Below are 104,915 nucleotides of genomic sequence, written 5' to 3'. Positions count from 1 at the left end.
ATGTGTAATTTATGTTGTCGTAAACACAAAGTACACAAAATAGGGTAGGTTTAAGCAATTGAATCTACCCTTATTTTAAAATCGTTTCTCGGACACTAGTGATATTTAAATAGACTTTTAGAAAAAATCTAGTTTTGACCGCAGCTTCAATACCAATAAATAATAATTATCGGTATATTTACTAAAATTTGATTTTCCCATGGCAAAAAATACGAGTATTTCAATTGGAACTCATTTTGAGAATTTTATAGGTCAGCAAGTAGAAAAAGGCCGGTATGGATCTGTTTCTGAAACAGTTAGAGCAGCTTTGAGACTCTTAGAAGAGCAGGAACTAAAATTAGATGCCTTAAGGAAAGAGTTAGCAGAAGGCGAGGAAAGTGGAAAAGCTGATTATTCGTTAGACAAACTTTTAAATGAGTTGAATGAAGAATGAATTCGGGATATTTTTTACCTAAATTTTAAATTATGAACAAAGCGATCATTACCATTCAATGCCCAGACCAAAAAGGAATTGTGGTAACTGTTTCTGATTTTTTATACAACTATCAGGGCAATATTTTGGAAGTAGACCAACATGTGGATGAGGAAATCGGCATGTTTTTTATGCGGGCAGCTTGGGAACTCGATAGTTTTGCCTTAGATAAAGAATCTATTGGAAGCGTCTTTAAAGAAGAGGTAGCTGATCGATTTGGAATGAGCTTCGATCTGTATTTTAACACGCAAAAGCCAAGAATGGCAATTTTTGTTTCCAAACTGAGTCATTGCTTATTTGATATTCTCAGCAGGTATTATTCGGGTCAGTTTGATGTGGAAATTCCCTTGGTCATTTCCAATCACTTGGAATTGAAGAAAGTGGTTACGGCATTTCGAATCCCTTTCTACCATCTCCCAATGGATAAAACCAATAAAGCAGCAGTAGAACAACAGCAAATCGAGTTATTGAAAAAACATAATGTTGACTTTATTGTCTTGGCCCGCTATATGCAGATCCTAAGTGGAGACTTTATCCAATCATTTCCTAACCAAATCATCAATATCCATCATTCCTTTTTACCGGCTTTTGTGGGTGCGAAGCCCTACCATGCTGCCTACGAGCGTGGAGTTAAAATCATCGGGGCTACGGCTCATTACGTGACCGAGGAACTCGATGCAGGACCAATAATTGAGCAAGAAATTGCCCGGGTTAGGCACCATAACTCTGTGAGTGACCTAGTTCAGATTGGGCAGGATGTAGAAAAGGTCGTACTTTCCAAAGCTATCAAGTATCATTTGGAGCGAAAAGTATTGGCTTACAGAAATAAGACTGTTATTTTCTATTGATCAATTATGATTATCCACAATTGCACTAGAGTAAAATAATTTACAGCAATTGCGGATAATCGACCACTGTCGACGGTCTACAGTAAACAGATGCTTTGTCCCCTCATGAAATAGGTTGACAGGTCATTGACCGATGACCAAATGATGTGGATAATCAGTTTCATCAAAATTCTAGTTACACTGAATACATTTTCGAAAAATTAGGCCTAAAATTTAGATTACAATCGAAAAATTAGGCCTAATTTTTAGAATAGGATAAATTGATTTTATTCAACTTACTCTAAGCCAAGGAATACTTCAAAGTTTGCTTTGGAAATGACCGTTGTACTATGTTCAGGATAGGTTTGTAAAAAGGAAGACGGAAATCTGGTTTTCTGTTCTTTCCATTTGAATTCGAAGGCATGTAACATACCATCAACTTCCTCTATATAGTCAATTTCAGCCTTGTCGTGGGTCCTCCAGAAGTATGAATTGACAAATCTTCGTTCGTAATGATTCAATTTCATACGCTCTGCCATGAGAAAGTTTTCCCAAAGTGCGCCTTTATCCAAACGCATTTCAGGCAAAGCAAAATTACTCATCAATACATTTCGAATGCCATTGTCATAGAAGTAATACTTTTTAGCCTTTTTTATTTCATTCCTTAGGTTTCTACTAAAGGCAGGGAGCTTAAAAATTACAAACGCTTTTTCGAGCATATCGAGATACTTCTCCACCGTTGCCGTATCAATATTCCCTACTGTTTGAGCCAGTTCATGGTAGCTTACTTCACTCCCAACCTGAAAAGCAAGCGCTTTTAGCAACTTTTCTATATGGTTAGGTTTCCGAATGTTTTCAACTTTTAAGACATCCTTATACAAGTAACTTTGTGCAATTTCAATCAGCACTTCCTTTTCTTGACCTGGGTTACTGATCACTTCAGGATAGGTGCCATACACAAGGCGTGTATCCAGGAGCCTTCTACTTTCAATAAGTGAAGTATTTTCCACTAGTTCCCGATAGCTGACCGGAAACAGCTGATATGTTTTCTTTCGTCCGGTTAGTGGTTCTACGGTCTTATCTTGTAATTCAAATGAGGAAGAACCCGTGGCAATTACTTGAATGGGTAACTTACTATCATAAACTAATTTAAGCTTTTTACCTATATCATCAATCTGCTGTGCTTCATCAATGATGATCAATTGATTATTCTCTCCCATTAAGTTTATCAATTGGGAGCTGGTTTTTGCAGTATTAAAAGCTTCCAGAATATCAGATTCATCTGCATTCAGCCAAGCAGTTGGCACATTGAACTCTCTGACCAAAGATTCCAACAAGGTTGTCTTACCCACTTGTCGGGCACCAAAAAGTAAAATCACCTTTCCTTGAAAGCAATTTTCCTTGATTCGTTGCAATAGCTCTCTTTGTAACATCACTGCTTGCTTAAAGCTACGAATTTACAACAAATTCATTATAATCGAAAAATTAGGCCTAAAATTTAGATTATAATCGAAAAATTAGGCCTATATTTTAGAATATTTCACTTTCATCGACTTTTATTATATTCGTAACGTTTAGTTCGTCTTATTTTAAAAGAGAAATTATGACAATTATTTTCATCTGCTTAGGTTTCATCGCTTTTGGTACCTTAACGAGATTATTCCCTCGTATTTTCATAGGGACTAGGCATTTCTCCAGTAAAGAAAAGGAGTTTGCTATTGAAAATGGTTTACATATTTTTCTAAGCTATGTTTTTATAGCAATGGGAATGATTCCAATGATTGGATATTTTGTAGGTGAATGGCTAGGTCAATCAAATCTAGCGCCTGGGTTGACTGTTATAGTTAGTATACTTGGAGCTGTGATTATTATCATTGCTATGCCAATGTTTGCCAAAGAGCGCTTCTGATCAAGATAAGCCATAGGGATGTTGCATAATTGTAAGAAAAATCATGCTTGAATAGCTTAGATTTACCTGTAATTGAGATTTTTATTGATCAACTAGTTAAAAATACTAAAAATTTAATGAAAAATAAGTTAAAAAATCTTTAAGTGGTTTTAAGTGAAACATTATCTCCTATTTTTGACGTTGAAACTAAAAATAGCTATCATTATGAACCGAAAACTACACCTCTCGCTCATTTGTATCCTATGCCTTTTGCCAATTATAGGATTTTCACAGGATAAAGCATCTAAAATCCACTATTCCTTTGGAGGTGGAACGACCATTGATAATAATAATTTACTCTGGGGCCTGAACTTGGGTGGTGAATTGAATTACCAATTTGCCAATCGCTTTTCATTGAATACTGGGGTATCCTTTTATCAGTCTTTGGGTAATTTGGAAAGCAATGAATTGTCGGAAATCGATCAGTCCTCTGGTATTTTTATCAGCCCAACATTAAGATATACTATCATTCAAAAAGATAATGGCTTCAAGTTGGCTTTTGGAGCTGGACCTTCCTTGCAATTAGGAGGAGAGTCTGTAAGAACTAGAAATTTTTTCAATCCAGAAGATCCTATCCCATTTACCATCATCAACAAATACCAAAGAGTAGGTTTATTGTTGGAATTGGAAGCTGAGTGGAAATCTAAAAACCCCAATATTAGAAATGCAGTAGGCGTATCAGCCTTTGGAGCTGATGGCTTTTTCCCGTGGTTTATCGGTGCTACATACAAAGTACGATTCCAGGGAGGGAAGTAAACTTGAAATAATGTAGAAATAAGGTTGAAATAGAGTGGAAATAAATTTGAAATATTTGCACAACTTATAAATCCTAGCATCTCTTGTATTCAAGAAGACTGTTCACAGAAGTAATGAGATAGCTTTATTCCTATTTATTTCATTCCATTTAATTCTTACCTAAGTTCGCAAAGGATATTTCAATCCTTAGTACTTCCACTTGTTTGCCAAACTGACCAAATGCAGCATGACAGGTACTTCCACTAAAACGCCGACCACGGTCACTAATGCAGCTGGACTGTCTAGTCCAAACAAGGCGATGGCTACCGCGACGGCTAGTTCAAAGAAATTACTGGCGCCGATCATGGAGGCTGGCGCACATACTGCATGTCTAAGTTTTAATTTTCTTCCCCCAAACCAGGCCAAGAAAAAGATAAAATAGGTTTGGATGATCAGTGGGATAGCGATCAGTAAGATGATCAAAGGGTTATTCAATATGTTGGGTCCCTGAAAGGCAAAAAGTAAAATCAAGGTCAGTAGCAATGCAATAATACTAACTGGTTTGAATTTGGGGAGGAATTGGTTTTTGAACCATTCCTCTCCATTCTTACCTACCAGAATTTTGTTGGTAATGATCCCTGCAACTAATGGAATGACTACAAAAATCACTACGGATGCAACCAACGTTTCATAAGGAACAGTCACATTGGTAATCCCCAAAAGAAAACCCACTAAAGGAACAAAGGCTACCAAGATAATCAGGTCATTGACCGAGACTTGAACCAACGTGTAATTAGGATCCCCATCTGTCAGATATGACCATACAAATACCATAGCTGTACAAGGAGCTACACCAAGTAAGATGGCACCTGCAATATATTCTCCAGCCATGTCTGGCTCAATGTAGGCTGAATAGAGTTGGTCAAAGAAAATCCAAGCGAAAAAAGCCATGGTGAATGGCTTGATCAGCCAGTTGATGATCAAGGTCCAAATAATTCCCTTTGGTGCTTTGCCTACTCCTTTGATACTTCCAAAGTCAATCTGCAACATCATGGGATAAATCATCAGCCAGATCAATATAGCAATGGGCAAATTGACATTGTAAATTTCTAAATCGGACAGTACCGAGATATCATCCCCAGCCAAATGACCGATAAGGATTCCAACACCAATACATAAGGCAACCCATAAGGTCAGGTATTTTTCGAAAAAGGCGATTTTTTTGGTTTCAGACATGGAACAGTGGATTTAAATTAGACTTATGAACCTTAAAGGAAATAAAGTAGAAATAAGGTTGAAATAATGTAGAAATAAGCAAGAATAGATAATTCTGAAATCGGGTGAATATTATTTTAGCCCTCTATTCTTTTTTTCAGTTTTATTTCGCCGTAGGTATATTTCACGAAGTGTATTTCAACATTATTTCATTTTATCCTTGAAAACACGTAAAGCATCTCAGACGCTATCTGCATAGATCTTGTATCATACATCTGAGCCTCCTTTTCCGTATCATCAAAGGCTTTTGGGTCTTCATAGCGCACTGGAATTCTGGCTTCCGCACCGGGAATAAATGGGCAGTTTTCATCAGCATGGGAGCAAGTCATCACAGCGGCAAATCCTTTTGGAATATTGGCAGGGTCATCATAGACTTTGCTGAAAGTAACAATAGGATCCTCATCATCTGAAAAGAAAACAAAGTACTTTGGATTTCCTTCTCCTTCCCTGCTGACCTTAAAGCCAAACCTTTTTATGGAGGCCACTGCTCGTTCATTGAAAGCAGTTACTTCTACTCCACCCGAATAGGAGTTGATGTCTATGCTATGGTAAGCCGCTGCTACCTTCCCCCAAATCTGGGAAAATTGGCTTCTACGGGAATTGTGCGTGCAAATAAAGTTCAGGCTGATTTCCTGATTATGATCGACTTTTTGCTGCACATAATCAATCAGCACTTGAAGAATCGCTTTGCGTTCATCGGATATCGGCAGCGTCTGTGCTTGCTCGATATGGGTTTGGAGGGTTGGGTATAGGTTCATTTTTTTAGAATCAAGAGTCAAGAGTCAAGACGCAAGAAACGAGACGCTAGAGTCGAGACTTATCTCGTCCTGAAATAACCTGACTTTTTTTAAGAATAATTCTCTTATCTACACGCAACCAAAATATCGCCGATGGTATATTTCAACTTTATTTCGCGGTAGCATATTTCATCTATTTCCTCTCGCTTCTCGTCTCTCGCATCTCCTAGCAACAGCCCGATCCAGGTTCGCAGCTATTGGCTGCTTGGAGGGAGGCAAGTGAAACACGGATTTTTGGTTTTTCGGAAACAGGTCCACAGCAAGCAGCTGCTTTTTCCTCGGGAGTGGTAGCTCTGTCCTTGGCTTTGCAGGTAGTCTGATCAGGTATTAGCTGTACGATCAGGGCATTGCCTGTGTCTTTGATGTTGTGAACTGGAAGTACTGCTGTTGGGAAAACAGCATTGCCATATTCAAATTTGATATCCGCATCAGGGTAGGTTTCCCTCACACGATTGACCACTTCAAAGATTTTCATTGCCTTAGTGGTGTCTACGGCGTGATCAGGCTCGGGAATTTCATTTTCCCACAACTGCACATGAACTTCAGACCATTGGTTGCGTATACCTCCACAGTCTACGGTGTCAAAGTTCACGTTTTTGATTTCGGTAATATGATAGTCCGTTCGGACATATTGCCCAGCCCGATATTCGAAGAAAAGTGCCTTTTCAGGGTTTTCTTGAAGGATGTTGGTGAATTCTTTTGTTTTCATAGATGGTATTTTTTGTATCAGGTACCAAGTACGAAGTACCAAGACTGCACCATACTTGGTACTTGGTACATTGTACTTCGTACAATTTCCTAGCAGCAACCCGAAATTTTAGGAAAGCCGCTGAATAAGTCTTGGAATAAGTTTTGAACTTCAGTCCAACGGATAGGGTCAATACAATAATTGACAGAAACCCCTTCTATACTGCCTTTTATCAATCCGACTTCTTTGAGTTCGCGGAGGTGTTGGGAAATGGTGGCTTGAGCCAGCCCGAGTTCCTGTACCAAGTCTCCATTGATACAGGAATTGGCCTGAATCAAATATTCAAGGATGGCTACACGTGCCGGATGCGCAAAAACCTTGGCTACTTTGGCCAGTTCGTTTTGCTTTTCTGTGAAGAGATCTGTTTTGGTGACACCCATGTGGAGACGGTTAGAGATTAGAAGCGAGAATCTAGAGATTAGATTTTAGAGGCAAGAGACAAGACAACCAACAATATCCCAGTATCTAAATATCATAATATCTGTTTCTAGTATATTTATATTTTAGTTGAATTGTATTTCGGTATAAGCATATTTCAATCATTAATACATCGCAATATTACGATAGGCATTTTTATGCTCCAAATTTTTAAGGAAAATATCATGAGCTGAGGTGACATTGGTCACCCTATCTCTTTTTTGTCTATCGTACTTTTACGATATACGCTTGAACCGATGGAAAGAACAGCAGTTAAATTGGACTACTCCCTTCAGGAGCAACAACTAGCCATCTTTGCAAAAGCGTTGGGGCATCCGGTACGGATACAGATTTTGAAAATCTTGAGTGAACAAGCTTGTTGCTTTAATGGTGATCTTACGGAAATCATTCCCTTAGCACAGTCTACTATTTCCCAACACTTAAAATCGTTGAAAGATGCTGGCTTGATCCAAGGAAAAATCATGCCTCCCAAAATCCGATACTGCCTCAATAAAGAAGCTTGGTCCGAAGCGCAGCAATTATTCGAATCGTTATTTAAAAACCATATATCATGAGAACCATTAAAATTTTAGGCACGGGTTGTGCCAAGTGCAAACAAACTGAAGCGGCTGTTAGAGATGTCTTGGATAAAGAAGGTATTGTGGCTGATGTAATCAAAGTGGAGGATATCCAACAAATTATGGCATACAACATTCTTTCTACCCCAGCAGTGGTGGTGGATGAAGTGGTCAAAATCAAGGGGAAGGTTCCTTCGGCACAGGAGATTTTGGCGGCTCTTTCTTAAAAAATCAACGTCATGTTTGACTGGTTGCAAAGTTTTGCAGATTGGCTGATCTACCAGGTCATTGGGATAGGTACAGAAAGCCGCCTTGGAGTGGCGCTGAGCTTCTTTGTCTATGATGTGCTGAAAATCTTAATTCTGCTCTTCCTTATCACAGTTTTGATGGGCATTGTCAATGCCTATTTCCCCGTGGAGCGATTGAGGGATTTTCTGAATAAGCGCAAACTTTATGGCTTGGAATACTTCTTTGCATCTTTCTTTGGAGCAATTACCCCGTTTTGTTCCTGTTCTTCGGTGCCCTTATTTATAGGTTTTGTACAGGGGGGAATTCCCCTGGGTGTTACTTTCGCTTTCTTGATTACTTCGCCCTTGGTCAATGAAATTGCACTGGCGATTTTTTTAGGCATGTTCGGGATAAAATTTACATTGATTTATGCCATCACAGGAATTCTTTTAGGAATGCTCGGAGGAATGGTATTAGGTAAATTGAATTTGGAACGCTTCCTCAGCGACTGGGTGCAGCAGTTGATCCAAAACAAAAATAAAGTTCAGGAAGGCTTTGAATCAGAAAAGGCACCTTTCTTGAAACGATTGCCTCACATTACCCAAGAAGCATGGGGAATTGTAAAAAGTATAGTGCTATATGTGATAATCGGTATAGCCATAGGGGCTTTTATGCACGGCTATGTGCCTGAAAATTTCTTCGAAGAATACTTGGGAGATGGACAATGGTGGACGGTACCATTAGCGGTAATACTAGCAGTTCCACTCTATGCCAATGCAGCGGGTATTATTCCAGTCATACAGGTCATGGTGGTTAAGGGTATTCCTGTGGGAACAGCCATTGCCTTTATGATGGCCACCATCGGTCTTTCTATACCAGAGGGAACATTACTTAAAAAAGTCATGAGCATGAAGCTGATTGCTATCTTCTTCGGAACAGTTGCTTTCTTTATCATCCTATCAGGATTTATTTTCAACATGGTATTTACCACATTATAAATCAATTATCATCTGAAGTAACTTTTCATAAGTTCTCTTAGACAACATCTAAATTGGGTGATGGATAAACTTTGGAAAAGTTAATCACGACTCTTCAACCATATATCAAAAATGAAAAATCTCAGTTTTCTTATTCTTTCAATATTCGTTTCAATCTCTACTTTCGCCCAGTATGGACAAGTAAAGTCTGTCGGTTCCATGAGCGAAATGGGTAAAACAGGATTTGCTCCTACCATTTCCACTGACTCTCTCCAGAAATATCCTAGGATTTTCGGAATGGGTCCATTGGGTAAAATGCAAGGGGAAATCACATTTGCCAATGGAATTCCATATTCAGGCTTTGCTGATTTGGATGGCAATCCTTTTATTCAAAAGAATTGGGATATCCAATCTCCATTCTTTGTTTATGGGGAAGTGGAGGAATGGGTGGCCTTTCCCCTTAATGGTGTAATAACGGATATGGCCGCTATGGAAAAATTAGTGGAAAATACTGCTTCCCAAAACGGATATGACTTGAGCCAACCTTTCTTTTTTAAGTTGGTAGGTACTTTTGATGAAATGGTTACGCACATCGTAACCCCAAGGTCTCCTGAGGTAGAAGGTTTTAAACCTGGCAGAAACCAGGAAAATTACAAGCATCAAAATGAATCCGGTGAATTGATTGGAGTTTATTCCCAAGTTGGAAAAGGCATCTATACACCCCAAAGCAGCCATCTTCATGTGCATTTAATCAACAAGGAGCAATCCTTCACCGGACACTTGGACAAAATCCGGACTGACCTGAAAGACCTGACTCTATACCTCCCCAAATCCAAAAATCCCCTAAGTTTCAAAACCAATGACACAGATTTCTCTAAGGGCCGGCTGGGTTTTCAACAAAAAATAGAATTGGATGATTTGGTAAAGTTTCATGGTCATCTATGCGATGGACTCGTGGTAGGAGCTATGGGATTGAAGGAAGCTTTGGAAGTGCTTTATCCTGATGGGACAATTGATAGAACAGACCTTAGAATTGTGTCTAAATCCTCTCCTTGTTTAACAGATGTAGCCGTTTACTTGACTGGTGGAAGGTATCAGTTTGGAACTTTCTATGTGGATGATGCCATCGATGGGATGTATGTGGTACAGCGGATTTCTGATGGTATGGCTTATCAGGTAAACCTGAAGAAAGGTGTGAAACCAACCATCATAGACGACATGAGCAAAAAAGCCGTAAATCTAGAATTATCAGGCTGTGAATTGGATGCATTGAAAGGCATAGAGGATGATTTTACGGATTATCTCCTGAAAGCTGATGCCAAAGAAATCTTTCAGATTACGGAAATGGAGGACTTCGAGTGGAATCCTGTTTTGAAAGCAGACTTTGTCAAGACAGATGTTCTAAATAAGCATGCTGCAAATTGTACCATTGAATAATTCTAAGATGAAAAAACACTTTGTACTTTCTCTTTCATTACTTCCCCTTCTTACACAGGCCCAATAAATTGAGATGATTGGTTCAACCGATCAGATCATGAAAGAGAAAAACCTATCAGCCAATATTGATATGGATACGATCTCCAACAGAAAGTTTCTTTACGCCATAGGGGCCATGGAAGATTTGTAGGGGGAGATTAATGTTTTCAATGGCAAACCATATTCAAGCTCATATTGCTTTTTTGAGATCTGAGTTAATTACTAATTTCACCCCACAAGGCAAAAATCAGGAAGATTATCCACTCACGTTGGAAGATCAAAATGTCTGGATCATTGGATTTGCAGGAAAAGCAGCAGGCGGAAGATTGCAATGCCCGCAATGGGAAATAATCCCGCAAGTGAACTGCATATACACTATATTTGGAATGATAAGGAAGAGGCAGGACTTATTGAAGACCTGATCATCTATGGGACCTAGCAACTTTGTTTACCCATTAAAAAATAATCTAAAACCACACTATTATGAAAGCATTGGTAGAACTCTGGGAAGAAGGCCGTACTCGGTTTATCAATCAATTGGCCAAGCTCAAAGCTGAAGACCTCCCCAAAAAACTAGGAAATAGTCCAAATTCAGCAGGGTTCTTAATCCGGCATATTGCTGAAGTGGAAGTCCTTTTCGCCAAAAATGTCTTTGGCAATACCCATGTCAAAGTGGATGCAAAAACCCTAAAAGCTGGTAAAGATACAGGAGAATGGACTGATCTAGACGAACTTTTGGCCCTTGTCACTGATGCAGGCGAACAACTTAAAAAAGCCATCGACAGCCAAGATGATTGGGATGCCGTTATCAAAACCCAGGAATTTGGAGAAAAAACCAAGGCAGCTGCTTTGGGGAGGATTACTACCCATACAGCTTATCATGCGGGGCAGTTGGCGATTGTACTGAAGTATGGAATTTGAAAAATTCGAATAGAAACATTTTTAATTCTCAATGATTAAAGCCAGTCCTTCCCTGTGGACCTTGGGGAAAAAGAATCATTTTTCCATCTATTTTTTTATTACCGGATTTCTTTTCATATTTGCAATATAGTTGCAAATAAAGGAGGGGTTCGATTAGAATTGAATAAATACCATCAGGAAGCTCTCTTGATGCAGTTTTATTAACCAATCGAAATTCTACTTTTCTCACCAATCAAATCATGGAAAAGAAATTACCTGTAACCGTTCTCAGTGGCTTTCTTGGAGCCGGAAAAACAACCTTGCTAAATCATATTCTTCATAACAAGGAGGGCCTCAAAGTGGCCGTGATTGTCAATGATATGAGTGAAGTCAATGTGGATGCTCAATTGGTGAGAAGTGAAAATACCCTTTCCAGAACGGAGGAAAAGTTGGTGGAAATGAGTAATGGGTGTATTTGCTGTACACTTCGGGAAGATTTGATGCTGGAAGTGGAGCGTTTGGCCAAGGAAAATCGCTTTGATTACTTGTTGATAGAAAGTACGGGTATATCAGAACCTTTGCCTGTAGCTCAGACCTTCAGTTTCGTAGATGATGAAAAGGGGATTGACCTCTCTAAATTTAGCCGTTTGGACACCTTGGTGACTGTGGTAGATGCCTTTAATTTTTATAAAGATTTTGGTTCGGCGGATACGGTATATTCCAAAATGCTCAACGATGATCCAGAAGATCAGCGATCCATCGTAAATCTATTGACAGATCAGATTGAGTTTGCCAATGTGATCATTATCAACAAAGCAGATTTGGTTTCTAAAGAAACCGTGGAGGAATTGGCTGCGATCATTCACAAGTTAAATCCAGGTGCAAAGATCATCAGCACTTCCAATAGTAAAGTAGATCCTAAAGAAATTCTCAATACTGGTTATTTTGATTTTGAGGAGGCTTCCAATTCTGCGGGTTGGCAAGAAGAACTCCAAAAAGACCATCATACGCCAGAAACGGAGGAGTATGGAATTTCTTCCTTTGTTTTCAGGAATAAAAAACCGTTTCATCCCCAGCGATTTTGGAAGTACATCTCAGAAAACTGGCCTGCTGGAGTCATCAGAAGTAAGGGACTTTTCTACATTGCTTCCAGAAAAGATCAGGCACTTTCCTGGTCCCAAGCAGGAGGTTCCTTGAAAGCAGAGCCTGTGGGTGTTTGGTGGGCCAGTATGCCTTTTAAAGAGCGTATGTATTATGCCTCATATATTGAAAATCAGGAGTACATTGAATCTAAATGGGATAAGTTCTTTGGAGATCGAATGAACGAGCTTGTCTTGATCGGACAGGACTTGGATCAAGAGCAGATTATCAAGGAACTAGAGGGGTGTTTGCTCAACAATGTAGAGTTGGCAGAGTATCTAAAGGGTAAAAAGTTTACGGATAATTGGCCGATTTAAGTAGTACTCTTTGATGCGCTCAATTCCAAATATAGTTAAGTGTTGGGGCTTATTTTTGGCCATATTCTGGTCGCAAACTTTTTTATTTGCCCAAGTAAGTAAAGAGGTTCTCCATTTAGCAGATTCACTTGCTAAGGAAACTTTGGAAAAAGAGGGGCTGTTCACAGTTTTGTCTGGACTCAAGCCAATCAGTACTGTCGAACACTTTAAATTTCCTATTGACACCACATCTAAGAATCTTTTGAGTCCAGAGGAAGCGTCTCTGCAAATTCAGATGCTCCATGAAAGTTTGAAATTACTAAGTGATGAAAACATTGGATTTGCAATAGTTCCTTTCAAAGCAGTTTTTAGCAATTCTAGAAGCTTTCAGATTTTAGTTTATCATAGAGGTAGTGTCCAGAGAGCTATACAAGAATATTCTGAATTTTTCATCAAGAGGGGAGTTTTAACGGAAACGGACCCACTTTCACTATTAACGATGGTGGAGTTTGAGGAAAAATTAGATCGTTTTCGTGCCTATGGATACTTGTTTGGGTATCCCACCCATGCGGTGGATTTTTTCGTAGAGGCAGCGAAGCATGAGGAAACTACCGGGGAATTTGTTAAAAGAAGCTTTTTTCAGATTCCTGTAGCTAATTCCGATACAGGAAGATTTGTCTATGCGCTACCTGAAGATGAAGAACCTTCAACAATCGACTTGGAATTGAAAAGAAAAGCGGGAGCAATACTGGAAACTTATAAACGGATTCGAGAGGAGCAATTAGCCCTAGAAAGTGACTATCCATTCCTTGAATTGTTGAAATTCATTCGGGAAAATTTAAGTGAGTGTAGTTGTTTAAGTGAAAAGTCTTTTAAATTCCTCGAACCTGTCAACTGATTTTAATCTTTTGTTAGTACCTTTGTGCCGATGTTAAAGAGCTTGATGTACATATTTATGGCAGCCTTGTTGGTACTGAACGGGATGATATATTCCGTCATTCAGGGCTCCTATGTATTGAATAAAGCTGCTATCATCGAAAATTTCTGCGTCAACAAAGCTCAGCCGGAACTCAAATGTGATGGGAAATGCTACTTGGCCCAGCAATTGAAAGCTGAAAAAGAAAAGCAGGACCAAAATAGCCAACATTCCTTTGCAATGGATTTTGGGCAGTTTGTAGTGGCTGAGCAAATTTTACTTTTGGTTGTTGATCCGATCAATAATGAAGCTAGTTTTTCTCAGCTTTATTTAGAGGTAACTCCAAATATTTTTTCAGGTGATATTGATACACCACCACGAATCTAATCTCTAGGTTATTTTACGTTTTCCCCATCGGCAAGTGGTTCCTTTGAACATGCCCATTTAATGGCATGAATGATCCATTCATTACGGCGCCGCGTAAAACAGACTTTATTCCGAAGCCTTTCCACCATTAGATCTAAGGCAAAATTTCTTCAAAAATTAGTGTAATCTACAACTGATAAAAGTAATCGGGACAACTCAATGGTGCGTACCCTTTTTATTCTTTGCATGGCCTGGATGGTCATACTTAACAGTATGGTCTATTCGGTTATTTGTGTCAATTTTCAGCTGAACAGATCCTTTATTGCGGAAATGTTCTGTGAAAATAAAGATCTACCCATGTCTGAGTGCCAAGGAACTTGTTATCTAAACAAACAATTGGACCAAGCATCGCAAGAATCAGATAGCGACTGGATGAGTTTTAGAGCAGATTTCAATTTGTATATACTTCCAGAAACCAGTTTGGAGAAAGTGGGGCTCGTCATCCAGCCCTTAGTTTCCGAGTTGAGTTGGCAAATCGTAAGCCCTTATTTTGCAGATCTTAGTATTTTTGACAGGCCTCCAAGAGGTGATTTTTAATGTATCGAGGCTAGTTTTTATTAGCCTAATTACTTCAAGACTTCACTTGGTCTTGTTTTCAGTTTATTTTCAATAATTAATGAGGCACTAATTAGATGCCTTGCAAAAATCAGTTGTCAAAAATGAAAAAGTTTAAATCATTACAATATATCATAAGTGCTCTTCTTCTATCAGTTTCGTTATGGTCTTGTCAGGAATCAGAAAATCCTGATCTCAATGAAACCGGCGAAATGATTGTGAAATTTGATAATTATGTCGGCAACCGCCCATTGGTTCTTGATCCTACCGGTAGCACCAATTACAGATACACGCTTCCAAATGGTCAGGAATTCAATATCACAAGGTTTGGCTATTACATCAGCCATATCAAATTGGAAGGTCCAAATGGTGAGGTCTTTGTTGACCCCATGTTGGCTTCAGCTGCTGAAATCAAAGGGTACTATCGAGTTGATCAGTCAGACCCTAGTACTTTTGAAATCCGCTTGAAAGATATCCCAGCGGGTCAGTACAATAAAATATCCTTCAATCTTGGTGTAAAAGAAGATGGTATTGTAGAAGGGGCTGTTGCAGGTATACTTGACCGAGCGGCTGGTGGATGGTTTTGGAACTGGAATTCAGGATTTATCCACTACATGTTTGAAGGTCATTCTCCAGCTTCTGAAAGAGTTCAGGGAGAGCTTCGCAATAGAATTCGCCTACATCTAGGAGGTTGGAAAAATATTTCTCCAACTGATGGAACACCCCAGCGTTTCTTTGACAACAATGTAACAATCAGTTTGCCATTTGACGCTACCGTTCGTGTCAATAAGACTATGCGTCCTTCCCCACACATTCATATGGACGCATTGCAAGTGATAGGTCAAGCCAATTTTGCAATTGACAATAACATTCACACACCTTTGGAAGGTCGTCCATTTGCTCAGCGTCTTTCAGATGCTTTTGTTGTGGACCATACGCATCAATGAAATGATAGAAATTAAGAATAAAAAAGGAGGTTGGATCTTATGGTCCACCTCCCTTTTCTTCATTTTGTTGATAATTGGTTGCTCTCAAGCACCAGAGGCTCCTGTTTTGGATAGGTATCAGTTTGAAAAACCAAGTCATTTTCCTGAACCCACATATACCTTTAGAAATAATCAAGTACATGAAAAAGGCTTCAAACTAGGGAGAAGATTGTTCAACGACCCTACGCTTTCGCGTGATGGATCGGTATCCTGTTCTTCTTGTCATTTACAGAGTCATGCATTTGCAGACACCTGGCTGCATCCTATGAGTATAGGAGTTGATGGAAGAGAAGGAAAGCGCAATGCTCCTCCTTTATTAAACCTAGCTTTTCATAAGGAGTTTTTTTGGGACGGAGGAGTAACTCATCTTGATTTTACACCAATTCTCGCATTTGAGAATGAGGTGGAAATGGATATTGAGTTTCCTGAAGTCGTGGCTCGAATCCAAAGACATCCCGAATACCCAAGATTATTCAAGGAGGCATTTGATGTGGATGAAGTTACAGGACCATTTGTACTGCATGCTTTGAGCCAGTTTATGCTGTTGATGGTGTCTGCTGATTCTAAGTACGATCGTTATATCAAAGGCGATTCCAAAGCTCTCACATCCTTAGAGCTTGATGGACTAAAGCTTTTCAGGCAACATTGTGAAAGCTGTCATCAAGAGCCCTTGTTTACAGATTTAAGTTATCGAAACAATGGCGCTCAGCGTACCATCACAGATTTTGGAAGAGAGATCGTAACCGAGCGCATGCAAGATCGGGGGAAGTTTAAAGTTCCTTCCCTTAGAAACATTGAAGTGACCAGCCCATATATGCACAATGCTCGATTTGAAACCTTGAGACAGGTTTTGGATCACTATACAGATGGAGTTACCGAACAAGTGACCATCGATCCGAAAGTATTTGCTAATGGAAAACCGGTAATAGTCCTCTCTTCAGATGAAAAAGAGAAAATCATAGCCTTTCTAAAAACCTTGACTGACCCTGGGTTTCTTTCAAACCCTATATTCTTCAATACCAATGACTAAAACAATTAAAATAGCACTTATACTACTGGCCTTTGGAATGTTTCATGCACAAGCTCGGGCTTGTGATGCTTGCGGTTGTGCTTTGGGGGGATTCAATTTTGGTGTGATTCCGCAAAATGAAGCACATTTTGTGGGTGTACGTTATGCCATAGCCCAATTCTACGCTAACTCTAGACACGGTGGAGTATTGGAGTATTCAAATGATACCTATCAGCGGATAGATGTGATGGCAAGAGTGGCTTTGAATGAAAAATTACAGCTTAACCTCGTACTTCCCTACATGTACAATACCATGAATGGTAGCCACGAGTCAGAACAATTGAGTGGCCTTAGTGATCCTATGCTGATGCTTAACTATAAACTATTGGATCAAAAGGGAAATCCTATGGAAAAATGGCTCCACAATCTTTGGGTTGGAGCGGGTATAAAAGCGCCTTTGGCTGACTTTCAGTTTTCAAGAACAGAAAATTTGATCAATCCAAATTTTCAATTGGGAAGTGGATCCTGGGACTATTTGGGCATGCTCAACTATACCAGCATGCGTAACCGGTTCGGATTAAATGTGGAGGCTGTGTATAAATTCAATACGATCAATTCACAAGATTATCGCTTTGGTAATCAATATAATGCACAGGTAAATGTGTTTTACAAAACATTCATTGGCGGAACACAGCTTTTTCCTTTGATAGGAGTGTACCATGAGTTTGGGGGGCAACATACCCATGAGGGCTTTTTGCAGGCCAATAGCGGTGGACGATTAAGTATGGCCCAAGTTGGGGCGCAAGCCCAGTTTAAAACCTGGATGCTACATACCAACTACCAAGTGCCCATCAGTCAGGATTTCAACAGCGATACTCACGTGAGTATTCAAGCGCAGAATAGGTTTTCACTGACGGTGGTGAAATTTATTGGAAAGAAGAAGGAGAAAAATGTTTTTTCTTTTCAACCAGACTAATGGACTTATCACAGCGATCACTCCTGACCTACGTTCCCTAGAAAAGGCAGTTGATGACTGTCTTTTCTTTTCATCTAATTTATCTAAGCGATTTATGAAAACAATTCTTTCTATTCTTAGCCTAGCTTGCTTTATGGTGAGCTGCACTTCTTCTATAGTGGAGGAAAAATCCTTCACATTTGATCATGCAACGGCAATATTGCAATCATTAGAAAAATCTAAGGCATACACCTATGCGATTTTAGACCAAATGCCTGACAGCCTCTATAGCTATAAACCAACTCCTGAGCTAATGACATTTTCTGAACATTATGTTCACAATGCCATTTTCACCTCCAATCAACTGGCCAACCGGCTCAACCTTGAAAATCCATTTAAAGATTTCAAAAGAGACCGCGATTTGAACAAAGAGGAAACCAGAGTGGAAGTGGACCGCATGTATGCCTTTATGATCCAAACATTGGAAGCAATGAGTTCCGAAGACTTAGAAAAAGAGATTGAGTTCGGAAAGGAAGCTATTCCTACTTGGAGGCTTTTCAATATAGTAGAGAATCATAATAATCATCACAGAGGATACTCATTGGTATATCTCCGAATGAATGGGATTGTTCCGAAAGGGTATTTTGGTTGGTAAGCGATTGACTGGAGTAAACTTGATTTTTTCAAAGGGCTAGTTTGTATTTCAAATTCAGCAATTAGTCACCTTTATTTAGTTTGATTTCAAATTATTGAAATTCAAAACCTTAAGGGTTCTTTTTGTGTATTTGTAGTAGCAACCAAAAACAAAAAAATCATGGAAAATACTTGTTCAAACTGCAATCACTGGGCGCCAAATGCACCCGTGGTAGCCAAGAGAGAAAATTATGGCGAGTGCAATAAGCTTAGCCATCTTGAGTCAGAAATGGATCCAGACTTTATTATCCCAGTTCTGAATGATGGTAAGCCATTGGCTTCCAATACCAAGGCAATTGAATTTATTACTGGAGCAAGTTTTGGATGCAATCAGTTTGCTAAAGCTTAATTTTAGATTTCATCGTGGCTGTAAAAGGCCATGGTTTTATTTTTTGCAGTAAATAGAATCTACTTTTTATAGATTAGGATCAGTTTCAGGATCTGATTGGGCAGACACTTTTGTTATTGGAGGCCTTCGAGATAATCAACATTTAACTATTTCTCGGAGTATTTAAACTTTTGAAGCATATATATTCAAGAAATCGAATCGATTTTTTGCATATTGAATAATACTAGGTTGTAGGAAAGGTTTAATGCAACTATATTGCATTAAAATTTATTCCATGAAAAATTATTCTCTATTTCTTGTGATGTTGCTATCAATGATTTACTGTGGTCCAAAGGAGCAGCAAGAAGTTTTGACTATTAATCCTGACACCAACTTTCTATTCGTATCGGAATCAGATTCTATGTACCTAGCTTCTTTTCAGGATGATTTGATAGTTGTCAAGGATGCTACTAAAAAAGAAGGTACAGCCAGTATATATCTTAGCGAAGATGGTCGGTTACTATTTTCTATGGAAAGAACCGAAGGGCATATCAACATAATGGAACTGTCTCGTTTTGGTAAATGGCTTCCTAAGCATATTGCAAGGCCACAACCCACGCATTGGACCGGTGTAAATAACCATTCCCTGATTTTCAATGACGGTGATGGAAGCGTTATCTATGTCAAAGCAGACCAATCAAGCATTGAGGGTTTTACTTTGGGTATCCTTGAGTTGGAGGAAAGTGTTGCGCATCACGGTGCTGCCTTATACCTCAACAATGACGCCGTAGCTATGACGGTGAAGTCTGAGGATGAAGAAGGAGCTCTACCAAAAAGAGTAGCATTGGTGGATATCAAAAGCCAACAAATCCTTCTAACTACTGATGATGTATCCCTTGATGGAATTCATGGGGCTCAATCCAACGGTGTCTATGCAGTATTTGGAAGCACAGATGGGATCTTATGGATAAAAAATGATCAAAGTTATGGACTGTTGGCTTATCCTCAACCGTTAGAAAATAGTTCTGGCAATTGGATCGGAACGATCAAAGGAGCAGCTGATACCTTTGTGGGAAGCTCAAGAAATCATGGGCTGTTTAAACTGGATCTTAAGGCTAAGACGATTCAAATTCTCTACTCCTCGGATCAAATTGTAGATTATCAAATTAGTAAGGATGGAAGATTTACAGCAGTTATGCTGAAAGATAACCGTTTGGCTGTGTTGGATAATGAGTCTTTGAATTTACAGGCGGAGATATCTATTCCGAATCAACCTGAAACCCCAAAGGGTTTTAAAATGGCCATTCATGAAAATTTCTTGTTTGTTGCATCACTGGGCTATAACCAATTTCAAGTATTGGAACTAGCTACATTGAATCCTTTAAAACAATTCTATACGAATGTGGCTTTGAGTGACTTTAAAGTTTTCTAATACTTAAAATTTGTGATCAAAGCTATGGATAAAATCAAGATTGGTGTGCTTACATGTTCTGATAGGGCTGCAGCCAATATTTATGAGGATATTTCAGGCAAAGAAATTATGGCCTTTTTCGAAGAGGTTCTTCAAAATCCTTGGGAGCCGATTTACCGGGTGATACCAGATGAAAAGGAACATATAGTATCAACCTTGAGATCTATGGCCGAAGAGCAATGTGCCTTGATCGTCACCACAGGTGGAACGGGTCCTGCTCCAAGAGATGTGACTCCTGAGGCCACAGAAGAGATCTGTGATAAACTATTACCGGGATTTGGGGAACTGATGAGGCAAGTGAGTTTGCAATATGTACCGACAGCGATTTTATCACGACAGACAGCAGGGATTTATAACCAAAGCCTGATTGTAAATTTACCGGGTAAGCCTTCGGCGATTCGGCAGTGTTTGGAGGCTGTTTTCCCTTCTATTCCCTATTGCCTGGATTTGATTGGGGGGCCTTATTTGGTCTGTGATGCGTCAAAAATTATGATTTTTAGGCCTAAATGATATATGTACTGATTTAGAAATGGGAAATTACTTGCCTTATGAGTGATATTTCAGATAAACCGTGGACTGGGACTAGGAAGATTTTGTTCCGCTTGGTATTTACTTATGTAATGTTGTATTGCTTTGGCTTTCCAATATACTTTTTTCCTTATGGGCATACACTAATTCATCCTATTGGCAGTCAGCTACAAGATCTGGCAATTTGGATTGGATATCATGTTTTTGGAATTATGGAAGAAATCCCTGCATCAGAAACAGGTAGCGGGGATACCTTGATTTATTGGTTGCTGTGGGCAACCAAGTCCATGTTGGCGATATTGGTGACTTTGGTTTGGTCTGCTTTGGATAGAAGAAGGCCATCCTATGTTTTTCTCAATAACTTCTTGATTACTTATGTAAGGTATTATGTGGCATTGATCCTTTTTTCTTATGGTATGGCCAAAGTAATTCCCACCCAATTTATCGAACCCTCCTACACTCAACTAATGAAGACCTATGGAGAAAGTTCACCCATGAACCTGCTTTGGACTTTAATGGGTTTCTCTACCCCTTATCAGATTTTTGGTGGCATTATGGAGGTTTTGGCTGCTGTTTTTTTACTATTCAGAAGGACAGTATTACTGGGTGCCCTAGTGATGATTACAGTGATGACTAATGTGGTCGCCATGAATTATGCCTTTGATGTTCCTGTCAAATTGGCTTCCACACATTACTTGATATTTTCCATAGGATTAGCAATGTTGTTTAAGAAAAACCTACTAGCTCTTTTTTTCTTAAGGAAAACCAGTGAGCCGGTCATTCTACCTCCTCTTTTCAAACAAAGAAAGACATTTATTGGAAGTCAGGTATTTAAAGCTGTTTTTTTGCTTTACTTCGGTTTTACTACTGTATCAGGTAATTTGGATTACTTCAACAGTATTAAGGAAAGGGGTTTTTCTGCACCATTAGCAGGGATATATGAAGTGAAGCAAATTTATATAGACTCGGATTCATCAACGATGATTTCCAGTAAACTCCCCATGAAAATGATGATTTTTGATAACCAAAGGCCGGAGCGATTGACCATTATTTTTGGAGATGATAAGAAGGTCAGGTATTCGGCAAGTTTCGATCAAGAGAACCAAGCCTTATCAGCTTTGCTACCTTCAGACAGTACCAATAGTTTGGATATGTTGTATCATGTTGATAAAAATGGAAAGCTTTTGCTCAAGGGGATCTTTAAGCAAGACAGCTTACGTCTAGAATTAGAAAAAATTCCGATAGATAGCCTTTTATTAGTAAATAGAAAGTTTCACTGGATTAGCCCTGCTCCATTTAATAGATAATAATGAACATTGAAGAAACCTCAGAACTAGTCCTACAATTTCAAAAAAGAGGGGGGATATTACCTGTAGCTGTGCAAGAGTACAGTACTGGACAGATTTTGATGCTAGCATCGGTCAATCAGGAAGCCTTAGAATATTCAGTTAAATTCAGAATAGCTGCCTTTTATAGCACTTCAAGAAAAAAGCTCTGGGTAAAAGGGGAGTCTTCCGGGAACCAATTGAGAGTTGAAAAAATCTTAATTGACTGTGATCAGGATGCTTTGGTTTATCAGGTGACTATACTCGGTGGTGGTGTTTGTCATACGTTCAACAAAGAAGGAAATAATAGAAAGGCTTGTTTCTATAGAAGCTTAGATTTCGATGAAATGAAACTTCAGTTTTTAGAAAAGTAAATCATCAGTTACTTGCAGTCTTTACAATATCCTTCTAGGGCTATAGATTCTAAAAAGTAGTATTTATTATCTATCTGGTCTAAATATCCTTGTGGTAATTCTGGTAGCTCCTCAACTTTTTGGCAACACTTGCATCTAAAACTTGGACTATTACAGTTAGATTCTTTGGTTGTTATTAAAGCAAAAAGAAAGTTGCCGTCCGAACATGGGATTTTCTTAAGGATCCCCTTGTCAGTAAATAAAATCAAATTACGGTAAACAGTAGTCCTGTCCATTTGACCCTTGAGTATTTCATGGAGTGTGCAGAGCGAATGGGCTCTATGGTCATCTATAAAGCACTTGATCACCAAGCTTCGATTGGTATTGGGCTTTATTCCATGACTTTTAAGGATTTCATTTAGTCTTTCCATCGCATTTACATTTTTTGGGTACTGGATCATATCCGAAAGTTCCCCAAGGATGACACTTGGATAATCTTTTGACTCCAAACCATAGCCCTACCCAAGCACCATGTTCTTGGATTGCTTGTATCATGTATTGAGAACAAGTAGGTTGATGCCTACAAGAAGCTGGGAACAAAGGGCTAATCAGCCATTGATACAGTTTAATGGGTATTATAAAGACCCATCGAAACATTAGTTGGATTGTTAGAGTCTCACTTTTCATAGTTGTTTTTTTAAGCTTATGCTGTCACCTGAGCTTTATTCGCAATAGTTTTAGCAAGAATCCTTTCTAAACCTTTTCGTTCGATCCCTTTTCCTATAAAAACCAGTACGTTTGGGCTCTTTTTTGGAGCGTCAGTTTTGGAGAAACTCACGGTGTTTCCGGTGGATTGCACTAGGATAGGATGATCTTCTCCAGCTACCTTTACAAATCCTTTGACTCTATACACCTGATGATAGGAAAGGTAAAGCGTCATGGATAAGGTTGCATATAATTTTTCCCGATCAAACACTTCGTTTGTTTCGATTGCAATACTTTTCATTCTGTGCGGGCCTTCCACCATTGAATGTGCCAGTCCGTTTGTAGGAGTAAAGTCCGAATAATTGTTTTTAAAAAAATTATAGGCATCTAATTCCTGATTTGAACAAATTGACGCTAAGGGATTGATTTTTTGTAAAAGCTCTCTCAGATGCTCTTCGTAGGAAGGTTGTATTAAATCAATTTTGGAAATGACAAGGGTAGAAGATGCTACCAATTGCCTGTAAGGCTCAGACACTTCCTCTAAGCGATCTTCAAAGTTTTCTGCATCGACAATACAGATGACTTGCCTTAATTCAAAATACTTTTTGACATCATCGCGCTGAAATATTGACGCAAGTATCCCTGCGTCTGCAACACCGGAAGCTTCAATAAACAGGTTGTCTGGTTGGGAATCTAATCGTACAAGTTGTGCCAATACTTCAATCAACTCACTATCCAAAGAACAACAAATGCAACCATTATTGAGCTCAAAAAGCTGATTATAGTTTTTTGTAACAAGTGTACTGTCTATAGAATTTTTTCCAAACTCATTTTCAATGACATAGTTTGTTTCAGATACTTTTAACCCTAATAAGTGATTGAGAAATGTTGTTTTTCCAGCTCCTAAAAAACCTGTTAATAAGTAAGTTTTTATTTTCTTTTTCATAACGCAGGCAAGATACTCAGCGTGGTTTATTTATGCAACTATGTTGCATTAATTTAAATTGTTTTTACCTTTGCGCAAAAAAATCGTAAAAGTCTATGAGAAAACTTAGTTTATTTTCTGCAGCATTATTAGTTGCTTTATTTTTTTCTTGTCAAGAAAAAGAGGACCCAATAGTAGAGGTACCTTCTTTTGAAGAACAAGAAAGTGAGTGGATTAGATTGGGTGTTTGGGACCAATCATCCAATTTTTCATTGATGCATCCACTTACTGCAAACATTAAAACTCCCTCTTTGGCTAGTTTCCATCAAGCGAGTGCAAATTATTTATCCAGTTCTGGTAGATATATTGTATCAATCGAGAGAAATGATGGAATCGTAAGATTTTTTGACACAGGAATAGAAAACCATCTTGATCATGGTCATGAATATGCAATGAGATGGTTGAGTGCTACGGCAGAAGCACCCCTTCCTACACATTTTTCTGCTACTCAAGGTAACATCGTTATTTTCAATGATGGGGATGGGAGTATTACCTATGCAAGAGAAGCGAGTATGGAGACGCCAACATTTAGACCTACAGTTATTTCAAATATTGGCAATGGCGTTCATCACGGTGCTGCTACATGGTTAAAGGGTAATAAGTTTGCAGTGACCTTTAAAGACGAAGGCACACCCGGTGCTTTACCACAACGGGTGAAACTACTCAATCTAACGGGAGAATTAACAGCTGAAAATCCAAATGTTTTTGTAACAGGAATCCATGGAGATGCGTCCAATGGAGACCACGCAGTTTTTGGCGGTACGCAAGGTGTGATTGTAGCTGGAGCGGATAATACTATCAAGTTGATTGCTAATCCAAGCCCTCTACAACCTACTTCTGGAAATTGGATGGGAACCATCAAAGGCAATGATGAAATTAAAAAGTTCTACGGGTATGCAAGAAATCAGGGGGTTTTTGAAATAGACCCACATGCGGAGTCAATTAAACCAATCTTTCTATCTGATCAAATTAGAACCTACTTTTTGAGTGCTGATGGCGGTCACCTGATCATTCAAACTAGTGATCATGTGATCAGAGTGTTTGATACCAAAACAGGTAATGAATTGGCAAGTAGGGCGGTTACTGTCGCTGACGAAATCGCAGCAAATGCTCGAAAAACAGCAGATGAATTAACGCACTACAGAATGATGAATGAAAATAATCCAGTAATCACTGCCTCGGAAAATTTCCTGTACGTTTTGGAGCCTAGCAGAACTAAGATTCACGTACGAGATCTTAAAACCTTGTCGACAGTTGCGACGATGGATGCACCTGCAAATACTTCCAACATCATGAGAGTTGGATTTCAGGTGAAGTAAAGCATTAGTATAATTTTTTTCAAATGAAAAGAGCCACCCCTAAATTCTCTGGGTGGCTCTTTATTTTTTTTACTCCACAATCGTCAAAGGAAAAGTGATATCCCAATCCACATCACCATCTTGAGCAGAAGAAGTTGCTGTTTTTACTCCAGGCTGATGAGCCAACCATACGCGGAAGGTAGCATCGGTGCGAGGTCCAGCGGTAGTCCAGCTGGTACGAAGTCCAAGCGGTAAGCCATTTCTATCAAAGTCTAGATAATTGACAGCTCCATTTCTATTTTGGATATTACCGTTTCCTGTTGGGCTGGAGAACGCATTAGTAGTAAACTCAAAGAATACCTGATGCTCATCATCTTCTTCTGCAATTTCAAGTTGTACATCTTCCACAGGAGTGACCAAGCGGTTGAGCATTTCGAAAGTCAAGGTATAGGTGGTGTTAGCTTTCAAGGTTATTGGCTGTACAGTGAAAGAAGCATTGATTCCTAGCCCTCCGGTGGGATCTTCAGCAAGTGCACGTACCACCGTACCATCTTCTGCCGTGAAGATTAGCTCTATATCGGTAAATATTTCTGTTTCATTTTCTTCTTCTGGTGCTTCTGCTTCTGTGCAAGCTGCAAAAACGAAGATGGATAGGATCAAGATCCATAGTTGGCGAAGTTTGTTTGTTTTGTTCATTTGAATTAAAATTTATAGTGAATAGATAATTGTATATTTCTTCCTAAATCGTCTGCGAAAAATCGCATAGCATTTAGATAATCCCTGTATCGGGTATTCAAAGCATTGTGCACTTGTAGACTCAATCCTAGATTTCCTTTTTCAGCCTTTGCAAAACCGTTCAAAAGGAAGTATCCGGGAGGCGGAGCCAAGAAATCAAAGATTTCTGATTCAAGGTTGATGGTTACATTTCCCTCAATGATATCCCGAATGGAAACCTCTCTTGGTGCTTGAAATTGTCTAAAGGTATACATGGGTTGTAGGGCTATCTGAACTCGGTCAAATGGTCCAAGATTGCGTTTGTCAAACGCCAGCTCATAATTGATATTGATAGGTGGTTGGTTGATCAGAGGCTCATTTCGCTCCACATTTTGCGACCAGATGTAGCTACCCCCAATTTTACTCGACCAGTTTGTAGTATGCTGCCATTCATAAGTAAAATCAACACCTGTGAAAAAGGCATTTGCTTGGTCAAAAATGTAGGTGGGCATAGGTCCTCTTAGCGTACCAACTACCCCTATTGGCCTCCAGAAAATAAAGTTTGCAATATAGTTGGCATAAACAGATGTGCTAAAACGTCCCTTTTCACCTCTTATTTCCAATTCATTGACCCACTTATAGCTTTGTTCTGCCTCTACACTACTTTCAGCCATGGAGACTACACGATCATTTTGTAAGTTTCCTTCGGCATCTTCAAAATACCTGAGCAAACCAAACAATTGCCTTGCCTCGTGCTGCCCAAAGCTATACAGTTCGGCCATGTTGGGTGGCCTCCAGCCTGTACCAATATTACTTCGGAATGTAGTGGATGGATTGACCTGAGCTACATAGCCAAGGGCTGCGGTGAAATTGGAGAATGAGAAATTATCAGAAAAAGGTGCCTGAGTTCGTTCTCTCCCTGCCACAGAATTACGCTCATAATCATAGCGCAGTCCAAGTTCCCACTCTGAATTCCCTCGCTGAAGAGTTTCTACCAAAAACATACTGACACGAAAACCTTCATAATTTGGGATAAAAGGCGTGATCCCGGTTCCAGGATTATTGGAGTTGGACTGAATAAGGATTTGACCTCCCACAATTCCTTGGATACGGTCGCTAAGTTTGTGACTGTAATCAGCTTGGATATCCTGAGTAGTGAGTGTGAGATCAATAATTGGTAAATCCGCATTTCTTCGAACATCAAATTCCTGCCTACCATTGGATTGAAAGGCATAGCGAAAACTCACATGATTGTCCGGATCAATACTCCAATCCAATTTCAAAGAAGCCAAATGATGGCTCACAAACTGATTTGGCTCATTGATATCATAGGAAAAGTCCCTGATGATAACAGGCCTGTCGGCTTCAAAATTTCTAATCAAAGCTGCACCACTACTACCAATTGAAGCTCTGAGGATTCCCAAATTCTGACGCATAAAGCTGTAATTAGCCTTTGCAATCAGATTTTCGCTGATTTTGAACTTTGCTCCGCCATAGGCGCTGTATTCTCTTGCTCCTGTATTGGTGAGCATGTAGTCAGGTGCATGTCTATCTCCTACGATATTGAAATTACCTCCAACGTGCCAGCTAAAATTTTCATAGCCTTCAGAAAGGTTAAGTCCAGTATTAAAACCTCTTCCGTTGGTCTGAAATCCGGCAACTGCTGAGCCTGACAAACGACTGTTGAAGGGCATACCATGGGACTCCGTTACTACCGCCCCACCTAGCGCATCAGGACCGAAACGAACAGCTGCAGCCCCCTTAATCACTGAAATCGATTCAGCACTCTGAATATCAATCTCAGGTGCATGGTCTGAGCCCCAATTTTGAAACCCATGTTTGAAACCATTATTGAGAATAAGAATACGGTTACCATATAGGCCATGGATAATCGGAAGCTGAATATTGGAGCCAAAGGAGGCAAAGGTAACTCCTTGAATATTTCCCAAGATTGTACCTAATGAGGCTGTTTGGTTTCGGCTGATGGTCTCTCGGTCTATGCTTTCTATACTCAGACTTTTGGTGCCCTCTGATCGGATTCTTTCACTACGAACCTCAACGGTACCCAAGCTTTTTTCATCTGGCTCGAGTTGAATAGTTGCTTGTTTATCCGTAGTAATAGTCACCTTTATGGGCTTAAAACCCAAGTATGTGATTTGTATTTCCTGCGGACCTGCTGTAAATACAGGAATAGAAAACTTCCCGAATTGGTCAGTAGCAGCGCGATGGTCTTGCTTTCCCAGGACAGTTACAATAGCACCCACTAAAGGTGCTTTACTTTCGGCGTCATAAACAATTCCATCAAGGGTAAAATTGGCGGTTTGGGCCATTGCTACCCCATTACCTAGGAAAAGGTAAAGAGCCGTCATTAGTACCATGTACTTAGACATATGAATAGATTGGTTGGTTACACGTTCAACAAATGGAACTTAGTCTGTCTTCACAGAAGACGAGTTCATCAGTTGTAATAAAATACCCCATTAGAATAATCATAATGTTCCAGTTTACACACAGGAGCACCGCAGGCGCAAAAGCCGTAGATACATGAGGAAGTGAAGTGAATTAGGAAAAAATAGCAGGTGGTCCTCTCAGGGATGAGGGGCTTTTATCACGGCTTTTAATTAAGAATTGTTGGGATACCTCTTGAAAATCAACAAAGAAAAGAGGAAGATTTTCAGGAATTAAAACTTCAGATGTAAAGGTGTGAAAGTGAGCATTGGAAATAATATCCCAAAAAATATACTCTTCTTCTGTATGATTATGATCCTTTTCCCCTTTCTGGAATGGGTGCGCATGCACAATAAGATGACCGTTTTCAGTCAGGTGCACGTGCTTATTGTTGAAATTATTCCAAAATACCAAGCCCCACAGCCCTAGCATGGCTATTGACAGGCACTTCATATGTTGGATTCTTTGGATCATATGCAAAAATATAAAACTTTTTGTTTTTGCAACAATATTACATTTAGATTTGGTTATCCATTAACTTTATACCTGAATTGTGTATAAGATGTTTCAAAATTCTGTAAAAGTTTTAGTGGATGTTCAAAAACTCGTCTATTGCTTTTTCTGATTAGAATCCCTATTTTTAACGACAAACCAAAAAAGCCAAACCAATGAAAAAATTAATTTCCTTGTTCACGATGCTGTGCCTCGTAATGAGTGTCGCAGTGGCGTCGATTCCTGTATCTTCGGATAATTTTGTAGGAGAATGGGACTTGTTAGTAGAGGGTACGCCTCAGGGGGATGTACGAGTTATCATGACCATTGAAAAAGTGGATGGAAAATTGAAAGGAAAATTTAAGATGGCGGGGACTGATCAGGAAACAACCCTTTCTTCCATCAGCGAGGGAAATGATAGCATCAGCTTCTCATTTTTTGCCGAGGGATATGACCTCTATATGAATTTAAATGCCAATGGAGCAGATGCGCTCAAAGGTTATTTGGTTGATCAATTTCCTGTAACTGGTAAGCGTTTGAAGTAATAAGTCCATCAAAGACAATTGAAAACCCAATTCTTAAGTACAAGAATTGGGTTTTTTTGTAACTTGATCCAATGAACTATCAAGGCCTATCCGAACAAGAAGTACTATCCAACCGAAAGGCTTTTGGACGAAACGAGCTGGATAAACAGGTTAAAAATCACATTTGGGGGATTTTGTTAGAGATAGTTAAGGAGCCTTTATTCGTCATTTTGTTGGTGGCTTCAGCCATCTACTTTTTCCTGGGAGAGACTACCGAAGGAACTATCATGTTGGTGGCTATTGGTTTGATTTCCGCAATTTCCATTTTTCAAGAAAATAAAAGCAAAAATGCTATCAATGCACTCAAAAAGTTATCAAGTCCAAAGGCAAAAGTTTATCGGAATGGAAGTTTGATAACCATGCCCACGGAAGATATAGTCATAAAAGACCTGATTGTAGTGGAAGATGGGGATTTGATTCCGGCAGACGCACAGATAATTGAAGCGCATGATTTTACGGTTAATGAAAGTATACTGACTGGGGAATCTTTGTCAATTACCAAAGAAAGCAGCTCCTCATCAGCGTTGATTTATCAAGGCACCTTAGTTGATTCGGGCAATTGTGTGGCAGAAGTGGTGGCAATTGGGAAGAATACTGCTCTAGGGATAATCGGCTCTAGCCTCCATGAAATTGACCAAAGTAAAACCCCTCTCCAATTCCAGATCAGAAACTTTGTCAAACGCATGGTTGGTTTTGGAGGAATAGCTTTTGTATTGGTTTGGGGAATCAATTATCTGACTTCCTATGATATTCTACAATCCCTCTTGGCCGGTCTCACGCTTGCGATGTCCATTCTACCAGAAGAAATTCCTGTCGCTTTTAGTACGTTTATGGCCTTGGGTGCTTATAGGTTGTATAAAAATCAGGTTATTGCCAGAAGTCCTTACACGGTTGAGACTTTGGGAGCGGCTTCCGTGATTTGTACGGATAAAACAGGGACTTTGACGGAAAATAGGATGGAGTTGAGAGCCATTTATGATTTGAGTGAAAACAGCTCCCAGGATTTCACCCAAGGAACTCCTCGATTTAACAGTACCTTGGAATATGCTATGTGGGCCTCTGAAATCCTCCCTTTTGATGCGATGGAAAAGGCCATTCATGATACTTATTCCCAACTTGCTCCAAGTGATGAAAGAAAAGGTACCAAAATGATTCATGAATATCCCCTAGGTGGCAAGCCTCCCATAATGACACATATTTTTCAGAAGCAATCGGGAGAAAAAATTTTTGCAGTCAAAGGCAGTGTGGAAGGAGTCTTAAATCAATGCAAATTGGACGAGGAGCAGTTAAAAGTAATTTGGGATCATGTTAATAGTTTCACCAATCAAGGATTTAGAGTTCTTGCCGTTGGAAAAGCCAATCCTCAAATGGAAGTCTATCCAAACACGCAACAGGAGTTTGAGTTTGAGTATTTAGGTTTGTTGGCATTTTATGATCCCCCGAAGAAGGAAATAAAAAACACGCTTCAAAGCTTTTATCAAGCTGGAATCGATGTCAAGATGATTACCGGAGATCATGCCCAAACTGCTGCTGCTATTGCTTCCCAAGTCGGTTTAAAATCAACTGGGGAAATCCTAACGGGAGAAGAACTGCTCAGGCTAGATTCCACTCAGCTGAAAAAGGCAGTTCAGCAGACCAGCATTTTTGCTCGAATGTTTCCCGAAGCCAAGCTTAAAGTAATTGAAGCTTTGAAAGCAACTGGAGCGGTCGTGGCTATGACAGGCGATGGAGTCAATGACGGGCCTGCTTTGAAAGCTGCCCATATCGGGATTGCCATGGGTAAGCGGGGAAGTGAAGTAGCCAAAAGTGCAGCCGCCCTTGTATTGATGGACGATGACTTGGGGCATATGACGGAAGCTGTGGCATTGGGGAGAAAAATCTACGAAAACCTCAAAAAAGCTATTCGATACATCATTTCCATTCATATTCCGATCATTTTGATTGTGCTGTTACCATTGGTATTGGGTTGGGAATATACCTTGATATTTACACCTGTACATGTGATTTTCTTGGAATTGATCATGGGGCCTACCTGTTCGATAGTATTCGAAAATGAGCCCATCGAACCTAATTCCATGAATAAGCCTCCCAGAAAAATGAGCGATACATTTTTTTCATGGGCTGAACTTTCCATCAGTGTCATCCAAGGACTCATGATTACCGTGTTCACTTTAGGACTAGGATTCAATCTTATGAAAGATGGTCAAAGTATAGAGACTGTCCGAACAGTCATTTTTTCCACCTTGGTATTCAGCAATGTGTTTTTGACCTTGGTCAATCGCTCTTTTTATTATTCCGTTTTACAAACAATTCGCTATCCGAATAAATTGATGCCTTTAATTTTAGGTGTTTCTATATTGTTCCTGATAGCTACGCTTACGATTCCATCTATTCAAGGCTTATTCGACTTTGAATCTATTGATATATCATTGGTTACAAGAGCTTTGATAACGGCTTTTGTGGCTGTTTTTTGGGTTGAGTTGTGGAAAAGGTGGAGGTCCAAAAGAAATTGAGGAATTCCTCCAATTTAACTTTTCCTGTCTATGGTTCCTCTTGGTTTTAAAGGCCAATAAAATCATCTCATTAGGTGATATTCCTCACCAATTCTTTCCCTACAAGTACTGAATTTTGGAAGAAAAAAGGACATGAAACGCTTTCATTTTAAATCCAATTACAGTTTATGGCTTCTGCCTATTGGTACGTTTCTTTTATTGACCTTTGGATGTAAACAAGCACCCGTAGACCAACATTTAGAAAATATCCCCAAGGAAAACCTTTTAGAGGTTTTACTGGAAGGCAATATGCGTTTTGCTGAAGATCATCCCATTCATCCAGACCAAACATTAAAAAGACTTCGGGAACTCAATAAAGGGCAGCATCCTGTGGCGGCAATTGTAAGCTGTTCGGATTCACGGGTTCCTCCTGAATTGGTTTTTGATCAAGGATTAGGAGACCTTTTTGTTATTCGCAATGCAGGAAATATAGTTGGGGATTATGAAATCGGGAGTTTGGAATATGCCATCGAGCACCTGGAGGTTCCTTTGGTAATTATCCTAGGACATACTAATTGCGGGGCTATAGGCGCCTTTGTGGATCATGACCACGATCATTCTCATCATTACTCTGCCTACATTCAAAAAATCATCGACTTCATAGACGCAGAGGAAGAAGAGAAAGCATTGCCACGGGACATTCCCAATTTCTTTGAAAAAGCCGTTGAAGCCAATGTCCTCCATGGAGTTCATGCCCTCAAAAAAGCACTACCCTCAGTTGATTCTCTGATTGCAGAGAAAAAACTAAGGGTAGTAGGCGCAATTTATGATTTGGAATCTGGTAAGGTGCGAGTTTTGGAAGAAAATTAATTACCGATCAAATAAAGGTGGCCTCTTTTGTTGCCAATCCGAAGCTTCCTGATAAGCTCGCCCGATCATAATTAGCTTTTCTTCGTCAAATAAATTGGCTAAGAAAGTAATCGATGTTGGGCTTCCGTTGTCATCAAATCCATTCGGCAGGCATAAGGCTGGATGGCCTGTGAGATTGGTTACTTGTAATTGATTTCCCCCATAACTTGGAGTTACGATCACATCAAACTCTTGGAAGATCTTGTGTACCTCTTCGATAAGAATTGATCTAAAACGGTTGGCTTGAATATATTCTACGGCTGGAATAAAGCGGGAAGAGCGGAAGAGATTTGGCCAGGCATTTCTTCGTTGATTGACAAGCATGTCATCCAAATCCAAACGGGTCATTTCATCAAAAGCCGCCGCGCCTTCCACGTACAAAGTAATCAACATGCTTGGTACATGCACAGAAGTCTTCAATTCTACTGGATGCAATTCCACTCCCAGTGCTTTCAATTCATCTAAAACCCTCCTATCTCGAATATTCCCAGGCCTTTCTCCTTCAAAATAGCTGGCGAAATAGCCTATTTTCAAGTCTTTTAGATTCTTCTTGGCGTCATAATTGAACGCAGCAGGGATGGTGCTTTTATCCTTTGTATCTAGGCCGTGGATAGCAGCTAACACAATCGCATTGTCTAAGGCTGATCGCGACATCGGACCGATTTTATCCATACTCCAACTGAGTGCCATAGCCCCGTGGCGACTTACCCTTCCGAAAGTTGGACGAAGGCCAGTTACCCCATTCCTCGTGGATGGTGAGACTATGCTGCCCAAAGTTTCTGTTCCAATGGCAAAGGGTACTAATCCTGCAGAAACCGCTGATCCCGAACCTGCGGAAGACCCACTGGCACCTTGATTCAGGTTCCAAGGATTTTTGGTCACTCCACCATACCAAATATCGCCCATGGCCAAGGCTCCCAGTGTAAATTTACCCAGGAGTACAGCTCCCGCTTCTGTCAGTTTTTCAACTACAGTTGCGGTTTCGTCAATTTCCTGATCTTTGTAAGGCATGGCGCCCCAAGTAGTTTTGGTACCCTTGACTGCCAACAAATCTTTGATTCCATAAGGGATTCCGTGAAGTGGACCCCTGTATTTTCCTTGGGCCATTTCAGCATCCATGGCTTTTGCTTGCACAATAGCTTCTTCTTCCATCAAGGTTATTAGACACTGCAAAGTGTCTCCATAGGTTTTGATACGATCCAAGTAAATGCGTGTCAACCGTTCGGAGCTCAGCTGTTTGTTTTTGATCAGTACGGACAACTCTGCCACACCCAAATAAGCAATATCATGTTCCTTTTGTGGAAGATTGACGGAAGCAGGAAGCCCCCAATTCATTGCTATTTGTGATTGGTTAGGAATAAATCCATGCGGAAGAGGGTTGAAAGCGACACTTGGACTCACACTATTAGGCAAGGATAGCTTGCGCATCTCTTCAAAGCTTGCCCGATGACCTTGAAGGTTTTGAATCATGCTGTCTCGTTCGGCAGGTGAAAACTCTAACCCTGCCAATGCTTCTGCTCCCATGATACTTTCATGGTTGATTTCTCCTGTTTGTCTTCCGATGATAAACCCTACTAGCAGAAACCCTGCTGCCAAGAGAAAAATGCTTATTTGGGACCTAATATTTGAATGCTTCATGTAGTTTTGTGTTTGGGTGAGAACCTATTTGACAACCCAAAAGTTATCCATGAAAGATATCAAAAAGTAACGATGCAAGAAAATACCCTTACACCAACATTTCCCATGCCCATGCGAGGGCTGCTTTTACTTACAGGAATGTACAGCTTTGCCTGGTCAGCCTTCTTTCGGTATTTTGGAGAGGACTTATTGAGATGGCTATCCATGGAAGCCACTGCTCCTGATGGGCTAAGTGCACGAGTGTTTGGTACTGTGGGTATGTTGGTAGGCTTTGTGATTTTTTTATCAGCTTTTTACCCGATTAGTTGGCGCTATCTGATACTTGCTGGAATTGTGGGTAAGCTGGTCATGATTTCTTGGTTTATACTGGCATTTATACCTACATTGGATTGGAATAAGCGGACTATTTTCCATGTAGTATTTTCAGAATTGCTGTGGTTGGTTCCTTTGACGGTGATTTTATTACGGTCTCTAAAAGTTGCCAAATATATCGCAAGTTTGCCGGAGGAGTGATAATCGGGGATTATGCTGAAATGTACAGATTACATGTTCAAATTCCTGTTTAATAAATACCTTTAGTTTTCAATTTTCAATGATGAGGAAAACGTATGGAGTATTGATGCACCTGTTAAGGAAATCCACTAGGTTCATTTTTTAAATGTAGGCGAAGATGAGTGAAATGAATAAAAATATTGACTTGATTGCAGAGATCAAATCTCTAATGAACAGAGTAGGCAACAAGTAGCTGCAGCAGTAAATTCGGCCATTACTTTATTGTATTGGGAAATAGGAAGCCGAATCAATAAAGAGATTTTGTTGAATTTCAGAGCCGAATATGGAAGACAAATTGTCCAAACACTCTCGTCACAATTGGTGTTGGAATATGGCAAAGGATGGGGTGAAAAACACTTAAGACATTGTCTACGCTTAGCGCAAACTTTTCAGGATAAGGAAATTGTCTACACAGTGTGTAGACAATTAAGCTGGTCTCATATTCGGTTGGTTATATATATGGAAGACGACATAAAACGCGATTTTTACATCGAAATGTGTAAAGTCGAAAAGTGGAGTGTTCGAACTTTTCAAGAACGAATCAACTCAATGCTTTATGAGCGAACAGCCATTAGTAAAAAACCAGAGGTTACTATCCAAAAGGAATTAAAATTACTAAAAAACAGCCAGCAAATTTCGCCTGATTTGGTTTTTAAAGACCCTTATTTTCTTGATTTTTTAGTACTAAGAGATGCATATTCAGAAAAAGATTTAGAAGATGCTATCTTGATAGAACTACAAAAATTCATCATCGAATTAGGTTCTGACTTTGCTTTTTTGGCAAGACAAAAACGCATCAGTATAGATAACGAAGATTATTATTTGGATTTACTTTTCTATCACAGACGCTTAAAGTGTTTGATTGCCATAGAACTAAAACTTGGTAAATTTGAAGCTGCCCATAAAGGGCAAATGGAACTATATTTGAGATGGTTGGAGAAAAACGAAATGATTGATGGCGAAAACCCACCCATTGGTTTGATATTGTGTGCTACAAAAAATCATGAACATATTGAACTGCTGAAATTGGAAAGCAGCAACATCAAAGTAGCTGAATACCTTACCAAATTGCCTGATATGAGCTTGTTGGAGCAAAAGCTCCATCAAGCTGTAGAAATTGCTAAGCAAAAACATCTGGAATAAGATAAAAGAAGAAATAGGATTTAAACGAACTATGACCCAGTTCTGTTTTTTGCTTTGCCAATTTGAGCATTGACCTACTATTCATACCCTCAAATTTAGATTTGCAAGTAGCCAAATTGTAGGGCAACCAGAATGAGAAGTTTTTGGACGCTATTTCTAAAAGTGGGGTGTTTTTGGGCAAAACTAGGAGATAAACATAAAAAAAATGGCCACCTTCCAGCAGCCATCTTTTTTAAGTTATTTCAGTATTTATTACAAGATGATGATCAACAAAAGGATAACAATAATTGCTCCTGTGGAGATATAGATCCCCCCACCTCTCATAGATTTTGCTTCTTTTTCTAAGCTTTTCAATTCTGATTTCAAGGCTTTTTTCTCTGCTTTTTCCATTTCTGAAAAATCCAATCCCTGAATTTCAGCAACTCTATTTTCAATCTGCTCCATTCGAAGCGTTTCCTCTGCTGTCAATTCTTTCCGCTCTTTCGCCTTGAAAGGAGATGCTTCTACAGGTTGGCTGCCAAAAAACATCATAGTTCCAGCAGCCGCTAAAGTCAACACATATTTTTTCATAGGAATAAAATTTATTTCAAACTTCCAATCATGTCTTCGGGTCTAACCCATTCGTCAAACTGCTCATTTGTAAGCAATCCTAGTGCCAAAGCTGCTTCTCTTAAGGATGTACCTTCCTTATGCGCTTTTTTAGCAATAGCTGCTGCATTTTCGTAGCCAATATGCGTGTTCAAAGCGGTCACAAGCATCAAGGAGTTTTCCAAGTGTTGCTTAATGAACGGTGTGTTTGGCTCGATTCCAATGGCACAGTTGTCATTGAAAGATACGCAAGCGTCTCCAATTAATCTAGCTGATTGTAAGAAATTTGCAATCATCATTGGCTTGAATACATTCAATTCAAAATGTCCGTTGGAACCTCCTACCGAAATCGCTACATCATTGCCCATCACCTGAGCTGCCACCATGGTCATGGCTTCCACCTGGGTAGGGTTGACTTTTCCTGGCATGATGGATGAACCCGGTTCATTTTCTGGAATCAAAATCTCACCAATTCCTGAACGAGGCCCAGAAGATAACATGCGGATATCGTTGGCAATCTTCATCAAGCTAACAGCCAATTGCTTCAATGCACCATGAGACTCTACAATCGCATCATGTGCCGCTAATGCTTCAAATTTATTTGGAGCTGTAATCATCGGCTGACCGGAGAATTCGGCAATTTTCTTCGCCACCAATTCAGAATACCCTTTCGGAGTATTTAATCCTGTACCAACAGCAGTACCTCCCAATGCTAACTCCGATAGGTGAGCTAATGTATTTCTCAATGCTTTTAAACCATGATTCAATTGGGCAACATAACCAGAAAACTCCTGTCCCAAAGTCAACGGAGTAGCATCCATAAAGTGTGTTCGACCGATTTTCACCACATTCATGAAGGCTTCAGACTTCGCCTGTAGCGTATCTCTCAGCTTTTCCACCCCGGGAATGGTAGTTTCTACCACCATTTTGTAAGCAGCAATGTGCATAGCGGTAGGAAAGGTATCATTGGATGATTGGGATTTGTTGACATCATCATTTGGATGGATAAGCTTTTTGGCGTCTTCTAGAGAACCTCCCAACAGCACATGCGCACGGTAAGCAATCACCTCGTTGGCATTCATATTGGATTGGGTACCCGAACCCGTCTGCCAAATCACCAATGGGAATTGATCGTCATGTTGGCCTTCCAAAATTTCGTCGCATACTTTTGCGATGATATCCGCTTTATCTTGAGCCATCACGCCCAATTCAGCATTGGTCAAGGCAGCGGATTTCTTTAATATGGCAAAAGCCTTGATGATTTCCAATGGCATGCGGTTGCGCTCACCACCGATTTTAAAGTTATTGATGGAGCGCTGTGTCTGTGCTCCCCAGTACTTGTCAGCAGGTACCTCTACAGGTCCCATGGTATCTTTTTCGATTCGTATGCTCATGATATGTATAGATGTGTTTTTCAGATTGCTAAATTAATTCTCAAATGCTAGATTCCATACGAAATTCTGTTCAATGAGCTGCTTTTCTGCTAAGTTCCATAGTTACTTACTTGGATCACTTGACTCATTGAGCAATTCATAGAATAAATTTTGGGAAATCCTGACCTTCCTTTTAAAGTGCGCCCAAGCAAACCAATAATTGAAAGCTCCGATCAAAAATATGGCTGTTGCCAGTTCAGGCTTTGGAATCAATGAACTGAAAAGCCCACTTAAAGCCAAACAGATCACAGACCAAAAGGCCAAAAAAAACACAGATCCCGGAAAAAGGGTATAGTCTAAAAATAGAATGATACCTGTTTTGGTACTTTCAATTCTTCCTTTGATTAATGGAAGAAAACTATCTGCTTTTTTGATGATCAGTGAAATGGAAAAACCATTTTCCTGGATTACCCCATTGAATTTGTAATCGTCTTCTTTCTGTGTTTCTATATCCAAGTAATTGACATTTTTAGTGACTTTTTCTAGTCTATGCAAGATTTCTTCTTTGCTCAAAGAAGAAACCAAGGTCTCAGAAAAATTAGGAAACAGTTGCATGAGAAATAAACGCTTACACTACCACAAAGTTAAAAAAAGCCCAAACTTTTATGTTCAGGCTCTCTTGACTATTTCACGGCAATACAGGAAATCTCGACATTTACATCTTTTGGCAAGCGGCTGACTTCTACGGTTTCTCTCGCCGGGGGATTACTTTTAAAATATTGTCCATAAGCTTCGTTGATGGTAGCAAACTGACCCATGTCTTTGATAAATATGGTGCATTTTACCACATGCTCAAACCCATAATCTGCTGCGCGAAGAACCGCTTCCAAGTTTTTCATTACGGCATGTGTTTCTTCGGTAATGTTTTCATTGATCAATTCACCTGTTTCAGCATCTAAGGGAATTTGACCTGATACATAAAGCGTGTTTCCAGCTTTGACGGCTTGGCTATACGGCCCAATAGGAGCAGGGGCTTCAGAAGAAAAGATAATTTCTTTGGACATAGTTTTCTTTTTTTGCTGCAAATTACACAATCAAAAATTTCTCTTTAGCCGAATTTGGGATTTTTTCTCGCTAAAAAATGTAAGTTTGAGGCCTGCAATAAACTTAACTTCACCCATTTCTGTTCAAGAGCTGACAATTCAGAAATATGAGCACCACAGCCTACCAATTTTCCGAAAGCTTTGCGCGTGCAATGGACGCCCAAGATCCTTTAAGAAATTACCGTTCTAACTTTCACTTTCCCAAGATTGAAGGTCAGGAGGCCATCTATTTCTGCGGGAATTCTTTAGGTCTTCAACCCAAACCTACGGAGGCATACATTCAGCGAGAGCTCCAAAATTGGGCAGAAAAAGCCGTGGATGGACATTTTTATGGAGAAGATGCCTGGTATCATATTCGCAAAAAATCCAAGCCTGCTTTGGCACAGATTGTAGGAGCCCACGAGCATGAGGTGGTTGCGATGAATAACCTAAGCACCAATCTACATTTGCTGATGGTCTCTTTCTACAGACCTACTGCGGGTAAATTTAAAATCATTACCGAGTCAGGTGCATTTCCTTCCGATATGTATATGTTGGAGACTCAGGTACGGTTTCATGGGTTTGAGCCTGATCAAGCCATTATTGAAATCGGACCTCGCCCAGGTGAGTATACGATTCGCACGGAAGATATTATTGAAGCCATTCACTCCCATCAAGATCAGCTTGCATTAGTGATGATGGCTGGTTTACAATATTATACTGGCCAGGTTTTTGATATGAAAGCCATTAGTCAAGCCTGTCAGCAAGTGGGAGTGCCTGTGGGATTTGATCTGGCGCATGCTGCCGGAAACGTTCCTTTACAGTTACACAATTGGGGGGTGGATTTTGCGACATGGTGTTCGTACAAGTATCTAAACTCTGGTCCCGGAAATGTCTCAGGGGTATTTGTGCACGAGCGACATGCAGAAAATCCAACTCTACCACGTTTTGCCGGATGGTGGGGACACGATGAAGCCGAGCGATTTAAAATGGAGAAGGGATTTAAGCCCATGTTTGGTGCAGATGGATGGCAGTTGGCTAATTCCAATGTACTTGCATTGGCAGCGCATCAGGCGAGTTTAGATATCTTCCAAGAAGTTGGAATGACTAAATTGAGGAAGAAAAGTGAATTACTGACAGGATACCTGGAGTTTCTCATTCGTGAAATCAGTGGAACTAGTGGTGTTTTGGAAATAATTACCCCAACCAATGTCCACGAGCGTGGCTGTCAGTTATCTTTGCTGATTCATAAAGGCGGAAAAGCCGTCTTTGATGAGTTCTATAAAAATGGAGTTGTTGGTGACTGGAGAAATCCAAATGTAATCCGACTGGCACCTACTCCTTTGTATAACAATTTCTTGGATGTATATCTATTCGCCAAGATTCTTGAACAATCCCTTCAAAAATTCGCTTAATTAAGGGGTTACAATCTCAAACCTATGAAAAAGAATCAAATCAGTATCCTAGGCTCTGGCCTCATTGGGTCATTGCTGAGTATATATTTAAAAAGACGGGGCTTGGATGTCTCGATCTATGAAAAAAGAGCCGATAATCGAAAAGGCCCCTACCGTGAAGAAGGAAGATCCATCAATATGGCTCTCTCTGATAGAGGCTGGAGGGCCTTGGAAAAAGCTGGGCTAACAGAAAAGGTTAAACCTTTAACCATTCCAATGTATGGGAGAATGGTCCACGATGAGCACGGCAAAACCAACTTCCTGCCTTACGGAAAAGATAATCAGGCAATCTACTCTATTTCCAGAGGCAAATTCAATCAACTCTTGGTTGATGAAGCAGAAACGGCTGGAGTAAAGGTGAATTTTGAATCAAAAATTGAGGATGTAGATCTCAAAAACTTCCAAATTGAGCTGACTTCTTTGCAATCTGGTGAGAAAGAAACCATCGCCTCTGAGGTGATTATTGGTTCCGATGGGGCATACTCAAGTTTACGAAATGCCATGCTGAAACAGATGCGTTTTGACTACCGTCAGAAGTATATCAGTCATGGATATAAGGAGTTGAGTATTCCAGCCACTGCTGCAGGTGAATTTGCCATGGACCCTAATGCACTGCACATTTGGCCAAGAGGGAATTTCATGTTGATTGCCCTACCAAATCCAGACAAATCCTTTACCTGTACCTTGTTTCTTCCATTTGAAGGGGATCGGGTTTGCTTTGAAAACATCAATGATGAAAGGGATGTAGTAGGTGTATTCAAGACCTATTTTGATGATGCTTATGAGTTGATGCCCAATTTAACTCAGGAATTCTTCGCTAATCCTACCTCTTCATTGATTAATATCGAGTGTTTCCCTTGGATGCTGAAAAGTGCATTACTTATTGGGGATGCCTGCCATGCTATGGTCCCATTTTATGGTCAGGGAATGAACTGTGGATTTGAAGACTGCTTCATTTTGGATGAGATCATCGAAAAATACGGTACCAATGCCTGGGAGTTGGTCTTCGCAAAATTCCAAAAAGTACGGAAGCCTAACACAGATGCTATCTGTCAATTGGCCATGGAAAACTTTGAGGAAATGAAGAGTGATGTGGCAGATCCCAAATTCATCTTGCGAAAGAAAATCGAGGCTAAGTTACATCAATTATACCCTAAAGAGTGGATTCCATTGTATACCATGGTCACATTTTCTCGCATGCCTTATGCTGAAGCATATTATCAAGGAAAGCTCCAGCAAAAAATCATGGACCGAGTGATGGCAGATCCATTGATTACCCAAAATTGGGATAAATTGGATTACGAAGACATCATCAATCAGATGGATAAAGCAAGGGCGGTTTAGAAACACTATTGTAAGGTAGGTTGAACCAAGTACCATATACCAAGTATGGATTCGTCTATAAAAAGCGCGTCATCTGAAAAGTTCGAAGAAATTAAAAACTAGAGCTTGAGAAAGTTTGGTTGTCTTATTTCTATCTTTCCTCTAGCCGAATTTAGACCTGGCAGGTTTTTAAAACCTGCCAGGTCTCTTTCTCCTCACTGCTCACTGCCAACTGTTCACTTCTAACTGCTCACTGTTCACTGCTAACTACTCCGTTTTTGTCCACTTAATCGTGCAACCAATCGCTTTAGTGGTAGTCACGGCGATAGACTGACCAGCCATAATAGCGGACATGGCATCCTCCACATAACGCTTAGTGACGGCACTTGCATCTTGGTAGTTGTTGTCAATAGCTCCGATGTATTTTACAATGAAATCATTTCCTTCCTTGTTAAGTAGGTACACATGAGGCGTTCTGTTTCCTCCGTATGCTTTGATGACTTCTTGAGTTTTGTCATACACATACGGGAAAGGGAAATTCTTTTCTTTAGCTCTTTCCTGCATTTTTTCGAAGCTGTCTCCAGGAGATACCTTGTCGTCATTAGGATTGATAGCGATTACAGGATAACCCATAGCCGCATATTTATTATGCAGGTCTATCATGCGGTCTTCGTAAGCCACCACATATGGACAGGTATTGCAGGAGAAAATAACAATAGCTCCTTTGATGTTGGACATTCCTGCTAGGGAAACCATGCTTCCATCCACATTTTTCAAAATGAAATCGCTGGCTTTATCACCAATTTGATAACCTGACTCCTGAGCCTGTACGCTAATGGCAAGCACAAGCGCCAATGCTAAGGAAAAAAGAACACGTAGCTGTTTCATAGGATTTTACTTGAGTTTTTGTATGATAGATTTTAATTCGTTTTCATCGACTTCACCTTCATGAAAGTACTTGCTTCCATCTGGTTTGATAAATAGTGTAGCTGGAATAGCACCCGACCAACTTGGATCAACCTTATCAATCCATTTATTGTAATCTACATCATTTAGTAAGTACACAGGTGCTTTTACGCCCCTCCGCTCAATAAAGTTGGTAACACGCTCCGGTTTTCTACCATCGTCCATAGAGATAAAAATTAATTCTATGCTCGGATCCTCAGCTTGTACGTTTTCAAAGTAAGGCATTTCCTTTACACATGGAGCACACCAAGTAGCCCAAAAGTTGTACACTTTAATTTTTGGGCTGGAATCAGCCATCATTTTTTCAAAGTCATCAAAGGTGATTATTTCAAAAACCGTAGGATTGTTACTCGATGCATTTTCAAGATTGGCAACACCAATCCAAGTCCACAGGAAGAAGTATGCAAATAGAATTTTCATCGTTAAAATTGTACTATTCGAATTAACTTTAAGATAATAAATCAAGCGCTAAATTCATTTTTCTGTCATCAACCGACGAAAAAGGTATAGCTGGGAATGGTCTCCAAATTTTATTTTATTTTTAAAATTACCGAACCATTACTAATGCCAAACGTGTGAAGCCAATTTAGGTTTAACCGTTTATAAAAAAGGCCTCATACGCATCGTATTCAAAGGGTTAAAAAAGCAAGAAAAAATTATCCACATTTATCCACATTTATCCACACTACTGATTTTTAAACACATAATCTCCTGTATTTCAATTGTTTAAGTGATATCAAGGAAAGGTGTTTTTGTGGATATCTCCTTGGAAATGAGATTTTTAAATTTTCAAAACCCAAGTTGAAGGTGGATAAATGGGCGTATCAAAATTTTATTTGCTTTTGATGGTTCTTGGATAAATCTAAAGTTTTTCATCCAAGGAAATCAGGGCATTTAAAATTAAATTAACAGCATTAACAAAGAACTCAGGCTGTATATTTTCAAAGGTATCGGTGACTTTGTGATAGTCCTCATGATCATCTACCCCAAAATATATAAATGGAACTCCTTTTCGGTGAAAAGCAGCATGGTCAGAAGCAAAAGTCCAATCCTGAAGACCATCGATTTCCTTATTATCATGCCCCATTTTCAGTTGAACAGCTTGACCTTTGGTAAATGGTTCGATTATTGGTTTCAATTGGGGATACCTGTTGGTTCCCACAGCCCACAATACATTCTCATCACTTCTGCTGACCATATCCATATTGATGCAAAGGGCAACCTGCTCCATTGGGAAAGGAAAATCTGCCACTAAAGCTTTTGAGCCATGATGCCCCATTTCTTCTGCATCTACTAAGGCAAAAAGCATGGAATGTGCAGGTCTATTGCCAGCAAAATATTCAGCAAGTGCTAAAACAGCCGCAGTACCGGAAGCATTATCGTCAGCCCCTAGAAACACTTGATCATTTATCTTACCCAAATGATCGTAATGGGCCATTACAACTATGATTTTTTCACTCGAAGAACCTGGAATAAAGCCGACTAAGTTTGCTGCATCCTCGTAAGCAGTCATGGTACCCCCTCTATTTGTTTCAAAATCAAAAAACTGGGTAAAATCTTCGAATTGAGAAGTCAGTTGAAGTTCACGAAACCGGTCCCGGATATATTCTCTTGCCATCATACTTCCCTGAGACAATGGTTTTCTTCCTTCAAGTTTTTCAGATGCTAAGTACTGCAAATCTTGAAGGAGGCGCTCTGAGTCAATTTTTTGGCCGAAACTTTGATGATTGAAAGAAATCAACAACAGCAATAGAAATCCGATTAATCTTTTCATATAATTTATTTACTTTGTTCGTTGTGTATATTCGTAAAATTACTGACATCTCTTACTTCTGCCTACATTGCAATGAAATATCTTTTAACTAGTATTCTTCTTTTTACCTTTTACAGCCAATTGTATGCCCAAGGAGGAATACCGGAAGAGTTTTTTGCAGGTAAGACAGTTGTACTGATTTCTAACTCCCCTCAAGCGCGCCCAGTGGCTACATGGCAGGAGTTGGCAGAAACCATCCACCCTGCCTTAAAAGAAGCAGGAGGAGATCCGGTAGGCTATTACGAATTGGAGCGATTGACCTTATCAGAGGAAACACAGGCCGGATATGCGGCAGCATTTACCAAGCGTCAAATCAGTACAGTCGCTATTTTAACGCGAAAACCGAATGGATCATTATTTTTACATATTGGCTCCTTTAGCAACAATAAACAGATTATCGGCTCTTCATCATTATGGGGTATAGAGGCCCCAACCCTAGAAGAACTAGTGGACCAATTAATCGCTATCGGGAGAACAGTCCGCAGCAAAAACTTCCTAGTACTGGATGTTCCGGAGTTTTTGGGAGGTGAACAGGCGATGGCTTCATCTACTGCGCGAAGATTTTTGCCAAGAAACCCGCTCAACTTAGACGTGTTCAAATTAGGGGTTCGTTTGGCAAGTGGAACTTCAGAAGCTGGTGTTTTAGCTAATTTCCGCTATGATTTGTTGGGTAAAAGCGAAGCAAGTATTTTGGCTGAACAGGCAGAAGAACGTAATAGTTTGGAGCAGATTTTTGGAGAATATTATCCTTACCAAGTAGCATACCTTACCACAGCCAAAACAGATCAGGAATTGATTGCTGACCGCGTACAGTTCCAATTGATTAAAGTAGAAGGGAGAGAGGCAGACTTACTTCAAAGTATGGGCTTGCCAGTAGCGGATCCTGAAAAAAATAATCGTATAGTAGTGAAATATTACATACGCCTAATTGTACGGGATGAATTATACATTGGACCTACCTGGGATGCTGACCCTAATTGGCGAGTGGCCCTGACCAATTTCCTACGGAATTTACGACAGTAAAAAAATAAAGCCCCAAAAGGGGCTTGTTAGCATTCATTGTATTAGGGTGACAAACAACTTCAGCTTTTAGTTATCTATTGAACCTGTAACGCGTTTCATAAATGCATTCAAGGCTTCTTTTTTATCTTGACCTGATTTAATCATTTGATTAACTTCTAAAGAACCGTAAAGGTTTGAAATAAGTTCACCAATGACTTCCAGCTCCTCGTCCTTCAATGCAGGACTATCTGCAAGGTGCTCAAGTAGTTCTAGGGTTTCATTTACCCAGTCCTCGTCATTAGCTTCGACAAAAGCTAACACATGTTTAATTAGAGGCAATCTCATGAACCAAGCTTTTTAGGATTTCTTCTTTATTCGTTTGATTTTGGTTGACCAAGGTGCCATTCTTGAAAGCAGCAAAGGTTGGCAAGTTGGTTACCTGTGCAAATTTTCTGGATTCTGGAAATTTCTCTGCATCCACATAGATGAATTTAACATCTTCAAACTCACCAGCAAGCCTTTTCATTTTTGGCTTCATAATACGACAATTGCCACACCAAGTAGCTCCGTATTGTACAATAACTTTTTCATTATCAGCAAGAAACTGCTGTAGCGTATCGTTTTCTAATTCTTGTAGCATCTTCGTTTTAGTAATATGAGACTGCAAAATTACTGTGTATACAATGGAAAAACTAATTGATAAAATCTATGCATTATAGGCAGCTTTTTAGTAAATCTCTGGATTCAAGAATGGAATTAAAGCCAAAATAACAGCCGGTGTGTAATAATTTTTCCTATCAATCCGCTCATGGGTCAAAATACCCACAGCTCCATTTCCCGTCTTGGAATTTTCTCGCTGGAAAAACTGATCATCAGCTTCCCCTAACTCCATTCCCCCCTTTACAAGGGCTGTTATTGCCGGAGGCAGGAAGAATGTCGCTGTTTTTGCTTTTCCAATTTTTCCAGATTTATCGATGATTACTACCCAAGCAAAGGCTTGCATTTCATCGCCGATTTCCTCAATTCCACCCTCTATACCTACCCAGTAATCTGCTTCGGGGAAAACAGCTTTGGAATTCACAGCCCTGTTCAATGCACCTTGGTAAGTCTCCTGATCACCAACAGGTTGGTTGGAAACTCCAGAGCCAACATTGAGTCCTTCGATTAGGAATGCGTCATCAAAAGCCTGGTGAAAGGCTGAGTCGGTGCAGCTGATCTTTACAGGGTTTTTACTGCCAACTATGATTAAAAACTGTCTTTTTTCTGATTGAATGTTTTTCCGTTTGGGAAATGCCATGAGTAAATAAGTGTGAAAGGTATTCTGACTGAGCTATGATTGCTTATTCAGAATACCTTGAGGTGAAAATTAGGCCATATTGGTGAAGACTTGATTGACATCGTCATCGTCTTCCAGCCTTTCAATTAGTTTGTTGATTTCTTCTTCTTGCTCGGGAGATAGCTCAACGGTAGTAGCAGGGAACCATTGGAAATCGGCATTGGTAATGTCAATATTTCGATCTTCCAGTGCTTTCTGCATGCGTCCAAAGTCTTCAAATGCCGTATATACGAAAATCTCGCCTTCGTTTTCTGCAATTTCATCCAATCCAAAGTCGATCAGATCTAATTCCATTTCTTCCAAATCGAACGCTCCTTGGGCAAATCGGAACACAGCCTTCTTATCAAACATAAAACTCACCGATCCTGATGTACCTAGAGAGCCACTGGATTTGGTGAAATAGCTTCTAATGTTAGCAACTGTTCGGTTTGTATTATCTGTCGAGGTTTCAATGATGACTGCTATACCATGAGGTCCATAGCCTTCATATACGATTTCTTCGTAATTCTTTTCGTCCTTATTGGAGGCACGTTTGATAGCTGCTTCTATCCTATCTTTTGGCATAGCAGCTCCTTTGGCGTTTTGAATTACAGTTCTAAGCTTGGTATTATTCGCTGGGTCAGGACCGCCTGCTTTGACTGCCATGACTATCTCCTTACCCAAGCGGGTAAAAACCTTGGACATCTTACTCCAACGTTTAAACTTTCGTTCTTTTCTGAATTCAAATGCTCTTCCCATCGTTTGTATTTGTTTAAAAGCTCGGTAAAATTAAGAAATCTTTTATATTTGTTTATACCATTTCATTTTTACACTCAAATCCATCTATATGAGCACTCCCTTAACTCCTATTCCGAATATTAGTAAGCCTGTATATAAACGAATCGTAATTGTCGGAGGAGGGTTTGCCGGATTAAAGCTGGCCCAAAAACTATCGCACACAGGTTATCAGGTGGTATTGTTGGATAAAAACAATTACCACATGTTTCAGCCCTTGTTGTATCAGGTGGCCACAGCAGCCTTGCCTCCGGATGCAGTTTCTTTTCCATTACGAAGAGCTTTTCACAAAACACCCAATGTCATTTTTAGAATGGCGGTCGTGCAACAGATTAAAAAAGAAGAAAACTTACTGTTGACAAATCTGGGCACACTTAGCTATGACTACCTAATTTTATCCCAAGGAGCAAGCACCAATTACTTTGGCAATGCAAATGTCCACAAGTTTTCTGCTCCGATGAAATCCACTTCAGAAGCCTTATACATTCGAAACAAAATCATTTCCAACTATGAACGGGCGGTTAATATTGCCGATCCTGAGGAGCGTAAACCGATTATGAATGTGGTCATTGTTGGGGGTGGTGCTACAGGGGTAGAATTGGCGGGGTCTATTGCAGAACTACGAAACAAAGTTTTGCCTAAAGATTATCCTCAACTTAGCTTTCAGAATATGCGGGTAATTTTAATTGAAGCAGGTCCATGTCTTTTGGCTGGATTGAAGGAAAAATCACGGGACAAAGCACTGGAGTATCTCCAAAAGTTAGGAGTAGAAGTCATGTTGCACACCATGGTGACGGATTACGATGGATTTACGGTTCAGTTAAAAGACAAACCTTCGATAAAAACGGTCACTTTGTTATGGGCAGCGGGAATCAAAGCCAATACACTAGAGGGAATCACTGAAGATCAAAAAGCTCCAAATGGCCGCCTGTTGGTCAATGAATTCAACCAATTGAAAGGATCAGAAAATATCTTTGTAGTGGGTGATCAATGTGTATTGATCGATGAAAAATACCCCAAAGGACACCCACAAGTTGCCCAAGTAGCGATCCAACAAGCCTCAAATTTGGCAAATAACCTTAAGTATGAGCTCAAGGGGAAACCTTGGAAGCCATTTAAGTATAGAGATCTAGGCTCCATGGCAACTGTTGGTAAAAGTATGGCAGTAGTCGATTTACCTTTTGTAAGTTTTAGAGGGTTTTTTGCATGGTTTGTATGGCTTTTTGTTCATTTAATGGCCATTTTGGGTGTTCGTAATAAATTGGAAATTTTACTTACTTGGGCATGGAAATATCTTTCGTTTGATCCAAGTTTACGTCTATTAATCAGGCCTCGCTACGTGAAAGAATTCAAACGAAAATGGATGACCGAAGAGCCTGATTATGAGATCTGAGATTTCTTCTTGATTTCTGCAAGATAAGCTTCGGAGATTCCTTGGGCTTTCCCTCCCTTGAGAATGGTCTCCACATAATCCTGTTTCGGAATGAGACCCTCCCTACGAATTCCGGACTGAAAAGTGTATGCAGTAATAACTTCAGTATTCAACAAGACTTCCTTCTCTATAAAATCATAACCAGGTTCAGAATTGAGGAAATACGCTACGGAAGATTCAGAAATTTGAAACACCAAGCCAATTACTTGAGCCTCACTTTTCTCTTGAATATTTGCCCGTGCACTTCCATCTGGATTAGGATAACTGAATTCAAATTCATGGTCAGCTAATATGCCAATTCCTATAAAAGTTGGCTCCTCTGGAAGCCTCCCATTTAACGTCGCAATATCCAGATTACTGGCATAGCCAAAGTAGTAGATGTTTTTCATGAAGTGTGTATGTTAATTTTCAAAATTTAAAGAAAGATCATTTTGTACAAGGTACCACGAACCAAGAACCAAGTAGGGATTCTGGTTGTAAAAATGTGAATAGGTAATCCACCATAAACGAAGCTGTTGACAGTCGTCCGTCGACTGTTGACCTCTAAATACTGGCGTCGACCTCGCTCAGCAACCGATCAAATCACTCCCCCCTTCTTAACCTTTCTTAACACTTTTAACCATAGCCTACTTTAAACCTCTTCAGTTTTGCTTAGTCTAATAAGTATAAATCGCATACAGAATGGCTAATCCCGGGTAATGCTTTCTTGCGAAGATGTTTCACAAATACCAAACTATTGAAGCCATGAACAAGCTATTATTGATTGCCACGATGTTATTGATTTCTTTTGCGGGTTTTGCACAAAGAGGTCCAGGACCAAACCAAAATCCTGAAGAAAGGGCTAAGCGAATGACCGAGCGGATGTCGGAACAATTAGCGCTAACTGCAGAACAGCAAGAGGCTGTATATGCAATTAACTTAGAAAATGCCACCAAAAGGCAAGCAGAATTTGAAGCCCGCCGAGAGGAGCGTGAGCAAATGCGGTCAAAAATGATGCAGCAGCAACGCGCTCAAAGAGATGCCATCCAAGAGGTCTTAACTCCTGAACAAAAGGAAAAGTGGGAAGAAATGCGTGCCCAAAACCAACAGCGAAGGGGACAAGTGCCTCAAATGCAAAACCGTGAAAGACAAGGTGAAGGGCCTCGCATGCAAAACCGCAGAGGATGGAGTGAAGAAGGGGCACGTCCACAAGGAAAGCGTTCCCAAGAGCGTAAAAGAAAAGGACCACCAACAAGTAAATTAAACCCAATAATGAATTAGTTTTAACGATAGATTGCCGCATACAAACAAAAAAGTGAGACCAATGGTCTCACTTTTTGATTTTGGGTCTGTTAACTAAACTAAATCTCTTACTCAGCAATGAAGCGTTCTTCTACTTCATAATAACCTTCATCTTTTTTGGGAAGTGTGGAGCTTCCCATGAGGTACTCATCCACAGCCACTGCGGCTTCTCTTCCTTCGGATATTGCCCATACTACCAAGGACTGCCCTCTACGCATATCTCCGGCCAAAAATACTTTTGCATTTGTGCTTTGGTAGTTTTTGGACTTAGGCAAGGTATTTTCGTATTGTTTTACACCAAACGCTCCTAAAAGCCCATTATCCGCAGGACCTGTATAGCCAATAGCAATAAATGCTAAATCACAATCAATCGTCCGCTCAGTACCTGGAATCTCCACAAATTGCATGCGGCCATTTTCCTCTTTCCACTCAAGATCAACCAACACCAATCCCGTTACTTCTCCCTGTGCATTTCCAACAAATTCTTTGGTCAAAATAGAAAATACCCGTTCGGCACCTTCTTCATGAGAACTAGAAGTCTTCAAGGTCATGGGCCATTCCGGCCAAGGGTTTAATACTGTCCGTTGTTGCGGTGGCTTAGGAAGGAGTTCTAATTGAGTAATGCTTTTGGCCCCATGTCTATTAGATGTACCGATACAATCTGAACCAGTATCACCACCTCCAATGACGATTACATGCTTGTCTTTGGCATGAATGGGATTTTCTTCCAATTCACCACCAATTACCTGGTTTTGTTTGCCCAAGAAATCCATAGCAAAATGAACCCCTTTCAAATCAGAACCTTTGATATTGAGGGATCTTGGTTGTTGTGCTCCGGTGGCGATGAGGACAGCATCAAAATTCCGTAAAATATTTTCAGCCTTGATATTGAAGCCTACCTCTGTTCCATTACTGAAAATCACACCTTCTGCTTCCATCAGTTGGATACGGCGATCGATGACCCATTTCTCCAATTTGAAATCAGGTATACCATATCGCAGAAGGCCTCCAGCTTTTTTATCTTTTTCAAAGACAGTTACTTCGTGACCTGCTTGATTGAGTTGATCGGCTGCAGCCAATCCTGCAGGGCCTGAACCAATCACTGCTACTGTTTTGCCAGTGCGGGTTTTGGGAGGATTAGGCTTGACCAAATCCATTTCGTAAGCCTTTTCCACGATTGATTTTTCTATCAACTCGATAGCTACAGGATCTTTGTTGATTCCTAATACGCACGAAGACTCGCAAGGTGCTGGACATATCCTACCTGTGAACTCTGGGAAATTATTTGTGCTTTTCAAAATAAAATAGGCTTCTTCCCATTCATTCCTATACACAGCATCGTTAAACTCTGGAATTACATTTCCTAGAGGACAACCCTGATGACAAAAGGGCACCCCACAGTCCATGCACCTTGCGGCCTGTTTCGTTAACTTATCTTGATCAAAATCCTGATATATTTCTTTGTAATCGTTAATTCGTTCTTGCGGGGGACGCGATTGGGGCAATTCCCGCTGAAACTTCATAAATCCGTCTTTAGCTCCCATCTTATACCAATGTTGAAGTTTTTTCTAATGCTTTTTTTCGTAATACCTCTTTGTAATCCCTTGGAATTACCTTGATGAATTTTTCCTTGTACTCGCTCCAGTGATCCAAGAATTCAGTGGCCAAGCTACTAGCAGTCAGCTGCTGATGTACCTGCAATTTGGATTTGATGGTAACAAAATCATCTTCATTCAAAGGATCCAAGTCCACCATCTCTGTATTGATGAGGTATTCGTACTCCTTGAGTATATATGCTATACCTCCGCTCATACCGGCAGCAAAGTTTCTACCGATTTCACCTAAGTTGATCACAAGTCCACCTGTCATATACTCGCAGCCATGATCTCCGATACCTTCTATCACGGCTTGTACGCCGGAATTTCTCACACAAAAACGCTCTCCACCTTTTCCGTTGATATAGGCTTCGCCTGAAGTGGCCCCGTAGAATGCTACGTTACCGATGATGATATTTTCATGGGGTACAAAAGAGGCATTCCTACTAGGATATACGATCAACTTGCCTCCTGATAATCCCTTACCAAAATAGTCATTGGATTCACCTTCCAGTTCGAAAGTCACACCTTTGGTTAAGAAACCACCAAACGTCTGTCCTGCCGATCCAGTAAACTGAAAATGGATGGTATCTTCTGGTAAGCCCGGACTTCCGTAGATTTTTGAAATCTCATTGGAGAGCATTGCGCCTACTGTTCGGTCTGTATTTTTTATTTTAAAACTTCCTTGAACAGGATTGGCTTGCTCCAAAGCTGGAATAGCCGCTTCTAATAGCTTCCTATCCAAGATTTTTTTCAATTCAAACTCTTGATCAATCTGCTTGTGGATGCCTACATGATCAGGAACCTCTACTTTATGGAAAATAGGGGACAGATCTAGTTTATCCCACTTCCAATGATCCATGTGGCCTGTTTTCAAGACATCCGACTGTCCGACCATTTCGTCCACAGTTCGGAAACCTAGTGAGGCCATGATTTCACGAAGGTCTTGAACCAAGAATTTGAAATAATTCACGACATGATCTGGATCACCCGTGAATAATTTTCTTAACTCAGGGTCCTGCGTAGCAATCCCTACCGGACAAGTGTTGAGATGGCATTTACGCATCATGATACATCCTTCCACAACCAAGGCTCCTGTAGAGATCCCCCATTCTTCTGCTCCCAATAAAGTTGCAATGGCTATATCCCTACCTGTTCGTAGTTGCCCATCGGTCTGTAAGACCACACGGCTCCTCAGGTTATTTTTTACCAGCGTTTGGTGGGCTTCAGAAAGACCAAGTTCCCAAGGTAAGCCTGCATGTCGAATAGAACTCAAAGGAGATGCACCTGTACCTCCATCCGCACCGGAAATCAAAATCACATCTGCCTGTGCTTTGGCTACACCTGCTGCAACCGTTCCTACACCTGCTTGTGATACTAATTTTACATTGATGCGGGCTCTGCGATTAGCATTTTTTAGGTCATAGATCAGCTGAGCCAAATCTTCAATCGAATAAATATCGTGATGAGGTGGAGGGGATATCAATCCCACACCCGGTGTCGAATGTCTCACTCTCCCGATCCAGTCATCTACTTTATGGCCTGGCAACTGTCCGCCTTCTCCAGGCTTGGCACCTTGAGCCATTTTAATCTGTAATTCTTCAGCGTTAGTCAAGTAGTTGGAAGTTACCCCAAATCTACCGGAGGCAACTTGCTTAATGGCCGAACGCTCCCAATCACCATTTTCCTTTCTTTTGAATCGGATCTCATCTTCCCCACCTTCCCCACTGTTGGATTTTGCACCGATTCTGTTCATGGCTATAGCCAACGTAGCGTGTGCTTCATGTGAGATCGAACCAAAAGACATAGCTCCTGTGGCAAAGCGCTTCAGAATTTCTTCTTCAGGTTCTACTTCTTCTAGTGGGATTGAAATCCGTTTTTTGAATTCAAACAGTCCGCGAAGTGTTAGCGCATCCTTTGTTTGTTCATTGATTTTTTGAGCGAATTTTTTGTAGAGCTCATAATCTCCCAATCGGGTAGACTTTTGAAGTAAATGGATGGTTTCTGGATTGAATAAGTGTTTTTCACCTCTTCGCTTCCATTGGTATACCCCGCCCGTTTCTAGTACAGTGCTTTGTGTCTCATGGGCAGCTTGATGGCGAATCAACACTTCCTCCGCCAGTTCATCAAAAGAAATACCGGAGATTCTACTGATCGTACCTTTGAAGCATCTGTCTATTACCTCTGGACCCAAGCCGATTGCCTCAAAAATTTGTGCTCCTTGGTAAGATTGTAAGGTACTGATACCCATTTTGGATAATACCTTCAATAAGCCTTTACCCAGAGCATCTTGGTAGTTTTTGAAAAGTTGTTTTTGATCGAGCATTTTGGTAAGCAAACCACGCTCATTCAAATCAGCTAAGGTTTCCAGTGCCAAGTAAGGGTTGATGGCGGAAGCTCCATACCCGATTGCTGTTGCAAAATGGTGTGTTTCTCGGATATCTCCTGATTCCAATACCAACCCTGCTCGGGTACGCAGCTTTTTCTTCACTAAGTGATGATGTACGGCACCAATAGCCAATAAGGAAGGAATCGGTGCTTTTTGCTCCGTTGAATTTCTATCGGAAATGATGATAATATTTTTTCCTGCATAGATGGCGCCTTCTGCTTCTTTGCATAAGTTATTTAATGATGTCAGCAAGCTACCAGGTTCATGATTCGCTTCAAAATGGGAGGTTAAAGTCACAGCTCTGTATCCATGTTCCTCCAGATGTTTGAGTTTCTCTAGGTCCTCATTGAGCAATACTGGCTGGGAAATATGAATCTGTCGGGTATGACGGGGCGTTTCTGCCAAAATATTGTGACTTTCTCCAATTCGGGTAAACAAAGACATCACTAACCGTTCCCGAATCGGATCAATTGGAGGGTTACTTACTTGGGCAAAAAGCTGTTTGAAGTAATTAGATATATGCTGGCTTTGTTTGGACAACACAGCCAACGGAGTATCCGCACCCATAGAACCGATTGCCTCATAAGCGGTATCACCCATAGGGGATAATACAACCTTGATTTCTTCAGAAGTATATCCAAAGATTGTCTGACGCTTCTTGAGGTTTTCAATGGAGTAGGGATGTTCCAATTTTTTAGGATCTGGCATTAACCGGAGCTTTAAGCGCTCTTCATTGACCCATTTCTCATAGGGCTTATTGTCGCAAATGCTCTTTTTGATCTCATCATCAAATAAAATTTTGCCATTGACCAAATCAGCCATCAACATTTTACCTGGACTGATCCTTCCTTTTTCCACAATACTTGCTTCGCGGATAGGTAAAGCACCAGCTTCAGAAGATAAGATCAGACGATCATCTTTGGTGATAAAATATCTCAATGGGCGCAATCCATTTCTATCCAAGGTGGCTCCCAGCGATTTTCCATCTGTAAACAGCAATGCCGCCGGACCATCCCAAGGTTCTACTAATGCTGCATGGAACTTATAGAATGCTTTCCGCTCTTTATCCATCAATTGATTGTCCTGCCAAGCTTCTGGCACGAGCATCATCATCACATGCGGAAGCGGCCGACCACTTAAGGTCAACAATTCTACCATAGCATCTAAGTTGGCCGAGTCAGAATTATGCTTGTTGGTGATGGGGAGTAATTTGGAAAGCTCATCATCTGAGAAATGTACCGATCGCATAAGCGTTTCCTTGGATTTCATTTTGTTGAGATTTCCACGGATAGTATTGATCTCTCCATTGTGGGAGAGGTAACGGAAGGGTTGTGCCAATCGCCAATTAGGAAAGGTATTGGTAGAAAACCGGGAATGCACTACGGCCAAAGCGGAGCTGATATGCTTGTTTTGAAGGTCCTTATAAAAAGGTAATACCTGATCAGTTCTTAACTGGCCTTTATATATAAGTGTCTCCGAACTGAAGCTCGCAAAATAAAACGATGAGTTAACCCCAGGAATACTGGAGTTGATCGTTTTGGTCGCATAATTTCTTAATACATAAAGCTTGCGCTCTAGATCGATATCCTGCAAGCCATTTTTATGGCTGACAAATACCATTTCAATGTTTGGCATCACATCCAGCGCTCCCGAACCAGGGACAGTCTCATCTACCGGAACTTCCCGATAACCTAGTAGCTTGAAATCTAATTCTTCAAGTATGGCATTGAGTTGTGCTTTTGATTTTTTGTAGAGTTGTTTGTTCTTTGGGAAAAAAGTCATCCCTACTCCATAACTTCCTTTTTCGGGTAGCTCAATTCCTCCTCTTTTACAGATTTCCTTAAGAAAGTTATGTGGAATTTGAATGAGGATGCCAGCGCCATCACCGGTTTTAGGGTCACTGCCCCGACCACCTCGGTGTTCCATGTTGCTGAGCATAAATAATGCATCGCTGATGGTCTCATGTGATGCCTCCCCCTTCACGTTCACAACCGCCCCTATGCCACAGGCGTCATGTTCAAATGCTTCATCGTATAATCCTTTACTCATCACAGAATATTTAATAGGTTTCTTTAATTTGGTTGCAAAAAATACAAAAAAAATTACTTTTTTTAAAATCTAGTTAACCAAATATCCTATTTGATACGGCTTATTCATCAAAATAGACTTTCGATTGATAAATAGAAAAAATCAAATTAGTCTTATAATTCAACCCATATCGAGTAAATTTATGTTACAACAGCATATACTGGTTTAATTTTGATGTTGATATTCAAAAAATTGTGATTGAATCGTAAAAAATGGTTTAAAGAAATTTTTTTCGAAATCATAAAAATTTTTTAATTCTGACTTCCTATAAAGCATTGCTTTCACAAGGGTTAAAAAATCAACTTCTAAAATTAAATTTGGTAAATCGGAGTTTTTACAAAATCAGTATAGTTTGTTAATCTTCGTAATTCCCTAATTTATCCGGGTACTTGTCCAGCATAGACACTTTAACCTTTTTGATTCTTTTAGTATCTACAGCAAGGATGGTGAACTCAAAAGTTTCAAACTGAATTTTGGAGCCATTTTTTGGGAGATTGGCGTTTAATTCTAACAACAAGCCTCCAAGCGATTCACTTTCTCCTTTAACTTCATCAAATATCCCTTGGTCCAAATCTAACTTTTTGCAGAAATCATTCAAGGAAACTTTGCCTTCAAATATAAAGGTGTTGCTGTCAATCTCTTTGAAATAAAAATCTTCTGGATCATCAAATTCATCGTTGATTTCTCCAATAATTTCTTCAATCAAATCTTCCAAGGTTACAAGTCCGGAAGTACCTCCATACTCATCCACAACTATTGCCATGTGGACTCGCTTTTTTTGAAAATCCTTAAGAAGGGTATCTACCTTTTTATTTTCTGGGATGAAGAAGCTTTTCCGTAACAGTTTCTGCCATTCGAAAAATTCATCCTTCTCAATATAGGGAAGTAGGTCCTTGATATAGAGAATGCCTTCCACATTATCGATCGTTTCTCGATAAACAGGAATTCTGGAGTAGCCTGATTTATTGATTTTATCCATCAATTCATGAAAATCGGTATCGATCTCCACGGCAGTGATTTCCATTCGGGAATGCATTACCTGCTTCACGGTCAACGTGCCAAAATTTACAATGCCTTTTAAGATGTCTTTTTCGCTTTCGGTGCTTTCTTCACTTGTGATCTCCAAAGCCTGATTCAATTCATCCACGGAAAGCGCATAGCCTTTTTTTTCTATCCTGCGTTCGATTATATCACTGAACCTCATTAAAAGGAATGATAGAGGACTTAAAAGTTTGGATGCAATAGTAAGTGCTGGCGCCATCAAAAGTGAAAATTCCTTTTTGGCCTTCGTAGCATACACCTTTGGTACAATTTCACCAAAGAATACAATACAGAAAGTTACACCGATCGTTTGTCCTAAGAGTATTGCAATTCCCTTGGCATCAGTCCCAAATAAATCCCAAACAAAAAAAGTTGTCAAGGTAACTAACGCAATATTGATCAGATTATTGAGAATTAATATGGTACTCAATAGCTTCTTGGGAGCTTCAATAAGTTTTTTTGCTGTTGGATAACTTGGATGCTGCTCTTTTTGTAGCTCATCTACATCATCAGCATCTAAAGAAAAAAAGGCGACTTCAGAACCTGATACTAAGCCAGAAGAGATTAATAGCAGGATAAAAATCAAGCCATTTATCAAAAGGTAGCTAGTTGAAACATGTACAGTTTCAACTAGCGACAAAAGACTCGGGTATGGGTCGTCCATCTAAATTCAAAATTGATATTTGCAAAATTAAGCAAATAAAAAGCAAAAGTTCAAACCCTTAAGCTTAGAATGGTAAATCATCGTCCTCCTGAAGCGGTTCTGGTGCAGAAGATGCCGGCTGCATAGGTCTATTTTGAGGCTGACTTTGTTGGTAGCCACCTGATTGAGCGGGAGCTCCTCCTCCATCTTGTCTGGAGTCAAGCATGGTCATATTTAAAACCCTGATACGTACTTTTCTTCTGTTATTTCCCTGCTCATCCTGCCAAGTATCGGTTTTTATTTTCCCCTCTACATAGATTTTGCTTCCTTTTTTTAAATAAGATTCTGCAATCTTGGCCAAACCGTCCCAAAGCTCCAAATCATGCCACTCGGTATTGTCAATACGGTTACCACTGCGGTCTTTGTAACTCTCGGTAGTGGCCAAACTTACATTAGCAACTACTTTGTCGCCTTCCAAATGCCTCACTTCTGGGTCTGAACCCAAGTTGCCAACCAAAATAACTTTGTTTACTCCTGCCATCGTTTCAATTGTTTAAATGTTTAACAAAAATGAATCCCTAAAATATACGGATTATTCCTCACCGTTCAAATACCTTAAAATCAATCGGGACTTTCCTAAGTTTTCAAAAGTCTCGTTTGATACCAACTGCCAATTTTGTGCATGGGCCCACTGTTTCAGCTGCTCCTCATGCGCTTTTTCAAATTCGAACCTCACAAAGTTGGCAAAAATTCTTTGATGTGACAGGATATGTTTGAATACTTGTGAAGAATCATGGACAACTTGTGTCGGAATAATTTCTAAGTCTTCTAAAATTCCTTTATTAGTAAGTTGAAGCTCCTCTTTTTGATTAGTTTCTACCAAAGGAAATTCAAATAATCCCTCCCAAATATCTTTTGGCCCTCTTTGACGAATAATTACCTGATCTCCGCAAGTGATTTGATAGTATTGAAAATATCGCTCCTTTATTTTCACTTTATTTATTTTGACAGGCAGGTCTTGGACCAAATTGTTGGTAAAGGCCACACAAGATCGCACGAGCGGACAAGTGTCGCAATTTGGTTTGTTAGGCGTACAATGCAGTGCTCCAAATTCCATAATTGCCTGATTGTAACTTCCCGCTTTGCTTGGAGGAAGTACTTCATTGGCTAAGACTTCAAACTCTTTCTTGCCTGCATGGCTAGCAATATCTGTAGCAATTCCAAAATACCTGGCAAGCACTCTAAATACATTTCCGTCGACCACCGCAACGGGCTCATCAAAAGCAAACGAGGCAATGGCTGCTGCAGTGTAACTACCCACGCCTTTTAGTTTCAGCAATTCTTTGTAGCTAGTAGGAAAGCTTCCTCCGTATTCGTTTACCACTTGCTGGGCACAAAAGTGGAGGTTTCTAGCACGGGAATAATATCCTAATCCTTGCCATAAGCGCATGATTTCTTCACTGGGAGCTGCTGCCAAGTCCTCTACTGTTGGGTAATTGGCTAAAAATTTTTCAAAATAAGGTAGCCCTTGAGCCACTCTTGTTTGCTGTAAAATGATCTCAGATAACCAAATGATGTATGGGTTTTTAGTGTTTCTCCATGGTAAATCCCGCTTATTGGTCTCAAACCATTGGAGAATATTGTGTGCAAAGGCGTTTGTACTCAAGGCGATACGTTTGTTTGATGTGAAGATAATGTTAAACAATTCAATCTAATTTTGGGCTTTTTGTTTTTATATTGAATTGCTTCCTTTAAATTTGCAGTCCCAAAAATAGTTGGTTAATAGCTGGTTAAGCTTATTCGATAATAATTTAAATTCAACAACAGTGACTAAAGCAGAAGTAATCACCAAGATTTCGGAAAAAACTGGAATCCAGAAAGACGATGTGACTCAGACAGTTGAGGCGTTCTTCAAAGTGGTAAAAGATTCCATGGCAGAAGGAGAAAATATTTACGTGAGAGGTTTCGGAAGCTTCATCAATAAGAAGAGAGCAAAGAAAATTGCACGTAATATTTCTAAGAACACTGCGATTGTAATCGATGAGCACTATGTGCCAGCATTCAAGCCTTCCAAAGTGTTTATTGAGAAAATCAAAAACAGCAAAAAAATTAAAGAACTAGCTCCACAAGACTAATTTGGAGTAAAAGTCCTGCTTATGAAAAAGTCACAGATCATTGCTATCGTTATCGGAGTCGTTGCTATAGGTTTGTTGTTTTCACTGCCTAGAGTTATTGTCAAAAATGATGATGGTGAATCGGCTATTTCAGAAGCAGGCAGTTCATCTCCTTCTGGTATGGAAGATTTGCACAATGCCCCAATTGCCCCCGAGGCGCAGGAAGCATTGCAACGCATTTCTGAAAAACTCAACAAGGAAAATGATTTAGAGCGTTTCGCAGCGCTTACAGATACGCTTGCATCTTTATATTCTCAGGCAGGTAAATTTGATTCTGCGGCATACTTCTTAGATAAAGCTGCGGACAGGATACAATCCTTGGAGCGCTTCGAAAAAGCTGGTATTGCCTACTATGAAGCCTACACATTTGCATTGAATGAAGAAAAGGTTGCTTATCTTGCGGACAGAACCCGTTTCTTTCTGAATAAAGTACTGGATGAAAATCCTACCCGTTCGGATTTGAAAACAAGAGTGGCCATGACCTATGTTTCTTCATCCAATCCAATGCAAGGGATTACCATGTTGCGTGAGATATTGGACGCAGATCCCACTAATGAAGATGCCCTTTTCAATATGGGAATCTTATCGATGCAATCTGGTCAACACAGAAGAGCTGTAGAGCGCTTTGAAGAGTTGGTCAAGCATCATCCTGCTAATATTCAAGGTCAGTTTTACTTAGCCGTAAGCTATTTTGAATCTAAGCAAAATAATAAAGCAAAAAAGCAGTTTCAGGAAGTTAGAAACATGAGCACGGATCCTATGATTTTGGCAAGTGTGGACAGCTACTTGGAAAGACTATAAAATTATTGTTCCACGTTAAATCTTTAAAACTATGCCTTGCGGTAAGAAAAGAAAAAGACATAAAATCGCTACGCACAAGCGTAAAAAAAGACTTAGAAAAAACAGACATAAGAAGAAGTAATCACTTCTTCTTGTTTGATTTCTAATCAATCGTATTCACATAAACAAACAAGACCAATTTGAGCACAGAATTAGTAATTGATTCTGCTCAAAACGGAAGTCGGATCGCTCTTTTAAAAGACAAAAACTTGGTTGAACTCCACTCTGAGGGTGGAGAAAACCAGTTTAAAGTTGGAGATATCTACCTAGGTACAGTCCGCAAAATCGTCAATGGGCTAAATGCTGCCTTCATCGACGTGGGGTATGAAAAGGATGCATTTTTGCATTACCAAGACCTAGGACCGCAGATCAATAGTTTGAATAAGTTCACTAAATTGATCAAAAACAATGGGTATGCTAATTTCAATTTCAAAAACTTTGAGCTAGAGCCTGATATCGAAAAGCTTGGAAAAATTTCCAACGTCCTTTCTAAAAATCATCAGATACTGGTGCAGGTGGTAAAAGAACCCATCTCCACCAAAGGTCCACGACTTTCCTGTGAGCTCTCCTTGGCAGGGCGGTACATTGTACTTGTACCCTTTTCGGACTCTGTAAGTGTTTCCAAAAAGATCAGAAGTGCAGAGGAGCGCAAGCGACTTGTTCGCTTGATCACCTCGATCAAGCCAGCCAATTTTGGCGTAATTATTCGTACAGTAGCTGAAGGCCAATCCGTGACTGAGTTAGACAAAGATCTAAGAAATCTTGTGACAACTTGGGAAGATGGTATCAAAAAGCTTCACAAAGCGAAAAGTTGCGACAAGATCATAGGAGAAATGAGCATGGCTTCCTCGATTATTCGAGACCTGCTCAACGAATCATTCGATGCAATCACCGTCGAAGACGAATTGATCTATGATCAAATCAGATCTTACATCAGGAGTATAGCCCCTGAAAAAGAAAAAATTGTTAAGCTTTACAACGGAAAAGCGAAGCTCTTTGAAAATTTTGGAATAGAAAAGCAAATCAAAAGCTTGTTTGGACAGACCATCAGCCTTCCTCAGGGAGGTTATGTGATCATCGAACACACAGAAGCATTGCATGTGATCGATGTCAACAGTGGTAACAAATCCAATCAAGAAAGCGACCAAGAAACTACAGCATTAAAAACTAACTTGGTTGCTGCCAAAGAAATTGCCAGACAGTTGCGCCTCCGGGATATGGGAGGTATCATCGTGGTGGATTTCATAGACATGAAAAAGGCTGATAATAAAAAAGCCATTTACGATGCTATGAGAGAAGAAATGCGCGATGACAGGTCCAAACATACCGTCCTGCCGTTAACCAAATTCGGTTTAATGCAAATTACGAGGCAGCGCGTGAGACCTGAAGTCAATATTGTCACTAAAGAAGTCTGTCCTTCATGTAACGGAACAGGCAAAATCCAAGCATCTATCCTAGTTGCAGATCAGCTAGAAAAAGACTTGGAACACATCGCTACTATCCAAAATGTATCAAACATCCACATTGGACTTCATCCATACCTGTATGCGTATTTTACTAACGGTATGATTTCCAAACGCGTGAAGTGGTTTTTCAAATACTTTAAGTGGGTTAAACTGATTAAAGATTCCTCACTTCCGGTGACGGAGTACAAATTCCTGGACGAATCAGGAGAAGAAATAGAACTACAAGTAAAAAGCGAGGTTGATTAACCTCGCTTTTTTTATGATTCCTTTTTTTTAAGTAACTGTGTTATGAGTAAGCCAACACCTCCACCAAATCCTGCTCCACTTAAAAACCCTAGTAAGTCAGTTTCGTGTGGTATGATTATAGGGGTAAGGAACCCAGCGATTATCAAAAATAAGGCAAGGAGAATGATCTGCGATTTTTTCATGAAATTACAAAGGTAAGTTTGATCAACTGATATAAAGTTAAGATAAAAATGTTATTTTAATTAGGTGATATATTACGTGCGCCCTTTCAAAAAGTTTTTCAACATCTGATCTTTACAAAGTATCTAGTGTGTTTGCCTTGGTTTACGGAATAGGGTATTCATTTCTTGCTTTCTGAACTTAAAAACGGGACCATTTTCCTTTTTTCGATGACTGAAGGAGTAGTTGTTTTGTAACTAAGCAATGAGTATATTTAAAAGACAAAATTTTGGCTCCATGAAACATCTTGTTCGATTACTTGTATTTCAAGTGCTCTTAATTTCTTGTAGCCAGTCAAAAAAAGAGGCTGATTCATCTAATCAAGTGGCTATTCCGCTAGTTAGATTAGAAAAAATCGATAGTATTCAGATTGCATTTTTGGGTAGCCCGATCGTTCAAGACATCGATCCAAACTCAAGAACTATTTTATTCACCGAGCCGGGAAATTATTCTGAAGATATTTACGTGACAGATTTCGAAGGAAATATCATACACTCGTATTCCAAATTTGGAAATTTGCCAGATACTTATGGTGTTTTATTTGCCCCTTTAAAAATCGTCGGTGAGAATGCGTTCTTGGCCTATGGAATCAATGGACTATTGACATATGATTTTTCGGGACAACTCCTTTCCCGTACAAAAATCCTAGATATACAGCCTTATAATTTCGCAAAAAAATCCATGGGCTTCAGTTTAGGAATTCTGGAGGAGGAATATCTCTACTTTGATCAGGGTTCAAGAAACATTGATTATAGTTACCGCCGACTATATGAAGAAGTAAATGCCATGATTTTACTAGATAAAATCACTGGTAAGAGGGAGGAAATGATGCAAATCCCGGAATCAAGCCTTTATCGTAACGGGAAGTATTTCTACCGAGATGCCTGGGCTCCTATTTTTGAGCTTACGGAAGATGAATTACTGGTGGTTTATGGTGCAGAACCTAAGATTTATGTGTACGAGAAAACACGACCGTTCAGGCTAATCAAAGAAATCCCGCTGGACATTCCCGATTACAATTTTTATAAGGGTGAGGATGTCTACAATCCAGATTCTTTCTTGAATTTCTTTTCATACGGCAGAATCGAAACAATTACCCAGATAAATGGCTACTTCATTTTAGGTTATTTTCCAGGCTATGATCCGCAAGACTTAGCGACTTCAAAGGAGAACAAATCTCCAGAAGAATGGCAAGAATTTCGTCAACATATGCTGAAAAAATATCCTCATAGAGTTGCGATTTTTGACACTAATGGTAGTTTGATAAATGATTTTGTGCCTTCCAATGTAGACCCAAGAAACATCGTCCAAAGAGACGGACAACTATGGGCCATGGGGAAGGTGGATATGGATATTGAAAGGGATTATTTTATGGTGTACAAGCTTGAATTAAAATTTGATGATTAGGCCAAAACAACAAAACATTTAATTTGGACGGTATTTCACTTGCAAGCCTTTTAAAAAATTCCTAAGCACCTGATCTTTACACGGTCTATACTGATCTTGAGTAGGTTTACGGAATAGAGCACTGAGTTCGTGCTTCCCAAACTTAAAATCCACTGAAGCCAAAGCGTCCAAGATATCCTCGTCCTTCATGTTTAGCGCAATTTTTAATTTCCGAAGAATGGCATTGTTGCTCAGGGATTTTTCAGGTTTAGGTTCTTCTCCATCTTTCTTGCCCCGCTTTTTGATGATAAATCCATTCAGAAAAGCAGCTAAATCGATATCGTAAATGGCTTTAAAATCAGGGTCATCTTCCTTTTTTAGCCAATCACTTACTTCTGTCCTGCTTGCTTCCAAACCGCCAAGTTTGAAAAGTTGCATCATTTGGTCATCTGAAAAATCAAAGGTGTAGCGTAAGCTTCGAAGGATATCGTTATTGGACATATCAAGTGTATTTTTTTCAATAGGGCTTAACTTTCGAGAAAAGGTACTCTACAGCCCATTTTTTGTAAAAATAAAGAATTTCCTTGGTTGGAGGGTTCTTTCTTTCTCTATTTGCTGAGTGGATATATGTGTAAACTGACCTTTTTACGATAATGAAACTCTTCCAAAAAGAAATCCAGCTCAAGCCTTTTGCTAGAGGTTACCATTTGATCACTGCTTTGATTGAGCAGCAATTTCCGGAAATTCGGCAGATTCAGGCAGGGATCCTGCAGGTTTTCATCAAACATACTTCCGCTGGCCTGACCATCAATGAGAATGCAGATCCTACCGTGAGAAAGGATTTCGAATCATTTATTAATGATTTGGTACCTGAAAATTATCACAAATTTATCCATACCTATGAAGGTGCAGACGATATGCCGGCTCATCTAAAGAGCAGTTTGCTAGGCAACAGTCTGCAAATTCCAATTACCAATGGTAAGCTAAACCTCGGAACTTGGCAAGGAATTTATTTGTGTGAATTCAGAGATATGGGTGGATCGAGGGAGTTGGTGCTGACGGCATTTGGGAATTGATTGGTTGAAAACACATTCCGTGTACTTAATCTAATTTTCAGTTTTAGCCATTGGTATTCTAACTTAAGGAGTCAGGTTTAGTTGAGTTATTTTTCTTTTTACTTTTCCCGATAATCCTCCAGTAAATCGGTCGATGACCACTCCATCTGAATCAAGAATAATAAATGTAGGATAAATAGTCACTTTATTTACGTCGGAAACAAAATTTGTGGGGTCCCATAAGGAGGTCCAGGTGACTAATTCCTTTTTGTAAACAGGATTATTGTTTTCAAAATCTGATTTTCTTTTATCACTGTAGATACTGACCAAGTTTAGCTGATTGTGGTATTGGTCATAAATCTCTTTTAACTCTGGTAAAACCTTGACACATCCTGCGCAGCCAGTAAAAGTGAATTCAACTAGGGTTGGTTTTCCTTTAAGATTTTCCAAAGTAATGATTTCACCCGTCTTACTTTCCAGTTCGAAATTTGTGAATAATGTCCCTTTGGAAGCGATCGAATAATCTCTTTTGAGAAGGTCACTTTCTAGTTGAAGATAGGATTGGCTGAGATGCATGGAAGTAGGTATTTTTTCTAACAAAGTCTCAATCGTTTCTTTTTCAAGCTGTTCACTCAGCACATTCAGGTTTGCGAGTGCTACTATATTGTCTAAGTTTGCTTCGATAAGCTGGATTTTTGATGCTATACTTGTAGCATTGGTTAGCTGGTCTTGTAGCTGTTGGTATTCGGTTATTGGATCAATTGTAAGGGTAAATGGTTCAGATGTTCCTGTAATAGTGTAGCTACCAGGAACTAACCAAAAGCCTTTTTCTCCTAAAATTTTGCCTTTATTGTTAAGCTTAAGAATAGATATTTGCGCTATTTCATTGATTTCCGATTCAATAGTTTTAGTAGTCAGATCAGTTGCTTGAAAATTCTTACCTCCTAAATTTATCAGATAAAACTCATTGTTTTTCAATCTGCCATCCAATTGGAAGTGTAGGGTTACCTGTTGCGAAAAAGTAAGATGACTAATCACTAGAAAAGCGCCTAAAAAGAACGAAAACTTCATATGTGTAGTTAGTTAGGGGTTTAGATAGTTTGTAAAACGAATGATGGGTTTTTAGGGTTACAGACTTTAGAGTGCTTTACTTATGCTTGTCAAAAATAGTTTTACAGGCAGTAGTGATTATTTTTGTGTAATTGATACTTGACTATGGATTTTAATTTAGACTGGCTTCTAGGAGTTGATTATACAGAGCCTTCCAATTTTATGTTGATTGCTGGGATTCTCTTTTTAGGAGTTTTTTTACGATACCTTTTGTTGGCTTGGGGCTATCATGAATTGGTCTATAAAAAATATGGGGATAAAATGCCCCATAGGAGACTCCATCAGCAAATCAAGCTGCCTCAGGTCAAGACGGAAATCTGGTATTCTTTTTTGGGAGCAATCATCTTTGCGGTTTCAGGTACCGTCATGCTTATTTGTTGGCAGCGGGATTGGACTTTGTTGTACACCCAATTGGGAGTATGGGATATCCTTTGGATGCCTGTCAGTTTTGCCCTTGCATTATTTTTCCATGAGACTTATTATTATTGGTTGCATCGATGGATGCATCAACCGGGGGTATTGAAGTATTTTCATCATATTCACCACAATAGTTTGTACACGAGTTCCTTTACTTCTTTTTCATTTCATCCCTATGAAGCTTTGTTACAGGCAATTTTCCTACCGCTTTTGGTGTTGGTATTGCCCATGCATTTTTTCGTGTTGCTTGCGCTCTTGCTGACCATGTCTATCACTGCCGTTATCAATCATGCGGGCGTGGAAGTGTATGGCTCCAAGACATTGCAATCTCCTTGGGCTAAGTGGATAGTGGGAGCAACCCATCACGATTTGCATCACTTACGCTATAAGTGTAATTATGGCTTATACTTTACCTTTTGGGATGTTTGGATGAAGACAGAGGACCAAAGTTTTTCCAAGCGGTTTGAAAAACACACTGTTGCAGAACAACTTGTGGAAAAAAATAAGGTGAGTTCTTAAGTAGATTCGAAATTATTTTACGCACTTTACGTCACGCAATAAACGTCATGTAATTTACGTGACGTAAAATACATGACATGTGTGTGTTATAATTAATTAGACTGTATGAGAGCTCCCAAAAATCCTTTTTTATTAATCGGTTATCATAGTCCCAACTACTTTTGTGACCGAAAAGAAGAGTATTTATGGATGGAAGAGTAGTTTTTAAATGAGCCGAATATGGTCTTTTATGCCCACAGAAGGATGGGGAAGACGATTCTGGTTCGGCATTTTTTTTACCACCTCGAAAAAAAGAAACAAGCTTTTACCTTATTCATAGATTTATTTGGAACAGTACAATACCAATTACATGATACCTTGTTGATGCGTTGGATTCAGTCATTGCGGCTGTAAATAGTAAGCATACTTTTCAATTAAAAAAAATCTCACATATTTGCTAAAAACCTATATGAACCTGCAATCCCACATTACCCAACTATTCCAACAACAGTTTGGAAGCCCCCAAGTAATTGCCCATGCTCCTGGAAGAGTCAATCTTATCGGAGATCATACAGATTATAATCAGGGGTTTGTATTACCTGCTGCTATTGACCTTGGCATTACAATGGCCGTCTCTAAGAATGGATTGCGTACATGCCAATTGATAGCTGTTGATTTGAATGATAGCATACAGATTTCCTTAGATGAATCTCTAAAACCAGTTGAAAAGAGCTGGGCAAATTATATCATTGGGGTGATGGCTGGATTACAAGCAAAAGGTGTAGTGTTAGAAGGGTTCAATGCGGTTTTTGGTGGAAATATTCCCGTAGGTTCGGGGTTATCTTCTTCTGCTGCGTTGGAGTGTTCTACTACCTATGCACTAGCCAAACTTTTCTCATGTAAACTCAATCAAGATGAAGTCATTCGGATTGCAAGAGAGGCAGAACATAACTTCGCTGGAGTCAAATGTGGAGTGATGGACCAATTTGCCTCGGTTATGGGAAGCGAAGGGCATGCCATCCAATTGGATTGCCGAAGTTTGGATTATCAGTACTTGCCTTTATCCTTAGGAAATGCTGGCTTGGTCTTGATCAACACTAAAGTCAGCCATAGCCTTGGGGATTCACAATATAATCAGCGCAGGAAGGAATGCGAACAAGGAGTCGCTATCCTCCAGCAAGCCTACCCTGAAGTGACCTCATTGCGGGATGTCAACCTTGAGATGTTGGAAACAGTGAAATTGCCTTCAGTCATCTACCAGCGTTGCCGCTATGTGGTGGAGGAAAATTTGCGTGTTGAAAAAGCAGCTGAACTCCTGCAGGCTGGACAACTAAAGGCTTTAGGGGAATTAATGTATCAATCCCATGAGGGTCTTAGCAAGTTGTATCAAGTCAGCTGTGATGAATTGGATCACTTGGTTACTCAAGCAAGTCGACTGGAAGCCATTTGGGGAAGTCGAATGATGGGGGGAGGTTTCGGCGGTTGTACCATCAACCTCATTGCCCAAGAGTATATGGAAGATACGCTTTCCAAACTTCGGGAATTTTATATGGCTACTTTTGGTATTGAACCAGAGATTTACCCTGTCAAGACTGCCAATGGAGCAAGAGTTTTGAGTTAGGACTTGCTATCCAAAATTGCAAATCAGGTTCCGCAAAAGGTCTGGTAATTTTCATCGAAAGATTCCGGTACTTCTTGGTAGCTTTCAAATGAAGGCCTGAAAACGTATGGCTGTTGAATTACCTCCAATAGTTGATGGAATGGTTCCATATCTCCTTTTTCTGCTGCTTTTAGTCCCTCTTCAACTTTATGATTTCTTGGAATAAAGGCGGGGTTGACTTTTCGCATCAATGCCTGTGCATCTGCTATAGATCTTTGTTCTGCGGCAATACGCTGCTCCCAATCAGCTATCCATTCTTCCAAAATCGGAGATTGATAGCCTGCAGTTTCAGGAAATTTACCTTCTTGGAGGTAGAAAAAGGTATTAGTGAAATCAGCTTTTTGTCCTTGCATCCACCCAAGTAGGCGGTCTATGAGCTGCTTGTCCTTTGCGTCCACTTGGGTAAGTCCTAGCTTTCTACGCATCATATCCAACCATTTGGCTTCGTAGATGGCAGGGAATTTCTTCAAACTCGCTTCTGCTAATTTGACAGCTTCCTCTTTGTTGGATGAGATTGCTGGAAGTAAGGCAGAAATCAAGCAAGATAAATTCCAATGGGCAATATAGGGTTGATTGCCATAGGCATACCGGCCTTGGGTATCGATGGAACTAAAGACGGTCTTTGGTTCATAGGCATTCATAAATGCACATGGCCCATAATCGATTGTTTCTCCGGCGATGCACATATTATCTGTATTCATGACCCCGTGGATAAAACCTACCCGCATCCAATCTACAATCAAACCAGCTTGCAACTCCATGACTTGTTCAAAGAATGCGATGGCTTTATTATCAGCATCATTTAAATGAGGGAAATGTCTGGCAATAGCATAGTCCAAAAGATCTTGAAGATGGGCTCCTCCCTGAAAGTTTCTTGCATATTCAAAGGTACCCACCCGTAGGTGACTTTTTGCGACCCTTGTCAATACGGCACCGGGTCTAGTTCGCTCTCTATACACGGGCTCTCCAGTCCAAACTACTGCTAGTGACCTGGATGTAGGAATTTTCAAATAGTGCAAGGCCTCTGACATCAGGTATTCTCGAAGCATGGCTGCAAAGTGAGCACGTCCATCTCCTCCCCTAGAGTAAGGAGTTCGGCCCGAACCTTTGAGTTGGATATCATAGCGCTCTCCGTTGGGTGTAATTTGTTCTCCTAAGAGGATCGCTCTTCCATCTCCAAGCATAGTAAAACTCCCAAACTGATGACCGGCATAGGCCTGTGCGATAGGAATAGTTTCCGGGATTAACTGATTACCCGCAAAGATTTCTCCCATTTCTGAAATCCGTTGCTCATCAAAAGTAACTCCGAGCGTTTGTGCCAATCCTTGATTCAGTAAAACCAATTGAGGAGTAGCCACTGCCGTAGGTGCAATTTCACTGTAAAAAAAGGCTGGTAGTTTGGTATAAGTGGTATCGAAATTAAACTGTACTGCTAGAGACATGGGATGTTCATTTGGAAAAATAACAATAAGCGCTTGGAAAAAATTTCATTATTTAAAAACCGACTAGATATCTCATCACTCCTTAATGGTTACCCTTCCTTTATGATTTTTGTGAACAAGACATAAAAAAAGCAGCTCTAGGCTGCTCTTTTTTATCTTACTCTCTCCAATTTGCTGAAGTAGAAGTCTCCTTCGATTGCTGCGTTTTCATCGGAGTCAGATCCGTGAACAGCGTTTGCTTCGATGGAAGTAGCAAAGATTTTACGGATTGTTCCTTCAGCAGCATTAGCAGGGTTAGTTGCACCGATCAAAGTTCTGAAATCCTCTACTGCGTTATCTTTTTCCAAGATAGCTGCGATGATAGGTCCGGAAGACATATACTTGCAAAGGTCATTGTAAAAAGGTCTTTCTTTGTGAACCTCATAAAATTTGCCAGCCAATTCAGGAGTCAGCTGAGTTGCTTTCATAGCCACAATTTTAAAACCTGCCTCTTCAATCATTTTTAATATTGCACCTGAGTTACCTGCGCCAAAAGCATCAGGCTTAACCATTGTGAATGTTCTGTTACCTGCCATTTTTCTGTAATTAAGATGGATTTAAATTCGGGTGCAAAAATACCTTAATTCATGAGAAAGTCCTATAAAACCCGCAAATATTCCGTTATCTAATTCTTTTTAAGCTCATTAGCTTGATTGGGAAAATTCAAAAATATTCCCCACCTTTGCAGACTGTGTGGGCTAATTGCTCACCGACAAACGCAATCGAATGCAAGAATTAGAGTCATTAAAAAGCCTATTAGCCTCCCCTCAGCACGTAATAATAACTACACATCACAAGCCGGATGCTGATGCATTGGGATCTAGTTTGGGTATGGCTAATTACCTCAAGAAAAAAGGTCATGATGTCACAGTCGTGACACCTTCTGATTATCCTACTTTCCTACATTGGATGAAGGGTAATGATGAGGTATTGAACTTTGAGGATGAAAAGCAAGCGTTGAAAGCTCTGGAGAAACTAAAAAAAGCAACCCTGCTGATTGGATTAGACTTCTCTTGCCCTAAGCGTATGCATGAGTTTATGCCATACTTTTTGGAAAGCAAAGCTTTTAAAGTAAACATTGACCATCATCAGGACCCAAAAGACTTTGTTGACTTCCGCTATTGGAGTACTCAGGCTGCAGCTACCTGTGAATTGATTTTTGAGCTCATCTGCAAATTGGGAGACAAGGAATTGATAGATAAAGATATTGCAGATTGCTTGTATGCCGGTATCATGACAGATACAGGAGGCTTTAGACATCCAAATACGACCAAAAACGTCCACCTAATCACAGCTGACTTGATTGAGTTAGGTGCAGACAATACCCGAATTTCCCGTCAGATTTACGATAACAATTCCATTAATCGACTAAAATTCATAGGTTTTGCGATCAGTCGACGATTGGTTATCCTGCAAGATTTGAAAACAGCTTACTTCGCTATCAACAAAAAAGACTTACGAAAATATAATTCCCAAACAGGAGATACCGAGGGTTTAGTTAATTATGCGCTATCTTTGGACGGGATTAAGATTGCGGCACTTTTTACCGAGCGGGAAGATGGGATAAAAATTTCTTTCAGGTCCGTGGAGGAAGTAGCAGTCAACAAATTTGCTGCGGAACACTTTGATGGAGGAGGCCATAAAAACGCCTCAGGAGGAAAGTCTGTATTGTCGCTCAAAGAAACAACCGATAAATTCGAACAACTTATAAAAGAAAATCAACACACCCTTTTCAATCAATTAGAACTCATCCATGAAAAAAATTAAGAGTACCCTTTTATTGGCTGTTATTCTGACAGCAACCTTAGGTTTGGTATCTTGTAAAAAAACCAAAACCACCTCAGACGGTATAGAATATACCTATATTAAAGAAGGAAAAATTTCCCCGAAAAATGGTGAGTTTATCCTTTACAACTTGATTGTTAAGACAGACAAAGACTCAGTTTTCATTTCTACTTATGAACAAGAAATGCCAGGCTACTTGCAGTTCAATGATTCTCTTCCAAGAGAGACTGGTATGGATGAAATCTTTTTAGGCTTGAAAAAAGCAGATAGTATTTACATCGAAACAGTTGCACAAAAAGTATTTAGAGATAACATTCCATTTTTCTTGACAGCAGATCAAAAAATCAAAATTCAGATTGGTGTCATTGATGTCTTGGACCAAGAGGGTGTGGAAGCATACTTTATGGCTCTGCAAGATGCTCAGATGAAAAAAATGGCTGAAAGTTCAGCTGTACAATTACAAACAGATGTAAAGTTGATCGAGGAATATTTGGCAGAAAATAATATTCAGGCAACCAAGACTGAATCAGGTCTATTTTACGTCATAGAAAAAGAAGGAACCGGTCCTGCAATTGAAGCCGGAGATTTAGCGTTTGTTCATTATGCTGGTTATCTGTTGGATGGAACATTATTCGATACAAGTTTGAAAGATGTGGCACAGGCCAATGGTGTTTTCAGTGAGCAAAGAGATGCAGTAGGTGGATATGCGCCATTTGATGTAATGGTAGGACAGGGCAGAGTAATTCCAGGATGGGATGAAGGCTTGGCATTATTGAAAAAAGGTGACAAAGCTAAGCTAATCATTCCTTCTCCACTAGCTTACGGTGAAAGAGCTGCGGGCGGTGCGATTGGTCCAAACTCAATCTTAATCTTTGACGTAGAAATCACTGACGTTCAAAAGTAACTTGAAAGATCGAGTGTGGCAAAAAGCTTCCATCTTGATTAGATAAAAAATGTTTAATATGAAAAAGCAATTCTTAGGTATTCTGTCAATTTTCTTCCTGTTTTCAGGATGTATTTCCGATTCCGAAAACTCTTTAACGCGATTTGAACGTGAAGTAGAGAGAATTGAAGAATACCTAAGGGTTAATAATATTTCTTCGGTAAAGGAGTTTTCTGACCCTCTTCTTGGAATTTATATGTTTTGGCAGGATCTTTCTGAATCTGGAATTAGGCCAATAGATGGTGATTCTGTTTTTGTAGATTACACAGGTAAGCTATTAGACAACTCAATTTTTGACACGTCTATAGAGCAAGTGGCTAGAGAAAATAATTTATTCAATTCACAAAGAAACTATAGACCTTTAGGTGTATTACTTGGGGCTGGGAGAGTTATTGCTGGGTTTGAATTTGGAATATCAAAGCTGGAACAAGGAGATAAGGCATTTATCATATTTCCTTCCTTGTTTGGATATGGAGATGACCCAAGGGCGGGTGAACTGAGGAATCAGCCCTTGATCTTTGAAATGGATTTAATTGAAGTTAAGAAAAACGACATAGACGACGGCTTGTAATGCGAAGAAGAATTTTATTTTATGCTTTGGTCTTTATCTCATTAGTAGGGGTGGCATGTGAACCGGTCAGTCCTTTCGGCCCTGTTTACGATGTAGAAGGCAATCTTGCACGTGATAAGGAAATAATTAATCAGTTTTTGGAAACTGCTGATATTGATAGCCTATACCGGATACATGATCCCAACGGAGTTATTATAATTGTACAAAAAGAAGGAGATGGAGCATTTCCCGTGGACAGGAACTTGGTCTATACGCACTATACAGGAATGCTCTTAGATGGTACTGTTTTTGACACAAGTCTTGAAAATGTAGCAATAGCCAATAATATTTTCGATGAGAATCGAATTTATAGAATTTTTGAGTTTACCGTGGGACAAAGAGACGCTATTGAAGGCTTCAGTATTGGTTTTAGAAGATTAAGGAGTGGTTCAAAAGCAATATTGATAATTCCTTCACCTTGGGCGTATCGAGACAATAAAAACTTAGAAAGAATACCAGCTAATTCTGTCTTAAAATTTGAAGTGGAATTTTTGGGAATGGAGTAAAAAAATAAAAAAGCCGGCCAAATCAGCCGGCTTTTTTTATGCCTCTTGGAATAAGCGCAGGTACATTTGATTGATACTTTTTATATGCCTCACCAAAGATTGCCAGCAACTTCTTTTCTTCTAAATATATACCAATCGGTAGATATAACAGGAGCATTCCAACATGGATTAACGAAGCAAGCGTAGGAGAGAAAAGAAAATATCCCGTAAATATTAGGATTAATCCTGCATAAATTGGATGTCTGATATACCCATGAATACCTGTTTGAATCAATTCTTCTTTAATTTCCAAATCGTCATGTGGCGTTAGACCTGAAAATCTTTTTCCACTGAAATTTTTGAAGGATTTCACTAAAATGATGGTTCCAAATGCTGCCAGCATATACCCGAGATAGGTCAATACGTCAGTAGGATGCAACAATAGATTAGGCTCAATGGTCCCAGAATAGATGAAAATCCCAAAAAAAAGAATACTTGCAATTCCTGTATAGAGTAGTCTGTTCCATAAATATGCCTTTTTTACCAAAGCTTTTATTTTTCTTTTTATATTCAAGCTTGCAAAGAGTGAGTGATGAAGGTAAAACACCGCCCAAAATATAATCAAGTAAACATATGAACTGTCCATATTGCGAATAATTTAGCTACTAAACACACAAAGTAGCTTAAAAGTCCCTATCAAACCCAATAACCAAGTTTTTTTTATCCCAACCCAGTATGAAAATAGGCATCATCAGAGAAGGCAAAGTTCCTCCAGATAAGCGAGTTCCATTCACACCAAGGCAACTAGCAGATTTGCAAAATACCTTTCAGAATCAGTTATCCTTTGTTGTGGAGAAAAGTGCTGTTCGATGTTATACAGATCAGGAATACTTGGATGCAGGTATTGCGGTTGTCGAAGATATCAGTACCTGTGATTTATTGATGGGTATCAAGGAAGTTCCTATAGGTCAGCTAATCCCAAATAAGCGCTATGTTTTCTTTTCGCATACCATAAAGAAGCAGGCCAATAATCGAAAACTTCTACAGGCAGTCTTGGAAAAAGGAATCAGCCTCATGGATTATGAAATTTTGGTGGATGAACAAGGTGCGAGAACAGTTGCTTTTGGTAAGTGGGCAGGAGTTGTGGGAGCTTATAATGGTTTGTGGACCTATGGAAAAAAATCTGGCTTGTATGATTTGAATCGGGCCTTTGAATGTTTCGATCAAGCGGAACTCACACTAGAATTGAAAAAGGTACAACTCCCACCAATCAAGATAGTAGTGACAGGTGCAGGCAAAGTTGGTCGAGGGGTAGTGGAAGTATTGGAAAAAGTCGGGCTTAAGCAGGTGTCAGCTCATGATTTCCTTCATGTTTTTTATGATGAGGCAGTATTTACAGTGTTGGCAACGGCTGACTATAACCGGAGAAAAACAGACGGTGGTTATGATCGCCAAGAGTTTTATAAAAGTCCCCAGCTGTATGAAAGCCATTTTCTCAAATATGCAGAGGTCAGTGATATCTTTATTGCAGCAGCATATTGGGATAGAAGAGCCCCTCGATTGTTTGAATTAAAGGACATCCAATCAGAGGATTTCAACATTTCTGTCATTGCAGATATCACCTGCGATGTTGATGGAAGCGTTCCTACGACCTTTCACCCAACTTCCATGGCTGATCCAGTTTACGATGTGGATAGGCAGACCTTGTCAGAAATTCCAGCCTTTGGAAAGCAAACAAGTATTTCTGTTATGGCCATTGATAATCTGCCTACGGAATTACCAAGGGATGCTTCAGAGGATTTTGGCAATCAATTGATCAGACATTTTATTCCAGAATTACTGAAATCCTCATCTAAGGTCTTGGATAAAGCTAGTATTACCAAAGAGGGAGACCTGACCATTGAATATATTTACTTACAGGATTTTGTTGAAGGAAAAGAATAACACATATATGAAAAATCTTAATCGCTACATAGAACAGACAGTATTGAGAGCTACTTTGGTAGATGCGGAGATTGAACAATTAGTGGCAGAAGCCAAACAATATGAATTTGTCGGAATCTGTGTTCCCCCATTTTGGGTTAAAAAAGCAAAGCGAGAAATTGGGGATGCGCCCATTCAGCTGGTAACGGTAGTTGGGTTTCCTTTAGGTTACAATATGACAGAAACTAAGGTCTTTGAGACAGAGTTGGCGATTAAAAATGGCGCGGATGAGATTGATATCGTATGGTCCATAACAGCTTTCAAGGCCGGTATGAATTGGCCAAAAATCGAGCTTGCCAAAGTAGCCCAATTATGTCATGAGCATGAGCGCATATTGAAAGTAATCATCGAAACTGCCTACTTATCGGATGAGGAAATCATCCAAGCCTGCAAAATATGTGCAGAGGCGGGAGTAGATTATGTGAAGACATCTACGGGATTCGCACCCGAAGGAGCCAAAGAAAAGCATATCAAATTGATGCGGGAAAATCTACCAAGCTCTGTTGGCATCAAGGCCAGTGGGGGTATCAAAACCTATGAACAAGCAGTAAAGTTGATCCAAGCAGGTGCTGACCGGATAGGAACTAGTTCTGGGGTTCAGCTGATGGAAGCGGCTCAACAGGAATAGTTTCTTTTGGTGCGTTGATGATCAACTCGTTTTTCTTGACATCATTCCACCCCATTTCGGATATATTCTCATCTTGATTGAAATAAATCAACAGGAATGGGATAATGAAAAATGTAAAAAGAATATAGGCAAAGCCAACAAACCGGGTCTTCACAGACTCGGTTCCTATAAAAGTCGATATCCTTACTGGAATATTTCTTAGTGGAGTAAATGGTAAGAATATCAAAGCTCCGATTAAGTTGAACAAAAAATGCATCATAGCAAGGGCAATAGCAGCTTCATTTTTATACAAGGCGGCAATAGCGGCTGTGATGGTAGTACCAATGTTAGCTCCTATAATAAAAGGGAATGCTTTGAGCAAGGATACTTTTCGGTTGGCCACAGCAGGTACAATCAATGATGTAGTGACAGTACTTGATTGTACAGCGGCTGTAAAGAATACTCCGTAGAAAAATGCCCAGAAAGGCTGCTTGAAGATGAATTTACTGACCTTTGTATAGTTGGAGGAGATATAAGTTTTGAATACCGTATCCGAGAGAAATTTAATGGCTACAAAAACCAACAGGATACTCAGCAAAAGCAAAACAACAGGCGAACCGATCCTCTCTGAAATCCAAAGCGTAAGTGGTCTCGTGAAAATCACATTGTAAGCGTAGTCTGAAGCGTATTTCGTATTATTTTCAAACAAAGCATGCGTCAGGTAAGACGAGGCAGAGCTTAAAAGACCAAAGTATATCTCCAATGGAAATAGGATAAGAACTGTCAGAATATTGAAAACATCATGCAATACCCCTGCGGAAAGCGCCTTCTTAAATTCACTTTTTCTCATGATGTAGGAAAAAGCAACAAGGGTGCTTGTAATGGTAGTACCAATATTTGCCCCCATGACCATGGGAACTGCCTGCTGAAGACTGATAGAGCCTGAAGCCACTACAGCCACAATCATAGCTGTGACTGTTGAACTGCTTTGAACCATCGCAGTAATCAGTAAACCAATAAAAAGCCCTACAAAAGGATTATTAGTAGCCTGAAAAATCTCCCTGGCCAAATCAGAATTAAGTTTGGTCATGGATACTGATAGCATATCAATAGAGAAAATAAACAGCAATAACCCCAATAATAGTATGGCTATTTTAAAAACTCTCTTGCGTACAGTATCTATTCCGACCTTTTGGGACATGTCAATGGGAGACTCAAAAGCCTCAGTGTTTGCTAATTTCAACGCAAAATAAACGCTTGCAGCTGTAACAGTAGGCCTTTTCCATATGAAGATATTGTTAACATTCCTGAGGTCATACGCTAACTTCGGCCTAAATCCTACTCAAATAGCCTCATTATCTTTCTTTTAGAAGAATTAGTGATGATTGACCTAGGTTTGGATCTAATTAGCGTAGAATTAGATTAATCCATCACTTAACAATAAATTAATATGGCTACCAAATAATCTTCGTTAACTTTGCAGCGAAGTGTACCTTCTCTAGCTTTCGAATGGCCAAGAAAATCGACCAAAACATCAATCAAGATGCCTTGTCTAAGGTGTCTTATGCACTTTTTGACTTTACTAAGCAGGAAAAAACTTTCCTGATAGTCATATGTATCCTAGTTTCCTTTGCAGGGATTATAACTCAAAACACATACATAGCGATGTGGTTTGGCTTCGCATTAGCTGCTTATTCAGCCATTGCCAACGATAGTATTCAGACTATCGGGACCTTTATAGCATCCAATCAACAACGTAAGTGGTATTGGTTATGGCTATTTATGGGCTTGATCTTCGTTGCGACCGTGACTTATAGCTGGATAGTATTCGATGGAGATGTTTCTTATCAGCGTCTACAAGTACCTGGTCTCGACAAAGCACCAGAAAGTTTTGTCTTCCTTCAATTAGCTGCACCAATTGTTCTATTGGTAATGACGCGGATGCGTATGCCAGTATCAACTACATTCTTGCTTTTGAATGTATTTACTTACAAAGGTGGCACGATCATAGATGTGATGAAAAAAAGCTTTTTGGGTTACCTTTTGGCATTTGTGATTGCGATTTTTGTATGGTTCATGGTTGAGCGTTTTGTTAAAAGCTTTTTAAAAGGTGAAGCAAAACCATACTGGTATATTGTTCAGTGGTTTACTTCTGGTATTTTGTGGTCTGTGTGGATCATGCAGGATGCCGCTAATATTGCAGTATTTTTACCTAGACAATTGAATATTTATGAGTTCTTGGGTTACACAGGATTCATCTTTATAGGCTTAGGATTTTTGTTTTACCTGAAAGGAGACAGAATACAGTCTATTGTCAATGAAAAAACACGAGTAACGGATGTACGTGCGGCTACCTTGGTAGATTTTGTGTACGCTATTATCCTTTTCTACTTCAAAATGGCGAGTAATATCCCTATGAGTACCACTTGGGTATTTATTGGATTATTGGGTGGGCGTGAGTTGGCTATAGCCTATGCTAAATCTTCCAAGTTGAAGAAGCGAAAGGCGAGAATCTATAGAGCCTATACCTTGGCAAGAAAAGATATCATCAAAGCGACACTCGGCTTATTGGTCTCCTTGATTTTGACGTTAATAATCAATGAAGGGGTCCGAAAAGAATTTATCCAGCTATTTGGCTTCTAAAAAATCTTTCAAAAAGGCACATGATTTCAAATGTGCCTTTTTACTTTGTACCTATGGAATATCAAAGTGATGAATTTTATATGAATGAAGCCCTCAAGCAAGCCAAAATAGCGTTTGAAGAGGGAGAGGTTCCTGTGGGAGCTGTTATTGTTTGCAGAAATAAAATCATCGCAAGAGCCTATAATCAAACTGAAAAACTCACAGACGTCACAGCCCATGCGGAAGTGTTGGCCATCACATCAGCTTCCAATGCTTTAGGAGCAAAATACCTAAATGAGTGCAGGTTATTTGTAACCTTAGAACCTTGCGTAATGTGTGGAGGAGCACTTTTTTGGTCTCAGATAGGAGAAGTTAACTTTGCAGCCTCAGACCCGAAGAGAGGTTATTCCCAACTAGAAAAGTCTATTTTGCATCCCAAAACCAAGATAAAATCAGGGGTATTGGCAGAAGAGTCCAAAGCACTCCTAGATGCTTTTTTCAAAAACCTACGGAAATAGGCGGTTTTACTTTTTGATAATTCTAAAAAATAGAAGGAAAGCCGGTTAAACCGGCCATTCCTCTAAGCGATAAGCACTATCCCAAAACATCCATTCCAGCCGGCTAGCCATTTCGAAAGCGTGGAACATAGCTTCTTGGGTTTTGGCACTTGCCTCTGAAGCTAACTCATCGCTGATGGTAAGAGCTTTGTGTACGGATTCTGCAAATTCTTCACCTGCATACGTATCAATCCAATTTTTGTATGGGTTATTTTTTACCTCAGCTTGTTGCTGATAAATATGGTCCCCAACTTTTTTGTAGATCCAAAAACAAGGAAGGACTGCTGCCACAGCCACTGCTACATCTGCATATTTTGCTTCTTTTAGCAAGTAATTCGTATAGAGCAAGCAACTTGGGCTGGGATTAATGCTGTCAGGAATCCCAAGCGTTTTGAAATAACTTTCATGCAAAGCTCTTTCTACCACGATAGCACCTGCCGCAAATTGAGAAAAGTCCAAGATATGCTCCATCTTTTCCATCCTGCCGGAAATAGTGCTCAAAGCTCTCCCAAATTCTCCCAAGTAATAGGCATCTTGTGCCATGTAAAACTTAAACTTTTCTACGGGAAGCGTTCCATTCAGTAATTCTTGATTGAATGGCATTTCCACTATTTTATTGAAGAGAGGTGTGATTCTCTCCCAAGCTTGTTCACTCCACTTCATGGATAATCTGATTTTCTGGGTTATAAAAATGATTTAATGGACCGTTTCCTTGGCCTGTTTGAATGTCTTTTCCGGATTCAATTGCTCCATGTACGTAAATTCTTGCTTTTTCAACCGCCTTTTTTAGTGTGTATCCTTTTGCTAGTTCTGCTGCTATGGCAGAGGATAGGGTACAACCTGTACCGTGCAAGTTTTTGGTTGGGATATACGGGCTTTCATAGCTTTGCTTGGATTTGTATTGTTGAAAAAGGATATCGTAGATCGTCGGCGTAAATAGATGCCCCCCTTTGATCAAGACTGCTTTACATTGCATGGCTAAAATATCCTTGCCGGCCTGATGCATTTTTTCCACAGAGTCCACCTGGTAACCCGTGAGAACAGCGGCTTCATCTAGGTTAGGCGTAATCATAGTAGCCAAAGGGAATAGCTGTTCTTTCAAAAGGGATACTGTGCCATCAGCGATCAGTCGATCGCCCGAGGTAGCTACCATGACCGGATCGAAAACTATGGGGATATGGGGATATCTTTTCAAGGTTTTGGCAAGTACCTCCACCACCTCCGGTTGATTCACCATGCCTATTTTAATGGCTTTCGGTGGAATATCTTCCAATATGGCCATCAATTGTGCTTCAATATGAGCTGCTGGAATAGGAAATATATCCCTTACACCTTGAGTATTTTGTGCGGTAGTAGCTGTGATGACTGTCATGCCATAGCAACCCAGAGCAGCAAAAGTCTTGAGGTCCGCCTGAATGCCTGCCCCACCACCACTGTCCGAACCTGCAATGCTGAGAACGGGTATGTATTTTTTTACCATAATTGCTCTTTTAATCCTTCTTCGATTTTTTTCCGATAGGCCTCTGCAGCATGCGCAGGACTTGGGGCACTGCAGATTCCCGATACCACTGCCAAGCTATCGGCTCCATGGCTGATGATACTAGCTGCATTTTCCAAGGATACCCTACCAATGGCTACCAATGGTTTTGTGGTTGCTTTCCGTACCTGAGCCAATCCATGCAAGCCCCATTCGGTTTTGGTGTCTGATTTGGTAGGAGTAGCATAAATGGGACTGATGCCATAATACCAAGCTTTCTCGCTAGATGGCTTTCCCAAATCCTCCATGCGCTCTAAAGAAAGTCCTAAAATTTTGTTTGGGCCAATGACTTCCTGAGCATGCCCCAGATTGGCGTCTTCTTGACCTACATGTAGCCCATGTGCATCCACTAATTTTGCTACTTCCACGGAGTCATTAACGATTAATGGGACACGATACTTGTCACAAATAGTCTTCAATTTTTCAGCTTTTGTTACGAATTCGGTGAAAGGAAGAGATTTTTCCCGGATTTGGACGATATCTACCCCACCCTTCAAGGCCTCTTCTACTACCCAATAAAAATCTCTTCCCAAGCAGAGCGCTTCGTCTGTAACCAAATAGAGTCTGTATGGAAACTGGATTATATTCATGGATATGCTACAATCATTCGCTCTTCAATCACTTCGGCAGTTAAGTTATGTAAGGCATCATAAAAATAAAGCTGAAGTGTGCCAGGTCCCTCCGCCTTTTCTGAGGCGATATCACCCGCTATTCCCATGAGAACCATGGCAGCAGTACTTGCCAAAAAGTAATCTTTTTCTATTGCGATCATCGCTCCAGTAATTGCTGAAGCTGTACAGCCCATTCCTGTTACTTTGGCCATCAATGGATTTCCATTTTTGACTTGTGCCACTCTTTCTCCATCAATAATATAGTCCACTTGACCTGAAATCACTACTACTGCCCCCGTCTGCTTGGATAGTTGAATACCAGCATCCAAAGCCTCATCAGAGGAGTTGGTGCTGTCTACTCCTTTGCTTTTGATATTCACACTCGCCAAAGACATGATTTCGGAAGCATTTCCTCGGATGACACTGGGCTTATAAGCAAGTAACTTGGTCAATAGCCCATTTCTGTAGGGTGTAGCACCAGCGCCAACGGGGTCGAGTACCCAAGGCTTTTGAGTAGCATGGGCATGCGCTGCAGCATGCAACATGCTATCAGACCAATATTCATCCAATGTTCCGATATTGATAACCAATGCACCTACTATGGATACCATGTCCTTCACTTCGGAATGAGCATGAGCCATAATTGGGGAAGCACCGGCAGCTAAAAGCGCATTGGCCGTATTGTTCATGACCACGTAGTTGGTAATACTTTGAACAAGGGGAGATTGGGTTTTTAAATTGGCGATTAAGGCACTAATGTGTTGCATGATTTTTTCTTTAAAAGTTAATTACTGGGAAGAAACAGAAGGGGAAGCCAAAAGTCTAAACTACAAGTTGCACTTGTCCTAGAAATAAACTTTTTCCTTCGCCGGTATGACCCGTATCAGGTTCAAAGGGTTTGATCTCAGCCTTATAGGCACCCCTAAAGTTTCATAATGCTTTAACAACACGCAATAAAATAAAAATGGTTCATAGGATTGTTATGGGACCCCGGGCTTTTTCAAATCTTTTTGTAGTGCACTGGAGAAAGTCTTTTCTTTTTTGATGGAAATCGAACTTTTTAAAAGCTTGTGAAGTTGGTAAGATGTGGCTTTTAATAAGCCAATCAATAACGTTTTAACCTAAACAATAATAATTTATGGCATTTGAACTTCCAAAATTACCGTACGACTTTAATGCGCTAGAGCCGCATATCGATGCAAAAACAATGGAAATCCACCATGGTAAGCACCATAATGCTTACGTAACTAATTTGAACAATGCAATTGCCGGTACTGATATGGAAAGCAAGTCATTGGAAGAATTGATGGTAAACGCAGGTGCAAACGCTGCAGTTAGAAACAACGGCGGTGGGCACTACAACCACACACTTTTCTGGGAAATCCTTTCTCCAAACGGTGGTGGCGCTCCTACGGGTGATTTGGCTGCTGCAATTGATGCAAAATTTGGCTCTTTTGATGCATTCAAAGAAGAATTCAATAAGGCTGCTGCTACAAGATTCGGCTCCGGCTGGGCTTGGTTGTCTGTCGCTAACGGTGAATTGGTGGTAAGTTCTACTCCTAACCAAGATAACCCATTGATGGATGTAGCTGACGTGAAAGGTACACCAATCCTTGGTTTGGATGTATGGGAGCATGCATACTACTTAAACTACCAAAACAGAAGACCTGACTATGTAGGTGCTTTCTGGAATGTGGTTAATTGGGAAGAAGTGAGCAAAAGATACGCTGCTGCGAAATAATCCAGTTAGAAATAGTTAAGAAGCCTTGGGAGAAATCTCAAGGCTTTTTTTGTACTCCTAGCGTACACATTTTTTGTTCGATAGTGTACACATTTAAGATGCGTTTTAATGAAAAATAGCTTTTAAAGCCCGTATGAGGTGTTTTTTTGAATTGGCATCCAATTTTCACTGCTGTTGGTACATGATAACAATCTAAACCAACACGATTATGAATACTTTCCAATCAATTTTTGCTTCCCTGCTCTTCTTTTTTTTGGGGTTGAGCAATCTTGCTGCTACAGAGCTTTCTACCATTTCGGGTAAAGTAGTGGACGAAAAAGGCCAGAGTGTTCCATTTGCCAACGTTGCTCTCGTAGAGTTTGCAACAGGAAACCTACTTACAGGTGATGTGACTCAAGAAGATGGCTCCTTTGAAATAGAGTCTATTCATGCAGGGAAAATGCTTTTGGTAATTTCTTCCATAGGCTATCAAACCTTCAAGTCAGAGCCTTTTGACCTTGCACCTGGAACGACTAAGTCATTTGATGCGATTCGGGTTTCGGAAGAAATGGGCAACCTTCAAGAGGTCACGGTAAAAGCCAGTAGGCCTGAAATCATCGTAGAAGCAGATAAAACCACTGTAAATGTAGAAGGAACGGTTTTGGCCGAAGGAAATACGGCTCTAGATGTCATCGGTCGCTCCCCAGGTGTCTATATCGATGAAAACAATACTATCAATTTGAATGGGAGACCGGGCGTAACTGTGATGATCAATGACAGACCGACCTACATGTCTTCTACGGATCTTGCAAATTTTTTACGCTCCATGCCGGCCGATAATATTAAAAGTATAGAAATCATCAATAATCCTTCTGCACGATTCGATGCGGAAGGTACAGCCGGCGTCATCAATATTCGTCTGAAAAAGAATAACATTGACGGGATGTTTGGCAACGTCAATGTAGGCGGTATGTACAATGGCCTCTATAGCCCCAATGCTGGAGTTTCTCTCAATGTGAAAAAAGGAAAGTGGACCAATACAGCCAGTTTCAACCATTCTCAATTCAATTTTGTCAACGAACTCAACATTACCCGTAACTTTCAATTAGACCAAGGAGTCTCCAGATTTGATCAAGAGAGTTTGATTACCATGCGCAACAAAAGCTACTTCTTCACAGGCGGCTCAGATTATCAGATCAATGATAAGCATAGCATAGGTGCCAGTGTACAAGCTTCGCAAAACAATGGGAGCAATTTTGGTAACTCAGTGACTGCAATTGATAATCCAGGTTCGGAGAATATGTTTTTTATCCGCTCAGAAAATGATGAGAACTCACAAAATAGACGGCTATTTGGAAACTTACATTATGTAGGGATATTGGATTCCCTCGGCACTAAAATTACCTCTGATATTGACTTTACGCGGATGCGCTCCAATTCAGAAGGATTGCTGAGTAACTTCAATTGGATCAATGAACCAGTGAATGTTTCCAGAGACTTTATCAGCACCTTAAATGATATGGATTATCGGATTTTTACAGCCAAAGTTGATTTTACCAAACCATTTGGAAAAGGTAGAGTATTGGAAACCGGTGTCAAAGGAAGCTGGGTAAAGTCAGATAATAATCTAGACTTGGCTAAAGCGGTAGAGGAAGAGCCTTTTACGCCTGACCCCAATAGCAATCAGTTTATCTATGAAGAAAATGTATTGGCAGCTTACTCAAATTATAGAAGTAAATTCTCTGAAAAAGTTTCGTTCAATGCGGGTCTGAGAGCTGAGTATTCGGATATTACAGGTACTTCCTTGACATTAGATCGAGTGGATAATCAAAATTACCTGAGTTTATTCCCTAGCATATCTGTGCAGCAGGCCATCAGCAAAGATTATCAAATCATATACAATGCTAACAGAAGGATTGCGCGGCCCAATTACCGTTTGTTAAATCCATTTGTATTTTACATTGATCCATTGACTACCGAGCAGGGAAATCCTAACCTTCGACCTCAATTTGCCCATAACTTGGAAATGAATCATGTAATCAAAAATGCGTATCAGTTTACCCTTTCGTATTCCTTGACCAATGATGTATTCCAACAAATCTTCTTGCAAGACGAAGAAACCCGTACGACTACGACCTTTACTAGCAACTTGGATAAGTCACAGAATTTCAATTTCCGGACTATGATTCCTGTGGAAATAGCCAAATGGTGGAATTCTAATCACATGCTGCAGGTGACTAATTCCCGATGGAAGTCCATGATTGGTGATGCATTACTGGATGTAGCACAGACATCACTTACCTTCAGAACCCAACATAACCTCACATTGCCAGCGGGATTCAAAGCTGAGATAGTGGGGATGTATATCAGTCCGGCGCAATATGGACAGGCCACTATCAAAGGTTTTGCTTGGGTGGATGCAGGTATTTCCAAGAACTTTATGAAAGAAAAATTGAGCTTAACTGTCAATGGGACAGACCTATTTGCCTCTCAGATTATCCGAGCAAATGTTCAATTTGATAACATTGATACGCAGTTCAGACAATACAGAAATACCCAAGGAGTTCGCTTCACGCTTCGTTATAAGTTTGCTCAAGGAGAAAATTTCAGAATTGCCAATCGTTCCGGGAGTTCAGAAGAGAGAAGTAGATTGGATTAACGTATATTTAAACTCCTGTTAGGAAGGTACCTAACCGGAGTTTAAAATTTTAAGACCATGAAATATTTAACTCTTCTTGTAATTTGGATGGTTTTGACTGTTACGTCGTATGGACAGTCACTGGACCAAGAGAAGCTCAACAGCTATTTTGATGCGCTGGTCAATGCAGATAAAATGATGGGCGCTGCTATGATGGTTAAAGATGGAAATATCTCTAAGCCTAGAGGGTGGAAAATTAATTGGAAGAGCAACGGGTCAACCTTCTTTTCCTCTTACCTATGAAGGAGACTATCTTTTCAGCTTTAGCCCTGCGAGTTTAACCCTTCAATTCTCACCTGATTCAGATAAGATGCTCTTGAAGCAAGGAGGTATGACCTTCGAATTTAAGAAGAAATAAAAACCTATTTGAGGATATAAGCTAATCCAACTGTGGCTACCCAATTGTTTCTATCCAAGCCGGGCACAAAGTAGCTGTCCGGCTGATTTTCTAAAAACCAGGTATAGTTGAGGGTGTTGACATAGCGCACATGTGTGTTGACTAATAAGTTGCCAAATCTCCAATCGGCCACTAATGCTGGTACTAAGTCCACATACTTGATTCTCCAATCTTTGGAAGCTTCGAAGCGAAAGTAATAGAAGTCGTTGTTGTAGACAATTCGTTCAAACTGAAAAGCTACCCGGTTGAAATTTTTCACCCAACCCAATTCAATCCAGTTGACATTCGCAGCAGGTCCATAACCCAACCCTAGTACTTGTCCTTGGTGTGTATATCCGTGTCTTACGTGATCGTGGATATACCAAGTGTCCAAATTTTGTATGCTTTCGCGAATAGTCTGACCAGTTTGGGTCATTTCAGCGCTGATTTGTAGAAAAGTATCACTTTTTTTCAAAGGCACTAAATTAGAAAAGCCTAAAGTGAAGCCTCTATTTCTTTCTGGGGTAATGATAAAATCTGCAAAACGTCTGCTATTTCCATTTGTTCCATACTCTCCATAGAATTCAAAATGACCTTCTTGACTCATCCAACGAAAAAACCCAGAACTAAATTGCTGTCTTCTACCAGTGGCAGGGTTTGGGAGATTACTTAATCGTTTCTGTCCATTAAAAAAAGGAACGTGATCTCCGAGGTTTTCCATATCTTCGGTGTACACATTATTTGTGGCAGAGTATCCCAAAAATAGACCTGGTACCCATTTTGGTTGGTAGCTAAATATTATTCCAGAAAGGTTTCTGTCTCCATTTTCTCTTTTAGGCCATAGTACACTTGTTTGCTGAATTAAAACATCAGAGTGAGGCGGTAAGTAACCAGATGCCCGTAATTGCCCTGCAAGTATTAGCTGTCCTTCAAAACTACCAATGAGGGTCTGTTTAGGTTTGGTTGTATTCAGAGTAATATGAGCAAAACCAGGAGCGTTGTTACTCAAAATTAGTGAGTTTTTTCTTGAAGGTCCCCACCACAAATTTTCAGTAGATAAACCTACTGAAAAACCGTGCGAATTGAAACGGATGCTTGACTGTCCTGGCAACATACGGTTAATTGGTGCTGTTCCCATTCTTTCAGGCATATCAATCCTATTCATATATTCATAGTAGTATAGAATAGTAGCTTGGTGCTCAATAGGGAATCCCAAAAAATCTCTATTTTGTGCTAAGTGTATTTCAGGCTGTAATTGTAAGCTAAATTTTCCATATTGAAAATATAACCCTCCCGAAATCACATTTTGAAGGCCTCTGTTAGGTACCATTGCGCCGTTATTTAATCCAAAAGCATACTCTGAATTGTATTGGCTACGGATACTTATGGGCATCGCCAACAAAACTCCTTCAATTCCATTTTTAGTGAATTTCTCATTAAATGAAGAGTTGTCTAAATCTTGAAATGTACTATCCAAATCAAATCCTGTATATCTATCGAAAGCGTAAACAGGGAAAAGTGGTCTAATACTTAAAGAAGATTGTCCATCTATTTTACCAAGGAGCTGTGCTCTTCGAATATATTCCTCTAAGACAGGAGTATGAATTGGAAGCGTTTGCCCAAGTGACTCCGAAAGATACCCAAACCCCAAAAAACCATAGGCGGCCAAAAGAATAGTTATACATTGATTTTTCATCGCATTAGATTACAACCATAGTGGTTACCTTAATTTTATTGATTGACCAACTTTCATCACAGACTGGATTAGGATTTTCAAATTGAAATAGTTCATCTCCAAAGGTTATTGAAACATTTCTGTCTGTATGAGAGATTAATTGAACTACCATATACCTAGTAGTATAATTTTGGAAAGCACCAAAAATACATAGGCCTGGCAAATTTGTTTGAATGGCACCTTCCTTTGGGAAGTTTTGTCTCATAAAATTATGGGGATACGATTGCCTCAAACAAAAAGTAGACTCGCAAGGAGAATTGGAAAAAGTTGTTCTAAAAATTTCCTTATCATCCACTTTCATGTACCAAAAATCAGGTCCATTAAACCCATCGTTAACATTTCCATCCCAACTATCATGAATGAGAATTTCGACTTCTATTTTCACTACATTATGACCGGGAAGATCATTGATTGTTAAAGTTGTTTCTTCATTGTTGAAAAAGCCCAGTAATGTATCTCCATGGAAAACAAATAGTTTTGCATTTACAATACCATTTAAATCAAGTGTAGAGAAATCATTTTCATAAACAACTTCTTGACTTTCTAATCTGTCTACGGTGCAAGAAGTAAATAACAAAACGAAAAAGATCAAGCTGTAAAATATATTAAAAATGCCTTTTGTACTTAATTTCATAACATGAATAATTGTAAGCAATCATTTATCACATCAAATCTATCAAAAAATAAAGACTTATTAAATAAATCTGAAAAATCTTTAATTTTTGTGTTTTGCTAACAAGAAACTTATTGCAATTGGGTAAAAGAGTTTTTTATGGTTAATTTGTTGTTGAAATTACTTTCAACAATATGATCCAACTAACTTTAGTGGCTGGGGCAAGGCCAAATTTTATGAAAATAGCTCCCATTGTGCACGCCATACAAGCCAAACAGCAAGCAGGTGTTAGCATTTCATTTCGACTGATTCACACGGGGCAACATTACGATAAAAAGATGTCGGGAGATTTTTTTGAGCAATTGAATATTCCTGAACCCCATGCGAACCTTGGTGGCGGAGGTGGCACACAGGCTGAGCAAACAGCCGCTATCATGGTGGCATTCGAAAAAGAATTATTGGCCCATAGACCCGATTTAGTGATTGTAGTAGGTGATGTAACCTCCACGCTCGCTTGTTCTATTGCGGCCAAAAAATTGGTTATTGATGTGGCCCATGTAGAAGGTGGAATTCGTTCCGGTGACTTGAGTATGCCAGAGGAAATCAATAGAATGGTTACCGACTCCATCACGGATCATTTTTTTACCACTTCAGAGATAGCTAATAATAATCTTCGCCAATTAGGTTTTGATGATTCATCGATCCACTTTGTAGGGAATACCATGATCGATACCCTGATGGCGAACATGCCTCGATTCAAGAGGCCTGATGGAGAATTATTTGATCAGCTTGTAGCTGGTGAATATTTTGTCATGACCATGCATAGGCCTGCCAATGTGGATCAAGAAGAAAAGTTGAAGCAGATGATAGATGCGATCTTGGATGGTACGGGTGATTTACCAATCGTGTTTCCAGTACATCCACGTACGGCCAAGAATTTGGAGCAATTGGGCATTAGTTCTTCTCGCTTGCATATGACAGAACCACTATCCTATTTGGAATTCAATTACTTGGTGAAAAATGCCAAAGGTGTCATTACCGATTCCGGAGGGATTACAGAGGAAGCTTCGGTTATGAATGTTCCTTGCATTACGCTACGGGATAATACAGAAAGAGCTGAAACTGTGGAATTAGGAACTAATGAGCTGGTAGGAACAAACCCTGCAAATCTCCCACCCTATTTGAAAAAATTGATGGCAGGTGAGTGGAAAAGCTACCAAGGGATTCCGCTTTGGGACGGAAAGACCTCAGAGAGAATCGTATCAAAAATAATTAACCTATACTCATGAATGCTAAAGTGATGCGTTTGGTGAACCAATTAGGGCTAACACCCCATCCTGAGGGGGGCTTCTATAAGGAAGTTTATCGCTCCGATCGCGAGCTTGCCACAAGTCAGGGGACAAGAAGTTTGAGCACCTGCATCTACTTTCTCCTAACCTCAGATAACTGCTCCAAATTTCATCAAATCCAAAGTGATGAGTTGTGGTTTTGGCATGAAGGAGATCCGATTACCATCCATACGTTAGGAGACAGTGGTTACCAAACCTTATTGCTAGGCTCTTCAGAAGTAGCGGGTTATCAGCCTTTTCAATTAGTTAAGGGAGGGTTGGTTTTTGGGTCTACAGTTGATACTCCCGGTGGCTTTGCCTTGGTGTCCTGTGTAGTTTCCCCAGGCTTTGACTTTGCCGAGTTTAAATTGTTTTCCAAAGAAGAGCTACTCCAAACTTGGCCTGAGGAAGAAAAAATCATTTCAAGACTAACTTAATATCTTATGCAAGTACAACTCCTTCTGATCGAAGATGACGAAAGACTTTCTTCTGTCATCAAGAAAAGCTTGGAAGAGGAAGGCTATGAGGTGTTGGCTGCATTTGATGCAGAAATGGGCTTTCGCCTGTACGAAAGTCAACCATTTGACTGCGTCATTACAGATTTAATCTTGCCAAGAGGTAGTGGATTTGATCTTTGTAAAAAAATTAGGGCAACAGGCAGTGCAGTTCCCATTATTATGCTTACCGCTTTGGGGAAGACTGATGAGAAACTGGAGGGATTTGATGCAGGTGCAGATGATTACTTGGTAAAGCCTTTTGATTTGCGGGAATTGGTGGCACGTATTAAATCGCTTTTGAAGCGTACTACTTATGAGAGAGTAACTCAATCCACCGAATTAGTCTACTCAGAACTTGCCATTGATTTTCATAAAAAAAAGGCTTTTCGGAAAGGAGAAGAATTAGCCTTGACGCCAAAGGAGTACAATTTATTGGAGTATTTTTTGAAGCATCCGGAGCGAGTCATTTCCAGGGAAGAAATTGCCAAAGAAGTCTGGAATCTGAATTTCGATACCGGCACGAATATCATTGATGTGTATATCAACTATCTTCGAAAGAAAGTGGATAAGCCCTTTGATTTCCAGCTTATTCATACCCGCCCAGGTATGGGCTTTATCCTGCAACAACCATGAATTTAAAAACTAGGATAACACTTTGGTTTACCGCACTGACCGTGCTTATTCTAGTGGTCTTTATGGGCATCATTTATTTTTCTGCCTACCAAAACCGCCTGTCGGAATTTTATGAAATACTTGAAAAGGAAGCGATCACGAAAGCCAATCTTTTGTTGGATACTTCCTTAGATGCGGAGACCTTACAGACCATTTACCGCAAAAACAGGGAAATTCTTTACGAAGTGGAGGTAGCTATATACGATTCGCAGGAAAATCTAATTTACCATGATGCAGTAGATATTGATTTTGTCAAAGAAACTCCTGAAATGTTTGAAGCTATCAGGCAGAGCCGGCAACTTAGATTTTTGCAGGATAATTGGCAAGTCCTGGGTTTTGAATACGAGTTGGATGGAAAAAAGTACCTGATTACTTCTGCTGCCTATGATTATTATGGATACAACAAGCTACAAAATGTACGGGATACCATGATTATTTCGCTTCTGCTGGGCTTGGTATTGTTGGTATTGTTAGGATTTTATTTTTCCAAGCGTATGCTGAGGCCTGTGTCTGAAATGATCGTGGAAGCGGAAATGATTTCTGCGTCCAACCTTCATCTGAGGTTGAGGGAGTCGAATACGAAAGATGAATTGAATCAATTGGCACAAACAGTCAACAAGCTGCTTGAGCGACTGGAAAAATCTTTTGACTCACAACGACAGTTTGTTTCCTATGTAGCCCACGAAGTACGCACACCATTAGCAGCAATGATTACAGAATTGGAGTGGGTATTACAAAAAGAACGCGATGTTTCCGAATATCAAGATACCATTGAAAACATCTTACAGGATAGCCACAAACTGAGTAAGCTGACGAGCGATCTGTTGGATTTTGCCAAAGCTAATTATGATCGCTCAGAGGTGAAATTCAAAGAGACTAGGATAGATGAAGTACTGCTGGAGGCTAGTCAGCAAGTACAGCATGAAAATCCAGAATTTAAAATTGAAATAGAGTTTGGGGATAGCTTTGAAGAACAAGAAATCAGTGTGGAGGGCAATGAATACCTGCTGGTGCTAGCGTTGAAAAATCTCATTCATAATGCCTGCAAATTCTCCAAAGAAAAATCTTGTCAGGTGGGTGTAGATGTCAGTGGTCAACTTATCCAGTTAAAAATAAGTGATCAAGGAATAGGCATTCCACCCAAAGAGCTAAGTAAAATTTTTGATCCGTTTTTTAGAGGGAGTAATAAGAGTTTTTCAAAAGGATCGGGTATTGGCTTGACACTTGTCAAAAAAATCATAGACCTGCATGAAGGCTCTTTAGATGTACAATCTGAGATTGGGAAAGGCACCAAGATTCTTATCCAACTACGCAGGAATTAAGTATTCTAATGGAATTCTAATATTTCTTTAATACCCTTTTAACAGTCATTGAGGAGCCTTTGCCGTACTTTTGTAAAAAATAATAAACGGTATATCATGGCCCCTATTCCACATATTACACACATTTTATTTTGATTTTTATCTCCAAGTCCTTGCTGGAGGTATCAATCATTTGCTCCAGTATTCACCTAATTAAAACTAGCCAACATGAAAAAAATACTTACCCTATTGCTTTTAGCAATTAGCTTACATGTAAGCGCTCAAACAGAAATGACAACTCAGCAAATGTTATTGCATAAAAATGCTGACCGCTTGTCTATCATGGACACCTTGGAGTTACCATTTGAGATTTCAGCCGAAAAGAGACTGTCCAAAGAGGATATCCTTAACAAAAAAGAGGGTTTCTTCGTGACTGGACTGCCAAGATTTGAGTTTGACCCTATCCGTGGCTTTGGGGTTGGTGGAAATGTTTTTTTCTTCCAAAACAAAACTAAAGAAGACCCTTTCTTCTACTATACTCCCTATAGATACAGTATCAACTCCGAGTTGTTTGTTTTCGAAAACGGGCGAATCAAAGCTGCGATTAACTTAGATGTCCCCTATGTATTTAATACTAAGTGGAGATTACGGGCAGATGCAGTATTCTGGGAAGATCCAAATGCTCAATATTGGGGGATTGGAAGAGAGTCCTTAAATAGATTGACTTTTGCAGATAAATCCGGAGGTACTGATGGGTCTCTTCGAAGATTTAACCGAGTGAATGACTACGAGGATAATTTAAGAATTGCTGTTCCAGCAGCCAATGGAGGCTTTTTGACAGATACGCACTTCAATCAGTTTATTCAGCGTGAGAAATTATTCAATTTCTTGGGTGAGCGGGTAGAGATGGGTGGTAAACTCAGAATTATGTTTGGCTATGAGATGTTGTTTACAGCCTTTGAGGATTATACTGGAAAAATTGCTGAGGAGGCTTTTTTACCCAATGGGACCGCTGTGGAGGCAGTTCAAAGACCTACGCTGGCCAATATTCAAAAAAATGATGGGACATGGGATCGGTTTAATTTGGCCGGATTTTCAGATCGTATGCAATTCACGAGTATGCTAGCTGCTGCCTTGATTTATGATACCCGTGACTTGGAACCTGATCCAAGCAAAGGGGTTTTCTTACAATATTCTCATGAATACTCAGCGCCTTGGTTAGGCTCGGATTTCAACTTCAACAAGTTTATGGTTCAAGGGCAGTTTATCCATACATTCCATCGTTGGAAGAATGATAGAAACCGATTAACCTTCGCTGGTTTAGCTGCCTTTGGCCACATCTTTGGTCCAAAGATCAACTTTATTGAAATGTGGGATTTATCTTCTCAGGCCGAAGCGGGAGGCATTCTTGTATTAGGTGGAGGTCGATCGCTGAGAGGGTTTAGAGAAGCACGTTTCTTAGCACCAACTGTGGGCTTGGTAAACCTAGAGATGAGAGCACGCTTACATGATTTCAATGCATTCAATCAACACTTTGCTTTAGGAATTACCCCATTCTATGATTTTGGTACCGTATGGGAAGGAATTCGGGATGTTTCTTTGACAGAGTTTAGAGGTGCGCCGGGTATCGGTGGTCGAATCGCTTGGAACCAATCTACCATCCTTCGTTTGGACTATGCCCAAAGTAGAGAAGGAGGTCAGTTCTTCTTTGGATTTGGCCATATCTTCTAGGATTGGATTACATACCTTTGGTATATCGAAAGAAAGCAGCTATTTTAGAACTTATGAGTCAGAATAGCTGCTTTTTTGTTGCAAAACTTAACATTGCTTTCTTTTCCCTTCGTTTTTTAATGGTTAACTTCGGACTCAATAAACCCGGTTTTTATGGAGTCCAACGATTTGGATTTTATTCAAGCACAACTTGAGCAAATTGAGGAGTTGATGCATCAGGCTACCGCAGAGCGTGAATCCTTGATTCAGCAAATCCACCCTTCCCAATTCTATGCTGCCAAGAACTTGCTCCATTACCTTGTTTTGAGAAGCATTGATATCCGGGAGTTACAGGTTTTACTCCACATTTATGGACTCTCATCCATTGCCAGTTCGGAAAGCCATGTGCTCAGACAGGTGCAATCCATTCAGGAACGACTTGGTAGAGTGTATGATACCATTGATGCCGTTTCCTTTTCCCTAAGTAATGTGTTGATCAAACAAAAGAGCGAGAAACTTTTTGGGAAAAAGAAGGAAGCCGATATTCCTGCATTGATGGTCACCTTTGACAGTCACTTTGCAGAGGATTATGCCTTGGTGAAAAATTTATTGAAAGGGGGTATGGGAATCGCTCGAATCAACTGCGCTCATGATGACGAACACGTATGGCAGAACATGATTCAGCATATCAAAAAGGCGAGCGAAGAAACCGGATTAGATTGTAAAATTTATATGGACTTGGCCGGGCCGAAAATCCGCATAAGATTAATGGGTAAAGGCAAGGATAAGGGCAAAGTGAAGGTGAAAGAGGGGCAATTGATTTGGATGGCTGAGTCAACTGAGGGAATTCCCAAGGGAGAAGTAGTCATCAGTCCCAATGAGCTGGGTATCGTAGAAAAAATCCGAGTAGGTGATCGGGTGTATTTAGATGATGGAGTCATTCGGTGCTTGACCGAAAAAGTAAAGAAAGGAAAAGTTGGCTTGCGCATTACCCGAGTATCCAATCCAAAATCGCAGATAAAAAACGAAAAAGGAATCAATTTCCCAGATACAATTTTGGATATTGACTCTCTGACAGATTTTGATCGCTCCTGCCTGCCGTTTATTGCCGCCAATGCAGATTTGATCGGATACTCCTTCGTTCGCAAGCCTACAGATATTCAGGAATTAAGAGCAGCGTTTCTACGTATCGGAGCTACTATCCCGGGATTGATTATAAAGATTGAAACACCGGAAGCAGTGAGGCATTTGCCTGATTTGCTGTTTGAGGGGATGCGGGAACCTGAATTTGGTGTAATGATTGCCAGAGGGGATTTGGCTGTGGAAATCGGATTTGAGCGTATGGCGGAAATTCAGGAAGAAATTCTTTGGATTTGTGAGGCAGCCCATGTACCGGTGGTTTGGGCCACACAAGTGTTGGAAACACTCAACAAGTCAGGCATCGCTACCCGATCTGAAATTTCCGATGCTGCCTTGAGTGCAGGTGCTGAGTGTGTGATGCTCAACAAAGGAGCACATACGATCAAAGTGTTGACGACTTTGAAAGATATTTTGAAAAGGACTTCCTCCCATCGTGCCAAAAAACGCTTTACCTTTAGACCTTTGAAAATCGCAGAACGGTTTTTAGAAGCTACCTAAGTAACATGCAATTACCTTCACAACGCTATGCAGCACTCATCAAGAAACAGGCCCAAGAGTTGGGCTTTGCGTATTGTGGTATTGCTAAGGCAGATTTTTTGGAGGAAGAAGCACCTAAATTAGAAGCTTGGCTGAATCAAAACTATCATGGACAAATGGCCTACATGGCCAATCACTTTGATAAGCGTCTTGACCCGCGCCTGTTGGTAGATGGAGCCAAGACAGTCATCAGCTTGGTGTACAATTACTACCCCGAATCCCGCTTACCTGAAGGTCCAGAAGATCTTAAAATCGCCAAATATGCCTATGGTCAAGACTACCATCATGTCATAAAGGATAAGTTGAAGCTTTTTCTGGAGAATCTGAAAGCAGCTATTGGAGAAATCAATGGTCGGGCATTTGTGGATTCGGCCCCAGTCATGGAGCGCCAATGGGCACAAAAATCAGGGATTGGTTGGTTAGGAAAAAACAGCTTATTGCTGACACGGAATATGGGTAGTTTTTTCTTTTTGGCCGAACTCATTATTGACTTGGAAGTAGCACCTGACCCACCGATGGTCAAGGACTTCTGTGGTACCTGTACCCGCTGCATCGATGCCTGTCCGACAGATGCGATTGTTGGGGACGGGGTGATTGATGCTTCCCGTTGCATTTCCTATTTCACGATTGAATTGAAGGATTCTTTACCAGATTCTTTCAAAGGAACTTTTGGTAATTGGATATTTGGCTGCGACATCTGTCAGGATGTATGTCCCTGGAACCGTTTTTCCAAGCCCCATCAAGAACCAAAGTTTTTACCTTCGGAAGGACTCAAAGAGCTGAAGCTTCAAGATTGGTTGGAACTGACAGAAGAGACGTTCAATAAGGTGTTTCCAAAATCTGCGGTGAAGCGTACAAAATTGAAAGGCTTGAAAAGAAATATTGATTTTTGCTCTGAGGATTGATTTTTTCAAAAAAATAGCAATGATTCTAAGATAAGTTAATGCGTGGTAACCTTTAAAAAATGTTAAATAAAAAAGGGCTGTGATCAGCCCTTTTTATGCATACGCTACGAAATATTTATTTAACACCGGTTCATATCGACCAGAGAAATTACGATAACACCAGTCTCTGAATTCTTCTATTTCACTGGCCATGAGTAGGTTAAATGCTTTTTTCAGCTCTTTCTCGAAGAGCCGCTTGTCAAAGCTGACTTTGGTTAGAATTGTTTTTACATACTCTAGCATAGGTCAAAGAATTATGGGTTTATAACTATAATTATCCGTGTATACGTTGTGTAATTAGGTTTGTTGCGTTTGAAATATAGACTTAATTTGCAAATCCTAAGGTACCATTAAAAAAATATGCCTCGATTATTCATTCTCCGCCTCATTGCTGTATGTTGTTTGTTCTTTTCTTTGACTGCTCAAGCTCAAGAAGTAGTGATCGAATTGGGTAGTGATGAAATTGCATTAAATGAGACCTTCAGTATCAAAGTGACGATAGCCAATGATCGTATTCGCTCTTATGATGAATTCCCGGATATCTTGGGCTTCACTAAGCAAGGGATTACGCAATCCTCATCCATGAATGTGATCAATGGACAAGTCAGCAGCACCAATAGCATCATACAATACTATAAACCTACACGAAAAGGAGAGTTTACCCTTTCAAGGTTTTCTGTAAAAATCAATGGTTCGGATTATAGTTCTCCAGGTAAAACCATCAAAGTGATTGATCCTAGGCCTGCGCAGAGACAATCTAGTGTATTCGATGCATTTGACAATCTCTTTGGTGGAGGTGCAGGTACACGGGAAGAGCCTGAGTTTATTGAAATCGAAGACGATGCCTTTTTTGCTTCATCAGTAGATAAGTCAGAGGTATTTGTGGGAGAGGGAGTGAATATCAGTTTGGCATTTTACATGTCAGAAACCAATCAGGCTCCTTTTCAATTCTATGAACCTGGAAGACAATTGGATGAGATATTGAAAAAGTTGAAGCCCACCAATGCTTGGGAGGAGAATTTTAATATCACCAATATCCAACCGGAGCGTGTGACCTTTAATGGTAAAAACTGGACCAAGTACAAGGTCTATGAAGCTACTTTCTTTCCTTTTTCACCGGGAGAAGTGAGCATCCCGCCGATTGCTTGGGAAATGATCAAGTATAGAGTAGCAAGAAATCCCTCGTTCTTTGGGAGCAACCGCTTGGAGGACTTTAAAACTTTTTATTCTTCTGCCAAGTCCATCAAGGTAAAACCACTTCCTCCCCATCCGTTAAGAGACGAAATCAGTGTGGGTATTTTCCAACTACGGGAGAATATTTCCCAATTAGATGTAGAAACAGGACAAGGCTTTACTTATAATTTCTCAGTGACTGGAGAGGGAAATATCAATTCTGTTTCTCCTCCCAAAACGAGACAGATTCACAAACTCAACACCTATGACCCAAATGTGCGCCAACAAATCAATCGCGGGATGGGGAAAGTGACCGGTATCAAGGAGTTTAGCTATTACCTCACCATCAATGAACCTGGAGAGGTGGCTTTAGGCAATCATTTTGAGTGGATTTATTTCAATCCTGTTTTGGCAAAATACGACACCTTAAGACCGAAAGCGGTCATCAACGTCACAGGTGAATCCAAAGTCAATCAGGCAATATCCAATCAGCGATTGGGAGGAATTTACGATTTGATACCTATTGAGAGTAATAAACTTTTATACGAGCGATATAAGTATTATTTTTCCATCTCGATCAATATTTTATTGCTCGCTTCGGTCATTTTGTTGGCCTTTTTGATTGTAAAGAAGAGATAATGGGGAATAGTTTCGGAAAAATATTTAAGATAAGTACGTTTGGTGAGTCCCATGGATTGGGCTTAGGAGTAGTGATAGAAGGCTGTCCTGCGGGCTTGGAGATTGATGAGGCTTTCATCGTGCAGGAAATGCAGCGAAGAAAGCCTGGACAATCCAAAATCACCACACAACGGAAGGAAGAAGATGAGTTTAAAATCCTTTCCGGTGTTTTTGAAGGAAAATCAACAGGTACCCCGATCGGTATGGTCATCATGAATACTGACCAAAAAAGTAAAGATTATGGGCATATCGCTGATAAATTTAGACCTTCACACGCTGACTTCACCTATTTCGAGAAATACGGTATCCGTGATTATAGAGGAGGAGGCAGAAGCAGTGCCAGGGAAACAGCTGCACGAGTTGCAGCTGGTGCTATTGCCAAAATGATGCTGAAGCATTACGGAATCAGCATTCAGGCATATGTCAGCCAAGTGGGCAGTCTTGCTTTGGAACAGTCTTACCAAGAATTGGATCTATCCAAAACAGAAGATAGCATCGTCAGGTGTCCCGACCCCCAAAAGGCGGAAGAAATGATCAGTCTTATTGACGAGGTCAGAAAAAGCAGAGATACCATTGGCGGCATAGTGAGTTGTGTGGCTACGGGAGTGCCTGCGGGATTAGGAGAACCAGTCTTTGATCGGCTTCATGCGGAGTTGGGAAAGGCCATGTTGAGTATCAATGCTGTCAAAGGATTTGAATATGGCAGTGGCTTTGAAGGAGTCAAAATGAGAGGTTCGGAGCATAATGATGCTTTTTATCAGGAAGGTGATCGAGTTCGCACACGAACCAATCACTCCGGAGGAATCCAGGGTGGAATTTCCAATGGAGAGGATATTTATTTCAAGGTTGCCTTTAAGCCAGTGGCCACCATCATGATCGATCAGGAATCTGTCAATGAAGGGGGAGATTCTGTGACTGTTTCCGGCAAAGGAAGACATGATCCTTGCGTAGTCCCTCGGGCGGTGCCTATCGTGGAAGCCATGGCAGCACTTGTATTAGCCGATTACCTGCTTATTAGCAGAACCAATAAACTTTAAAAAGTAAACCCAACAGTATGTTCAAGAAAATACCCTTACACACCCAAATCATCATAGGATTGGTTTTAGGTTTAGTTTTTGGTCTTGTGATCATTCAGTTTGGTATTTCACCACAATTTACGGTGGATTATATCAAGCCCATCGGGACCATATTTATCAATTCCTTGAAGATGATTGCCGTGCCATTGGTCTTGGCATCGCTGATTGTAGGGGTTGCTAACTTGGGAGATATATCCAAATTGTCCAGAATTGGAGGAAAAACCATCCTTGCCTATTTGATTACAACGGTTGTCGCGATTACGCTTGGCTTATTGTTGGTCAATATATTTGAGCCGGGAGAAAAATTACCCCAAGAAACACGAGACAGTTTGATGGCTCAGTTTGATTCTCAGGCAGGTTCTAAAGCTGATATGGCTGCAGAAATTAAAGATGCAGGTCCTTTGCAGCCAATTGTGGATATAGTACCGGAAAACCTGATTGCAGCAGCAGCTAACAATGGAAGCATGCTTCAAGTCGTATTTTTTGCGATCATTGCAGGTATTGCTTTGCTACAGATTTCCAAGGATAAGGCGAAGACATTTACAGATTTCTTTGACGCCTTGAACGATGTGATTATCAAAATAGTTGAATACATCATGATGATTGCACCTTATGGAGTATTTGCCTTGATGGCCTCGCTCATTGTAGAAATAGCGGGAGACAATCCAGACTCTGCAGTTGAACTGTTGTTGGCTTTGTTGAAATACACAGTGATCGTGGTAGCAGGTTTGGCAATGATCATATTTGTAGTCTATGGTACAATTCTTAAATCCTTTACCAAAATCAAATTCTTTGACTTTTTGAAAGCCATGCGTCCCGCCATGCTATTGGGTTTCTCTACTTCTTCAAGTTCTGCTACGCTTCCTGTGACCATGAAAATTGTAGAGGAAGAAGTGGGTGTTTCTGAAGAGGTGAGCAGCTTTGTCTTGCCTTTGGGTGCAACGATTAATATGAACGGTACCAGTTTGTATCAGGCAGTAGCGGCTGTGTTTATTGCTCAGGCCTTGGGGATGGATTTGACGATTTCCCAGCAGTTGACCATTGTATTGACAGCAACTTTGGCAGCTATTGGTTCTGCGGGTGTACCTGGGGCAGGCTTGATCATGTTGATCATCGTGTTGGAGGCTATTGGTGTGCCAGGAGCAGGGGTGGCATTAATTATTGCTCCTGATAGAATTTTGGACATGTTCCGTACGGTGGTCAATATTACGGGTGATGCGACGGTTTGTGTGGCAGTAGCTTCCACAGAAGGAGAGTTACCGGATGGCCTGATCAGAGCTTCCAATCCTTTTACGCCAAGTGCGGAGGAACTGAATGTAAAGGGGGAGTAGTGAGCAGTTGACAGTGAGGATGGAACATTGAGACATCAGACCAGGCAGGTTTTTGAAACCTGCCTGGTCTAGTATTTTTCGTGGATGATCTTTATCGCTACTGGCACAATAGTTAAAAAATTTTCTTCCAGCCTACTCCTAACTTCTTAAAGATACTAAACTTTCGATTTACTGTAAGCCACCCGCTGTATCCAAGGTGATGTTATGGCATCGTTTTTCTTTTCACGTGGATAAAGGATTAATTCTTAATTGACCACCTACAGCTTTTAATACTTTCATTATTGTTTCAAATTGGGGTTTTGATCCTGTTGATAGGGCTTTATACAAACTTGGCCTACTCATCCCTGTTTCTTCCGCTATTTTGGACATACCAATTGCTTTTGCGATGTGCCCAAGCGCAACAACTACATCATCACTATCCCCTTCCTCCAAAACAGAATTTAAATATTCCGCAATCATTTCTTTACTATCCAAATAATCTGCAATATCAAATTTTGATGTTTCCATATTTCTACTTTTTTATCCTGTTCCAAATTTCCTTTGCTTTTTCAATATCCTTTTTTTGAGTTGGTTTTTCTCCCCCTAAAAGAAGAATAATGATTTTACCTTCCCTTTCCTTGAAGTAGATTCTATATCCTTTGGCATAATCTATTCTCAATTCAAGAATACCTTCACCAACCGGTTTACAATCTCCGAAATGTTCGTCATTTTCAAGTTTCTGGATCCTGAACAAAATTTTCGCTTTTGCTCTTAGATCCTTCAACTTTCTCAACCATTTGTCAAATTCAACAGTCTTTTCAATAAAATACATTTAATTACCTGTCTTCATTCGGATACAAAATTACATGTTTTTTCTAGATTTAAAAAGTCACTTCGAATATACTTAGGGTCTTTTAAAATATGCCAACGTTTTGCAGCTACCCGAAGGTGGCGATTTCGATGCACTTCACTGTCAGCCAAGCACAAACTTTGATAGAAGCACAAAGCTTGATTTAACCACAGAACCGCCACTTTTGGGTAGGTGCTGTGTGTGCCTTGAATGGTGAATATAGGTCAAAAAGTTGACCGTTCCAACGGGTGAAAGTCCCTTAAGCGCGGGGGTAACGTCCCGAAGCCAAGCAAGTGGCAAGCTGGTTTGCCGTGAGGCATGCAGTGAAGTAAGCCAGACTGCGGTGTCTGTACTGACGAACAGGAACCATATACGGAGGCTATGAGGTCGGATGAGGTGGCACAGCACACCGAAGTCCTAACCTTCCGCAAGGAAGGAAGCACCGAAGTAGTAGATATGGCAGGGATAGACACAAGGATATTCATCTTACCGAGGGAGGTCTCTGGGTGTCGGGAACACCAAAGAGAAGTCAGCCGAAGTCGTAGTAGTCGCCGGTAACGAGCTGTAAGAGCTACAGAGGTCTCACTGGGCAGCGAAGGACTGAACATTGGATTACGTCCAAATTCGATAGGGAGCAACTTTTGGGGTAGCCTTATCTTAAACGGACAGGGTTAACAGATTAAGCTATGATAGAAAAAGTACTCAATCGTAAGAACCTTTATAAAGCATACCGACAGGTAGTACGGAACAAAGGTTCGGCAGGGGTAGATGGCATGAAAATCACCGAACTGCTTTCCTACTTGGAAAGTAATAGGGATAATATTGCCATATCCATCCTGAACCATACGTATGCACCCAAACCTATCAAGGGGGTAGAGATACCCAAGAGCAACGGAAAGACAAGACTGCTTGGAGTTCCCACAGTAGTGGACAGATGGCTCCAACAGGCGGTAAGCCAAGTGCTGATGACCAAGTACGAACTTACGTTCGAGGAACACAGCTATGGCTTCCGTCCCGAAAAGAACATCCATAAGGCGGTAACACAGTCCCTGAAATACATCAATGATGGCTATCAGGATATAGTGGACATCGACCTTAAGGGATTCTTTGACGAGGTTGACCACTCGGTTCTACTTCAATTGATCTACCAACGGGTAAAATGTCCGACTACCCTAAGGCTTATCAGAAAGTGGCTGCGTGCACCAATCCAGATCAACGGAAAACTGCACAAACGTAGAAAAGGCGTCCCGCAAGGATCGCCACTCAGCCCACTACTGTCCAACATCCTTCTGGACTTATTGGACAAGGAACTGGAACGGAGAAACCTGAAATACGTCCGATATGCGGATGACTTCAGTATCTACACCAAGTCAAAGAAAGAAGCCAGAAAAGTAGGTAACGAGATTTACCTCTTCCTAAAGGATAAACTCAGACTACCTATTAACAGAGAGAAAAGTGGCATCCGAAGACCAACCAACTTTGAAATATTGGGACATGCATTTGTACCCACATACCAGAAAGGGGTTAAAGGAAAATACCAATTGGTAGTGAAGAAAAACAGCTGGGACTCTCTGAAACGAAAGCTTAAGCAGATTACCAAGAAAACCAAACCGTACAGCTTCGCTGAACGACTCCAAAAGCTCAAAGAGGTCTGGATGGGATGGGTAAACAATTACCGCCTAGCCAGTATCTCAGCAAAGCTGAAATCACTCGACGAGTGGCTAAGAAACCGACTTCGATACTGTATTTGGCATGACTGGAAAAAA

107 protein-coding genes and 1 riboswitch are annotated in these 104,915 nt (G+C 40.2%); of the genes, 63 read left to right on the top strand and 44 right to left on the bottom strand.

The genetic code is table 11. From position 1 onward, the window contains the following. Positions 1 to 199 precede the first annotated feature (199 nt). Complete coding sequence (locus IE080_RS14945; protein WP_189584334.1) at positions 200 to 433, top strand: type II toxin-antitoxin system ParD family antitoxin; 234 nt, start codon at positions 200 to 202, stop codon at positions 431 to 433. 32 nt (positions 434 to 465) lie between these two features. After that, on the top strand, positions 466 to 1,320 hold the full coding sequence (gene purU, locus IE080_RS14940; RefSeq protein ID WP_189584331.1) for a formyltetrahydrofolate deformylase: 855 nt from the start codon (positions 466 to 468) through the stop codon (positions 1,318 to 1,320). Between the two features lie 275 nt (positions 1,321 to 1,595). Here the strand turns inward: purU and IE080_RS14935 are convergent, their stop codons facing one another. Beyond that, a complete protein-coding gene (locus IE080_RS14935; protein WP_189584328.1) occupies positions 1,596 to 2,732 on the bottom strand; it encodes an ATP-binding protein in 1,137 nt (378 codons plus the stop codon). Positions 2,733 to 2,902: 170 nt separating this feature from the next. Between IE080_RS14935 and IE080_RS14930 the strand changes: the two genes are divergently transcribed. Both IE080_RS14930 and IE080_RS14925 read left to right on the top strand, forming a co-directional pair. Further along, entirely contained in the window at positions 2,903 to 3,208 is a 306-nt protein-coding gene (locus IE080_RS14930) for a hypothetical protein (RefSeq protein ID WP_189584325.1), read from the top strand. 204 nt (positions 3,209 to 3,412) lie between these two features. Next, positions 3,413 to 4,003 carry a hypothetical protein gene (locus IE080_RS14925; protein WP_189584322.1) on the top strand — a complete coding sequence of 197 codons (591 nt, stop codon included), beginning with the start codon at positions 3,413 to 3,415 and terminating at the stop codon, positions 4,001 to 4,003. A gap of 186 nt (positions 4,004 to 4,189) precedes the next feature. On the opposite strand, the gene arsB is transcribed toward IE080_RS14925, so the two are convergent. From arsB to IE080_RS14905, 4 genes are all read right to left on the bottom strand, one after another. After that, positions 4,190 to 5,218 carry an ACR3 family arsenite efflux transporter gene (gene arsB, locus IE080_RS14920; RefSeq protein WP_189584319.1) on the bottom strand — a complete coding sequence of 343 codons (1,029 nt, stop codon included), beginning with the start codon at positions 5,216 to 5,218 and terminating at the stop codon, positions 4,190 to 4,192. 188 nt (positions 5,219 to 5,406) lie between these two features. Beyond that, positions 5,407 to 6,015 carry a low molecular weight phosphatase family protein gene (locus tag IE080_RS14915; RefSeq protein ID WP_189584316.1) on the bottom strand — a complete coding sequence of 203 codons (609 nt, stop codon included), beginning with the start codon at positions 6,013 to 6,015 and terminating at the stop codon, positions 5,407 to 5,409. A 205-nt stretch (positions 6,016 to 6,220) separates the two neighbouring features. Beyond that, positions 6,221 to 6,763 carry a DUF6428 family protein gene (locus IE080_RS14910; RefSeq protein ID WP_189584313.1) on the bottom strand — a complete coding sequence of 181 codons (543 nt, stop codon included), beginning with the start codon at positions 6,761 to 6,763 and terminating at the stop codon, positions 6,221 to 6,223. 89 nt (positions 6,764 to 6,852) lie between these two features. Further along, positions 6,853 to 7,182 carry an ArsR/SmtB family transcription factor gene (locus tag IE080_RS14905; protein WP_189584310.1) on the bottom strand — a complete coding sequence of 110 codons (330 nt, stop codon included), beginning with the start codon at positions 7,180 to 7,182 and terminating at the stop codon, positions 6,853 to 6,855. A 294-nt stretch (positions 7,183 to 7,476) separates the two neighbouring features. Here IE080_RS14905 and IE080_RS14900 point away from each other — a divergent pair, with 294 nt between their 5' ends. The 19 genes from IE080_RS14900 to IE080_RS14810 all read left to right on the top strand — a co-directional run bounded on the left by IE080_RS14900 (position 7,477) and on the right by IE080_RS14810 (position 22,380). Next, the gene (locus IE080_RS14900) at positions 7,477 to 7,794 is read left to right on the top strand and encodes an ArsR/SmtB family transcription factor (RefSeq protein ID WP_189584307.1); all 318 of its coding nucleotides are present in this window, start codon (positions 7,477 to 7,479) and stop codon (positions 7,792 to 7,794) included. Further along, positions 7,791 to 8,024 (top strand): thioredoxin family protein, encoded by a 234-nt coding sequence (locus tag IE080_RS14895; protein WP_189584304.1) that lies wholly within the window; start codon positions 7,791 to 7,793, stop codon positions 8,022 to 8,024. The genes IE080_RS14900 and IE080_RS14895 overlap by 4 nt, the downstream gene beginning before the upstream one ends. 12 nt (positions 8,025 to 8,036) lie before the next feature. After that, on the top strand, positions 8,037 to 9,023 hold the full coding sequence (locus tag IE080_RS14890; RefSeq protein ID WP_189584300.1) for a permease: 987 nt from the start codon (positions 8,037 to 8,039) through the stop codon (positions 9,021 to 9,023). Between the two features lie 111 nt (positions 9,024 to 9,134). Beyond that, positions 9,135 to 10,439: an FmdE family protein gene (locus tag IE080_RS14885; RefSeq protein WP_189584297.1), complete on the top strand. Its 1,305-nt coding sequence runs from the start codon at positions 9,135 to 9,137 to the stop codon at positions 10,437 to 10,439. 209 nt (positions 10,440 to 10,648) lie between these two features. Continuing rightward, positions 10,649 to 10,900: a hypothetical protein gene (locus tag IE080_RS14880; RefSeq protein ID WP_189584294.1), complete on the top strand. Its 252-nt coding sequence runs from the start codon at positions 10,649 to 10,651 to the stop codon at positions 10,898 to 10,900. Between the two features lie 61 nt (positions 10,901 to 10,961). After that, entirely contained in the window at positions 10,962 to 11,399 is a 438-nt protein-coding gene (locus tag IE080_RS14875) for a DinB family protein (RefSeq protein ID WP_189584291.1), read from the top strand. Positions 11,400 to 11,638: 239 nt separating this feature from the next. Further along, positions 11,639 to 12,835, top strand: a complete 1,197-nt coding sequence (locus tag IE080_RS14870) for a GTP-binding protein (protein ID WP_189584288.1) — start codon at positions 11,639 to 11,641, stop codon at positions 12,833 to 12,835. Positions 12,836 to 12,848: 13 nt separating this feature from the next. Continuing rightward, positions 12,849 to 13,712, top strand: coding sequence for a hypothetical protein (locus tag IE080_RS14865; RefSeq protein ID WP_189584285.1), 864 nt, complete (start codon positions 12,849 to 12,851; stop codon positions 13,710 to 13,712). A gap of 30 nt (positions 13,713 to 13,742) precedes the next feature. Next, entirely contained in the window at positions 13,743 to 14,117 is a 375-nt protein-coding gene (locus IE080_RS14860; RefSeq protein WP_229800667.1) for a hypothetical protein, read from the top strand. Positions 14,118 to 14,315: 198 nt separating this feature from the next. Then, positions 14,316 to 14,693 carry a hypothetical protein gene (locus tag IE080_RS14855; protein WP_189584282.1) on the top strand — a complete coding sequence of 126 codons (378 nt, stop codon included), beginning with the start codon at positions 14,316 to 14,318 and terminating at the stop codon, positions 14,691 to 14,693. A 122-nt stretch (positions 14,694 to 14,815) separates the two neighbouring features. Further along, positions 14,816 to 15,658, top strand: coding sequence for an MbnP family protein (locus IE080_RS14850; protein WP_189584279.1), 843 nt, complete (start codon positions 14,816 to 14,818; stop codon positions 15,656 to 15,658). A 1-nt stretch (position 15,659) separates the two neighbouring features. Beyond that, positions 15,660 to 16,727: a cytochrome-c peroxidase gene (locus IE080_RS14845; protein WP_189584276.1), complete on the top strand. Its 1,068-nt coding sequence runs from the start codon at positions 15,660 to 15,662 to the stop codon at positions 16,725 to 16,727. Further along, entirely contained in the window at positions 16,720 to 17,682 is a 963-nt protein-coding gene (locus IE080_RS14840; protein ID WP_229800665.1) for a hypothetical protein, read from the top strand. The genes IE080_RS14845 and IE080_RS14840 overlap by 8 nt, the downstream gene beginning before the upstream one ends. A 94-nt stretch (positions 17,683 to 17,776) precedes the next feature. Continuing rightward, positions 17,777 to 18,316 (top strand): DinB family protein, encoded by a 540-nt coding sequence (locus IE080_RS14835; RefSeq protein WP_189584273.1) that lies wholly within the window; start codon positions 17,777 to 17,779, stop codon positions 18,314 to 18,316. 159 nt (positions 18,317 to 18,475) lie between these two features. Next, positions 18,476 to 18,703, top strand: coding sequence for a hypothetical protein (locus IE080_RS14830; RefSeq protein ID WP_189584270.1), 228 nt, complete (start codon positions 18,476 to 18,478; stop codon positions 18,701 to 18,703). A 274-nt stretch (positions 18,704 to 18,977) separates the two neighbouring features. Further along, positions 18,978 to 20,114 carry a YncE family protein gene (locus IE080_RS14825; RefSeq protein WP_189584267.1) on the top strand — a complete coding sequence of 379 codons (1,137 nt, stop codon included), beginning with the start codon at positions 18,978 to 18,980 and terminating at the stop codon, positions 20,112 to 20,114. Positions 20,115 to 20,138: 24 nt separating this feature from the next. Then, positions 20,139 to 20,663, top strand: coding sequence for a molybdopterin adenylyltransferase (gene mog / locus IE080_RS14820; protein WP_189584263.1), 525 nt, complete (start codon positions 20,139 to 20,141; stop codon positions 20,661 to 20,663). Positions 20,664 to 20,701: 38 nt separating this feature from the next. After that, positions 20,702 to 21,988, top strand: a complete 1,287-nt coding sequence (locus IE080_RS14815) for a hypothetical protein (RefSeq protein ID WP_189584260.1) — start codon at positions 20,702 to 20,704, stop codon at positions 21,986 to 21,988. A gap of 2 nt (positions 21,989 to 21,990) precedes the next feature. Further along, positions 21,991 to 22,380 carry a phosphoribosyl-AMP cyclohydrolase gene (locus IE080_RS14810; RefSeq protein ID WP_189584256.1) on the top strand — a complete coding sequence of 130 codons (390 nt, stop codon included), beginning with the start codon at positions 21,991 to 21,993 and terminating at the stop codon, positions 22,378 to 22,380. Positions 22,381 to 22,388: 8 nt separating this feature from the next. On the opposite strand, the gene IE080_RS19750 is transcribed toward IE080_RS14810, so the two are convergent. From IE080_RS19750 to IE080_RS14795, 3 genes are read right to left on the bottom strand one after another with little or no spacing between them, the layout of a single operon-like run. Then, positions 22,389 to 22,790 (bottom strand): Fur family transcriptional regulator, encoded by a 402-nt coding sequence (locus tag IE080_RS19750; protein WP_189584254.1) that lies wholly within the window; start codon positions 22,788 to 22,790, stop codon positions 22,389 to 22,391. Further along, complete coding sequence (gene yidD / locus IE080_RS14800) at positions 22,774 to 23,016, bottom strand: membrane protein insertion efficiency factor YidD (RefSeq protein ID WP_229800668.1); 243 nt, start codon at positions 23,014 to 23,016, stop codon at positions 22,774 to 22,776. The genes IE080_RS19750 and yidD overlap by 17 nt, the downstream gene beginning before the upstream one ends. Positions 23,017 to 23,062: 46 nt before the next feature. Beyond that, complete coding sequence (locus IE080_RS14795) at positions 23,063 to 24,010, bottom strand: CobW family GTP-binding protein (RefSeq protein ID WP_189584249.1); 948 nt, start codon at positions 24,008 to 24,010, stop codon at positions 23,063 to 23,065. Between the two features lie 95 nt (positions 24,011 to 24,105). Between IE080_RS14795 and IE080_RS14790 the strand changes: the two genes are divergently transcribed. Next, complete coding sequence (locus IE080_RS14790; RefSeq protein ID WP_189584245.1) at positions 24,106 to 25,368, top strand: WD40 repeat domain-containing protein; 1,263 nt, start codon at positions 24,106 to 24,108, stop codon at positions 25,366 to 25,368. Positions 25,369 to 25,437: 69 nt separating this feature from the next. Here IE080_RS14790 and IE080_RS14785 read toward each other — a convergent pair whose 3' ends face one another. The 3 genes from IE080_RS14785 to IE080_RS14775 all read right to left on the bottom strand — a co-directional run bounded on the left by IE080_RS14785 (position 25,438) and on the right by IE080_RS14775 (position 28,962). After that, a complete protein-coding gene (locus tag IE080_RS14785; protein WP_189584242.1) occupies positions 25,438 to 26,043 on the bottom strand; it encodes a hypothetical protein in 606 nt (201 codons plus the stop codon). Between the two features lie 5 nt (positions 26,044 to 26,048). After that, positions 26,049 to 28,451 carry a TonB-dependent receptor gene (locus tag IE080_RS14780; RefSeq protein ID WP_229800663.1) on the bottom strand — a complete coding sequence of 801 codons (2,403 nt, stop codon included), beginning with the start codon at positions 28,449 to 28,451 and terminating at the stop codon, positions 26,049 to 26,051. A 172-nt stretch (positions 28,452 to 28,623) separates the two neighbouring features. Then, positions 28,624 to 28,962: a DUF8478 family putative metalloprotein gene (locus IE080_RS14775; RefSeq protein ID WP_189584239.1), complete on the bottom strand. Its 339-nt coding sequence runs from the start codon at positions 28,960 to 28,962 to the stop codon at positions 28,624 to 28,626. Positions 28,963 to 29,177: 215 nt separating this feature from the next. Between IE080_RS14775 and IE080_RS14770 the strand changes: the two genes are divergently transcribed. From IE080_RS14770 to IE080_RS14760, 3 genes are all read left to right on the top strand, one after another. Continuing rightward, positions 29,178 to 29,546 (top strand): hypothetical protein, encoded by a 369-nt coding sequence (locus IE080_RS14770; protein ID WP_189584235.1) that lies wholly within the window; start codon positions 29,178 to 29,180, stop codon positions 29,544 to 29,546. Between the two features lie 71 nt (positions 29,547 to 29,617). Continuing rightward, complete coding sequence (locus tag IE080_RS14765) at positions 29,618 to 32,098, top strand: cation-translocating P-type ATPase (RefSeq protein WP_189584232.1); 2,481 nt, start codon at positions 29,618 to 29,620, stop codon at positions 32,096 to 32,098. A gap of 132 nt (positions 32,099 to 32,230) precedes the next feature. Continuing rightward, the gene (locus IE080_RS14760) at positions 32,231 to 32,947 is read left to right on the top strand and encodes a carbonic anhydrase (protein WP_189584228.1); all 717 of its coding nucleotides are present in this window, start codon (positions 32,231 to 32,233) and stop codon (positions 32,945 to 32,947) included. Here the strand turns inward: IE080_RS14760 and IE080_RS14755 are convergent, their stop codons facing one another. Next, a complete protein-coding gene (locus IE080_RS14755) occupies positions 32,948 to 34,624 on the bottom strand; it encodes an amidase (RefSeq protein ID WP_189584225.1) in 1,677 nt (558 codons plus the stop codon). A 72-nt stretch (positions 34,625 to 34,696) separates the two neighbouring features. Here IE080_RS14755 and IE080_RS14750 point away from each other — a divergent pair, with 72 nt between their 5' ends. Together IE080_RS14750 and IE080_RS14745 are read left to right on the top strand one after the other, a co-directional pair. Beyond that, entirely contained in the window at positions 34,697 to 35,137 is a 441-nt protein-coding gene (locus tag IE080_RS14750; protein ID WP_189584222.1) for a hypothetical protein, read from the top strand. A gap of 201 nt (positions 35,138 to 35,338) precedes the next feature. Beyond that, on the top strand, positions 35,339 to 36,319 hold the full coding sequence (locus IE080_RS14745) for a PDDEXK nuclease domain-containing protein (RefSeq protein WP_189584343.1): 981 nt from the start codon (positions 35,339 to 35,341) through the stop codon (positions 36,317 to 36,319). A 252-nt stretch (positions 36,320 to 36,571) separates the two neighbouring features. Here IE080_RS14745 and IE080_RS14740 read toward each other — a convergent pair whose 3' ends face one another. From IE080_RS14740 to IE080_RS14725, 4 genes are all read right to left on the bottom strand, one after another. Continuing rightward, the gene (locus IE080_RS14740) at positions 36,572 to 36,889 is read right to left on the bottom strand and encodes a hypothetical protein (RefSeq protein WP_189584219.1); all 318 of its coding nucleotides are present in this window, start codon (positions 36,887 to 36,889) and stop codon (positions 36,572 to 36,574) included. Positions 36,890 to 36,900: 11 nt separating this feature from the next. After that, positions 36,901 to 38,301, bottom strand: a complete 1,401-nt coding sequence (fumC, locus tag IE080_RS14735) for a class II fumarate hydratase (RefSeq protein ID WP_189584216.1) — start codon at positions 38,299 to 38,301, stop codon at positions 36,901 to 36,903. A gap of 102 nt (positions 38,302 to 38,403) precedes the next feature. Then, on the bottom strand, positions 38,404 to 38,895 hold the full coding sequence (locus IE080_RS14730; RefSeq protein WP_189584213.1) for a hypothetical protein: 492 nt from the start codon (positions 38,893 to 38,895) through the stop codon (positions 38,404 to 38,406). 68 nt (positions 38,896 to 38,963) lie between these two features. Next, positions 38,964 to 39,344 (bottom strand): RidA family protein, encoded by a 381-nt coding sequence (locus tag IE080_RS14725; RefSeq protein ID WP_189584210.1) that lies wholly within the window; start codon positions 39,342 to 39,344, stop codon positions 38,964 to 38,966. Between the two features lie 146 nt (positions 39,345 to 39,490). Between IE080_RS14725 and kynU the strand changes: the two genes are divergently transcribed. Continuing rightward, positions 39,491 to 40,777 (top strand): kynureninase, encoded by a 1,287-nt coding sequence (gene kynU / locus IE080_RS14720; protein WP_189584207.1) that lies wholly within the window; start codon positions 39,491 to 39,493, stop codon positions 40,775 to 40,777. A gap of 24 nt (positions 40,778 to 40,801) precedes the next feature. Then, a complete protein-coding gene (locus IE080_RS14715) occupies positions 40,802 to 42,160 on the top strand; it encodes an FAD-dependent oxidoreductase (RefSeq protein WP_189584204.1) in 1,359 nt (452 codons plus the stop codon). Between the two features lie 246 nt (positions 42,161 to 42,406). On the opposite strand, the gene IE080_RS14710 is transcribed toward IE080_RS14715, so the two are convergent. From IE080_RS14710 to IE080_RS14700, 3 genes are all read right to left on the bottom strand, one after another. After that, a complete protein-coding gene (locus IE080_RS14710) occupies positions 42,407 to 43,027 on the bottom strand; it encodes a thioredoxin family protein (RefSeq protein WP_189584201.1) in 621 nt (206 codons plus the stop codon). Between the two features lie 6 nt (positions 43,028 to 43,033). Continuing rightward, positions 43,034 to 43,525, bottom strand: a complete 492-nt coding sequence (locus IE080_RS14705) for a TlpA family protein disulfide reductase (protein ID WP_189584198.1) — start codon at positions 43,523 to 43,525, stop codon at positions 43,034 to 43,036. 442 nt (positions 43,526 to 43,967) lie between these two features. Further along, entirely contained in the window at positions 43,968 to 44,879 is a 912-nt protein-coding gene (locus IE080_RS14700) for a M28 family peptidase (RefSeq protein WP_189584195.1), read from the bottom strand. A 72-nt stretch (positions 44,880 to 44,951) separates the two neighbouring features. Between IE080_RS14700 and IE080_RS14695 the strand changes: the two genes are divergently transcribed. Next, positions 44,952 to 45,941: an NTPase gene (locus IE080_RS14695; RefSeq protein ID WP_189584192.1), complete on the top strand. Its 990-nt coding sequence runs from the start codon at positions 44,952 to 44,954 to the stop codon at positions 45,939 to 45,941. Positions 45,942 to 46,007: 66 nt separating this feature from the next. On the opposite strand, the gene IE080_RS14690 is transcribed toward IE080_RS14695, so the two are convergent. The 4 genes from IE080_RS14690 to IE080_RS14675 form a co-directional block, all read right to left on the bottom strand. Further along, on the bottom strand, positions 46,008 to 46,265 hold the full coding sequence (locus IE080_RS14690; protein WP_189584188.1) for a DUF6952 family protein: 258 nt from the start codon (positions 46,263 to 46,265) through the stop codon (positions 46,008 to 46,010). Then, positions 46,246 to 46,560 (bottom strand): thioredoxin family protein, encoded by a 315-nt coding sequence (locus IE080_RS14685; protein WP_189584185.1) that lies wholly within the window; start codon positions 46,558 to 46,560, stop codon positions 46,246 to 46,248. The genes IE080_RS14690 and IE080_RS14685 overlap by 20 nt, the downstream gene beginning before the upstream one ends. A gap of 87 nt (positions 46,561 to 46,647) precedes the next feature. Next, positions 46,648 to 47,217 carry an inosine/xanthosine triphosphatase gene (yjjX, locus tag IE080_RS14680; RefSeq protein WP_189584182.1) on the bottom strand — a complete coding sequence of 190 codons (570 nt, stop codon included), beginning with the start codon at positions 47,215 to 47,217 and terminating at the stop codon, positions 46,648 to 46,650. Between the two features lie 69 nt (positions 47,218 to 47,286). Further along, the gene (locus IE080_RS14675) at positions 47,287 to 47,994 is read right to left on the bottom strand and encodes a YebC/PmpR family DNA-binding transcriptional regulator (protein ID WP_189584179.1); all 708 of its coding nucleotides are present in this window, start codon (positions 47,992 to 47,994) and stop codon (positions 47,287 to 47,289) included. 88 nt (positions 47,995 to 48,082) lie between these two features. Here IE080_RS14675 and IE080_RS14670 point away from each other — a divergent pair, with 88 nt between their 5' ends. Then, on the top strand, positions 48,083 to 49,423 hold the full coding sequence (locus IE080_RS14670) for an NAD(P)/FAD-dependent oxidoreductase (RefSeq protein ID WP_189584176.1): 1,341 nt from the start codon (positions 48,083 to 48,085) through the stop codon (positions 49,421 to 49,423). Here the strand turns inward: IE080_RS14670 and IE080_RS14665 are convergent. Beyond that, positions 49,411 to 49,851, bottom strand: coding sequence for a gamma-glutamylcyclotransferase family protein (locus tag IE080_RS14665; protein ID WP_189584173.1), 441 nt, complete (start codon positions 49,849 to 49,851; stop codon positions 49,411 to 49,413). The genes IE080_RS14670 and IE080_RS14665 overlap by 13 nt on opposite strands. 355 nt (positions 49,852 to 50,206) lie before the next feature. Between IE080_RS14665 and IE080_RS14660 the strand changes: the two genes are divergently transcribed. Beyond that, positions 50,207 to 50,722 carry a DUF4890 domain-containing protein gene (locus tag IE080_RS14660; protein WP_189584170.1) on the top strand — a complete coding sequence of 172 codons (516 nt, stop codon included), beginning with the start codon at positions 50,207 to 50,209 and terminating at the stop codon, positions 50,720 to 50,722. 89 nt (positions 50,723 to 50,811) lie between these two features. Here the strand turns inward: IE080_RS14660 and IE080_RS14655 are convergent, their stop codons facing one another. The 5 genes from IE080_RS14655 to mutY form a co-directional block, all read right to left on the bottom strand. Next, entirely contained in the window at positions 50,812 to 52,287 is a 1,476-nt protein-coding gene (locus IE080_RS14655) for a glutamate synthase subunit beta (protein ID WP_189584167.1), read from the bottom strand. Position 52,288: 1 nt separating this feature from the next. Then, positions 52,289 to 56,776, bottom strand: a complete 4,488-nt coding sequence (gltB, locus tag IE080_RS14650; RefSeq protein ID WP_189584164.1) for a glutamate synthase large subunit — start codon at positions 56,774 to 56,776, stop codon at positions 52,289 to 52,291. A 394-nt stretch (positions 56,777 to 57,170) separates the two neighbouring features. Next, entirely contained in the window at positions 57,171 to 58,520 is a 1,350-nt protein-coding gene (gene gldE, locus IE080_RS14645; protein ID WP_189584161.1) for a gliding motility-associated protein GldE, read from the bottom strand. 64 nt (positions 58,521 to 58,584) lie between these two features. After that, positions 58,585 to 59,040 (bottom strand): single-stranded DNA-binding protein, encoded by a 456-nt coding sequence (locus tag IE080_RS14640; protein WP_189584158.1) that lies wholly within the window; start codon positions 59,038 to 59,040, stop codon positions 58,585 to 58,587. 51 nt (positions 59,041 to 59,091) lie between these two features. Next, positions 59,092 to 60,165 carry an A/G-specific adenine glycosylase gene (gene mutY, locus IE080_RS14635; protein WP_189584155.1) on the bottom strand — a complete coding sequence of 358 codons (1,074 nt, stop codon included), beginning with the start codon at positions 60,163 to 60,165 and terminating at the stop codon, positions 59,092 to 59,094. 109 nt (positions 60,166 to 60,274) lie between these two features. On the opposite strand from mutY, the gene IE080_RS14630 reads away from it, so the two are divergent. The 4 genes from IE080_RS14630 (at position 60,275) to IE080_RS19535 (ending at position 64,851) form a co-directional block, all read left to right on the top strand. Beyond that, on the top strand, positions 60,275 to 60,634 hold the full coding sequence (locus IE080_RS14630; RefSeq protein WP_262893061.1) for an HU family DNA-binding protein: 360 nt from the start codon (positions 60,275 to 60,277) through the stop codon (positions 60,632 to 60,634). A 21-nt stretch (positions 60,635 to 60,655) separates the two neighbouring features. After that, complete coding sequence (locus IE080_RS14625; RefSeq protein WP_189584152.1) at positions 60,656 to 61,474, top strand: tetratricopeptide repeat protein; 819 nt, start codon at positions 60,656 to 60,658, stop codon at positions 61,472 to 61,474. A 179-nt stretch (positions 61,475 to 61,653) separates the two neighbouring features. After that, the gene (locus tag IE080_RS14620) at positions 61,654 to 63,225 is read left to right on the top strand and encodes an Rne/Rng family ribonuclease (protein ID WP_189584150.1); all 1,572 of its coding nucleotides are present in this window, start codon (positions 61,654 to 61,656) and stop codon (positions 63,223 to 63,225) included. A 456-nt stretch (positions 63,226 to 63,681) separates the two neighbouring features. Continuing rightward, positions 63,682 to 64,851 carry a hypothetical protein gene (locus IE080_RS19535; RefSeq protein ID WP_229800661.1) on the top strand — a complete coding sequence of 390 codons (1,170 nt, stop codon included), beginning with the start codon at positions 63,682 to 63,684 and terminating at the stop codon, positions 64,849 to 64,851. 18 nt (positions 64,852 to 64,869) lie between these two features. Here the strand turns inward: IE080_RS19535 and IE080_RS14610 are convergent, their stop codons facing one another. After that, positions 64,870 to 65,331, bottom strand: coding sequence for a YehS family protein (locus IE080_RS14610; protein WP_189584148.1), 462 nt, complete (start codon positions 65,329 to 65,331; stop codon positions 64,870 to 64,872). Positions 65,332 to 65,483: 152 nt separating this feature from the next. On the opposite strand from IE080_RS14610, the gene IE080_RS14605 reads away from it, so the two are divergent. Then, on the top strand, positions 65,484 to 65,906 hold the full coding sequence (locus IE080_RS14605; protein WP_189584143.1) for a secondary thiamine-phosphate synthase enzyme YjbQ: 423 nt from the start codon (positions 65,484 to 65,486) through the stop codon (positions 65,904 to 65,906). A 63-nt stretch (positions 65,907 to 65,969) separates the two neighbouring features. Here IE080_RS14605 and IE080_RS14600 read toward each other — a convergent pair whose 3' ends face one another. Further along, positions 65,970 to 66,956 carry a TlpA family protein disulfide reductase gene (locus tag IE080_RS14600; protein WP_189584141.1) on the bottom strand — a complete coding sequence of 329 codons (987 nt, stop codon included), beginning with the start codon at positions 66,954 to 66,956 and terminating at the stop codon, positions 65,970 to 65,972. A 144-nt stretch (positions 66,957 to 67,100) separates the two neighbouring features. On the opposite strand from IE080_RS14600, the gene IE080_RS14595 reads away from it, so the two are divergent. Together IE080_RS14595 and galK are read left to right on the top strand one after the other, a co-directional pair. After that, positions 67,101 to 67,931: a sterol desaturase family protein gene (locus tag IE080_RS14595; protein ID WP_189584138.1), complete on the top strand. Its 831-nt coding sequence runs from the start codon at positions 67,101 to 67,103 to the stop codon at positions 67,929 to 67,931. Between the two features lie 448 nt (positions 67,932 to 68,379). Continuing rightward, complete coding sequence (galK, locus tag IE080_RS14590; protein ID WP_189584135.1) at positions 68,380 to 69,531, top strand: galactokinase; 1,152 nt, start codon at positions 68,380 to 68,382, stop codon at positions 69,529 to 69,531. A gap of 23 nt (positions 69,532 to 69,554) precedes the next feature. Here the strand turns inward: galK and IE080_RS14585 are convergent, their stop codons facing one another. Both IE080_RS14585 and IE080_RS14580 read right to left on the bottom strand, forming a co-directional pair. Beyond that, complete coding sequence (locus tag IE080_RS14585; protein ID WP_189584132.1) at positions 69,555 to 71,012, bottom strand: protein adenylyltransferase SelO; 1,458 nt, start codon at positions 71,010 to 71,012, stop codon at positions 69,555 to 69,557. A 152-nt stretch (positions 71,013 to 71,164) separates the two neighbouring features. After that, a complete protein-coding gene (locus IE080_RS14580) occupies positions 71,165 to 71,587 on the bottom strand; it encodes a nucleoside-diphosphate kinase (protein ID WP_189584129.1) in 423 nt (140 codons plus the stop codon). Between the two features lie 190 nt (positions 71,588 to 71,777). Here IE080_RS14580 and IE080_RS14575 point away from each other — a divergent pair, with 190 nt between their 5' ends. Genes IE080_RS14575 through IE080_RS14560 form a run of 4 tightly spaced genes read left to right on the top strand, consistent with a single transcriptional unit; the run spans position 71,778 to position 74,895 of the window. Next, positions 71,778 to 72,818 carry a DHH family phosphoesterase gene (locus IE080_RS14575; RefSeq protein ID WP_189584126.1) on the top strand — a complete coding sequence of 347 codons (1,041 nt, stop codon included), beginning with the start codon at positions 71,778 to 71,780 and terminating at the stop codon, positions 72,816 to 72,818. Further along, positions 72,805 to 73,740: an FKBP-type peptidyl-prolyl cis-trans isomerase gene (locus tag IE080_RS14570; RefSeq protein WP_189584123.1), complete on the top strand. Its 936-nt coding sequence runs from the start codon at positions 72,805 to 72,807 to the stop codon at positions 73,738 to 73,740. The genes IE080_RS14575 and IE080_RS14570 overlap by 14 nt, the downstream gene beginning before the upstream one ends. Positions 73,741 to 73,798: 58 nt before the next feature. After that, on the top strand, positions 73,799 to 74,350 hold the full coding sequence (locus tag IE080_RS14565) for an FKBP-type peptidyl-prolyl cis-trans isomerase (RefSeq protein WP_189584120.1): 552 nt from the start codon (positions 73,799 to 73,801) through the stop codon (positions 74,348 to 74,350). Continuing rightward, on the top strand, positions 74,350 to 74,895 hold the full coding sequence (locus IE080_RS14560; RefSeq protein WP_189584117.1) for an FKBP-type peptidyl-prolyl cis-trans isomerase: 546 nt from the start codon (positions 74,350 to 74,352) through the stop codon (positions 74,893 to 74,895). Before IE080_RS14565 ends, IE080_RS14560 begins: the two co-directional genes overlap by 1 nt. 22 nt (positions 74,896 to 74,917) lie before the next feature. Here IE080_RS14560 and IE080_RS14555 read toward each other — a convergent pair whose 3' ends face one another. After that, positions 74,918 to 75,520, bottom strand: coding sequence for a methyltransferase family protein (locus IE080_RS14555; protein ID WP_189584115.1), 603 nt, complete (start codon positions 75,518 to 75,520; stop codon positions 74,918 to 74,920). Positions 75,521 to 75,609: 89 nt separating this feature from the next. Between IE080_RS14555 and IE080_RS14550 the strand changes: the two genes are divergently transcribed. Both IE080_RS14550 and deoC read left to right on the top strand, forming a co-directional pair. After that, entirely contained in the window at positions 75,610 to 76,818 is a 1,209-nt protein-coding gene (locus IE080_RS14550; protein ID WP_189584112.1) for an NAD(P)-dependent oxidoreductase, read from the top strand. Between the two features lie 7 nt (positions 76,819 to 76,825). Next, on the top strand, positions 76,826 to 77,485 hold the full coding sequence (gene deoC, locus IE080_RS14545) for a deoxyribose-phosphate aldolase (RefSeq protein WP_189584109.1): 660 nt from the start codon (positions 76,826 to 76,828) through the stop codon (positions 77,483 to 77,485). Here the strand turns inward: deoC and IE080_RS14540 are convergent. Then, a complete protein-coding gene (locus IE080_RS14540; RefSeq protein WP_189584337.1) occupies positions 77,442 to 78,665 on the bottom strand; it encodes a Na/Pi symporter in 1,224 nt (407 codons plus the stop codon). The genes deoC and IE080_RS14540 overlap by 44 nt on opposite strands. Positions 78,666 to 78,973: 308 nt before the next feature. Here IE080_RS14540 and IE080_RS14535 point away from each other — a divergent pair, with 308 nt between their 5' ends. Beyond that, positions 78,974 to 80,107 (top strand): hypothetical protein, encoded by a 1,134-nt coding sequence (locus IE080_RS14535; protein WP_189584106.1) that lies wholly within the window; start codon positions 78,974 to 78,976, stop codon positions 80,105 to 80,107. 53 nt (positions 80,108 to 80,160) lie between these two features. Beyond that, positions 80,161 to 80,604 carry a nucleoside deaminase gene (locus IE080_RS14530; RefSeq protein ID WP_189584103.1) on the top strand — a complete coding sequence of 148 codons (444 nt, stop codon included), beginning with the start codon at positions 80,161 to 80,163 and terminating at the stop codon, positions 80,602 to 80,604. A gap of 45 nt (positions 80,605 to 80,649) precedes the next feature. Here the strand turns inward: IE080_RS14530 and tenA are convergent, their stop codons facing one another. The 4 genes from tenA to thiM are packed head-to-tail and all read right to left on the bottom strand — an operon-like array spanning position 80,650 to position 83,558. Then, positions 80,650 to 81,306, bottom strand: coding sequence for a thiaminase II (gene tenA, locus IE080_RS14525; protein WP_189584099.1), 657 nt, complete (start codon positions 81,304 to 81,306; stop codon positions 80,650 to 80,652). Beyond that, positions 81,293 to 82,123 carry a bifunctional hydroxymethylpyrimidine kinase/phosphomethylpyrimidine kinase gene (thiD, locus tag IE080_RS14520; RefSeq protein WP_189584096.1) on the bottom strand — a complete coding sequence of 277 codons (831 nt, stop codon included), beginning with the start codon at positions 82,121 to 82,123 and terminating at the stop codon, positions 81,293 to 81,295. Before thiD ends, tenA begins: the two co-directional genes overlap by 14 nt. After that, entirely contained in the window at positions 82,117 to 82,770 is a 654-nt protein-coding gene (gene thiE / locus IE080_RS14515; protein WP_189584094.1) for a thiamine phosphate synthase, read from the bottom strand. Before thiE ends, thiD begins: the two co-directional genes overlap by 7 nt. Further along, complete coding sequence (gene thiM / locus IE080_RS14510; protein WP_189584090.1) at positions 82,767 to 83,558, bottom strand: hydroxyethylthiazole kinase; 792 nt, start codon at positions 83,556 to 83,558, stop codon at positions 82,767 to 82,769. Before thiM ends, thiE begins: the two co-directional genes overlap by 4 nt. Before the next feature lie 76 nt (positions 83,559 to 83,634). Next, positions 83,635 to 83,725, bottom strand: a riboswitch (TPP riboswitch). Positions 83,726 to 83,929: 204 nt separating this feature from the next. On the opposite strand from thiM, the gene IE080_RS14505 reads away from it, so the two are divergent. From IE080_RS14505 to IE080_RS14495, 3 genes are all read left to right on the top strand, one after another. Then, a complete protein-coding gene (locus tag IE080_RS14505; protein WP_189584087.1) occupies positions 83,930 to 84,532 on the top strand; it encodes a superoxide dismutase in 603 nt (200 codons plus the stop codon). Between the two features lie 208 nt (positions 84,533 to 84,740). Beyond that, a complete protein-coding gene (locus IE080_RS14500) occupies positions 84,741 to 87,170 on the top strand; it encodes a TonB-dependent receptor (RefSeq protein WP_189584084.1) in 2,430 nt (809 codons plus the stop codon). Positions 87,171 to 87,227: 57 nt separating this feature from the next. Beyond that, positions 87,228 to 87,452, top strand: coding sequence for a hypothetical protein (locus tag IE080_RS14495; protein ID WP_189584081.1), 225 nt, complete (start codon positions 87,228 to 87,230; stop codon positions 87,450 to 87,452). 119 nt (positions 87,453 to 87,571) lie between these two features. Here the strand turns inward: IE080_RS14495 and IE080_RS14490 are convergent, their stop codons facing one another. Both IE080_RS14490 and IE080_RS14485 read right to left on the bottom strand, forming a co-directional pair. Next, positions 87,572 to 89,281: a capsule assembly Wzi family protein gene (locus IE080_RS14490; protein WP_189584078.1), complete on the bottom strand. Its 1,710-nt coding sequence runs from the start codon at positions 89,279 to 89,281 to the stop codon at positions 87,572 to 87,574. A 4-nt stretch (positions 89,282 to 89,285) separates the two neighbouring features. Further along, complete coding sequence (locus IE080_RS14485; RefSeq protein ID WP_189584075.1) at positions 89,286 to 89,954, bottom strand: hypothetical protein; 669 nt, start codon at positions 89,952 to 89,954, stop codon at positions 89,286 to 89,288. Positions 89,955 to 90,127: 173 nt separating this feature from the next. Here IE080_RS14485 and wecB point away from each other — a divergent pair, with 173 nt between their 5' ends. From wecB to queG, 7 genes are all read left to right on the top strand, one after another. After that, complete coding sequence (gene wecB, locus IE080_RS14480) at positions 90,128 to 91,222, top strand: non-hydrolyzing UDP-N-acetylglucosamine 2-epimerase (RefSeq protein ID WP_189584072.1); 1,095 nt, start codon at positions 90,128 to 90,130, stop codon at positions 91,220 to 91,222. Then, on the top strand, positions 91,219 to 91,698 hold the full coding sequence (locus tag IE080_RS14475; RefSeq protein ID WP_189584069.1) for a cupin domain-containing protein: 480 nt from the start codon (positions 91,219 to 91,221) through the stop codon (positions 91,696 to 91,698). Before wecB ends, IE080_RS14475 begins: the two co-directional genes overlap by 4 nt. 6 nt (positions 91,699 to 91,704) lie before the next feature. Further along, positions 91,705 to 92,391: a response regulator transcription factor gene (locus IE080_RS14470; protein ID WP_189584066.1), complete on the top strand. Its 687-nt coding sequence runs from the start codon at positions 91,705 to 91,707 to the stop codon at positions 92,389 to 92,391. Continuing rightward, on the top strand, positions 92,388 to 93,752 hold the full coding sequence (locus IE080_RS14465; RefSeq protein ID WP_189584063.1) for a sensor histidine kinase: 1,365 nt from the start codon (positions 92,388 to 92,390) through the stop codon (positions 93,750 to 93,752). Before IE080_RS14470 ends, IE080_RS14465 begins: the two co-directional genes overlap by 4 nt. 207 nt (positions 93,753 to 93,959) lie before the next feature. After that, on the top strand, positions 93,960 to 95,462 hold the full coding sequence (omp85, locus tag IE080_RS14460; RefSeq protein ID WP_189584060.1) for an Omp85 family outer membrane protein: 1,503 nt from the start codon (positions 93,960 to 93,962) through the stop codon (positions 95,460 to 95,462). Positions 95,463 to 95,615: 153 nt separating this feature from the next. Next, entirely contained in the window at positions 95,616 to 97,079 is a 1,464-nt protein-coding gene (locus IE080_RS14455; RefSeq protein ID WP_189584057.1) for a pyruvate kinase, read from the top strand. A gap of 5 nt (positions 97,080 to 97,084) precedes the next feature. Continuing rightward, complete coding sequence (queG, locus tag IE080_RS14450) at positions 97,085 to 98,023, top strand: tRNA epoxyqueuosine(34) reductase QueG (RefSeq protein WP_189584054.1); 939 nt, start codon at positions 97,085 to 97,087, stop codon at positions 98,021 to 98,023. 93 nt (positions 98,024 to 98,116) lie between these two features. Here queG and IE080_RS14445 read toward each other — a convergent pair whose 3' ends face one another. Next, the gene (locus IE080_RS14445) at positions 98,117 to 98,305 is read right to left on the bottom strand and encodes a hypothetical protein (protein WP_189584052.1); all 189 of its coding nucleotides are present in this window, start codon (positions 98,303 to 98,305) and stop codon (positions 98,117 to 98,119) included. A 117-nt stretch (positions 98,306 to 98,422) separates the two neighbouring features. Between IE080_RS14445 and IE080_RS14440 the strand changes: the two genes are divergently transcribed. Genes IE080_RS14440 through IE080_RS14430 form a run of 3 tightly spaced genes read left to right on the top strand, consistent with a single transcriptional unit; the run spans position 98,423 to position 102,320 of the window. Next, positions 98,423 to 99,874: a BatD family protein gene (locus IE080_RS14440; protein WP_189584049.1), complete on the top strand. Its 1,452-nt coding sequence runs from the start codon at positions 98,423 to 98,425 to the stop codon at positions 99,872 to 99,874. Then, a complete protein-coding gene (gene aroC / locus IE080_RS14435; RefSeq protein WP_189584046.1) occupies positions 99,874 to 100,950 on the top strand; it encodes a chorismate synthase in 1,077 nt (358 codons plus the stop codon). The genes IE080_RS14440 and aroC overlap by 1 nt, the downstream gene beginning before the upstream one ends. A 17-nt stretch (positions 100,951 to 100,967) precedes the next feature. Further along, positions 100,968 to 102,320 carry a dicarboxylate/amino acid:cation symporter gene (locus IE080_RS14430; protein WP_189584043.1) on the top strand — a complete coding sequence of 451 codons (1,353 nt, stop codon included), beginning with the start codon at positions 100,968 to 100,970 and terminating at the stop codon, positions 102,318 to 102,320. A gap of 222 nt (positions 102,321 to 102,542) precedes the next feature. Here IE080_RS14430 and IE080_RS14425 read toward each other — a convergent pair whose 3' ends face one another. Both IE080_RS14425 and IE080_RS14420 read right to left on the bottom strand, forming a co-directional pair. Continuing rightward, positions 102,543 to 102,827 (bottom strand): addiction module antidote protein, encoded by a 285-nt coding sequence (locus IE080_RS14425; RefSeq protein WP_189584041.1) that lies wholly within the window; start codon positions 102,825 to 102,827, stop codon positions 102,543 to 102,545. Between the two features lie 4 nt (positions 102,828 to 102,831). After that, positions 102,832 to 103,131: a type II toxin-antitoxin system RelE/ParE family toxin gene (locus IE080_RS14420; RefSeq protein WP_189584039.1), complete on the bottom strand. Its 300-nt coding sequence runs from the start codon at positions 103,129 to 103,131 to the stop codon at positions 102,832 to 102,834. Positions 103,132 to 103,835: 704 nt separating this feature from the next. Between IE080_RS14420 and ltrA the strand changes: the two genes are divergently transcribed. Continuing rightward, the coding region (gene ltrA, locus IE080_RS14415) for a group II intron reverse transcriptase/maturase (protein ID WP_189584034.1) at positions 103,836 to 104,915 on the top strand (1,080 nt) is incomplete at its 3' end.

Source organism: Mongoliitalea lutea, from assembly GCF_014652135.1.
Taxonomy (GTDB): Bacteria; Bacteroidota; Bacteroidia; order Cytophagales; family Cyclobacteriaceae; genus Mongoliitalea; species Mongoliitalea lutea.
This window is presented reverse-complemented; position numbering and strand designations above follow the sequence as displayed.

What these genes read in the sequence shown, in the direction of transcription:
- IE080_RS14640 (WP_189584158.1), bottom strand. Translation starts at nt 59,040, where the DNA reads ATGGCAGGAGTAAACAAAGTTATTTTGGTTGGCAACTTGGGTTCAGAC.
- IE080_RS14700 (WP_189584195.1), bottom strand. Translation starts at nt 44,879, where the DNA reads ATGAAAAGATTAATCGGATTTCTATTGCTGTTGTTGATTTCTTTCAAT.
- IE080_RS19535 (WP_229800661.1), top strand. Translation starts at nt 63,682, where the DNA reads ATGAAACATCTTGTTCGATTACTTGTATTTCAAGTGCTCTTAATTTCT.
- IE080_RS14575 (WP_189584126.1), top strand. Translation starts at nt 71,778, where the DNA reads ATGCAAGAATTAGAGTCATTAAAAAGCCTATTAGCCTCCCCTCAGCAC.
- tenA (WP_189584099.1), bottom strand. Translation starts at nt 81,306, where the DNA reads ATGAAGTGGAGTGAACAAGCTTGGGAGAGAATCACACCTCTCTTCAAT.
- aroC (WP_189584046.1), top strand. Translation starts at nt 99,874, where the DNA reads ATGGGGAATAGTTTCGGAAAAATATTTAAGATAAGTACGTTTGGTGAG.
- yjjX (WP_189584182.1), bottom strand. Translation starts at nt 47,217, where the DNA reads ATGGCATTTCCCAAACGGAAAAACATTCAATCAGAAAAAAGACAGTTT.
- IE080_RS14810 (WP_189584256.1), top strand. Translation starts at nt 21,991, where the DNA reads ATGAACATTGAAGAAACCTCAGAACTAGTCCTACAATTTCAAAAAAGA.
- IE080_RS14695 (WP_189584192.1), top strand. Translation starts at nt 44,952, where the DNA reads ATGAAATATCTTTTAACTAGTATTCTTCTTTTTACCTTTTACAGCCAA.
- IE080_RS14455 (WP_189584057.1), top strand. Translation starts at nt 95,616, where the DNA reads ATGGAGTCCAACGATTTGGATTTTATTCAAGCACAACTTGAGCAAATT.
- IE080_RS14715 (WP_189584204.1), top strand. Translation starts at nt 40,802, where the DNA reads ATGAAAAAGAATCAAATCAGTATCCTAGGCTCTGGCCTCATTGGGTCA.
- IE080_RS14475 (WP_189584069.1), top strand. Translation starts at nt 91,219, where the DNA reads ATGAATGCTAAAGTGATGCGTTTGGTGAACCAATTAGGGCTAACACCC.
- IE080_RS14670 (WP_189584176.1), top strand. Translation starts at nt 48,083, where the DNA reads ATGAGCACTCCCTTAACTCCTATTCCGAATATTAGTAAGCCTGTATAT.
- IE080_RS14750 (WP_189584222.1), top strand. Translation starts at nt 34,697, where the DNA reads ATGCAAGAAAATACCCTTACACCAACATTTCCCATGCCCATGCGAGGG.
- wecB (WP_189584072.1), top strand. Translation starts at nt 90,128, where the DNA reads ATGATCCAACTAACTTTAGTGGCTGGGGCAAGGCCAAATTTTATGAAA.
- IE080_RS14605 (WP_189584143.1), top strand. Translation starts at nt 65,484, where the DNA reads ATGAAACTCTTCCAAAAAGAAATCCAGCTCAAGCCTTTTGCTAGAGGT.
- IE080_RS14785 (WP_189584242.1), bottom strand. Translation starts at nt 26,043, where the DNA reads ATGAACAAAACAAACAAACTTCGCCAACTATGGATCTTGATCCTATCC.
- IE080_RS14885 (WP_189584297.1), top strand. Translation starts at nt 9,135, where the DNA reads ATGAAAAATCTCAGTTTTCTTATTCTTTCAATATTCGTTTCAATCTCT.
- IE080_RS14690 (WP_189584188.1), bottom strand. Translation starts at nt 46,265, where the DNA reads ATGAGATTGCCTCTAATTAAACATGTGTTAGCTTTTGTCGAAGCTAAT.
- omp85 (WP_189584060.1), top strand. Translation starts at nt 93,960, where the DNA reads ATGAAAAAAATACTTACCCTATTGCTTTTAGCAATTAGCTTACATGTA.
- thiM (WP_189584090.1), bottom strand. Translation starts at nt 83,558, where the DNA reads ATGCAACACATTAGTGCCTTAATCGCCAATTTAAAAACCCAATCTCCC.
- IE080_RS14910 (WP_189584313.1), bottom strand. Translation starts at nt 6,763, where the DNA reads ATGAAAACAAAAGAATTCACCAACATCCTTCAAGAAAACCCTGAAAAG.
- IE080_RS14770 (WP_189584235.1), top strand. Translation starts at nt 29,178, where the DNA reads ATGAAAAAATTAATTTCCTTGTTCACGATGCTGTGCCTCGTAATGAGT.
- IE080_RS14530 (WP_189584103.1), top strand. Translation starts at nt 80,161, where the DNA reads ATGGAATATCAAAGTGATGAATTTTATATGAATGAAGCCCTCAAGCAA.
- kynU (WP_189584207.1), top strand. Translation starts at nt 39,491, where the DNA reads ATGAGCACCACAGCCTACCAATTTTCCGAAAGCTTTGCGCGTGCAATG.
- IE080_RS14485 (WP_189584075.1), bottom strand. Translation starts at nt 89,954, where the DNA reads ATGAAATTAAGTACAAAAGGCATTTTTAATATATTTTACAGCTTGATC.
- IE080_RS14865 (WP_189584285.1), top strand. Translation starts at nt 12,849, where the DNA reads ATGCGCTCAATTCCAAATATAGTTAAGTGTTGGGGCTTATTTTTGGCC.
- IE080_RS14600 (WP_189584141.1), bottom strand. Translation starts at nt 66,956, where the DNA reads ATGAAGTTTTCGTTCTTTTTAGGCGCTTTTCTAGTGATTAGTCATCTT.
- IE080_RS14930 (WP_189584325.1), top strand. Translation starts at nt 2,903, where the DNA reads ATGACAATTATTTTCATCTGCTTAGGTTTCATCGCTTTTGGTACCTTA.
- IE080_RS14655 (WP_189584167.1), bottom strand. Translation starts at nt 52,287, where the DNA reads ATGGGAGCTAAAGACGGATTTATGAAGTTTCAGCGGGAATTGCCCCAA.
- IE080_RS14935 (WP_189584328.1), bottom strand. Translation starts at nt 2,732, where the DNA reads ATGTTACAAAGAGAGCTATTGCAACGAATCAAGGAAAATTGCTTTCAA.
- thiE (WP_189584094.1), bottom strand. Translation starts at nt 82,770, where the DNA reads ATGAATATAATCCAGTTTCCATACAGACTCTATTTGGTTACAGACGAA.
- IE080_RS14945 (WP_189584334.1), top strand. Translation starts at nt 200, where the DNA reads ATGGCAAAAAATACGAGTATTTCAATTGGAACTCATTTTGAGAATTTT.
- IE080_RS14755 (WP_189584225.1), bottom strand. Translation starts at nt 34,624, where the DNA reads ATGAAGCATTCAAATATTAGGTCCCAAATAAGCATTTTTCTCTTGGCA.
- IE080_RS14440 (WP_189584049.1), top strand. Translation starts at nt 98,423, where the DNA reads ATGCCTCGATTATTCATTCTCCGCCTCATTGCTGTATGTTGTTTGTTC.
- IE080_RS14870 (WP_189584288.1), top strand. Translation starts at nt 11,639, where the DNA reads ATGGAAAAGAAATTACCTGTAACCGTTCTCAGTGGCTTTCTTGGAGCC.
- IE080_RS14660 (WP_189584170.1), top strand. Translation starts at nt 50,207, where the DNA reads ATGAACAAGCTATTATTGATTGCCACGATGTTATTGATTTCTTTTGCG.
- IE080_RS14470 (WP_189584066.1), top strand. Translation starts at nt 91,705, where the DNA reads ATGCAAGTACAACTCCTTCTGATCGAAGATGACGAAAGACTTTCTTCT.
- IE080_RS14775 (WP_189584239.1), bottom strand. Translation starts at nt 28,962, where the DNA reads ATGAAGTGCCTGTCAATAGCCATGCTAGGGCTGTGGGGCTTGGTATTT.
- IE080_RS14730 (WP_189584213.1), bottom strand. Translation starts at nt 38,895, where the DNA reads ATGCAACTGTTTCCTAATTTTTCTGAGACCTTGGTTTCTTCTTTGAGC.
- IE080_RS14860 (WP_229800667.1), top strand. Translation starts at nt 13,743, where the DNA reads ATGTTAAAGAGCTTGATGTACATATTTATGGCAGCCTTGTTGGTACTG.
- IE080_RS14535 (WP_189584106.1), top strand. Translation starts at nt 78,974, where the DNA reads ATGGCCAAGAAAATCGACCAAAACATCAATCAAGATGCCTTGTCTAAG.
- IE080_RS14585 (WP_189584132.1), bottom strand. Translation starts at nt 71,012, where the DNA reads ATGTCTCTAGCAGTACAGTTTAATTTCGATACCACTTATACCAAACTA.
- IE080_RS14580 (WP_189584129.1), bottom strand. Translation starts at nt 71,587, where the DNA reads ATGGCAGGTAACAGAACATTCACAATGGTTAAGCCTGATGCTTTTGGC.
- IE080_RS14835 (WP_189584273.1), top strand. Translation starts at nt 17,777, where the DNA reads ATGAAAACAATTCTTTCTATTCTTAGCCTAGCTTGCTTTATGGTGAGC.
- IE080_RS14505 (WP_189584087.1), top strand. Translation starts at nt 83,930, where the DNA reads ATGGCATTTGAACTTCCAAAATTACCGTACGACTTTAATGCGCTAGAG.
- IE080_RS14890 (WP_189584300.1), top strand. Translation starts at nt 8,037, where the DNA reads ATGTTTGACTGGTTGCAAAGTTTTGCAGATTGGCTGATCTACCAGGTC.
- IE080_RS14915 (WP_189584316.1), bottom strand. Translation starts at nt 6,015, where the DNA reads ATGAACCTATACCCAACCCTCCAAACCCATATCGAGCAAGCACAGACG.
- thiD (WP_189584096.1), bottom strand. Translation starts at nt 82,123, where the DNA reads ATGGTAAAAAAATACATACCCGTTCTCAGCATTGCAGGTTCGGACAGT.
- IE080_RS14815 (WP_189584260.1), top strand. Translation starts at nt 20,702, where the DNA reads ATGAGTGATATTTCAGATAAACCGTGGACTGGGACTAGGAAGATTTTG.
- IE080_RS14880 (WP_189584294.1), top strand. Translation starts at nt 10,649, where the DNA reads ATGGCAAACCATATTCAAGCTCATATTGCTTTTTTGAGATCTGAGTTA.
- IE080_RS14795 (WP_189584249.1), bottom strand. Translation starts at nt 24,010, where the DNA reads ATGAAAAAGAAAATAAAAACTTACTTATTAACAGGTTTTTTAGGAGCT.
- IE080_RS14825 (WP_189584267.1), top strand. Translation starts at nt 18,978, where the DNA reads ATGAAAAATTATTCTCTATTTCTTGTGATGTTGCTATCAATGATTTAC.
- IE080_RS14610 (WP_189584148.1), bottom strand. Translation starts at nt 65,331, where the DNA reads ATGTCCAATAACGATATCCTTCGAAGCTTACGCTACACCTTTGATTTT.
- IE080_RS14855 (WP_189584282.1), top strand. Translation starts at nt 14,316, where the DNA reads ATGGTGCGTACCCTTTTTATTCTTTGCATGGCCTGGATGGTCATACTT.
- IE080_RS14565 (WP_189584120.1), top strand. Translation starts at nt 73,799, where the DNA reads ATGAAAAAGCAATTCTTAGGTATTCTGTCAATTTTCTTCCTGTTTTCA.
- IE080_RS14495 (WP_189584081.1), top strand. Translation starts at nt 87,228, where the DNA reads ATGAAATATTTAACTCTTCTTGTAATTTGGATGGTTTTGACTGTTACG.
- IE080_RS14625 (WP_189584152.1), top strand. Translation starts at nt 60,656, where the DNA reads ATGAAAAAGTCACAGATCATTGCTATCGTTATCGGAGTCGTTGCTATA.
- IE080_RS14895 (WP_189584304.1), top strand. Translation starts at nt 7,791, where the DNA reads ATGAGAACCATTAAAATTTTAGGCACGGGTTGTGCCAAGTGCAAACAA.
- mog (WP_189584263.1), top strand. Translation starts at nt 20,139, where the DNA reads ATGGATAAAATCAAGATTGGTGTGCTTACATGTTCTGATAGGGCTGCA.
- IE080_RS14425 (WP_189584041.1), bottom strand. Translation starts at nt 102,827, where the DNA reads ATGGAAACATCAAAATTTGATATTGCAGATTATTTGGATAGTAAAGAA.
- arsB (WP_189584319.1), bottom strand. Translation starts at nt 5,218, where the DNA reads ATGTCTGAAACCAAAAAAATCGCCTTTTTCGAAAAATACCTGACCTTA.
- IE080_RS14445 (WP_189584052.1), bottom strand. Translation starts at nt 98,305, where the DNA reads ATGCTAGAGTATGTAAAAACAATTCTAACCAAAGTCAGCTTTGACAAG.
- IE080_RS14560 (WP_189584117.1), top strand. Translation starts at nt 74,350, where the DNA reads ATGCGAAGAAGAATTTTATTTTATGCTTTGGTCTTTATCTCATTAGTA.
- IE080_RS14780 (WP_229800663.1), bottom strand. Translation starts at nt 28,451, where the DNA reads ATGTCTAAGTACATGGTACTAATGACGGCTCTTTACCTTTTCCTAGGT.
- IE080_RS14500 (WP_189584084.1), top strand. Translation starts at nt 84,741, where the DNA reads ATGAATACTTTCCAATCAATTTTTGCTTCCCTGCTCTTCTTTTTTTTG.
- IE080_RS14705 (WP_189584198.1), bottom strand. Translation starts at nt 43,525, where the DNA reads ATGAAAATTCTATTTGCATACTTCTTCCTGTGGACTTGGATTGGTGTT.
- IE080_RS14420 (WP_189584039.1), bottom strand. Translation starts at nt 103,131, where the DNA reads ATGTATTTTATTGAAAAGACTGTTGAATTTGACAAATGGTTGAGAAAG.
- IE080_RS14840 (WP_229800665.1), top strand. Translation starts at nt 16,720, where the DNA reads ATGACTAAAACAATTAAAATAGCACTTATACTACTGGCCTTTGGAATG.
- IE080_RS14875 (WP_189584291.1), top strand. Translation starts at nt 10,962, where the DNA reads ATGAAAGCATTGGTAGAACTCTGGGAAGAAGGCCGTACTCGGTTTATC.
- deoC (WP_189584109.1), top strand. Translation starts at nt 76,826, where the DNA reads ATGAAAAATCTTAATCGCTACATAGAACAGACAGTATTGAGAGCTACT.
- IE080_RS14765 (WP_189584232.1), top strand. Translation starts at nt 29,618, where the DNA reads ATGAACTATCAAGGCCTATCCGAACAAGAAGTACTATCCAACCGAAAG.
- IE080_RS14905 (WP_189584310.1), bottom strand. Translation starts at nt 7,182, where the DNA reads ATGGGTGTCACCAAAACAGATCTCTTCACAGAAAAGCAAAACGAACTG.
- IE080_RS14490 (WP_189584078.1), bottom strand. Translation starts at nt 89,281, where the DNA reads ATGAAAAATCAATGTATAACTATTCTTTTGGCCGCCTATGGTTTTTTG.
- IE080_RS14550 (WP_189584112.1), top strand. Translation starts at nt 75,610, where the DNA reads ATGAAAATAGGCATCATCAGAGAAGGCAAAGTTCCTCCAGATAAGCGA.
- IE080_RS14710 (WP_189584201.1), bottom strand. Translation starts at nt 43,027, where the DNA reads ATGAAACAGCTACGTGTTCTTTTTTCCTTAGCATTGGCGCTTGTGCTT.
- IE080_RS14555 (WP_189584115.1), bottom strand. Translation starts at nt 75,520, where the DNA reads ATGGACAGTTCATATGTTTACTTGATTATATTTTGGGCGGTGTTTTAC.
- IE080_RS14740 (WP_189584219.1), bottom strand. Translation starts at nt 36,889, where the DNA reads ATGAAAAAATATGTGTTGACTTTAGCGGCTGCTGGAACTATGATGTTT.
- galK (WP_189584135.1), top strand. Translation starts at nt 68,380, where the DNA reads ATGAACCTGCAATCCCACATTACCCAACTATTCCAACAACAGTTTGGA.
- IE080_RS14540 (WP_189584337.1), bottom strand. Translation starts at nt 78,665, where the DNA reads ATGTCCCAAAAGGTCGGAATAGATACTGTACGCAAGAGAGTTTTTAAA.
- IE080_RS14725 (WP_189584210.1), bottom strand. Translation starts at nt 39,344, where the DNA reads ATGTCCAAAGAAATTATCTTTTCTTCTGAAGCCCCTGCTCCTATTGGG.
- IE080_RS14430 (WP_189584043.1), top strand. Translation starts at nt 100,968, where the DNA reads ATGTTCAAGAAAATACCCTTACACACCCAAATCATCATAGGATTGGTT.
- IE080_RS14845 (WP_189584276.1), top strand. Translation starts at nt 15,660, where the DNA reads ATGATAGAAATTAAGAATAAAAAAGGAGGTTGGATCTTATGGTCCACC.
- yidD (WP_229800668.1), bottom strand. Translation starts at nt 23,016, where the DNA reads ATGTTTCGATGGGTCTTTATAATACCCATTAAACTGTATCAATGGCTG.
- gldE (WP_189584161.1), bottom strand. Translation starts at nt 58,520, where the DNA reads ATGGACGACCCATACCCGAGTCTTTTGTCGCTAGTTGAAACTGTACAT.
- queG (WP_189584054.1), top strand. Translation starts at nt 97,085, where the DNA reads ATGCAATTACCTTCACAACGCTATGCAGCACTCATCAAGAAACAGGCC.
- gltB (WP_189584164.1), bottom strand. Translation starts at nt 56,776, where the DNA reads ATGAGTAAAGGATTATACGATGAAGCATTTGAACATGACGCCTGTGGC.
- IE080_RS14900 (WP_189584307.1), top strand. Translation starts at nt 7,477, where the DNA reads ATGGAAAGAACAGCAGTTAAATTGGACTACTCCCTTCAGGAGCAACAA.
- IE080_RS14675 (WP_189584179.1), bottom strand. Translation starts at nt 47,994, where the DNA reads ATGGGAAGAGCATTTGAATTCAGAAAAGAACGAAAGTTTAAACGTTGG.
- IE080_RS14570 (WP_189584123.1), top strand. Translation starts at nt 72,805, where the DNA reads ATGAAAAAAATTAAGAGTACCCTTTTATTGGCTGTTATTCTGACAGCA.
- IE080_RS14850 (WP_189584279.1), top strand. Translation starts at nt 14,816, where the DNA reads ATGAAAAAGTTTAAATCATTACAATATATCATAAGTGCTCTTCTTCTA.
- IE080_RS14760 (WP_189584228.1), top strand. Translation starts at nt 32,231, where the DNA reads ATGAAACGCTTTCATTTTAAATCCAATTACAGTTTATGGCTTCTGCCT.
- IE080_RS14665 (WP_189584173.1), bottom strand. Translation starts at nt 49,851, where the DNA reads ATGAAAAACATCTACTACTTTGGCTATGCCAGTAATCTGGATATTGCG.
- IE080_RS14595 (WP_189584138.1), top strand. Translation starts at nt 67,101, where the DNA reads ATGGATTTTAATTTAGACTGGCTTCTAGGAGTTGATTATACAGAGCCT.
- IE080_RS14830 (WP_189584270.1), top strand. Translation starts at nt 18,476, where the DNA reads ATGGAAAATACTTGTTCAAACTGCAATCACTGGGCGCCAAATGCACCC.
- purU (WP_189584331.1), top strand. Translation starts at nt 466, where the DNA reads ATGAACAAAGCGATCATTACCATTCAATGCCCAGACCAAAAAGGAATT.
- IE080_RS14465 (WP_189584063.1), top strand. Translation starts at nt 92,388, where the DNA reads ATGAATTTAAAAACTAGGATAACACTTTGGTTTACCGCACTGACCGTG.
- IE080_RS19750 (WP_189584254.1), bottom strand. Translation starts at nt 22,790, where the DNA reads ATGGAAAGACTAAATGAAATCCTTAAAAGTCATGGAATAAAGCCCAAT.
- IE080_RS14685 (WP_189584185.1), bottom strand. Translation starts at nt 46,560, where the DNA reads ATGCTACAAGAATTAGAAAACGATACGCTACAGCAGTTTCTTGCTGAT.
- IE080_RS14790 (WP_189584245.1), top strand. Translation starts at nt 24,106, where the DNA reads ATGAGAAAACTTAGTTTATTTTCTGCAGCATTATTAGTTGCTTTATTT.
- fumC (WP_189584216.1), bottom strand. Translation starts at nt 38,301, where the DNA reads ATGAGCATACGAATCGAAAAAGATACCATGGGACCTGTAGAGGTACCT.
- IE080_RS14925 (WP_189584322.1), top strand. Translation starts at nt 3,413, where the DNA reads ATGAACCGAAAACTACACCTCTCGCTCATTTGTATCCTATGCCTTTTG.